Here is a 113,661-nt window from a genome sequence, read left to right as displayed (position 1 = left end):
GCGCCAATTTGCCGCTGGCGAAGGTTGGCAACAAGGTGGAGGTCGTGCGGCGGGCTATCGCCCTTAATCAGCCCGACCCGAAGGATGGCCTCGACGTGCTGAGCAAAGTCGGTGGATTTGATCTGCTGGGGATGACCGGCGTCATGCTGGGGGCGGCGTCCTGCGGGCTGCCGGTGGTGCTGGATGGCTTTCTCTCTTACGCGGCGGCGCTGGCGGCGTGCCGGATAGCGCCGGCGGTAAAACCGTATCTGATCCCGTCCCACTATTCGGCGGAGAAGGGGGCGCGTATCGCGCTGGCGCACCTCGGACTCGAACCGTATCTCAATATGGGTATGCGGCTGGGGGAAGGCAGCGGCGCGGCGCTGGCGATGCCGATCGTCGAGGCGGCCTGTGCGATGTACCATCGCATGGGCATGCTGGCGGCCAGCAATATTGTGTTACCTAAGGGGTAAGCAGGAGATGGGGGCGGCAATGGCCGTTCCCGTTTTCGGCAGAGGTTTTGCCGGCGGCAGAAACAAAAAAACACCCTTGAGGGTGTTTATGATGTTGGTTGCGGGGGCCGGATTTGAACCGACGACCTTCGGGTTATGAGCCCGACGAGCTACCAGGCTGCTCCACCCCGCGTCACCGTACTGCTTCACGTTGTCAAATTTGATTGGTTGCGGGGGCCGGATTTGAACCGACGACCTTCGGGTTATGAGCCCGACGAGCTACCAGGCTGCTCCACCCCGCGTCACCGTACTGCTTTACTTCATCAAATTTTAATTGGTTGCGGGGGCCGGATTTGAACCGACGACCTTCGGGTTATGAGCCCGACGAGCTACCAGGCTGCTCCACCCCGCGTCCGTGGAAGCGCACTATACTCCGCTAGCGAGATGATGCAACCTTTTTTCGACCAAATCGACATTTTTGTAAGAATTGGCTTATAAAACGCCACGTTGTGGTGTTTTTTTACACAAATCTGTGCCATCGATGAGATCGCGCATTTCAATAGCTCTGGCGCTTTGTTATCTTCAACACGCACTAAGGCTTCGCAGCAAAAGATGAGACACCATGAAAGGACGTTGGGCAAAATACGTAGCGACGGGGGCAATGCTGGCTATGCTCGCCGCCTGTTCCTCAAAACCGACCGACCGCGGTCAGCAATATAGCGATGGCAAGTTCACCCAGCCGTTTTCACTGGTAAACCAGCCGGATGCCGTCGGGGCGCCGATCAACGCCGGCGACTTCTCCGAGCAGGTTAATCAAATTCGTAACGCCTCTCCGCGCCTCTATAACAGCCAGAGCAACGTCTATAACGCGCTGCAGGAGTGGCTGCGCGCCGGCGGCGACACCCGCACGCTGCGCCAGTTTGGCATCGACGCCTGGCAGATGCAGGGCGTCGACAACTATGGCAACGTCCAGTTTACCGGCTACTACACGCCGGTGGTGCAGGCGCGCCACACCCGTCAGGGCGAATTCCAGTACCCCATTTATCGGATGCCGCCGAAGCGCGGCAAGCTGCCGTCCCGCGCCAGCATTTATGCCGGCGCGCTGAGCGACAACTATGTGCTGGCGTACAGCAATTCGCTGATGGATAACTTCATCATGGACGTGCAGGGCAGCGGCTATATCGATTTTGGCGACGGTTCGCCGCTCAACTTCTTTAGCTATGCCGGGAAAAACGGCTGGCCCTATCGCAGCATCGGCAAAGTGCTAATCGACCGCGGGGAAGTGAAGAAAGAAGATATGTCGATGCAGGCGATCCGCGAGTGGGGTGAAAAGCACAGCGAAGCGGAAGTGCGCGAGCTGCTGGAGCAGAACCCGTCGTTCGTGTTCTTTAAACCACAGTCTTTCGCGCCGGTGAAAGGCGCCAGCGCCGTGCCGCTGATCGGCCGCGCCTCGGTGGCCTCCGACCGGTCGATTATTCCGCCGGGAACCACCTTGCTGGCCGAGGTACCTCTGCTGGATAATAACGGCAAGTTTAACGGCCAGTACGAACTGCGTCTGATGGTCGCCCTCGACGTTGGCGGGGCCATCAAAGGCCAGCATTTCGACATCTATCAGGGCATTGGGCCTGACGCTGGCCACCGTGCCGGCTGGTATAACCACTACGGCCGCGTATGGGTGCTGAAAAACGCGCCAGGCGCGGGAAATGTTTTTAGCGGCTAACACCCCTGGCCGTGCCTGTTGACCAGGGCGCCCGGATGACGCCGTTTGCGGCGGCCTCCGGGCGCTGTCATTTTGTTCTGAGGTTCTATGTCTGTTGTAATCAGCGATGCCTGGCGCCAGCGTTTTGGCGGTACGGCACGTTTATATGGTGAAAAAGCGCTGCAATGTTTTGCCGACGCCCACGTCTGCGTGGTCGGGATCGGCGGGGTCGGCTCGTGGGCGGCGGAAGCGCTGGCGCGGACCGGCATCGGGGCGATCACCCTTATCGATATGGACGATGTCTGCGTTACCAATACCAACCGCCAGATCCACGCCCTCAGCGGCAACGTCGGGCTGGCGAAAGCGGAGGTGATGGCGGAACGTATTCGCCTGATCAACCCGGAGTGTCGGGTGACGGTGGTGGATGATTTCGTAACCCCGGAAAACGTGGCCGAATACCTTGGCGCCGGCTTCAGCTATGTCATTGACGCCATCGATAGCGTCCGGCCAAAAGCGGCGCTTATCGCCTGGTGCCGCCGCTACAAAGTGCCGCTGGTCACCACCGGCGGGGCGGGCGGCCAGATTGACCCAACGCAGATCCAGGTCGCTGACCTGGCGAAGACCATCCAGGATCCGCTGGCGGCTAAACTGCGCGAGCGTCTGAAAAGCCAGTTTGGGGTGGTGAAAAACAGTAAAGGCAAGCTCGGCGTGGACTGCGTATTCTCTACGGAAGCGCTGGTCTACCCGCAGGCGGACGGCAGTGTCTGCGCGATGAAGAGCACGGCGGAAGGACCGAAGCGGATGGACTGCGCATCCGGGTTTGGCGCCGCGACGATGGTGACCGCGACCTTCGGGTTTGTCGCGGTGTCGCATGCCCTGAAGAAGATGCTGGCGAAAGCGCAGCGCGACGCTGCGGCTTCCGGGAAGTAGTTCGGCGGGTAAGCGAAAGCTTGAGATTAGCGCTCGCGGGCGGCGGCGAGCACCGCCTCGCTCAGGGCGCTGAGGCCCTGGCTGCGCGAGGCGCTGAGCTGGCCGCGCAGCCCCAGCTCGTCAAACAGCGCCAGCGGATCCTGCGCCAGGATCCCGGCGCGGGTTTTGCCTTCCACGGCGGTTAAAAGTACCGCCAGCAGACCGCGCACAATCCTTCCTTCGCTGTCGCCAAAGAAGTGCAGCCTGCCCTCGGCGTCCTCCTCATAGCCCAGCCAGACGCGGTTCTCACACCCGGCAATCTCATGGGCCTGCGCTTTGTGCTCGTCGGTCAGCGTCGGCAGCTTTTTGCCCAATAAAATCAGCTGCCGATATTTATCCTCCCACTGGTTCAGCGGGGCGAAGGTCTGGCGCAGCGTGGCGTCGGTAATGGTCGTGCCGAAGGGGTGCAGGGTCGTCATTAATCCACCAAAATTTCCAGGGCGCGATCCACCGCGTGGACCAGCGCTGCAACATCGTCTTGGGTATTGTAGGGGGCGAAAGAGGCCCGCAGCGTGCCGCTGACTCCTAAAGCCGCCAGCAGCGGCTGGGCGCAGTGCTGCCCGGCGCGCAGGGCAATGCCGGACTCGGCCAGCAGCGTCACCAGATCGCTGTGATGAATACCGTCGAACTCAAAGGCGAGCAGGCTTGACTGCTGGCAGCGGAAAGAGCGGAAGCCCGGCCGTTTCGCCAGCGCCTCTTCCGCCAGGCTCGCCAGGCTGCGGCTCCAGTTTTCCGCCTGGCCGATATCGCTCTGCGCCAGCCACTCCAGCGCGGCGCTGAGGCCGATAACCCCGGCGACATTGGGCGTACCGGCCTCAAGGCCATAGGGCGCCGGCTGTGGCGTAAAGCCGTCAAAGCTGACCTCGACGATCATCTTCCCGCCGCCGAGCCAGGGCGACATCGCCGCCAGCAGTTCGCTTTTGCCGTACAGGGCGCCGATCCCGGTCGGGCCATACAGCTTATGGCCGGAAAAGGCGTAAAAATCGATATCCAGCGCCTGCACGTCCGCGGGGAAATGCACCGCCCCCTGCGCGCCGTCGACCATCACCACCATCCCGGCGGCGTGAGCAAGGCGGATGGCCTGAGCCAGGTCCGGGCAGCCGCCGGTGACGTTGGACATCTGGCCGATGGCCAGCACCCGGCTGCGCGGGGTAATGAGCGCGCTGAGGCTGGCGATATCCGGCAGGCGGTCGGCGCCGAGCGGCAGCTTGACCACTCTGGCGCCGGTTTGCCCGGCCACCATAAGCCAGGGCACGAGGTTGGCATGATGCTCGGCTTCGCTAACGAGAATTTCATCGCCAGGCTGCAGGCGCGGCCGGACGTAGCTCTGCGCCACCATATTGATGGCCTCGGTGGTCCCCCGCGTCCAGACGATATCTTTGCCGGAGGGGGCGTTCAGCCACGCCGCCACGCGCTCGCGGGCCGCCTCATAGCGCTCGGTCAGCCGCTGGGCGGCGGCGAATTGACTGCGGTGGACGTTGCCGGCGCTCAGGCGATAAAACTGGTCGCTGGCGTCGATCACCGCCTGCGGTTTGAGCGCCGTCGCCGCGCTGTCGAGATAGACGCCGGCATCGGCCAGAGCCGGAAACTGCGCGCGAAAGTGCGCAGGGTTGAATGCGTTCATGGAATTCCTCGTATCAATACCGCGATCGTCGCGCAATTTGTCGGGCGTGACAAGGCCTCTGCGCTCTGTGGAATTGTCCGAATGTGACTCCACGTGGGTCAAAGAGGGTTATGCTGAAAAGTGTTGGGTTTGTGTTTTAACCTATTACTTAACGAGTCACGAATAGTATAAATAGCCGTAAGGAGAGAAAAATGAAAATGACTAAGGCCGCTGCGATTATCTCTGCCTGTATGCTGACTTTAGGCCTGAGCGCCTGTTCCTCTAACTATGTGATGCATACCAATGATGGGCGGACCATCGTTACCGACGGGAAACCGCAAACCGATAATGATACTGGCATGATCTCGTATAAGGACGCGTGGGGCAACAAACAGCAGATCAATCGCTCTGACGTGAAACAGCTGGGTGAGCTGGACGAGTAAGGCAGTAAAAAGGCAAAAAAAAGCACCGCGCGTTGCGGTGCTACATTAAATCACTATGGACAGACAGGGTAAATGTACAGGAAGTGAAAAGGGGTAGCCTTGCTACCGGGGTCTGCAAAGACAGACCAATTGCAAACACAACAACACAACATCACAACCGTAAGCCAAAAGCTTGATGGAACACGCATTCCAAAAAAAGCTTCTCGTTCCGGCTCAGGAAGTGCCGCCACTATAGGTATTTGCTGGTAGAACCTCAACGGACAATTTATAATGGCTCAGATAAAAAAAACTAATAGGTTAACCATTGTTTCCTATTTGTTAAATTGAGTTAACATCTAAGCCAGAATAACCATGTCGAAGCGATTACCTCCTCTGAATGCATTACGTGTTTTTGATGCAGCCGCACGCCATCTCAGCTTCACTCGGGCAGCCGATGAGCTTTTTGTGACGCAGGCCGCAGTCAGCCACCAAATCAAGTCTCTCGAGGATTTTCTGGGCCTTAAGCTGTTCCGTCGGCGCAATCGTTCGCTGCTGTTAACGGAAGAAGGGCAGAGCTATTTTCAGGATATTAAAGAGATTTTTTCGCAACTGACGGAAGCGACGCGTAAACTGCAGGCGCGCAGCGCCAAAGGGGCATTAACGGTCAGTTTATTGCCAAGTTTCGCCATCCAGTGGCTGGTGCCGAGACTGACAAGCTTTAACTCAGCTTATCCGGGAATCGACGTCAGGATCCAGGCGGTGGACCGTCAGGAGGATAAGCTGGCGGACGATGTCGATGTGGCGATTTTTTACGGTCGCGGCAACTGGCCGGGCCTGCGTGTGGAAAAACTGTACGCCGAGTATCTGCTGCCGGTCTGTTCCCCGCTGCTGCTCACCGGCGATAAAGCATTGAAAACGCCTGCCGATCTGGCGCAACATACGCTGCTTCACGATGCGTCCCGCCGCGACTGGCAAACTTATACCCGCCAGCTTGGTCTAAGCCATATTAATGTGCAGCAGGGGCCGATTTTCAGCCACAGCGCGATGGTGCTGCAGGCGGCCATTCACGGGCAGGGCGTGGCGCTGGCCAACAATGTCATGGCGCAGTCCGAAATTGAAGCCGGTCGCCTGGTGTGTCCATTTAATGATGTTCTGGTCAGTAAGAATGCGTTTTACCTTGTTTGCCATGACAGTCAGGCAGAACTGGGTAAAATAGCCGCTTTCCGGCAGTGGATTCTGGCGAAAGCGGCAAGTGAACAAGAAAAATTCCGCTTTCGTTATGAACAATAATTACTTGTAGGGTAACAACATGACCAGCCGTTTTATGCTGATATTCGCCGCGATTAGCGGCTTTATCTTTGTGGCTCTGGGTGCCTTCGGCGCGCATGTCTTAAGTCAATCGCTCGGCGCGGCGGAGATGGCCTGGATCCATACCGGCCTGGACTATCAGGCCTTCCATACCCTGGCGATTTTTGGTCTGGCGGTGGCGATGCAGCGTCGGATCAGTATCTGGTTCTACTGGAGCAGCGTGTTTCTGGCGTTAGGGACCGTGCTGTTCAGCGGCAGCCTCTACTGCCTGGCGCTCTCTCATTTACGCCTGTGGGCGTTCGTGACCCCGGTGGGCGGCGTGAGCTTCCTCGCCGGCTGGGTGTTAATGTTAATTGGTGCAATTCGTCTGAAACGTAAGGGCGTTGTTCATGAATAAGGTTGTCCTCTATTGTCGCCCTGGGTTTGAGAAAGAGTGCGCAGCAGAAATTACCGATAAGGCAGCCCGCCTCGAGGTGTTTGGTTTCGCCCGGGTCAAAGAAGACTCTGGCTATGTGATTTTTGAAGGCTATCAGCAGGATGATGGCGAGAAGCTGGTGCGCGATCTGCCGTTCAGCTCGCTGATCTTCGCCCGCCAGATGTTTGTGGTGGGCGAACTGCTGCGCGACCTGCCGCCGGAGGATCGCATTACGCCGATCGTCGGCATGTTGCAGGGCGTGGTGGAGAAGGGCGGCGATCTGCGCGTCGAGGTGGCGGACACCAACGAAAGCAAAGAGCTGATGAAGTTCTGCCGCAAGTTTACCGTGCCGCTGCGCGCGGCGCTGCGCGAAGCGGGCGTCCTGACCAGCTATGAAACGCCGAAGCGTCCGGTGGTGCATGTGTTCTTTATCGCCCCGGGCTGCTGCTATACCGGCTACTCGTACAGTAACAATAACTCGCCGTTCTATATGGGCATTCCGCGGCTGAAGTTTCCGTCCGACGCGCCGAGCCGCTCCACCCTCAAGCTGGAAGAGGCGTTCCACGTTTTTATTCCGGCGGACGAGTGGGACGAGCGCCTGGCGAACGGCATGTATGCCGTCGACCTCGGCGCCTGCCCGGGCGGCTGGACCTATCAGCTGGTGAAACGCAACATGTGGGTCTCTTCGGTCGATAACGGCCCGATGGCCCAGAGCCTGATGGATACCGGCCAGGTGACCTGGCTGCGTGAAGACGGTTTCCGCTATCGTCCTAACCGCAACAACATCTCGTGGATGGTCTGCGATATGGTGGAAAAGCCAGCGAAAGTGGCGGCGCTGATGGCGCAGTGGCTGGTCAACGGCTGGTGCCGGGAGACCATCTTCAACCTCAAGCTGCCGATGAAAAAGCGCTATGAAGAGGTGTCGCAGAATCTGGCCTACATTCAGGCCCAACTGGACGAGCACGGCGTTAACGCCCAGATCCAGGCGCGTCAGCTGTATCACGATCGTGAAGAGGTGACCGTTCACGTGCGTCGCCTGTGGGCCGCCGTTGGCGGACGTCGCGACGAGCGTTAATCACTCACCCTGAGGCCAGAGACGCGCATGTCCTCTGGCCTTCGCCGCATGCTTAAGGCTGCGGCGCATCCGACACAATATGCGTCACCTCATCCAGATGACCAATCCTCGCTTCGCCGGAGCGGTTGAACTTGCTTTTGTCGATCAGCAGCAGCGACTGCGCCGCCCGCTTAAGCAGGATCGATTTGAAGTCGGCATTGAAGGCATTGGAGTCCCACAGCGCGCCCTGCGGGTCGATGCCTTCGCAGGAAAAAATAAACAGATCGATCTCCAGCGATTTCAGCTGGGAAATCAGCGCCGGGTTAACGTAGCAGCCATATTTCCGCTGCAGAGTACCGCCGGAGCAGGTGAGCATGATCTGGTCGCGTTTAGCCAGCTCCTGACAGATGGGCTGGCTGTTGGTAAAGACGTGCAGCGGGCGGTCCGGCAGCTGGCGGGCGAGATACCAGCAGGTGGAGCTGGCATCGAGGGCGATGACCATCCCTTCGTCAATCCAGGCCAGCGCTTCGCGGGCGATATCGGCTTTATGCGCGTAATGGCTTTTCAGCCGCATGTGAAAAGGGTCGCCGCTGTCCTGGCTGCGCTGGTGGATCACTTTAGCCCGGCCGTGGTTGCGCAGCACTTTGCCCTGCGCCTGCAGCTCGCTGAGATCGCGGCGAATGGTTTCCCTGCTGACGTTGAGCTGTTTTGACAACGTTTCGGTGGTCAGGCTGCTGTGGTTGATCAGGAGATCGACGATCGCCTGCTGGCGGGCCGCTTTCATTTATTCTCACCCCATCATTGATTGAGCGTCTGCATCAGGCAGACGCTCCGGCATGAGATTACGGCGTGACTCCTTTTTTTAAAAGGATATTTCCGTACTTAGCGCACTCTCCTGTGATAACGATCGCAAAGGCTTTTTGCGCCCGGTCGTAGAAGGCAAAGCGGTCAATCCGCACGATATCCGGGCAGGGGACCTGCGCCGAAAGCGCCTGCCGATAGCGCTGTTCCACCGTCGGGTCGAGCGCATCGCCTTCGACGGCGGCCATCATCACCAGCGGCGGCGCATAGCTGTCTAACTCGAACAACGGGATAATCGCCTGCAGCAGATCGCTGACCCGCAGGCCGTCGGCCCGAATCACCTGCGGACCCATGCTGTGCGCCGGGAAGTGGGCATCGGAAAAAATAATTTCATCCCCATGGCCCATTTCGGCCAGCACTTTCAGCAGTTCCGGCGATATCAACGGGGAAATGGTTTTGAGCATCTCAGGCTTCCTCTGTTAATTCAGGTTCAGTTTGCGGCCAAAAATAGCGGTAGCGGTACGCGACCTGCGCTCTGGCCTGTTCCGGGGAAGAGAACTCGCCCACGCCATACCAGCCAAACATCGCCGCGCCGGCCACCGTGGTTTCGGCATCGTCGAGAACTTTGATCGGTATTCCCAGCCGGTCAGCCTTGATCTGGTTCCACAGCGCGTTGCGGCTGCCGCCGCCCACCAGCAGCAGCTCTTGCGCCCGGAAGCGGCCGATGTTTTCCAGGGTTTGCAGATGCTTCGCCAGCTGGTCGCTTAACCCCTCCAGCGCGGCGCGGTAAAAATGGCCGCGGGTGGTGTTGAGCGTGACGCCCTGCCAGCCGGCGTGCTGGCTGGCGAGCAGGTCGCACTGCATTCTGACGCCCTGGGCGCCGGGCGGGATCGCCTGCGCTTCGTCAATCAGCGTTTGCCACGGCGTGTCAGTGTTCCACAGTAGCTTGCGCACCCACTCAAGCACGCCGGAGGCCAGCCACTGCATCCCCGGGTTATAGCGTCCCGGCTGGCTGTCCAGCTCGCAAGTGGAGCCGCTGTAGTCGCAGAGCAGCGAGGTGTCGACCTGCGCGCTGCGCACCATCAGGATCTCCCAGGTCCCTGAGGAGAGCACCGACTCATCCTGCCCGGCGCCGGCGCCAAACAGGGCGAACTGAGTGTCGTGCCCGGCCGAGATAACCGGGACCCCGACGGGAAGGCCCAGCAGCGCAGCGGCCTCCGGCAGCAGGGCGCCGATCGGCTGGCCTGCTTCAACCAGCTGCGGGAACAGGCGGCGCGGCAGGCCGGTCGCCTGCAGGATCGGCGCGCTGAAATCGCGCTGCCGGAGATCGAGCATCTGGCTGGTGCCCGCCATGGTGAGGTCGGTGGTGAACTCCCCGGTCAGCCGATGGTTGATCAGCGACGAAATAAACAGCCAGGCATGGGCCTGCGCCAGCAGCTGCGGGTGGTTCTCTTTCAGCCAGATCAGCTTATACAGGGTGTTGAATGCAAAGGCGCCGACGCCGGCGATTTGCTGCAGCTGGCGCGCGGACATATACCGGCTGATGGTGTCCATTACCGCCGCGGTGCGCGGGCATTTCCAGCTGATTATCGGATACAGCAGCGCACCCTGCTCATCCACCAGCGCGCCATCGACGCCAAAGGTCGTGACGGTGATGCCGCGCACCGTGCAGGAGGCCAGCTGTTCATGGATCTGCCGACAGCAGTCGGCAAAGCGCTGCATAATGGCCTCCAGCGACCACTGGTGCCAGTCGCTTTTTTCCGCCGCAATGTCGCTGGCGTTCGCCGTTGCGGCGCGGGCGATAATGTTCCCCTGTCGGTCAACGGCCATCGCCCGCACGTTCGTGGCGCCGCAGTCGAGGACCAGGATTACGTCTTGCTTCATAGTGACTCCCGAAACAACATTGCCGAATGGCGCGGCGCTTATCCGGCCTACAAACAGCGCGCGTCTGTAGGCCCGGTAAGCCTGCGCCTCCGGGCGAAACCAACCTGTTAACGCTTATACAGCGGCCCGTAGTTCTGGCAGGCGCGGTAGTCCTGGCCTTCGATGTCCATACCGTGCGCGGCCCAGGCGGAGGGGCGGTAGATTTTCGCCGCTTCCACGTTGTGCATGCAGACCGGAATACGCAGCATGGCGGCGAGGGTAATGAAATCCGCGCCGACATGGCCGATGGTCAGCACGCCGTGGTTGGCGCCCCAGTTAGCCATGACCGAGTACACATCGCTGAACGGGCCTTTGCCGGTCAGGCGCGGGGCAAACCAGGTGGTGGGCCAGGTGGAGTTGGTGCGGGCGTCGAGCTGGTCGTGCATCGCTTTGGGCAGCGCCACGCTCCAGCCTTCGGCGATTTGCAGTACCGGTCCCAGGCCTTTGATGATGTTCACCCGGGTCATGGTGAACGGCACGCCGCCTTCGGTCAGGAAGCGGGAAGAGAAGCCGCCGCCGCGGAAGTATTCATGGATCGCCGGGCACCATTCGGTGGCCGCGAGGCAGGCATCCGCCTCGTTCTGCTCAATCTCCCAGTGAGGTTTCATCGTTGGGTTGCCCTGCGCGTCGCGCTGCTGGCAGGAGCCGTCCAGCGCTGCGGAGCCGGAGTTAATCAGGTGAATGATGCCGTGCTCCGCCCGGCCGGTGAGCGGCTGCCCGGTGACGCGCTCTACGGCCTCCGGCGACCAGTAGGTGCGCACGTCGGCAAACACCTGGGCGGTGCCGGTGAGCTGGTGGCCCATCAGCATGGCCACGCCGTTGAGGCTGTCGTTTTCGGTGGCGACGACGAACGGCTCGCGCACGCCGTTCCAGTCAAAGGAGCTATTGAGCAGCGCTTCGGCGGTATCGCCATTGGGGTATTGATCGGTCCAGTGACGCTGGCCCTGGAAGCCGGCGGCGATGGCGTTGTAGCCCAGCGACTCCTCCACCAGCCCTTTTTCCGCCAGCTTCGCGTTGCCCTGCATCATGTCGCGGATGCACATCGCCATCAGCAGGCTCTCTTTCAGCACCGCGCGGCTCTGCGCCTCATTGCGCTTATACTGCTCGGCGTTCTGATCTTCGCCGTAGCGGAAATGTTTATCCGCCCACGCCAGCGCCATCTCCAGCTCGTTTTCATCATAGATTTTCTGATCGATTCGCCGGCGCAGCTCCGTCATGTCGACAGCCTGAACCTTCATCCCGAGCCAGGATTCAAAGAAGTTGTGGTCGACGATGGAGCCGGCGATGCCCATTGAGACGCCGCCCAGCGACAGATAACTTTTCCCTTTCATACTGGCGACCGCCAGGCCAGCGCGAGCGAAGCGCAACAATTTTTCTTCGACATCCGCCGGGATCGAGGTGTCATCGGCATCCTGCACATCATGCCCGTAGATGGAGAACGCCGGGATCCCTTTCTGGCTGTGGGCCGCCAGCGCCGCGGCCAGATAGACCGCTCCCGGACGCTCGGTGCCGTTGAAGCCCCAGATGGCCTTCGGGCGCAGCGGATCCATATCGATGGTTTCGCTGCCGTAGCACCAGCAGGGGGTGACGGTGATGGTGACGCCAACGTTCTGGCTGCTGAATTTCTCTTCACAGGCGGCCGACTCGGCCATGCCGGCGATGCAGGTATCGGCGATCACGCACTCCACCCGGGCGCCGCAGGCATGGCGCAGCTTCTCACTGATAAGCGCGGCGGTGGCTTTCGCCATGTTCATGGTTTGCGCTTCCAGCGATTCGCGAACCCCCATGCGACGACCATCGATTACCGGGCGGATACCGATCTTCGGTAAGCTGATTTTTTTCATTACAGATCCCTCAGGTTATGCGGATAACAGGTTTAGTTCGTCGCCGCTTGCGAGCGGAAACGGGCAAAAATAAAGATGATGGCGAAGCACAGCGCCGGAACCAGTTCGGCGGTCGGGATATTGCCGGCGGCGTCGCTGACAAAGCCCATTACCGGGGTGACGATCCCGCCGCCGATGATGGTCATGACGATAAATGACGAGCCATATTTGGTGTCCTGGCCCAGGTGCTTAATCCCCAACGAGAAGATGGTCGGGTACTGAATGGACATAAAGGCGCTGCACAGAGTCAGGGCCAGCAGACCGACGTGGCCGCCGCTGAAGGCGGAGAGCAGACAGAGCAGCATGGCGATAAGCGCATAGATAGCGAGCACGTTATGCGGCGCGAAGCGGCGGATCAGCCAGGTGCCGGTGAAACGGCCAATAAAGAAACAGACCATGGTGCCGGTCAGGTAGTTGGCGGCGAAACCGGCCGTCATGCCCGGGATCTCTTCGACAGCGTAGCGAATCAGATAGCTCCAGCAGGCGGTTTGCGCACCGACATAGCAGAACTGAGCCAGTACCGCCCAGCGCCAGTGGCGGATGCGCATCAGGCGCGACAGCGAGGCGAGAAACGTGCTCTGCGCGCTGTCGCTGTGGTCATCGCTTTGCAGCGACGGGAAACGGGTACAGACGATCAGCAGGGCGACCAGCAGCACGATGGCCACGATAATCATATAGGGGGTTTGTACCGACAGGACCAGGCTGTGCTTCCAGGCGCCGAGCTGCTCTGGCGTCATTTTATCCAGCACCTCCTGCGGCTGATGCGGGACGTTGGACAAAATAAGGCTCTGGCCAAATACCACGGCAATAATGGCGCCAAATGAGTTAAAGGTCTGGGCCAGATTCAGGCGGAAGTGACCGCCGCTTTCCGGACCGAGGACGGTGACAAATGGGTTGGCCGCGGTTTCCAGACAGCCAAGCCCGGCGGCGATAATAAATAACCCAATCAGGAATAAGGTGTAATTCATTACTTCGGCGGCAGGCCAGAACAGCGCGGCGCCGCAAGCATATAAAAACAGACCCGTAAGAATGCCGGCTTTATAGCTGAATTTTTTCATCAGCATCCCGGCGGGGATGGGAATAATAAAATAGCCAAAATAAAAAGCCGACTGGATTAATCCGGCCTGAAAATTAGTCAGGGTAAAGGCCTGTTGAAACTGCGGTAATAAAATATCATTGAGATTATTGGCCACGGCCCACAGAAAAAAGAGGGAGCACAGCAGAGCAAAAGGAATAATGTAGCTCTTACTTTGCCCGCTCTCCATGGCGCGGTAACTTTGCGTTGGTATCGTTGTGTTTCCCATAGCGTCCTCATCAGTTCAGAAGCATTTACAACAGCATTCAGGGCGCAGTCTGGTGCTGCAGCAGACCGCAAAATTAAGTGAGCTCAGGTGACGCGCCGGTGAGTGAAATGAAAGTCACGGCGGAACTCATGGCTTCATTTTCAAATAAAAACCGCCTGTTAATATGATGAGGGTCACACTTAACGCTCTGTGGACCATTTTATGTGATAATTGTCACTTTAATTTTTCAAAATGACTGACCGTTTGAGGAAATAAATTCACAAAACCACAACGCCAATGACCGATTGAATATATATCGTGGAAAACGGGCAAATGTTACAGAAAAATAAAATGCCCGCTTGAAGAAATATTTTTAAGAACGGGCATTTTCAACATCCGCTTAACCAGTCACATCCCTTTTTTTATGATGGAATAATTGACGTGGTTCACAAAATATGGCGATGGAAATTCCCCTGCGATTATTCAGGCTGAAGATGGAGAACATTATTCAACCTATCCCACGGTCGCCAACAATAATTACGTTGCCCTGCCGTTGACGGATGATGAGTCGCTAAAAGAGGAAAACAATGGAAAGAAACAGACTGGCCCGGCAGATTATCGATACCTGCCTGGAAATGACCCGCCTGGGGTTAAATCAGGGGACCGCCGGCAATGTCAGCGTGCGCTATCAGGGGGGGATGCTGATCACGCCCACCGGCATCCCCTATGAAAAACTGACGGAAGACAAGATCGTCTTTATTGATGCCGACGGCCAGCATGAGCAGGGAAAACTGCCCTCCAGCGAATGGCGTTTCCATCAGGCGGCCTACCAGACGCGGCCCGATGCCCAGGCGGTAGTTCACAATCACGCAGTCCATTGTACGGCGGTGTCGATCCTCAACCGACCCATTCCGGCCATCCACTATATGATCGCCGCCGCCGGCGGGAATTCGATCCCCTGCGCGCCCTATGCCACCTTCGGCACCCGCGAACTGTCTGAGCATGTCGCGGTGGCGCTGAAGCACCGCAAAGCCACGCTGCTGCAGCATCATGGCCTGATCGCCTGCGAGGCCAGCCTGGAGAAAGCGCTCTGGCTGGCGCATGAAGTGGAAGTCCTGGCCCAGCTCTATCTCAGCACCCTGGCGATTACCGACCCGGTCCCCGTGCTGGATGACGAGGCGATCGCCATCGTGCTGGAGAAGTTTAAAACCTACGGATTACGCATTGAAGAGTGATGCCGCAACCCTAACAGGAGAGACGCGATGGCAAACCGAATGATCCTCAACGAAACGGCGTGGTTTGGCCGGGGGGCGATAAACGCATTAACCGATGAAGTGATGCGGCGCGGTTATCGCAAGGCATTGATCGTGACCGACAGGACCCTCGCGCAGTGCGGCGTGGCGGCAAAAGTCACTGACAAACTGGACGCCGCCGGGCTGGCATGGGACATGTTCAGCGACGTGATCCCGAACCCCACCATCGCCGTGGTTCAGCAGGGGTTGCAGGCCTTTCAGCGCAGCGGGGCGGATTACCTGATCGCCATCGGCGGCGGTTCGCCGCAGGATACCTGTAAGGCGATCGGTATTATTCAGCGTAACCCGGCGTTCGCCGATGTCCGCAGCCTGGAGGGGCTGTCGCCCACCCGTCAGCCCAGCGTGCCGATCTTCGCGGTGCCGACCACCGCGGGGACCGCGGCGGAGGTGACGATTAACTATGTCATCACCGATGAAGAACAGCGGCGCAAATTCGTCTGCGTCGACCCGCACGATATTCCGCAGGTGGCCTTTATCGATGCCGATATGATGGACGCCATGCCGCCGGCGCTGAAGGCGGCCACCGGCGTGGACGCCCTGACGCACGCTATCGAAGGGTACCTCACTCGCGGCGCCTGGGCGTTGACCGATGCGCTGCACCTCAAGGCCATCGAGATCATCGCCGGCGCGCTACGCGGCTCGGTTGCCGGCGACGCCGGAGCGGGGGAAGCTATGGCGCTCGGCCAGTATGTGGCGGGAATGGGATTTTCCAACGTCGGGCTTGGCCTGGTGCACGGCATGGCGCATCCGCTCGGCGCTTTTTACAACACGCCGCACGGCGTGGCGAATGCCATCCTGCTGCCGCACGTGATGCGCTTTAATGCTGAGGCGACCGGGGAAAAATATCGCGATATCGCCAGGGCGATGGGCGTCAAAGGGGAAGCGTTAAGCCTGAGCGCCGCGCGTCTGGCGGCGGTGGAGGCGGTGTGCCAGCTAAACCGCGATGTCGGTATTCCCGGCCATCTGCGCGAGGTGGACGTCAGGAAAGAGGATATTCCGGCGCTGGCCCAGGCGGCGCTGGCGGATGTGTGTACCGGCGGCAACCCGCGCGAGGCGAGCCTGGCCGATATCGTCGAGTTATATCAGGCGGCCTGGTGAGGGGCCGGCCCGGGGGAAGCAGGCGGTGCCGCCGCGCCGGCACCACGCTCGGGTAGGGTCAGCGCGTCAGCCGCAGCTGCTGCAGATTGCCATCCAGCTGGAGGTCGGTCTGCAGGCGGGCCACTTCCCGGCAGGTGAAGGCCATCTCCTGATGCGCTGCCAGCTTTTTGCGCCACTTTTCCGGGACCTCTGCCAGGCGGGCATACAGCCCCTCCAGGTCCTGAAACTCGTTCAGCAGCTGGGCGGCGCTTTTCGGGCCAATGCCCGCCACGCCCGGCACCTTCGAGCTGCTGATCCCCGCCAGCCCCCAGTAATCCGCCAGCTGCTCCGGGGTGACGCCGAACTCACTGGCGATGAAGGGGGCGTCCAGCCAGCGCTTCTGAAAGTAGTCGCGGATGCGGATGGTGGGCGATAGCAGCTGGCAGTAGCCTTTGTCGGTGGAGACAATGGTGGCCTGATGGCCCGCCTGGGCCACCTTCACCGCCAGGGTGGCGGCGAGATCGTCCGCTTCGCTGCCCGGCGAGGCCCAGCAGCGGATCCCCCGCTGTTCGAAGGCGGCCCGCAGCGCCGGCATCTCGGCGACCAGCGTATCCGGCATCGGCGCGCGGCCGGCTTTGTACTCCGGCAGGCGCTGGTGGCGCCAGCCGTGGGCGCGATCCTCATCATCAAACACCGCCACCGCGTGGGTAGGCTGACTGTGGACAATCAGCTGCTCCAGCGCATGCAGGCAGGTATCGACGCAGGGCGAACCCTGCACCGCGTGGATGCGGCGGATCAGATTTAACGCGTCGACGATTAACAGATGAACAGCCACAGATACCCCCTTATTCTCAGCGTCTTTAGGGTAACATCGCCATCGGATCGAGGCTATCTGCGCCTGAACAATCAGGAAGATAACGCGCAATTTTCGCTAACCGACCGCCATCAGCGAGCTGGCGACGCCGGGCGCGGGCTCGCCGTACCACACCGCTTCCCGCACCGGGACCGGTTTGGTGATAAGCCCGAGGGCGTAAAAGCGATCGGCGATGGTCTGCTGGGCGCGGATCACCGACAGATCCATCGGCCTTGGGCGATGGCTACGGCGGGCGAGGGCGATGCGCAGCGACCGGGCGTCAATCCCCAGCTCTGCTGACAGTAAGCGGGCCGCTTCGCCACGATGCGAGTCGATAAACTGCCCGGTGTGGGTCAGCTCCGTCAGCAGGCGGCGCATGATATCGCCGTGCTGAGCGAGATAGTCCCGTCGCGAGAGATAAAACTGATGGTTGTTGACCCGTCCTTCGCCGCTGGCGACCACCCGCAGCTCGCCGGTGTGTTCGGCGTCGCTGAGCAGCGGATCCCACATCATCCAGGCGTCCACCGCCAGATAGTCGCTGGCGGTCAGCGGGTATTTCGGCGGGGTATAGACCACCCGCACGTCGTTCAGCCCCAGCCCGGCGTCCTCGAGGATCTGCAGCAGCAGCCAGTGGACATTCGACCCTTTATTGAGGGCGATGCGTTTTCCGCGCAGATCGCTGAGCTGGCGAATGTCGCTCTCCTGCGGGACGACCATCGCCACGCTGCGCGGCGCCGGCGGCTCCCACGCCACGTACATTAGTTCGCTGTTGCTGGCCTGGGCGAACACCGGCGGCGCTTCTCCGGTGGTGCCAAAGTCGATCTCGTTGCAGGCGAGGGCGTGAAGGAGCTGCGGTCCGGCGGGAAACTCGCTCCACAGCACGTTGACGCCGAGGCTGGCGAAGGCGGTCTCCAGACTCTGGCGGGCTTTCAGGATCCCGAGGCTGCCGAAGCGCTGGTAGCCAATGCGCAGCTCGCGATCGGCCCCGGTCGCGCTGGCGAATGCCCGCGGCGGCGCAGGCGGACGGCGGCGGCTTTTGATCAGCCCGAGGTTAGCGAGCTGGGTGCGTAAGGTATGCCGACTGATCCCTAACAGCGCGGCCGCCTGGCTCTGATTATCGTCGCAATGCGCCATGGCGTGGCGGATCAGCGCGCTGGTCACCCGCTGCCACAGCGGCTCGCCGGGAAGCGCCAGCTGGTGGCGAATAAAGTCGTCCAGTTCATGATCGCTCGCCGGCGACGGGGCGTCGTTGAGCGTCGCCAGGCGCAGCTGGGCGGGGCTAATCTCCTCTTCTTTACTGAGCAGCACCGCGTTGTGCAGGGTGTTTTCCAGCTCACGAATATTACCCGGCCACGCATAGTCCATCAGCCGGGCCAGCGACTCCGGCGCCAGACGCAGGGTTGGCCGGCCGAGGCGGCGGGCATAGAGCGATAAAAAGTGGTGAGCCAGCTGCGGGATATCCTGCCGACGCTGGCGCAGCGGCGGCAGCGGCACCACCGCGATATTCAGCCGATAGTAGAGATCTTCGCGAAAGCGGCGCTCGCGGATTGCCTGGGCCAGGTCGACGTGAGTGGCGGCAATCACCCGGACATTCACTTTAATCGCTTTGCGCGAGCCGACGCGGGTAATTTCGCGCTCCTGCAGCACCCGTAACAGCTTGACCTGCAGGGGCAGGCTTAATTCGCCGATCTCGTCCAGCAGCAGCGTCCCCCCTTCCGCGGCTTCAAACCAGCCGGGCTGTCCCTGCTGCGCGCCGGTGAAGGCGCCTTTCTCATGGCCGAACAGTTCGGCTTCGGCAAGGCTCTCGGTTAGCGCGCCGCAGTTAACGGCCAGAAACGGCTGCTGGCGGCGGGGACTGTGGTGATGGAGATAGCGCGCCACCACCTCCTTGCCGGTGCCGGTTTCGCCCACGATCAGCACGGTAGCCTCCGTCGGCGCGAGCTTGTCCAGCAGGCTCTGGAAAGCCTTCGATGCCGGGTCGATCAGCGCGGGCGCGGTGGAAGGGGATTCTGGGTTCAGCATAGCGGGCCTCCGGTCGTTGACCTCCTGAACTTATCCTGCGGCGGCGGCGGAAACCAGAGGGGGAAAGGCCGACGGCTGTTGCAAATGCGCCAGCGGATGCGCGGCGGCTGCGGGATTTGCAACAGCACGACGCGCGTGGGATGTTTTCAATCCCTTGATTTTAAAAATGTAATTTTTTATTCACCATTGGCATGATTATCGCTAACACTCATATAACCAAATTAAAACTTCTCTTCGATAAATATCGGATATGGTTATATAGGAAATAGATAATGACGCAGCAAGTTCCCGACAAGATCAATGTCTTCTGGTTCTTACCTACCCATGGCGATGGCCGCTATCTGGGCACCACCGAGGGTGGACGTCCGGTCGATTTACCTTATCTGCAGCAGGTGGCGCTGGCGGCCGACAGCCTGGGTTATTACGGCGTGCTGATCCCCACCGGTAAAAGCTGTGAAGATTCGTGGCTGGTGGCCTCGGCGCTGGCGCCGTTGACCCGCCGTCTGCGCTATCTGGTGGCGGTCAGACCGGGTCTGCAGCCGCCCACTCTGGCGGCGCGGATGGCGGCCACCCTCGACCGTTTATCGGAAGGACGGCTGCTGATCAATGTCGTCACCGGTGGCGACCCGGTGGAAAACAAAGGCGATGGCATCTTTCTCAGTCACAGCGAACGCTACCAGGTGACTCGCGAATTTCTCGACGTTTATTCCCGCCTGCTGCGCGGGGAGAAAGTGGACTATCACGGGGAGCATATTCATGTCGAGGGGGCGGAAGTGCTGTTTCCGCCGGTTCAGGAGAATGGCCCGCCGCTGTACTTCGGCGGCTCTTCTGAGGCGGCTATCGATGTGGCGGCCGAACAGATCGACAGTTATCTAACGTGGGGCGAACCGCCGGAACTGGTGGCGGAGAAGCTGGCGGTGGTGCGCGAGCGCGCCGCGGCCCGCGGACGCACCCTGCAATATGGCATCCGTCTGCACGTCATCGTGCGCGAAACGGAAGAGGAGGCGTGGGCCGCCGCCGACCGGCTGATCGCCCATCTTGACGACGACACCATCGCTCAGGCGCAAAAGATCTTCGCCCGTATGGACTCGGCTGGCCAGGCGCGGATGAGCGCCCTGCATCAGGGATCGCGCGACAATCTGCGTATTGCCCCTAATCTGTGGGCCGGCGTCGGGCTGGTGCGCGGCGGCGCGGGTACCGCGCTGGTGGGTAACCCTCAGCAGGTGGCGGAGCGCATCCGCGAATATCAGGCGCTCGGCATCAGCAATTTTATCTTTTCCGGCTACCCGCATCTGGAAGAGGCACACCGCTTCGCTGAGCTGGTGATGCCTCTGCTGCCGCTGGAAAACGCGGCCTCGTCGAAGGCGCGCAGCGTGAACACCGGTCCGTTTGGCGAAACCATCGGCGGCGATAAGCGCCCGGTGCGCCAGGCCAGCGCCAGCTGATGGCCAGGAGCGCGACTATGAGACAGCATACCGGAGGAGGGCGGCGATGAGTGCAGAACCGCATATCGTGATTATCGGCGGCGGCTTTAGCGGCGCGGCGGTGGCGATTGAGCTTCTGCGCCTGGCGCCGAACGGGGTGCGCGTGACGCTGCTGGAGCCGCGTCAGACTCCCGGCGCCGGGGTAGCCTACTCCACCGCGGAGCCGACGCACCGGATTAACGTCCCGGCCGCCCGTATGCAACTGACCGGTGATGAAGAGGGCGCCTTCGATCGCTGGTACCGCCGTCAGCCTGCCTTTGCCGCCGATGCGCAGGCGCTGCGCCCGGACGGTTCCGTCTACCCTCAGCGCGGCCAGTTTGGTTGCTATGTGGCACAGCGTTTTTCCGACGCCGCGGCCGCCAGCGGCGGACGGCTGCGCCACCTGCGCGATCGGGCGTTCGCTTTTGATCAGGGGACGGTTAGCACCGAGGGCGGACTGCAGCTTAAGGCCGACCTGCTGGTGCTGGCGATCAGCCATCCACCGCCTTCGCTGCCGGCGCAGGCCGAAGCCTGGCGTCACCATCCGGCGCTGATTGCCAACCCGTGGCAGCCTGGCGCGCTCGATGCCATCGCCCCGCACGCCCGGGTGGCGGTGATGGGCACCGGATTAACCATGGCCGATACGGTCGCGACGCTGGACCGGTTGGGCCACCGCGGCAGTATCATCGCCTTTTCGCGCCACGGCCTGCTGTCGCGCGGTAACCTCAGCGGCGCGGGGGCAGCATGGCCCGGCGACTATCAGCAGGGCAACTTGCGCCAGCGCCTGCGCCAGATCCGCCTCGATGTGGCGTATGCGGCGCAGCAGGGCCTGAGCTGGCAGGTGGTGCTGGATGCGGTCCGCCAGCAGGGGCAGCGGATCTGGCAGGCGCTCAGCGTCGCCGATCGCCAGCGTTTTCTGCGTCATCTGCGCCATTACTGGGATGTCCACCGCTACCGCGTGGCGCCGCAGGTCGCCGAGGTGCTGGAGGCGCGCCAGCGCACGGGCAGTCTACAGGTGCAGGCGGCCAGGCTACAGTCGATGAGCGCTGAAGGCGAGACGCTGCGTCTGACGCTGGCGCGGCGCGGCGGCGGCGTGCAAACCCTGAGCGTCGATCATCTGATCCTGACGACCGGACCCGCGCACCGTGCCCTAACCGACAGCCAGCCATTTTTACAGGACCTTGCCCGCCGCGGCCTGATTCGCGCCGATGCCTTCGGCATGGGCCTGGAGGTGGACAGCCGTTCCCGGGCAGTGGCTGATCCGCAGGTTGAGGCGCTGCCGGTGCTGGTGGCCGGTCCGGCCGCCCGCGGGCGTTTTGGCGAACTGATGGGCCTGCCGCAGGTAGCCGACCATGCCGCTGAGGTGGCGGCGCAAGCGTTACTCACGCTCGGGATCCCGCAGGACTCCCGATGTCCAGCGTACTGAATACCTCCCTTTACCTTCCCTGATTCATTTTGCCGCGTGCGCCCCGGCGACGGGCCGCGCTATGGAGATTGCTATGTCATCACAACGTGAAATTCGTCTTAACGCTTTCGATATGAACTGCGTCGGCCATCAGTCGCCGGGCCTGTGGGCGCATCCCCGGGATCGCTCCTGGCAGTATAAAGATCTGGAGTACTGGGTGGATCTGGCGCGACTGCTGGAGCGCGGCAAGTTCGACGGGCTGTTTATCGCCGACGTGCTTGGCGTCTACGACGTGCTGAACGGCAGCGGCGACGCGGCGATCCGCCAGGCGACGCAGGTGCCGGTCAACGATCCGCTGGCCCTGATCACTCCGATGGCGCTGGTGACGGAGCATCTGGGCTTCGGTCTGACCGCCTCGCTGTCGTTTGAGCATCCTTACCCCTTCGCCCGTCGTCTGTCGACGCTCGACCATCTGACCAAAGGGCGGGTGGGCTGGAACATCGTCACCTCCTATCTGGAGAGCGGGGCGCGCAATATCGGCCAGCAAACTCAGACCGACCACGACACCCGCTATGACTATGCCGATGAGTATTTGCAGGTGATCTACAAACTGCTGGAGGGAAGCTGGGAGGACGGGGCGGTGCTGCGCGACAGAGAGCGCAGGATCTTCAGCGATCCGCGGAAAATCCATCCCATTAACCATCAGGGACAGTTCTTTTCCGTGCCGGGGATCCACCTCTGCGAGCCATCCCCGCAGCGCACACCGGTACTGTATCAGGCGGGAGCGTCCAGCCGCGGCAAACAGTTCGCCGCCGGCCATGCCGAATGCGTCTTCGTCGCTGCGCCGTCGAAAGTGCTGCTGAAGAAGACGGTGGCGGATATTCGCCGCCGGGCGGCTGAGGCGGGGCGCGATCCGCACAGCATTCTGATCTTCAATCTGCAGACGGTAATTGTTGGCGACACCGACCGCGAGGCGCAGGCGAAATGGCAGGAATATAAGCAGTACGTCAGTTATGAAGGCGCGCTGGCGCTGCTCTCCGGCTGGACGGGGATTGATTTCGGCCAGTATCAGCCGGATCAGGTGCTGAAGTATCTGCACACCAACGCCATTCAGTCGGCGGTGGAGGCCTTCTCCACTGCGGACCCGAACCGGCAGTGGACGGTGCAGGCCCTGGCCGACTGGGCCGGTATCGGCGGCTTCGGCCCGCTGGTGGTCGGCAGCGCGCAAACCGTGGCGGACGAACTGCAGTCCTGGGTCGAAGAGACGGATGTCGATGGCTTTAACCTTGCCTATGCCGTCACCCACGAAACCTTCCGCGACGTCGTCGAGCTGCTGGTGCCAGAGCTGCAAAAGCGCGGCGTCTTTAAGCAAGAGTACCGTGAGGGGACCCTGCGCGAAAAACTGTTCGGCGCCGGTCCGCGTCTGGCCGCGCCTCACCCGGGCGCCAGCTACCGACGCGATGCGCGCACGGCGGCATCGGTAGAGGAGAAGGTGACATGATCGCTATCGATGATCTGCATAAAAGCTACCGCACGGCGGATGGCCGGCTCAGCGCGGTGCTGAAAGGGCTGTCGCTGCAGGTGCCTGAGCGCTCCATCACCGCGGTGGTGGGGCCGAGCGGCGCCGGTAAATCAACTCTCGCGCGCTGCATCAGCCTGCTGGAGCGCCCGGACAGCGGCAGCATTCGTATCAATGGCCTGGATCTGTCGGTGCTGTCCGGCGAGGCGCTGCGCCGGGAGAGGCGGGCGATTGGCACCGTTTTCCAGTCTTCGGCGCTGCTGAGCCGCAGGACCGCCTGGGAGAATGTCGCCCTGCCGCTGGCGTGGCTTGGCGTGGTGGAGCGCGATATCAAGGCGCGGGTCGGTGAGCTGCTGGAGAGCGTCGGCCTGAGCCACAAAGCGGATGCCTGGCCGGCCCAGCTCTCCGGCGGCCAGCGCCAGCGGATCGCCATTGCCCGCGCGCTGGCGCTGCGCCCGTCCGTTCTGCTGGCGGATGAAGCCACCTCCGGCCTCGATCCTCAGGCCACGGCCTCGGTGCTGACTCTGCTCAAGCGGCTGCGTGATGAGTACCAGTTGGCGATCGTCCTGATCACCCATGAAATGGACGCCGTGCGCTCGGCGGCGGATGCGGTGGCGGAGATCCGCGACGGGACGATCGTCCAGTACGGGCGGCTCGAAGATCTGCTGGCGCGTCCCGATTCCCTGCTCGGCCAGCAGCTGTTGCCGCTGACGCCGGCGGCAGCGGCCCACAGCGATTTGCTGCTGCGTCTGAGCTACCGCTGGGATGTGCCGGTGGCCACCGACTGGATCAGCCGCCTGAGCCAGCAGTGGGCGCTGCAGATCGATCTTCTTGGCGGCCACGTCGAGGTGATTAACGGTCGGCTGGCCGGTCGTCTGCAGATTGGAGTGCGCTTTCAGGGCGAACGCCTGTCGCCCGCGCGGCTGCAGGGCCTGCTGGCGCAGCTCGGCATGACGGCGGAGATCCTCGACAGCGCGCCGTTGCTCAGGGAGGCGGTATGAAACCGACAGTCATCAGCCAGGATACCCCCTGGAGCGAAATCCCTTCGCTGCTGCTTCCCGCCTATGGCGAAACCTGGCTAATGGTGGCCATTGTGATGCTGTTTGTCGTCACGCTGGGAGGGCTGGTGGGGGTGGTGCTATTTAACGCCTCGCCGCGGGGATTATTTCCGCACGCACTGCTGTACCGGCTGCTGAACTGGGTGGTCAACATGGGACGTTCGCTGCCGTTTCTGGTGCTGATGGCCGCTATTATCCCGTTCACTTACTGGCTGACCGGCACCACGATTGGCATCCCCGCCGCGGTGGTGCCCATGATCGCCGCCGGCGTCCCGTTCTTTGGCCGTCTGGTGGAGAACGCGCTGCGCGAGCTGCCGGCGGAGGTCACCGCGGTGGGCGTCGTCTGCGGCGGATCGCGCTGGCAAATCATTGCCAGCGCGCAGCTCAGTGAAGCATTGCCGGCGCTGGTGGCGGCGGTGACGCTAAACCTGGTCTCGATGATCGAGTATTCGGCTATCGCCGGGACCATCGGCGCCGGGGGCATCGGCTACCTGGCCGTGGTGTACGGCTATCAGCGCTTCGACAACCACATCATGATCGCGACGATCGTGGCCCTGATCGCCACGATCCAGGTGATTCAATTTTTGGGTGACCGCCTGGTCAACCGTTTACGCCACACGCAGGGGAACCTTGTATGACAACAGAGCAATTTGAGTTACGTAAAGCGCGGCGCTGGCCCTGGCTGGCGGCGCTGGCGGTGATTATCCTGCTCGCCAGCGCTTTCTGGTGGTGGCGGGGACATACCCAAAGCCAGCAGGTGGTCTTCGGCAGCACGTTAAAAATTCACTATGAGCCGGCGATGGCCGGCGAGCAGCGGATTATTGAATATATTAATCAGCATATTGCGCCCGATTACGGCCTGAAGCTGGAGGCGGTGGGGGTGCAGGATCCGGTTCAGGCTGACCGCGCGGTAGCGGAAGGACAGTATGCCGGGACGATCTATCAGCATCAGTGGTGGCTTAAACAGGTGGTGGACGCCAACGGCTTTGCGCTGTCGACTACGGTGCCGGTGTTCCAGTGGGCGTTCGGCATCTATTCCGACCGCTACTCGTCGGTACAGGCGTTGCCCAACGGCGCGACCATCGTGGTGCCTGACGACGGCGCCAATCAGGGACAGGCTCTGTGGCTGCTGCAGCGCATTGGTTTGATCTCGCTTGACCCGGCGGTAGAGCCGCGCACGGCGAAGCTGAAAAATATTGTCGACAACCCGCATCAGTTTGTCTTTAAAGAGCTGGATCTGCTGACTATGCCGCGGGCGTTAAATTCGGTGGATGCCGCCATCGGCTATGTCTCGCAATTTGACGCCGGGAAAGTGCCGCGTGAGAAAGGCATTTTATTCCCGCCGGCGCCGCGCACCTTTGCTTCGCAATTAGTGATTGGTACGCCGTATTTATCGCAGGAAAATATCGTCAAATTAAAACAGGCCTTTTCTGACCCACGGATCCAGACGTGGTTAAAAACCACCAACGATCCGCTGGTAAAAGACGTATTAGTTCCGGTATCGGCGGAATAAGCGTCCTGCACGACGTCTCTTTTCGTTGTTATTTACTTCCTTTTAGGATGCGCGAAAGCGCGTCCTTTTTGTGCTGGTGATTTTAATTAACTTATTGATTATATTGATTTTTATAGTATGAATTGTCGTTTTGATTCTCGCCGCGCGAGGTTTATAACCGCTGATGACCTGCACAAAATAATAAGGTGAAAAAATGAGTACATTACCAGTGGATAATCCCGGTATCGCTTCGGTACCGGTCAGTAGCGTCGGGGATGTGGCGCGGCTAATTAATTCCGGCAGGGAACAGGCGAAATATGCGCGGATGATTGTCTTCCTCGCGCTGGGCGGCGTTTTTCTCGACGCGTATGACTTAACCACGCTCTCTTACGGTATTGATGACGTCGTGCGTGAATTTCAGCTCTCGCCGCTGCTGACCGGCCTTGTGACCTCCTCCATTATGGTCGGGACCATTGTCGGCAATATTATTGGCGGCTGGCTGACCGATAAATATGGTCGCTATTCGGTGTTTATGGCCGATATGTTCTTTTTCGTTATTTCGGCTATCGCCGCCGGGCTGGCGCCAAACGTCTGGGTGTTGATTGGCGCTCGCTTCCTGATGGGCATCGGCGTCGGCATCGACCTGCCGGTGGCGATGTCCTATCTGGCCGAGTTTTCCCGCTTTGCCGGCAAAGGCAACAAAGCGGCTCGCCTCGCGGCGTGGTGCCCGATGTGGTACGCCGCCTCAACCGTCTGCTTTCTTATTATCCTCGGTCTCTATTTCCTGTTGCCGCAGGAGCATCTTGACTGGCTGTGGCGCGCCTCCCTGCTGTTCGGCGCCGTGCCGGCGCTGCTGATTATCGCCGTCCGCAGCCGGTTCATGAACGAATCCCCGCTGTGGGCGGCGAACCAGGGCGATCTGACCTCTGCGGTGCGCATCTTACGCGACTCCTGGGGGATCCATGCCCATGAGGTCCCGACGGCGAAGCCGGCGTCGGCGCCGAAAGTGAGCTTTCGCGTGCTGTTCGAAAAACCCTACCGTGAGCGGACTATCGTCGCCGGGGTGATGAATATCTGTATCTCCTTCGAGTACACGGCGATTGCCTTTTTCCTGCCGTCAATTCTTGCCCAGTTTCTCGGGGCTGGCGTCTTCGAAACTATTTCGGCATCACTGGGGCTGAACGCCCTGTTTGCCTTTACCGGCGGGCTGCTTGGTATGCATCTGGCGTGGAAATACCCTTCGCGTCATGTGGCGATAGCCGGCTTTGCCCTGCAGTTTGTGGCGCTGATTGTGCTGGCGCTGGTGGGGCAACCGCACGCGACGGCAGGCATCGTACTGGCCATCGCGATGCTGGGGCTGTGGCTGTTCGCCGAAGGATTTGGCCCGGGGGCGCAGCTGATGATCTACCCGGCGCTCTCCTATCCCACCGCCATTCGCGCCACCGGGGTCGGTTTCAGCCGGGCGCTCTCCGGGATCGGCAGCGCGCTGGCGCTGTTTATTCTGCCGCTGCTGCAGGCCTCGCTCGGCACGCAGATGTTCTGGGTGGTCTCGCTTGCCGCCATTATTCCCATTTTCTTCCTGCTGGCGGTCCGTCATGAACCGACACGAGATGATATTGACGCAATTCATGAATAAGGAACCGACTATGACCTTGCTCTCCACTGGCACCGATTATGACGCGCTGGCGGCCGCCTTCCGCCCGATATTCACCCGCATCGCCCAGGGCGCCGCGGAGCGCGAACAGCAGCGCGTTCTGCCCGAGGAGCCGATCCGCTGGCTGAAAGAAGCGGGCTTCGGCACGCTGCGTATCCCGCGCGAGAAGGGCGGCTGGGGCGCTTCGCTGCCGCAGCTCAGCGCGCTGCTGATTGAGCTGGCGCAAGCGGATTCTAACCTGCCGCAGGCCCTGCGCGCGCACTTTGCTTTTGTGGAAGATCAGCTGAATCAGCCGGATTCCGCCGGGCGCGACCGCTGGTTTCGTCGCTTCCTTGACGGCGAGCTGGTGGGCAGCGGCTGGACGGAGATCGGCGCGGTTAAGCTGGGGGACGTGAACACTCGGGTGACGCCGGCAGAGGGCGGCTGGCGACTCGACGGCGAGAAGTTCTACAGCACCGGCGCGCTGTACGCCGACTGGATCGATGTGTTTGCCCGGCGCAGCGATACCGGTGGCGATGTGATTGCCCTGGTCAGCACCCAACAGCCCGGCGTGGCGCGGGAAGATGACTGGGATGGCTTTGGCCAGCGGCTGACCGGCAGCGGGACCACCCGCTTCACCGACGCCCGGGTGGAAACCGACCACGTCTACGACTTTGCCCAGCGCTTTCGCTATCAGACCGCCTTCTATCAGCATGTGCTGCTGGCGACCCTCGCGGGCATCGGCCTGGCGGTTGAGCGGGATGCCGCGCAGGGCGTCAAACACCGGTCCCGGATGTACAGCCACGGCAACGCCGCCGTACCGCGCGATGATGCCCAGGTTCTGCAGGTCGTTGGGCAGATTAGCAGCTGGGCATGGGCGACCCGGGCCGCGGTCCTGCAGGCCGCAGAATCGCTGCAGCAGGCCTATGTGGCGCACGTCAGCGACGACGAAGCGCTGATCGCCCGGCGCAACCAGCTGGCGGAAGTGGAAGCGGCGCAGGCGCAGGTGATCGCCAGCGACTGGATCCCGCGGGCGGCGACGGAGCTGTTCAATGCCCTCGGGGCGTCGGATACGCGTACCCGTCTGGCGCTGGACCGTCACTGGCGCAATGCGCGGACGGTCGCCTCGCATAATCCGGTGATTTACAAGGCGCGCAATATCGGAAACTGGCTGGTGAACGGTGAGGCGCCGACCTTCATCTGGCAGATTGGCAATGGTGAGAAAACGGCGGGATAAGTCCGTCGGCGACGGGGGGCGCAATGCCTCCCGCCGCCGGGAAAACTAAGGTTTATCCAGCGACCAGGTGGCGCTGCGTACGTCGACTTTCACCGGCAGCAGGCCGATGCGCGTAAAGGTATCCGCCAGCGCCTGCTGTTCGTTATACACCGCCGGCGTCATGCGTTCAGCGCCGTAGGGCAGGCGGGCCAGGGTCTTCAGCCAGATGGCTTTATCCAGCCCGGTTGAGGTCGACAGAAGGCCGGCGGCCTCGTCCTGATGGCTGTTCGCCCACACACTGAGTTTACCCAGCTCATCCACCACCTGTTTTGCCGTCTCCGGGTAGGTATCCGCAAACTTACGGCTGGCGAGATAGAAGGTGTAGTGCGGCACCAGCCCCTCGGCGTTGCGTATTTGTCGGGCTTTCGCGTTGGTTTCCACTTCCGCGAGGAACGGATCCCAGATCACCCACGCATCAATCGCCCCGCGCTGGAAAGCGGCGCGGGCGTCCGCCGGCGGCAGATAGACCGGGGTGATGTCTTTATAGCTGAGGCCCGCTTTTTCCAGCGCGGCGACCAGCAGGTAGTTGACGTCAGACCCCTTGTTCAGCCCCACGCGCTTGCCCTTCAGATCGGCTACGCTGCGGATCGTCGACTGCTCCGGGACCACAATCGCTTCCGTTTTTGGGTTAGCGGGGGAGTGGGCAAGGTAGACCAGATCGGCTTGTGCCGCCTGGGCAAAGGCCGGCGGCGCATCGCCGGTGGCGGCCAGATCGATACTGCCGACGTTGAGCCCCTCCAGCATTTGCGGACCGGCGGGGAATTCGACCCAGCGGACGGCAATGCCCTGTTTTTTCAGGCTCTCATCCAGGGTGCCGCGATATTTCAGCAGCGCGAAGATGTTCGCCTTTTGATAGCCGATGTTGACGGTCTCCGGCGCTTTGGCCAGCGCGGAGGCGGAAAGGGCGGCGAGGACCAGCAGCCAGGCGGGGCGGAATCGGTTGGACATTGTCTGTTCTCCTTAGCGTTTTGCGTAAGGTAACAAACAGCGCTTATAACCATTAAATAACTAAATTTTAATTGATATAACAAAAGGTGGGTGAGAGGGCCCGCCGCGGCGACGCGTGGCGGGCCAGCAGGTTAATCGCAGGCGACAATCTTCATCGCCAGACCACCGCGGGAGGTTTCCCGGTACTTGGCGTTCATGTCTTTGCCGGTTTCGTACATGGTCTCAATGACTTTATCGAGGCAGACGCGCGGCTCGCTGGTCCGGCGCAGCGCCATTCGCGCGGCGTTGACCGCTTTCACGGCGGCGATAGCGTTGCGTTCGATGCAAGGCACCTGCACCTGGCCGGCGACCGGGTCGCAGGTCAGACCGAGGTTATGCTCCATAGCGATCTCTGCCGCGATGCACACCTGGCCCGGGCTACCGCCCAGCAGTTCCGCCAGACCGGCCGCCGCCATTGAGCAGGCGACGCCCACTTCACCCTGGCAACCCACTTCGGCGCCGGAGATCGAGGCGTTCATCTTATACAGCGAACCAATCGCGCTGGCCACCAGCATATAGCGGGCCAGGGAGTTGCTGTTCACCTTGCGGATAAACTTGTCGTAATAGGCCAGCACTGCCGGCACGATACCGCAGGCGCCGTTGGTCGGCGCGGTTACCACCCGGCCGCCGGCGGCGTTCTCTTCGTTCACCGCGAGGGCGAACATATTGATCCAGTCGACCACCGCCATCGGGTCGCTGTTGGTGGTGTCCTGGCTCACCAGCATGCGGCGCAGCGCGGCGGCCCGGCGCGGAACGCGCAGTTTGCCCGGCAGGACGCCTTCGGTGGTAATGCCGCGCTCAATCCCGGCGCTCATCACTTCCCACACCGCGGCGAAGTGTTGCTCCAGTGCCTCTTTACTGTGTAGCGCCAGTTCGTTCTGCATCATCAGGCCGGAGAGCGACAGCCCGGTTTCGCGGCAGTGACGCTGCAGGTCGGCGGCGTTTTTATAGGGGTAAGGGACGGCCACCGGCGCGTCAGTGGTCTGGCCGAAGTGCGCTTCATCGACGATAAAGCCGCCGCCGATGGAGTAGTACGTCTGGCTGTAGAGCACCTGGTCGCCGGCCAGGGCGGTGATGCGCATGCCGTTCTCATGCAGCGAAAGGTTGTCGGCATGGAAATTCATGCACTGATCGACCGGGAAGTCCACTTCGTGCTGGCCGTTGGCCAGCATCAGGCGACCATGGGTGTTAACGTCCTGAATAAATCCCGGAATGGCGTCAATGTCGACGGTGTCCGGCAGGTTGCCGGCGAGCCCCATGATAATCGCGATATCGGTATGGTGGCCTTTACCGGTCAGGGAGAGGGAGCCGTAGACGTCGACGACGACTTTGCTCACCTCGGCCAGCAGGCCGCGCGCGATCAGGTCGTCAGTAAATTGTTTGCCCGCTTTCATCGGTCCAACGGTATGGGAGCTGGAAGGGCCAATGCCAATTTTAAAGATATCGAATACGCTGATCATATGTATTCCCGTGCTGTCGGAAAGCGCGCCGCCGTTCAGCGGCGCGGGGGGAGGTGTTGACTGAATTAGCTGAACAGCGAGTAGAAGATCGCGGAGATGGCAATCAGACCCATAATCACCACGAAGACGTTGCTAACGTGGCCGCTGTATTTACGCATCGCCGGCACTTTCTGAATCGCGTACATCGGCATCAGGAACAGGATCATCGCGATAATCGGGCCGCCCAGGGTCTCGATCATGCCGAGGATGCTCGGGTTCAGCGTCGCTACAATCCAGGTAGTAACCAGCATGAACAGCGCGGTCAGCTTGTTCAGTTTGTTGATTTCGATCGATTTGCCTTTACCGCGCAGGGACTTAATCACCATGCCATTAAAGCCTTCGCGGGCGCCCAGGTAGTGGCCGAGGAAGGATTTGGTGATGGCGATCATCGCGATGATCGGCGCCATCCAGGCAATGATTGGCGCGTTAAAGTGGTTCGCCAGGTAAGACAGAATCGAGATGTTCTGCTCTTTCGCCGCTGCCAGGTCTGCCGGAGAGAGGCTCAGAACGCAGCTGAAGACGAAGAACATCACGGTCAGCACCATCATGATGTGGGCGCGAGCCAGGATGCTGGAGCATTTTTTCTCGGCGCCTTCGCCGTACTCTTCACGCTTGGCAACCGCGAAGGAGGAGATGATCGGCGAGTGGTTGAAAGAGAAGACCATTACCGGGATCGCCAGCCACAGGGTCATCAGCAGGCCGTTGCCGGTGACGGAGGCGCCGCTCAGGGAGAGGGTCTCCAGCGCCGCGCCGTTCCACTGCGGGATCAGGTACAGCGCCAACACCATCAGGGCGATAACGAACGGGAACACCAGCACGCTCATCGCTTTTACAATCATCTGCTCACCGAAACGCACGATAGTCATCATGCCGACGATCAGGATCAGCGACAGAATAGCGCGCGGCGGCGGCGTCATGTGCAGCTGGTGCGCCATGAAGCTTTCGACGGTATTGGTGATCGCCACGCTGTAGACCAACAGGATTGGATAGATAGCGAAGAAGTAGAGCAGGGTAATCAGCTTACCTGCGCCTACGCCGAAGTGTTCTTCAACCACTTCAGTAATGTCTTCGCCCGGGTTTTTGCCGGAGAGCACGAAGCGGGTCATACCGCGGTGGGCGAAGAAGGTCATCGGGAAGGCCAGAATCGCCATGATAATCAGGGGGATCATGCCGCCGACGCCGGCGTTGATCGGCAGGAACAAGACGCCCGCGCCGATCGCTGTACCGTACAGGCCCAGCATCCACATGGTGTCGGTTTTACGCCATCCGCTGCGGGTTTCGCCCGAAACGATGGTGCTGGTTTGAGTGGTTTCCATCTGTATCTCCTGGAGGAATCAACAAAATCTAATGAACAAATACAATTGCGTAACACGAAATTCGTTTAATTACGGTTTTTTTAGAAATTTTCTCCGTAATAATTGGGCCGGAAAGATACATTTATATGGTTTATGCATCAGTGATCGCGATCTCAAATGCAATAATCCACTTTCAATGTGCGTATTTTTAGTCCAACAGCCTGTTTCTGGTGATCAGCCAGCGATTTGTGGCGCGCAGGCTACCATTTGCAGCATATGAGATAAAAGCGGGGCGGCGTAATAACGAGGGATTTACTGTAAAAAAGAGAAGTGGTCGACGTTTTTGCGCTTAAAACCATTTTTTGCAGTGATAATTGTCGCAGTTTTTACCAACGCAAACGATTGGCTATGTAAAAACAATTCAGGTGTTTGATTAGTCACAGAAAGGTTTTTGGCGCGTTTTGGAAGTCAGAGAAAGCGTGCCCGCCGGGGCAACAGGCGCTGCCCCGGCGGGACGGAAATCAGGCGATGATTTCGTAGCAGGGAATATAGGCGGTACCGCCAGGAAGCTTCATGCGGTGCTGGGCGACGAAGCCCTGCAGCAGATCGTCCATGCGGCGCATCATCTCCGGGTCGCCGTGCAGCTTGTATGGACCGTACTGCTCGATGGCCTGGATGCCCACCTCTTTGACGTTACCTGCGACAATGCCGGAGAAGGCGCGGCGCAGGTCGGCGGCCAGCACTTCCACCGGCTGGTCCGGGGAGAGTTTGAGGTTGGCCATGTTTTCATGGGTCGGATCAAACGGCATCTGCAGGTCCGGCGAGATACGAATCGACCAGTTGAAGCTGTAGGCGTCGTCGGTCTCGCGACGGCTCTCTTTCACCAGCGGCATCGCTTTTTTCATCTGCCGCGCCACTTCCGCCGGGTCGTCGATGATGATCCGGTAGTGGCGACGGGCGGATTCGCCCAGGGTATGGGTGATAAATTCGTCCAGCACGCGGAAGTAGTCAGCGCTCTCTTTCGGTCCGGTGAGGATCAGCGGCAGCACCTGCGCTTTGTTATCCGGATGCATCAGAATACCCAGCAGGTAGAGCAGTTCTTCGGCGGTGCCGACGCCGCCCGGGAAGATGATGATCCCGTGGGCGATGCGCACGAAGGCCTCCAGACGCTTTTCGATGTCCGGCATGATGATCAGTTCATTGACCAGCGGGTTTGGCGGTTCTGCGGCGATAATGGACGGTTCGGTCATGCCGATAAAGCGGCTGTCTTTGTAGCGCTGCTGCGCGTGGCCGACGGCGGCGCCTTTCATCGGCGCTTCCATCGCGCCAGGCCCGCAGCCGGTGCAGATATTCAGTTCCCGCAGTCCCAGCTGCGTACCGACGCGGCGGGCGTAGAGATATTCGTTTTCGTTGATCGAGTGGCCGCCCCAGCAGACGATCATGTTCGGCGCTTCGCCGACGTGTAGCGCGCGGGCGTTGCGCAGGATCGAGAACACCAGGTTGGTGATATGGACCGAACTTTCGAGATCGAGGTTCGGGAAGCGAACGGTATTGTGGATCTGGCCGTACACGAAGAGGATGTCGCGCAGTACGGCGAACAGGTTGGCCTGCAGGGAACGAATAATGCGCCCGTCAACGAAGGCGTCTTCCGGCGGGTTGATCAGTTCCAGCTTCACGCCGCGTTCGCGACGTAGCACGTTAATATCGAAATTTTCAAAACGGGACAGGAGCTCCTTGCTGTTATCGGTCAGGCTCCCCGAGTTGAGCACAGCAAGCGAGCAGTTGCGAAACAGTTGATACAGGTCGCTGCTGGCGGTGCGCTTAAGCATATCCACTTCCAGCTGCGACAGCATATCCATTGAACCAAGCGGGCTAACATGTGTAATCAAGTGAACTCCTTACAGGACGCTTATGGTCTTCCTGTGATTACAATAGCCCTGCGAGCGGCGTTTTCACAACCTTGCGCGCGCCTAAACGCACGCAAATTGTGAAAATGTTTATTATTGTCGGGCGAGGCGGCCGGTGGCAGGGGAAAAGTCGCCGTTGCTGCGCCAGGGGTTGATATCCAGACCACCGCGTCGCGTATAGCGGGCGTAAACGGAAAGCGATTCCGGCTGGCAGAAACGGAGAATATCGTTAAAGATGCGCTCGACGCATTGCTCATGGAATTCGTTATGGTGGCGGAAAGAAACCAGATAGCGCAGGAGCTGCTCGCGGTTGATTTTCGCCCCACGATACTGGATCTGCACCGAGCCCCAGTCCGGCTGGTGGGTGATCAGGCAGTTGGACTTCAGCAGATGGCTGACCAGCGTCTCTTCCACGATTTTGCCGCTGGCGGCGCCCTGCAGGTAGTCGGCGCTGAACTGATAGTTATCGATCTCGATATCCTGATCGTCGATGCAGGCGCCGTGCAGGTGGGCAATCGGCTGGCCTTCCAGTTCATCCAGCCGATACAGCGACACCTTGACCTCGCCCTGCGCGCAGACGCTCAGATCGCGGGTTAGCGTCTCTTCAACCTCCTGCCAGCTGGCGAAACGCGTCTGGTTGAAGCTGTTGAGATAGAGCTTAAAGCTTTTTGATTCCACCAGATTGACGGTGGTGTCGGGCAGTTCGACGTGGCCGACGGCCACCTGCGGCAGGCCTTTGCCGTTCAGCCAGGAGAGTTCGTAGAGCGTCCAGATATCGGCGCCGTGAAACGGCAGGTTGTCGGCATGCAGGCCAAGCGGGTCGCGGTTAAGGCTGCGCGGAACGCCCTGCAGCAGCGAGGCGTCATAGGTATCGCGGTAATCGGTTGATTTACCGAGCGTCAGGCCGGCCAGCGCCTGATGATTATCGTAAGAAGACATGTTTCACCATAGTAAAGCGGGTACACTATTACCCCAGTGTATCCTGTCTAACGTGAAGAGAGAAACCGGTGGACCATCAGACCGCAGAAGCGCTGCATGCTTTTACCCAACGTTATTGCGCCGCCTGGCAGCAGCAGCGCCACAGCCTGCCGCGCAGTGAAGAGCTTTACGGCGTTCCGTCGCCTTGCGTCGTCGACATCCAGGACGAGGCCGTTTTCTGGCAGCCGCAGCCGTTTTCGCTGGCGCAAAATATCAGTGCGGTTGAACGCGCCCTGGATATTGTGGTACAACAGCCGCTTCATTCTTATTATACCACTCAGTTTGCCGGCGATATGACCGGCCGGTTCGCCGGCGAAACGCTCACGCTGCTGCAGACCTGGAGTGAAGAGGATTTCCAGCGGGTGCAGGAAAACCTCATCGGGCACCTGGTGGTGCAGAAGCGGCTGAAGCTGGCGCCGACGCTGTTCATCGCTACCCTCGAGAGTGAACTGGATGTCATTTCCGTCTGTAATCTCAGCGGTGAAGTCGTCAAAGAGACCCTCGGCACCGCCAAACGCCTCACCCTTTCCCCCTCGCTTGCGGGTTTCCTCAACCAGCTTGAGCCGGTGCTGTAATCCAGTCTGCCTGGTCATTTGTGAGAGATCTCTTACAAAACCTGTAAGAGATCATCATCATTTAAGGCAAATTTAATCCAATCTTTTTTTATTAAGTTATTGGTATTAAATTAGATCTTAATTTTTTCGTCCTTTTGAGTGGGGACTAATCTTAAGAGATTGTCTCAAGAAGGGTTGTAAGAAGAGGCAGAATCAGTGATCCTATGTCTGTCGACAGGAAGTCGCGAAATGAAGCGAACATCAGGATGATGGCGCTTCTGCAGGACCCGCCAGGATGGCGTTGCAAGGACAGGCTTCAGGATGAAGCAAGGATAACGCAGGATCGCGTAATGGACACCTCCAGGATGGAGAATGAGAGCCGCTCAGGATGAACGGTGGATCAGGAAGATCGGGACAAACTTAAGGATAAGTCATTTCACATCGGGGTGGTGTGAAAGCAGGATGCACGAGTTTATGGATGAACATGGTCAGGAGACCTCAGGAAAAGTTTTCAAGGACGAGCAGGGAGCACCAATGTAGCGGGAATGCTGCAAAACGAACCGGGAGCACTGTTTATACAGTGCTCCCTTTTTTTATTTCTCCTGCGGATTTGCTATCCTGCGCCCGGTTTTTAACTCATCGAGGTTTCCCCCATGACTCTTCACGATAGCGTGCGCGATCGCCTGCGCGCCATTGAAGCCCTGCTGCGCGAAACAGAGCACTGGCAGGAGACGGCGCCGGACAGCAGCGCCTTCGCCAGCGATAAGCCGTTTTGCCTGGATACCCTGGAGCCGCTGGAGTGGCTGCAGTGGGTCCTGATCCCGCGTATGCATCAGCTGCTGGAGAGCGGCCAGCCGCTGCCGCAAAATTTCGCCGTTGCGCCGTATTACGAAATGGCGCTGGATCAAGCCCACCCGGTTCGCCAATCCATGCTGGCGGAGCTGCTGCTGCTGGACGCGCTGTTTGCCGGTGAGCAGGCCTGATGCTGGAGATAATCTACCAGGACGACTGGCTGGTGGCGGTCAACAAACCGTCGGGCTGGCTGGTGCACCGCAGCTGGCTCGATCGCGATGAGAAAGTGGTGGTGATGCAGACCGTGCGCGACCAGATCGGTCAGCACGTTTTTACCGCCCATCGCCTCGATCGGCCCACCTCCGGCGTCCTGCTCATGGGACTGTCAAGCGAGGCGGGTCGGCTGCTGGCGCAGCAGTTCGAGCAGCATCAGATCCAGAAGCGCTACCATGCGATCGTCCGCGGCTGGCTGATGGAAGAGGCGCTGCTCGATTATCCGCTGGTGGAAGAGCTGGATAAAATCGCCGATAAGTTCGCCCGCGAAGATAAAGGCCCGCAGCCGGCGGTGACCCATTATCGTGGTCTGGCGACGGTAGAGATGCCGGTCGCTACCGGACGTTATCCCACCACGCGCTACGGGCTGGTGGAACTGGAGCCGAAAACCGGCCGCAAGCACCAGCTGCGCCGCCATCTGGCCCACCTGCGTCATCCGATCCTCGGCGACAGCAAGCACGGCGATCTGCGGCAAAACCGCAGCGCCGCGGAGCATTTCGGCTGCCACCGCCTGATGCTGCACGCCAGCGAACTGTCGTTAACTCATCCCTTTACCGGTGAGCCGCTGACCCTGCGTGCCGGTTTTGACGACGTCTGGATGCGTGCGCTGTCGCAGTTTGGCTGGCGCGGGCTTCTCCCGCTAAATGAAAGGGTTGAGTTTGCCGACGACTGCGGTCAGGATGAAGAGAATAAGGACAATCCTGGGAGATAATAGCATGGCGGAAGTCGGAATTTTTGTCGGCACCATGTACGGCAACTCGCTGCTGGTTGCGGAAGAAGCAGAAGCGATCCTCAGCGGACTGGGACACAAGGCTACCGTGTATGAGGATCCGCAGGTCAACGACTGGGAATCCTATACGGGGAAGTATGTGCTGGTGGTCACCTCCACCACCGGGCAGGGCGATCTGCCGGACAGCATCGTCCCGCTGTATGAGGGCATCAAAGATATGTATCAACCTCACCTGCGCTACGGCATTATCGCGCTGGGCGACAGCACCTACGCCAACTTTTGCGGCGGCGGCCTGAAGTTCGATCAGCTACTGCAGGAGCAGGGCGCGAAGCGCATCGGCGAGATGCTGAAGATTGACGCCAGCGAAGATCCGGAGCCGGAGAGCGTCTCTAATCCATGGGTTGAGCAGTGGGCTACCCTGCTAGAATAAAAGCGCTGCCCTCTCCCTACGCAGAGGGCGCCCTTTCAAGCTGTCGCGGCCAGATACGCGGACAGCAAAAGTGTAGCTCTTCCCGGGCCGCACGCCTTCAGGCAAATGCACAATATCCTTAGCAATATCATGGTTTAAGCTAGCCAGTTTCACCGCGTCAAGAGAGGTATTTCACACTCCGGCTCTTTTTGCTGCCCTTTTGACCACCCGCGGCGCTGGTTTTTCATTTCCGTGAACTTCCCCCCATTCTTTCAGGCATACGCCATAAACCACCTGCAATAGCGGCGTAAAAGCTGTGTAGATGCACGGTGAGCCGCGGTGTGCCTCTTCATATACTGCTCCAGCCAGTGACAAATGCAGTGCCAGATATAACGACAACTATCAAAACACGACCACGTCATTCTGATTACCCTACAGGTTGTGCTGTTCAGAATGAACGTAGCTAAACGCTATGATTCAGGAGTACAACAATGAGTTCATTAAGTCAGGCGGCGACGGCGGCTGAAAAGCGCACCAATGCCCGCTACTGGATAGTGGTGATGCTGTTTATCGTCACCTCTTTTAACTATGGCGACCGGGCGACGCTGTCGATCGCCGGTTCGGAAATGGCCAAAGATATCGGCCTGGATCCGGTGGGGATGGGGTATGTCTTCTCCGCGTTCTCATGGGCTTATGTCATCGGCCAGATCCCGGGCGGCTGGCTGCTCGACCGTTTCGGTTCGAAGCGCGTCTATTTCTGGTCGATCTTCATCTGGTCGATGTTTACCCTGCTGCAGGGCTTCGTCGGCATCTTCAGCGGCTTTGGCATTATTGTCGCGCTGTTTACCCTGCGTTTCCTCGTTGGCCTGGCCGAATCGCCGTCGTTCCCGGGTAACAGCCGTATCGTGGCCGCCTGGTTCCCGGCGCAGGAGCGCGGCACGGCGGTGGCGATCTTCAACTCCGCTCAGTACTTTGCCACCGTTATCTTCGCGCCGATCATGGGCTGGCTGACGCATGAGGTGGGTTGGTCGCACGTCTTCTTCTTTATGGGCGGCCTGGGGATTGTGATTAGCTTTGTCTGGCTGAAAGTGATCCACGATCCGAACAACCATCCGGGAGTAAACAAGAAGGAACTGGAATATATCGCCGAAGGCGGCGCCCTGATCAACATGGATCAAAAGAGCAGCGCGCAGAAGGTGCCGTTCAGCGTCAAAATGGGCCAAATCAAGCAGCTGATCGGATCGCGGATGATGATCGGCATCTATATCGGTCAGTACTGCATTAACGCCCTGACCTATTTCTTTATTACCTGGTTCCCGGTTTACCTGGTGCAGGCGCGCGGCATGTCGATCCTCAAAGCGGGGTTTGTCGCCTCCGTTCCGGCGGTGTGCGGGTTCGTCGGCGGGGTGCTGGGCGGGGTGATCTCTGACTGGTTAATGCGTCGCACCGGCTCGCTGAACATTGCCCGCAAAACGCCGATAGTACTGGGGATGCTGCTCTCCATGACCATGCTGATGTGTAACTATGTCAACGTGGAGTGGATGGTGATTGGCTTTATGGCGATGGCCTTCTTCGGCAAAGGGATCGGCGCGCTTGGCTGGGCGGTGATGGCGGATACCGCGCCGAAAGAGATTAGCGGTCTTTCCGGCGGCCTGTTCAACATGTTCGGCAATATCTCCGGTATCGTCACCCCGATCGCTATCGGCTATATCGTCGGCACCACCGGCTCGTTCAACGGGGCGCTGGTTTACGTCGGCATCCATGCCCTGGTGGCAGTGCTGAGCTACCTGGTGCTGGTGGGCGACATCAAACGTATTGAACTGAAACCTGTAGCGGGACGTTAATCATGACTACCCAATCCAGCCCGATTATCACAGAGATGAAGGTCATTCCGGTGGCCGGACACGACAGCATGCTGCTGAACATCGGTGGGGCGCATAACGCCTGGTTTACCCGCAATATCGTGGTGTTGACCGATAACGCCGGCAACACCGGCGTGGGCGAAGCCCCTGGCGGTGAGGTTATCTACCAGACGCTGCTGGCGGCGATCCCGCAGGTGGTAGGTCAGGAGGTCGCCAGGCTGAATCGCGTGGTGCAGCAGGTACACAAAGGCAATCAGGCGGCGGATTTCGACACCTTTGGCAAAGGGGCGTGGACCTTTGAACTGAAAGTCAACGCGGTAGCGGCGCTGGAGGCCGCGCTGCTCGATCTGCTCGGCAAGGTGCTCAATGTGCCGGTCTGCGAGCTGCTGGGGCCGGGCAAGCAGCGTGATGCCGTCACCGTGCTGGGCTACCTGTTCTATATCGGCGATCGGCAGAAAACCGACCTTGGTTATCTGGACCATACGCCGGGCGATCACGAATGGTATCGCCTGCGCCACCAGCAGGCGTTGAGCAGCGAAGCGGTGGTGCGCCTGGCGGAAGCCGCTCAGGATCGCTACGGTTTCAAAGATTTTAAGCTGAAGGGCGGCGTGCTGCCCGGCGAGCAGGAAATTGACACCGCCCGGGCGCTGAAAAAGCGCTTTCCGGACGCGCGCATCACCGTCGATCCTAACGGCGCCTGGCTGCTGGATGAGGCGATCGCCCTGTGCAAAGGGCTGCAGGATGTTCTGACCTACGCCGAAGATCCGTGCGGCGCCGAGCAGGGTTTTTCCGGCCGGGAGGTGATGGCCGAGTTCCGCCGCGCCACTGGGCTACCGGTCGCCACCAATATGATCGCCACTAACTGGCGCGAGATGGGTCATGCGGTGATGCTCAACGCCGTCGATATTCCGCTGGCGGACCCGCACTTCTGGACGCTCTCCGGCGCGGTACGAGTGGCGCAGCTGTGCGACGAATGGGGGCTGACCTGGGGCTGCCATTCCAACAACCATTTTGATATTTCCCTGGCGATGTTTACCCACGTCGGCGCCGCGGCGCCGGGTCAGCCCACCGCCATCGACACCCACTGGATCTGGCAGGAAGGCGAGGCGCGCCTGACCAAAAATCCCCTGCAGATTATTAACGGCAAGATTGCCGTGCCAGACGCGCCGGGACTCGGCGTGGAACTTGACTGGGAGCAGGTGCGCAAAGCCCATGAGGCCTATAAAGCGCTGCCGGGCGGCGCACGCAACGACGCGGGCCCGATGCAGTACCTGATCCCCGGCTGGACATTCGACCGCAAACGTCCCGTTTTCGGCCGCCACTAATTACAAAAGGATGATGCTATGACGACTTTCTCTTCCACGCCCGTTGTCACCACCATGCAGGTGATCCCGGTTGCCGGCCATGACAGTATGCTGATGAATCTGAGCGGGGCCCACGCTCCGTACTTCACCCGCAATATCGTGATTATCAAAGATAACGCCGGCCATACCGGCGTCGGTGAAATTCCGGGGGGCGAAAAAATTCGCCAGACTCTGGAGGATGCCATTCCGCTGGTGGTGGGCAAAACGCTGGGCGAGTATAAAAACGTGCTCGGTGCGGTGCGCAATCAGTTCGCCGACCGTGACGCCGGCGGCCGCGGCCTGCAGACCTTTGACCTGCGTACCACCATTCACGTGGTGACCGGAATCGAAGCGGCGCTGCTGGACCTGCTGGGCCAGCATCTTGGGGTCAACGTCGCCTCGCTGCTCGGCGATGGACAACAGCGCAGCGAAGTTGAAATGCTGGGCTACCTGTTCTTTATCGGTAACCGCCACGCCACGCCGCTGGCCTATCAGAGCCAGCCTGATGAACAATGCGAGTGGTATCGCCTGCGCCATGAAGAGGCGATGACGCCGGATGCGGTGGTCCGCCTCGCGGAAGCGGCGTATGAAAAATATGGCTTCAACGACTTTAAGCTGAAGGGCGGCGTGCTGGCCGGTTTTGAAGAAGCCGAAGCGATCGGCGCCCTGGCGAAGCGCTTCCCGAATGCCCGCGTGACCCTCGATCCGAACGGCGCCTGGCTGCTTGAAGAAGCCATTCAGATTGGCAAGCAGCTGAAGGGAGTGCTGGCCTATGCGGAGGATCCGTGCGGCGCTGAGCAGGGCTTCTCCGGCCGCGAAGTGATGGCGGAGTTCCGTCGCGCGACGGGCCTGCCGACCGCCACCAATATGATCGCCACCGACTGGCGGCAGATGGGCCATACGCTCTCCCTGCAGTCGGTGGATATCCCGCTGGCGGACCCGCACTTCTGGACCATGCAGGGATCGGTTCGCGTGGCGCAGATGTGCCATGAGTTTGGCCTGACATGGGGTTCGCACTCTAATAACCACTTCGACGTGTCGCTGGCGATGTTCACCCACGTTGCGGCTGCGGCGCCGGGCAAGATCACCGCTATCGATACCCACTGGATCTGGCAGGAGGGCAATCAGCGTCTGACCAAACAACCATTTGAAATTAAAGGCGGAATGGTGCAGGTGCCGAGCACGCCGGGTCTGGGGGTTGAGCTGGATATGGACCGCGTAATGCAGGCAAATGAGCTATATAAGAAACATGGCCTTGGCGCCCGCGACGATGCGATGGCGATGCAGTACCTGATCCCGGGCTGGACCTTTGACAACAAGCGTCCATGCATGGTGCGCTAAAAGGCCGCCGGCCTCTGCGGGGGCCGGCATTGCGCGATAGCCACAAGGGTTAGCTCAGAGTAAGGACTGCAGATGAAAATAGTGATCGCACCGGATTCCTGGAAGGAGAGCCTGAGCGCGCTGGAAGTAGCCAGTGCGATAGAGCAAGGCTTTCGCGAGATTTATCCTGACGCGGAATATGTCAGGCTGCCGGTTGCCGACGGCGGGGAAGGGACGGTGGAAGCCATGGTGGCGGCGACCGGCGGGCATCAGGTTCCGCTGACGGTGACCGGGCCGCTGGGGGAGCCGGTAGAGGCATTTTATGGGCTGTCCGGCGATCGCCAGTGCGCCTTTATCGAAATGGCGGCGGCCAGCGGGCTGGAAAGCGTTCCCCCGGCGCAGCGTAACCCGCTGCTGACCACCTCCTGGGGCACCGGGGAGCTCATCCGCCATGCGCTGGACGCTGGTGTGCGGCAGATCATTATTGGCATTGGCGGCAGCGCGACCAATGACGGCGGCGCCGGCATGGCGCAGGCGCTGGGGGCGAAACTGCTGACCGCCGACGGTCAGCAGATCGCGCCAGGGGGCGGTGCGCTGGAGACGCTGGCGCGCATCGATCTTAGCGAGCTGGATCCACGGCTGGCAGATTGTCGGATTGAAGTGGCCTGCGACGTTACCAACCCGTTGACCGGCCCGCAGGGCGCCAGCGCGGTATTCGGCCCGCAAAAAGGGGCGACGGCGCAAATGATTGACCGGCTTGACGGCGGCCTGCGGCACTATGCCCGGATCATCGCCCGTGATTTAGATTGCGACGTGCTGAGCCTGGAAGGCGGCGGCGCGGCGGGCGGGATGGGCGCGGCGCTGTATGCGTTTTGCGGCGCTCAGCTGCGCCCGGGCATTGAGATTGTCACCGATGCGCTGCAGCTGGCGGAGCGGGTGGCGGATGCTGATTTAGTGATCACCGGCGAAGGGCGTATCGACAGTCAGACTATCCACGGTAAGGTGCCGGTGGGGGTGGCCCGGGTGGCGAAGCGATTTAACGTACCGGTGATCGGGATTGCCGGCAGCCTGACCGCCGATGTCGGCGTCGTGCATCAGCACGGGCTGGATGCGGTATTCAGCGTGTTGTACACCATCTGCACTCTGGATGAAGCGCTGGCCAATGCCGCCGCCAATCTGCGGATGACGGCGCGAAACGTCGCCGCGGTTTTGCAGATGGGCGGTAAGCTGTAATTGAGGGATCCCGGCTGGCGCAGTGGTATTTGTAGCCCGGATAAGGTGCGTAGCACCGCGATCCGGGAACCATCCCCGGTGGCGCTTACGCTTACCGGGGCTACCAACCGAATACCGGACCGTAGGGCGTAGCCCGGATGAGGCGCATAGCGCCGCTATCCGGGGTTTACACTCCCATCCGGCACGCTTCGCGCGCCACATTGTCCATCTCATCTAACAGCTCAAGCAGCTCCGGCTCCAGATCCTCGGCGGCGGTGCCTGCGCGCAGCTGGCTCTCCAGGGTGTGGCACAGCTTTTTCAGCCGCGGCACGCCGCTGTAGCTGCAGCTGCCATGCAGTTTGTGGATCAGATCCACCAGCCCTTCCGGCTGCTCGCCAACCAGTTGCTCTTCCACTTTGTTACGTACCTCCGGCATAAAAGCGATCAGCATCTGCAGCATCTCCCTCGCCAGATCTGGCTTCATCGCCGCCTGGCGCAGCGCCAGCTGCCAGTCGAGCGTCTGGTTATGGTCGATGACCGGCTCTGTGGGCGGTATCGCCGCCGGGGCGATGCTGTGTACTCCGGGCTGATAGCGCAGCAGCAGGGCGTGCAGTTTCTCTTCTTCGATCGGCTTCGCCAGATAGTCGTTCATGCCGGCGCTCAGGAGCTTCTCACGCTGGCCCTCCAGGGCGTGTGCGGTGACGGCGATTACCGGCGTTAGCTGGTGATGCGGCAGATGATGGATAAGCTCACAAGCGCGGATGCCGTCCATATCCGGCATCTGAATATCCATCAGGATCAGATCCATCTGCAGTTGCTTGGCCTTGTCCACCGCCTGCTGGCCGCTGTCGCAGAGGATCACCTGCTGCACAAGGTCATCCAGCAGGGCGCCAATGAGCTTCAGGTTTGCCGGGTTGTCGTCGACGGCCATCACGGTCATCGGCAGCTTATGGCTGTCGGCCTGCGTCAACGGCGCGGAGGCTGTCGCATGATTGGTGGCCACCAGCGCTGGCAGTAAACGGGTAGTGGTGAGCGGTTTCAACAGGCAGGCGGCGACGCCATCGCGTTTCAGGGCTTCGGCGCTAACCTGGGCATGACACGGCAGAGCCAGCAGTACGTTGTCTGACATCGCGCAGGCTTTGGCTAATTTTTCCCGGTGCGGTGACAAATCGCGCATTGAGACCGGGATACCGACCAGCAGAATGTCGTACTGGGCTTCCGCCAGCGAGGAGAAGGTGGGGCTGTAGATCACCTCCAGCGGCGTGGCGGCCAGCATCTCCAGCGTGCACTGCGCCGCCGTCGCGTTGGCTTCCACATAGGCCAGACGCTTGCCCGCCAGCCCGTCGGTATTCAGCATATCCGGGATGGCGTTCGGGTTGAGATCGAGGTTGATATGGAACCAGAAGGTGGAGCCGCGGTTCGGCTGACTGTGAAACGAGATATCGCCGCCCATCTCCTTGACCAGACGCTGGGTGATCACCAGCCCGAGCCCGGTGCCGCCGTGGCGGCGTGAAATACTGGCATCGGCCTGACGGAAGGCCTGGAACAGCCGGGACTGATCGCGCTCGGGGATGCCGATGCCGGTATCGTGGATCTGAATTTCGATCTGCACCCGCGAATTACTGATGGCCCGCTGCTCCACCAGCACGTCGATATTACCGTGCTCGGTAAATTTGATGGCGTTGCCCACGAGGTTGGTCACAATCTGCTGCAGACGCAGCGGGTCGCCGATGACGTTATCCGGCACGTTGTTCTTAATGTTCAGCGTCAGCTCCAGCCCCTTATCATGCGCGGAATGCGCCAGCAGGGTGACCACCTCATCAAGCGAGGTGCGCAGCAGGAACGGAATGCTCTCCAGGATGAGTTTCCCCGCCTCCAGCTTGGAAAAGTCGAGCACGTCGTTGATGATCGCCAGCAGATTATTGGCCGAGCGTTCGATGGTGGTCAGGTGGTCGCGCTGCGTGGCGTTGAGATCGGTTTTCAGCGTCAGGCGGGTAAAGCCGATCACCCCATTGAGCGGGGTGCGCAGTTCGTGGGACATATTGGCCAGGAATTCAGACTTAATGCGCGCCGCCTCCTGGGCGCGCTTTTTCGCCAGGTCCAGTTCGACGTTCTGAATCTCCATCTGCTCAAGGGTTTCCCGCAGATCGGAGGTGGCCTGGTCGACGTTGTGCTGCATCTCCTCATGGTACGCCGCCAGCGACATGGCCATCGAGTTGATGCCGTTTTTCAGCATATCCAGCTCGCCGAGCATAAAGCCCTCGACCCGACTGTCCAGCTGCCCACGGCGGATGCGGTCGACGGTATTGACCATATTGCGGATAGGGCCGGTGACGTCGCGCATCAGGCGCCAGCCGAAGATCAGCGCAATGCCGATGCAGAACAGCATCATCACGCTGGAGATGAAAATCTCTTTGTACTGCTGCAGGCGGACCGATTTCAGATCCAGCTCCAGCGCGACGTAGCCCAGCATATTGCCCGGCATTTTGGCATCGGATTCGGGGGATTCATCCGGCGAATAACTTTCCGAGACGATCGGCGTGCGCAGGATCATCATGTCGCCGTCGCGGATGACGCTGAGACGACGGGGAAACGCCTCGCCTTTCGGGATCTGCAGGTCGCTGGGGTTGAGCTGGTAATTGGAGGTGACAAACAGGCGGTTATGCGAATCGTACACCGAGATGGCCCGCACGATCTCCGAGTGGCGACGATGCAGAACGCTGATCAACTGGCCGATGGATTCGCGGTTTTGCAGATTCATGCCATATTCGCTGGAGACTGCCAGCGGCTCAATAATGCTGGTGCCGGCGTCCTCCAGCTGACGTTGCAGGTCGTTATAACGGTGAGCGACAAAGAAAACACTGAGCAACAGCCCTATCAGGACGGTTGGCGCCAGAATCAGAATCATCATGCGAGCACGCAGGCTGTAGTTGGTCATGCGGTTCCATTATGGGAGAATATAGACATCATCGTTCGGTGCGCGTCGGTGCGCTTCGCGGCGCTGCCGCTCTGAACGAGCTCGTTTTATTTGATTGAGACAACTCTCTACGATGGCGCAATTCTACTCTGCAAAACGGCGTGTGACGACGCGCCAGATCATAACCGTTACAGTCAACGACCTCGATCCCTTTGGCCAGGGCGTGGCCCGCCACCAGGGGAAAGCGCTGTTCGTCGGCGGCGTGTTGCCGCAGGAGCAGGCTGAGGTGGTGCTGGTGGAAGACAAAAAGCAGTACGCCCGCGCCCAGGTAAAACGCCGTCTGACCGACAGCCCGCAGCGCCAGGCGCCTCGCTGCCCCCATTTTGGCGTTTGCGGCGGTTGCCAACAGCAGCATGCCAGCATCACGCTTCAGCAGCAAAGTAAACGCGCCGCGCTGGCGCGCCTGATGAAGCGCGAGGTGGATGAGATCATCGCCGGCGAGCCGTGGGGCTATCGCCGTCGCGCGCGCTTAAGCTTGAATTATCAGCCAAAGACCCAACAATTGCAGATGGGTTTTCGTCAGGCCAGCGACAAAGCGATCGTCGAGGTGGTGCAGTGCCCTGTTTTGGTGCCCCAACTTGAGGCGCTGCTGCCCGCCGTGCGCGAGTGCTTAAGCGCGCTGAGCGCATTACGCCACCTTGGCCACGTCGAGCTGGTGCTAGCGGACAACGGCCCACTAATGGTGCTGCGCCATACCGCTGCGCTGCCGGCCGCTGACAGGGAAAAACTGGAACGTTTTTCGCAAACTCACGGTCTTTCCCTGTACCTCGCGCCGCAAAGCGAGATACTGGAACATATTCACGGCGAAGCGCCATGGTATACCTCAGACGGACTACGCTTAGTGTTCAGTCCGCGGGATTTTATCCAGGTCAACGACGGCGTGAATCAGCAGATGGTGCGTACCGCGCTGGCGTGGCTGGATCTGCAGCCCGAAGACCGGGTGCTGGATCTGTTCTGCGGGATGGGCAATTTTACCCTGCCGCTGGCGACTCGCGCCGCCCACGTGGTCGGGGTGGAAGGGGTGCCGGCGCTGGTGGAGAAGGGGCGGGAAAATGCCGCCCTCAATGGTTTATCCAATGTCACCTTCTTCCATGAAAATCTGGAAGAGGATGTCACCCGCCAGGCCTGGGCGAAGCACGGCTTTGATAAAGTGCTGCTGGACCCGGCCCGCGCCGGCGCGCCGGGCGTGATGCCGCATATTATAAAACTGGCGCCGCGGCGGGTGGTGTATGTTTCCTGCAACCCGGCGACGCTGGCGCGAGACAGCGAAACCCTGTTGCAGGCTGGATATCAGATTCAACGCCTGGCGATGCTGGATATGTTCCCGCATACCGGTCATCTGGAATCAATGGTGTTGTTTGAGCGCAGGCTTACATAAGGTCATTCACAACGTCGCAGAAGAGCCGCCCCGGCCATCAATGCTGACGCGACCTGCAGGATGACATGTAGAAAGTTGAGGCTTGCCGACTTCGGCAGGCCGGTCCCTTAAGGAGAGGACAATGGTTGCGGTAAGAAGTGCACATCTTAATAAAGCTGGTGAATTTGACCCGAAGAAATGGATCGCGAGTCTGGGGATTTCCAGCCAGCAGTCGTGTGAGCGCTTAGCCGAAACCTGGGATTATTGTCGCGAAAAAACGCAAGGACACCCGCTGGCGGACCTGCTGCTGTGGCGGGGCGTCGAAATGGTGGAGATCCTCTCCACCCTAAGTATGGATATCGATACCCTGCGCGCGGCGCTGCTGTTCCCGCTGGCCGACAGCGAAGTCGTCAGCGAAGCGGTTATGCAGGAGAGCGTGGGTAAATCGGTCGTGACCCTGATTCACGGGGTACGGGACATGGCCGCCATCCGTCAGCTGAAAGCTACTCATACCGACTCAGTATCTTCCGAGCAGGTGGATAACATTCGCCGCATGCTGCTGGCGATGGTGGACGATTTCCGCTGCGTGGTTATCAAGCTTGCCGAACGTATCGCGCATCTGCGCGAGGTCAAGGACGCGCCGGAAGATGAGCGCGTGCTGGCGGCGAAAGAGTGCACCAATATCTATGCTCCCCTGGCGAACCGCTTAGGTATCGGCCAGCTGAAGTGGGAGCTGGAAGATTACTGCTTCCGCTACCTGCACCCGGCAGAGTACAAGCGTATTGCCAAACTGCTCCACGAACGCCGTATCGACCGCGAGCATTATATCGACGAGTTCGTCGGCCACCTGCGGGCAGAAATGAAAGCCGAAGGGGTCAAGGCCGAGGTCTATGGTCGGCCGAAGCATATCTACAGCATCTGGCGCAAAATGCAGAAAAAACACCTCGCCTTTGACGAGCTGTTTGACGTTCGCGCGGTGCGCATCGTGGCCGAGCGGTTGCAGGATTGTTATGCCGCGCTGGGGATCGTTCATACTCACTACCGTCATCTGCCGGATGAGTTCGATGATTACGTGGCCAACCCGAAACCCAACGGCTACCAGTCTATCCACACCGTGGTGCTGGGGCCGAGCGGCAAGACGGTGGAGATTCAAATCCGCACCCGGCAGATGCATGAAGACGCCGAGCTGGGCGTGGCCGCGCACTGGAAGTACAAAGAGGGCGCGGGAGCGGGTACCAGTGGCGGTCGCGGCTATGAGGACCGTATCGCCTGGCTGCGCAAGCTGATTGCCTGGCAGGAAGAGATGGCCGACTCCGGCGAAATGCTCGACGAAGTGCGCAGCCAGGTCTTTGATGACCGGGTGTATGTTTTTACGCCGAAAGGCGACGTGGTGGACCTGCCGGCGGGGTCGACGCCGCTCGATTTTGCCTACCATATCCACAGCGACGTCGGTCATCGCTGCATCGGCGCTAAAATCGGCGGCCGCATCGTGCCGTTTACCTATCAGCTGCAGATGGGCGATCAGATCGAAATTATTACCCAGAAGCAGCCGAACCCGAGCCGCGACTGGCTCAACCCTAACCTCGGCTACGTTACCACCAGCCGCGGACGCTCCAAAATTCACGCCTGGTTCCGTAAGCAGGATCGCGACAAAAACATTCTTGCCGGCCGGCAGATCCTTGACGATGAGCTGGAGCATCTGGGCATCAGCCTGAAGGATGCGGAAAAGCACCTGCTGCCGCGCTACAATTTCAACGAGCTCGATGAACTGCTGGCGGCCATCGGCGGCGGCGATATCCGTCTCAACCAGATGGTCAACTTCCTGCAGGCGCAGTTCAATAAACCGAGCGCCGCCGAGCAGGATGCGGCAGCGCTGAAGCAGCTGCAGCAGAAAACCTATGCTCCGCAGAACCGCACCAAGGATAATGGCCGGGTGGTGGTGGAAGGGGTTGGCAATCTGATGCACCATATTGCCCGCTGCTGCCAGCCGATCCCGGGCGATGAGATCGTCGGCTTTATCACTCAAGGGCGCGGGATTTCCGTGCATCGCGCCGACTGCGATCAGCTCGCTGAACTGCAGTCGCATGCCCCGGAGCGCATCGTCGATGCGGTATGGGGCGAAAGCTACTCGGCGGGATATTCGCTGGTGGTCAGGGTGGAGGCGAACGATCGCAGCGGGTTACTGCGAGATATCACCACCATCCTCGCCAATGAGAAGGTGAACGTGCTGGGCGTTGCCAGCCGCAGCGATACCCGTCAGCAGCTGGCCACCATCGATATGACCATCGAGATTTACAACCTGCAGGTGCTGGGCCGGGTGCTCGGTAAGCTGAACCAGGTGCCCGATGTGATCGACGCGCGTCGTCTGCACGGCGGTTAATTCGTCTCCAGGCCGGATAAGGCGAAGCCGCCATCCGGCAATTTCGCAACGTCGGATAAGGTCGAAACGCCTTATCCGGCCGACTTTTTTTGAATTTCCAGGATTGTCACATGACTCAAATTGACCGCTTGCTCGGCATCATGCGCCGCCTGCGCGACCCGGAAAACGGCTGCCCGTGGGATAAAGAGCAGACCTTTGCCACCATCGCCCCCTATACCCTCGAAGAAACCTATGAAGTGCTGGACGCTATTTCGCGAGAGGATTTTGACGACCTGCGCGGTGAGCTGGGCGATCTGCTGTTCCAGGTCGTGTTCTATGCGCAGATGGCGCAGGAAGAGGGACGTTTTAACTTTGACGATATCTGCGCCGCCATCAGCGACAAGCTGGAGCGCCGCCATCCCCATATTTTCGCTGATGCCACCGCGGGAAACAGCAGCGAAGTCCTGGCCCGCTGGGAGCAGATCAAAAGCGCGGAGCGGGCGGAAAAAGCCCAGCACTCGGCGCTGGACGACATTCCGCATAGCCTGCCGGCGCTGATGCGCGCGCATAAAATCCAGCGTCGCTGCTCGGCGGTCGGTTTTGACTGGACCTCGCTGGGCCCGGTGCTCGACAAAGTGCATGAAGAAATTGATGAAGTGATGCATGAAGCGCAGCAGGCGGTGGTGGATGAAGCGAAACTGGAAGAGGAAGTGGGCGATCTGCTGTTCGCCACGGTGAATTTATCCCGCCATTTAGGGGTCAAAGCCGAGGTGGCGCTGCAAAAAGCGAACCGCAAATTCGAGCGGCGCTTTCGCGAAGTCGAGCGCATTGTCGCCGCCCGCGGCCTGGAAATGACCGGCGTCGACCTCGATACCATGGAAGAAGTATGGCAACAGGTAAAACGCCAGGAAACTGATCTCTAACGAGTTTTCGTGTTCAAGCGCGATTTGTGTGATTTTATAAATAACAAGCGCTTGATTTACGTCAAAAACATTTCGCCAAAAGCGTCTATTTTCTCTTTCCGTTATGTCGTTGAAACACCATGTAGCCTGCCTCTTCGAGTTGTTCGGGTCGCAACACAGGTGCAACTTGAAGAACGAAGGGGAGGGGAAGAATGAAAGTTTGTGGCGTCACGCATGTTCGGGTATACTACTTTCCCGTCCTGGTTATTCCATCGTTTTACCCTAACTTCTCAGGTTCAGCATGACAACGAACTATATTTTTGTGACCGGCGGGGTCGTATCCTCTCTGGGTAAAGGCATTGCCGCAGCCTCCCTGGCAGCCATTCTTGAAGCCCGTGGTCTCAACGTGACCATCATGAAACTGGATCCGTATATCAACGTCGATCCGGGCACCATGAGCCCAATCCAGCATGGGGAAGTGTTCGTTACTGAAGACGGCGCAGAAACCGATCTGGACCTGGGCCACTACGAGCGTTTCATCCGCACCAAGATGACTCGTCGCAACAACTTCACCACCGGTCGAATCTACTCCGACGTGCTGCGTAAAGAGCGCCGTGGCGACTATCTGGGCGCAACCGTACAGGTTATTCCGCACATCACCAACGCCATTAAAGAGCGCGTACTGGCTGGCGGCGAAGGCCATGACGTGGTGCTGGTGGAAATCGGCGGTACCGTAGGCGATATCGAATCCCTGCCGTTCCTCGAAGCTATTCGTCAGATGGCGGTAGAGATCGGCCGCGAGCATACCCTGTTTATGCACCTGACTTTAGTGCCGTACATGGCCGCCGCCGGTGAAGTCAAAACCAAACCGACTCAGCACTCCGTGAAAGAGCTGCTCTCCATCGGTATTCAGCCTGACATCCTGATTTGCCGCTCCGATCGCGCGGTTCCGGCCAACGAACGGGCGAAAATTGCTTTGTTCTGTAACGTTCCGGAAAAGGCTGTTATTTCTCTGAAAGACGTCGATTCCATTTATAAAATTCCAGGCCTGTTGAAATCTCAGGGGCTGGACGATTATATTTGTAAACGATTCAGCTTAACTTGTCCGGAAGCAAACCTGGCCGAATGGGAACAGGTAATCTATGAAGAAGCCAATCCGGCAGGCGAAGTCACCATCGGCATGGTCGGTAAGTACATTGAACTGCCGGACGCCTACAAGTCGGTGATTGAAGCGCTGAAACACGGTGGTCTGAAAAACCGCGTTACCGTCAACATCAAGCTGATCGATTCGCAGGATGTGGAAACGCGCGGCGTCGAAATCCTCAAGGATTTAGATGCTATCCTTATCCCGGGCGGCTTCGGCTACCGCGGTGTGGAAGGTAAGATCGCCACCGCGCGCTATGCGCGTGAGAACAATATTCCTTATCTGGGCATTTGCCTGGGTATGCAGGTTGCGCTGATTGAATTCGCGCGCAATGTAGCGGGTATGGAAAACGCCAACTCGACGGAATTTGTGCCAGACTGTAAATACCCGGTTGTGGCCCTGATTACCGAATGGCGTGACGAAGATGGCAACGTTGAAGTCCGCTCCGAGAAGAGCGATCTGGGCGGCACCATGCGCCTGGGCGCGCAGCAGTGCCAGCTGGATGAGGATTCTCTGGTACGCCAGCTGTACGGCGAGCCGACCATCACCGAGCGCCATCGTCACCGCTACGAAGTCAACAACATGTTGTTGAAACCGATTGAAGCTGCCGGTCTGCGCGTTGCGGGCCGTTCCGGGGATGATCAGTTGGTCGAGATCATCGAAGTGCCGAACCATCCGTGGTTTGTGGCCTGCCAGTTCCACCCGGAGTTTACTTCGACGCCGCGTGATGGACACCCGCTGTTTGCCGGCTTTGTGAAAGCCGCCAGCGAGTACCAGAAACGCCAGGCGAAGTAAAAAGAGTTAGAACGGCAATGCACCCATCCGGGTGCATTGTTTGTCTGGAGTTTTAGTTTAACTTGTACTGAGGAAAACCTAATGTCCAAAATCGTTAAAGTCATCGGTCGTGAAATCATCGACTCCCGTGGTAACCCGACTGTTGAAGCCGAAGTACACCTGGAAGGTGGTTTCGTCGGTATGGCAGCTGCTCCGTCAGGTGCTTCTACTGGTTCCCGCGAAGCGCTGGAACTGCGCGATGGCGACAAATCCCGTTTCCTGGGTAAAGGCGTAACCAAAGCTGTTGCTGCGGTAAACGGCCCGATCGCTCAGGCAATCCTGGGCAAAGATGCCAAAGATCAGGCTGGCATCGACAAGATCATGATCGACCTGGACGGTACTGAAAACAAATCTAACTTCGGTGCGAACGCAATCCTGGCCGTTTCTCTGGCGAACGCCAAAGCAGCTGCTGCCTCCAAAGGCCTGCCGCTGTACGCGCACATCGCTGAACTGAACGGCACTCCGGGCAAATACTCCATGCCGGTTCCGATGATGAACATCATCAACGGCGGTGAGCACGCTGACAACAACGTCGACATCCAGGAATTCATGATTCAGCCGGTTGGCGCGCCGACCCTGAAAGAAGCAGTACGCATGGGTTCTGAAGTGTTCCATCACCTGGCGAAAGTGCTGAAGTCCAAAGGCATGAACACTGCCGTTGGTGACGAAGGCGGCTACGCGCCGAACCTGGGTTCCAACGCCGAAGCGCTGGCTGTTATCGCTGAAGCGGTTAAAGCAGCAGGCTACGAGCTGGGCAAAGACATCACCCTGGCGATGGACTGCGCAGCGTCTGAATTCTACAAAGACGGTAAATACGTTCTGGCCGGCGAAGGCAACAAAGCGTTCACCTCTGAAGAGTTCACTCACTTCCTGGAAGAGCTGACCAAACAGTACCCGATCGTCTCCATCGAAGATGGCCTGGATGAATCTGACTGGGAAGGTTTCGCTTACCAGACCAAAGTACTGGGCGACAAAATCCAGCTGGTTGGTGACGACCTGTTCGTAACCAACACCAAGATCCTGAAAGAAGGCATCGAAAAAGGCATCGCTAACTCCATCCTGATCAAATTCAACCAGATCGGTTCTCTGACCGAAACTCTGGCTGCTATCAAGATGGCGAAAGACGCTGGCTACACCGCTGTCATCTCTCACCGTTCTGGCGAAACTGAAGACGCGACCATCGCCGACCTGGCTGTGGGTACCGCTGCAGGCCAGATCAAAACCGGTTCTATGAGCCGTTCTGACCGCGTTGCTAAATACAACCAGCTGATTCGTATCGAAGAAGCGCTGGGTGAGCAAGCGCCGTTCAATGGTCGTAAAGAGATCAAAGGCCAGGCTTAATCCTGTCCTGATGAAATAACCATGCCAGCCTTCGGGCTGGCATTTTTTTATACCTGCGGCCATTATTTAAAGTCGACGGCCATTTGCTGAGGGATCGACAACCCGCGGGTGGTTTCCACGCAGCGGTCGATGTAATCGGTAAAGCGCGGCGGTTTTGGCATCCCCATGCTCAGCAGCTTGTCGTTGCTAAAGCGCACGTTCAGCGTGGCGAACGCGCCATATAAGCGCATCGCTTTCAGCATCAGTCGCTCATTGCACGGCCCAAAAATTCCTTTCAGTTCGCGACGCATTTTGACCAGCGTTTCATAACTCACCTGGGCGTACTTATCTCCCACCGGCGCCTGCTCCAGCGCCAGGGCCATCGCCCGGTCGATGTCGGCAAACTTCACGCTGTTCTCCTCACCGGCAGAGATATGCACTACCTCGCCGTGGGCCAGCGGCTGGTTAAGCAGCATCAGCAGGGCGTCGGCGCAGTAGTCCACCGGGATAACATCGATCCGGTCCTCCATCGCGCACATAAATTTCTGCAGCATCAGTCCCATGCTGAATACCCAGAAAATACTGCTGGAAGGCCGGCAGCCGTGATGAGTATGGCCCACCACAATAGAAGGGCGGGCAATGACCAGCGGTAGCGTAGGGCAGTGCTGCTGCATCAGTTGCTCGATGGCCGATTTCGAGTGGGTATATTCCACCAGATGCTCGGCGCGCTGCCGAAACTCCGCGCTCTCGGCGACCAGCGAATCCGGCTCCGGTGAGCAGGACATTGCGGTGCCGACGTGGAGAAAACGCTGCAGACCCGCCACCTGCGCCATCCGTTGCGCCAGACGCAGCGTACCCGTAACGTTAACCTTCCAGATGAGCGGGTTGCTGCCAAACGAGGCGACAGCGGCGCAGTTGAGAACATGGGTGACTTGCTCAAGCCGCGGATCGTTAAGAAAATGCTCCGGAGAGGCGAGATCGCCCAGCAGGATCTGCTGCGGTCGCAGCATCGCCAGTTTCTCCTCGGCGATGTTGAACTTACGCATGTTTTCCTTGACCCGTTCCAGGCCTGCTTCGGGGCTGTTGGCACGCACCAGTAGCAGCAGATCTAATTGGCTATCCTGATGGAGTATTTTCTCTAACGCCGCGCCGCCCAGAAAACCGGTGACGCCGGTAATGAATAATGTGGTCATAAACGCTATCTCATTATGGTTGGTCTGCGGGATTCTAGGAGGGCCAAAGTAAACGACGATTAAATAAAAAATGGCGGGCAGCAGGACTTTATTAAGAGGGGCTTAAGCTTATTTTCGGCGGCGGATTGGATTCGACTCTCAGACCAGGTAAATAATTCACTCTTTCATGTATCAATTTGTACATGCATGTATTTAAACATGTTTTTATTTTTCCGCTGACGTTTTTTATGTTCTGGTATATAACACGAAAAACATCTTCTGTTACATCTTTCTTCGCTGCAGTACGCTCCGCTGTTTATTTAAATCCTTACCACACTAATGAAATAAACGAAAACAGATGCATACTTTTAATTAACAATGAATAACGTCCGGGGTGAGAAAGCGACCCCGTGAGGGAAAAACGATCGCAGCGCAGGACAAGACCTGGACAGTGAAATCTGCGATAATAAGCGTTTATCACCCTAAACAGAGATGACTATGCAGTACCCGATTAACGAGATGTTCCAGACCCTGCAAGGCGAGGGTTACTTCACCGGCGTGCCTGCCATTTTTATTCGTCTGCAGGGATGCCCGGTAGGATGCGCGTGGTGTGACACCAAGCATACCTGGGACAAACTGGCCGATCGGGAAGTGTCGTTGTTCAGCATCCTGGCGAAAACCAAAGAGAGCGATAAGTGGGGGCCGGCAAGCAGTGAAGATCTGCTGGCGATTATCGGTCGTCAGGGGTGGACTGCCCGCCACGTGGTCATTACCGGCGGTGAGCCCTGCATTCACGACTTAACGCCGTTAACCTCGCTTCTGGAACAAAACGGCTTTAGCTGTCAGATTGAAACCAGCGGCACCCATGAAGTGCTTTGCAGCCACAACACCTGGGTGACGGTTTCCCCGAAGGTCAACATGCGCGGCGGGTATGACGTGCTGTCTCAGGCCTTGCAGCGGGCGGATGAGATCAAGCATCCGGTAGGGCGCGTCCGCGACATCGAAGCGCTGGACGAACTGCTGGAAACGCTGAGCGATGACAAACCGCGGATCATCGCCCTGCAGCCGATCAGTCAGAAAGAAGACGCGACGCGCCTGTGTATCGACACCTGCATCGCCCGCAACTGGCGCCTGTCCATGCAGACGCATAAATATCTGAATATCGCCTGATAAAAAAGCCCGGTAGCATACTGACCGGGCTTTTTTTCGCTTACTCGCCGCGATAGACGCAGCCGGCGGTGCAGGTCTCTTTCACCATCACCGCGCTCAGCAGCGGGACTCGCGGTTTCATCTCATCCCAGATCCATTTGGCCAGCACTTCGCTGGTAGGGTTTTCCAGACCGGGGATATCGTTCAGATAATAGTGGTCCAGGCGATCGTAGGTCGGCTTGAAGGCGGCCTTCAGCTCGGCGAAATCCATGATCCACCCGGTATGGGGATCGACTTCACCGGTTATCTCCAGACGCACCATAAAGGAGTGGCCATGCAGGCGACCGCATTTGTGTCCTTCCGGGACGTGCGGCAGGTGGTGGGCGGCTTCGAAGGTGAAATCTTTAAACAGCGTGGTGGACATCATTGACTCTCAACAGGACGAAAAAAACCGCCGTAGGGTACCGGAAAGTACATTTTTTCGCATTAACTAAAACGGCCCTGAACAGAAAATCGACACATTTATCTGGGTTAAGTCCATAAAGTTTCGATATTTCAGATGGTTATTTAATCGATTTTGTTGTTAATAACTACAACTAAAACCGGTTAGTCCATTTGGTTATTTATTATTTCCATCCCTTCTTTAATTGTTACTATGCCCGCCGTTAACCTTCTATTCTCTTCTGTTTTTGTCGCGCTGACAGGGTGCGAATAACAGCTTTGCTTACTGGAACAAACGACGCATGACGACACAGGCCCCACCTTCCAACTTGCTGCCGCTCAACCCGGAGCAACTGGCGCGCCTTCAGGCGGCCACCACTGACTTCACGCCCACTCAGCTCGCCTGGGTGTCTGGCTATTTCTGGGGCGTGCTGAATCAGCACTCTGGCGCAACGGCAGTCGCTCCCGCCCCGGCCGCCGAGGTCCCGACGATCACGCTGATTTCCGCCTCGCAAACCGGCAACGCTCGCCGCGTCGCCGAAGCGCTGCGTGACGATCTGCTGGCGGCGAAGCTGAACGTGAAGCTGGTGAATGCAGGTGATTATAAATTCAAACAAATTGCTGCTGAAAAACTGCTGGTGGTCGTGACCTCCACCCAGGGGGAAGGTGAGCCGCCGGAAGAAGCGGTCGCATTGCATAAGTTTCTGTTCTCTAAAAAAGCGCCGAAGCTGGACGGAACCGCATTCGCCGTCTTTGGCCTCGGCGATACCTCTTATGAATTCTTCTGCCAGTCCGGCAAAGATTTCGACAGCAAGCTGGCCGAACTTGGCGCGGAACGCCTGCTCGATCGCGTCGACGCCGACGTTGAATATCAGGCTGCGGCCGCTGAATGGCGCGCGCGCGTCGTTGAGGTGCTGAAGGCTCGTGCGCCGGTCGCCGCGCCCGCTCAGCTGGCCGCCAGCGGCGCAGTGAACGACATTCATACCAGCCCATACACCAAAGAGGCTCCGCTAACGGCGACCCTGTCGGTCAACCAGAAAATCACCGGCCGCGATTCAGAAAAAGATGTACGCCATATCGAAATTGACCTCGGTGATTCCGGTCTGCGCTATCAGCCGGGCGACGCGCTGGGCGTCTGGTATCAAAACGATCCTCAGCTGGTGAAAGAGCTGGTGGAGCTGCTATGGCTGAAAGGCGACGAGCCGGTAACCGTCGAGGGCAAAACCCTGCCGCTGGCGGAAGCCCTGCAGTGGCATTTTGAGCTGACGGTCAACACCGCCGCTATCGTTGAGAACTACGCCACCCTGACCCGCAGCGAATCGCTGCTGCCGCTGGTGGGCGATAAAGCTCAGCTGCAGCAGTATGCCGCCGCGACGCCGATCGTCGATATGGTCCGTTTCTCCCCGGCGCAGCTGGACGCCGAGGCGTTAATCGGTCTGCTGCGCCCGCTGACGCCGCGTCTGTACTCCATTGCCTCCTCGCAGGCGGAAGTGGAGAGCGAAGTGCATGTCACCGTGGGCGTGGTGCGCTATGACATTGAAGGCCGCGCCCGGGCTGGCGGCGCCTCCAGCTTCCTCGCCGACCGCGTGGAAGAGGATGGCGAAGTCCGCGTCTTCATCGAGCACAATGACAACTTCCGTCTGCCGGCTAACCCGGAGACGCCGGTGATCATGATTGGCCCGGGCACCGGTATTGCGCCGTTCCGCGCCTTCATGCAGCAGCGCGCAGCGGACGGGGCGCCAGGTAAGAACTGGCTGTTCTTCGGCAACCCGCACTTCACTGAAGATTTCCTCTATCAGGTGGAGTGGCAGAGCTATGTAAAAGAGGGGCTGCTGACCCGTATCGATCTGGCCTGGTCCCGCGATCAACAACAAAAAATCTATGTGCAGGACAAACTGCGTGAGCAGGGGGCCGAGCTGTGGCGCTGGATCAATGATGGCGCCCACATTTATGTCTGCGGCGACGCCAATCGTATGGCGAAAGACGTGGAACAGACTTTACTGGAAGTGATTGCCGAATACGGCGCGATGGACGCCGAAGCGGCGGACGAATTTTTAAGTGAGCTGCGCGTTGAGCGCCGTTATCAGCGAGATGTCTACTAATGAGCGAAAAACATCCGGGGCCTTTAGTGGTCGAAGGTAAACTGACCGATGCCGAGCGTATGAAGCTCGAGAGCAACTACCTGCGCGGCACCATTGCGGAAGATTTAAACGACGGTCTGACCGGCGGTTTTAAAGGCGATAACTTCCTGCTGATCCGTTTCCACGGTATGTACCAGCAGGACGATCGCGATATCCGCGCGGAACGCGCCGCTCAGAAGCTGGAGCCGCGCCATGCAATGCTCCTGCGCTGCCGTCTGCCGGGCGGGGTGATCACCACCACCCAGTGGAAGGCGATCGATAAGTTTGCCGCCGAGAACACCATTTACGGCAGTATTCGCCTGACCAACCGGCAGACTTTCCAGTTCCACGGCATTTTGAAAAAGAACGTCAAGCCGGTGCATCAGATGCTGCACTCGGTGGGGCTGGACGCGCTGGCCACCGCCAACGATATGAACCGTAACGTGCTGTGCACCTCCAACCCTTACGAGTCGCAGCTGCACGCCGAGGCCTACGAGTGGGCGAAAAAGATCTCCGAGCATCTGCTGCCGCGCACCCGCGCCTATGCCGAAATCTGGCTGGATCAGAAAAAGGTCGCCACCACTGACGAAGAACCGATCCTCGGTCAGACCTATCTGCCGCGTAAGTTTAAAACCACGGTGGTGATCCCGCCGCAGAACGATATCGATCTGCACGCCAACGACATGAACTTCGTAGCGATCGCCGAAAACGGCAAGCTGGTGGGCTTTAACCTGTTGGTGGGCGGCGGTCTGTCTATCGAACACGGTAACAAAAAAACCTACGCCCGCACGGCGAGCGAATTCGGTTATCTGCCGCTGGAGCATACTCTGGCGGTGGCGGAAGCGGTCGTGACCACCCAGCGCGACTGGGGTAACCGTACCGACCGTAAGAATGCGAAAACCAAGTACACCCTTGAGCGCGTTGGCGTCGAAACCTTCAAGGCGGAAGTGGAGCGCCGGGCAGGTATTAAGTTTGAGCCGATCCGCCCGTACGAATTCACCGGCCGCGGCGACCGCATCGGCTGGGTGAAGGGGATTGATGATAAATGGCACCTGACGCTGTTTATTGAAAACGGCCGCATTCTGGATTATCCGGGGCGCCCGCTGAAAACCGGTCTGCTGGAGATTGCTAAGATCCATCAAGGCGAATTCCGCATCACCGCCAATCAGAACCTGATCGTCGCCAGCGTACCGGAAGATCAGAAGGCGCGGATCGAGAAGCTGGCGCGGGATCATGGCCTGATGAATGCCGTCACCCCGCAGCGCGAAAACTCGATGGCCTGCGTCTCCTTCCCGACCTGCCCGCTGGCGATGGCGGAAGCCGAGCGTTTCCTGCCGTCGTTTATCGACAAGGTGGAAGGGGTGATGAGCAAGCACGGCGTGAGCGATGAGCATATCGTCACCCGCGTCACCGGCTGCCCGAACGGCTGCGGTCGCGCGATGCTCGCGGAAGTGGGGCTGGTGGGGAAAGCGCCAGGTCGCTATAACCTGCACATCGGCGGTAACCGCAGCGGCACCCGCATCCCGCGGATGTACCGGGAGAACATTACCGAGTCGGAAATTCTCGACTCGCTAGACCAACTGGTAGGGCGCTGGGCGAAAGAGCGCGAAGCGGGTGAAGGCTTCGGCGACTTTACGGTGCGTGCGGGCATCATTCGCCCGGTGCTCGATCCAGCCCGCGATTTCTGGGAGTAACATCCTGGTGCCCGGTGGCGCGTAGCGATCCGGGCCTGTAAAACCCGTAGGCCGGGCAAACGCAGTGCCGCCCGGCAAAACAGGCAAACGAGGTTCTTATGTCCGTACTCGATCTAAACGCGCTTAATGCATTGCCGAAAGTGGAACGCATTCTGGCACTCGCGGAAACCAACGCCCAGCTGGAAAAGCTCGACGCCGAAGGGCGTGTGGCCTGGGCGCTGGAAAACCTGCCGGGAGACTATGTGCTGTCGTCAAGCTTTGGCATTCAGGCGGCGGTGAGTTTGCACCTGGTGAACCAGATCCGCCCGGACATTCCGGTGATCCTTACCGATACCGGTTACCTGTTCCCGGAAACCTACCAGTTTATTGATGAGCTGACGGACAAACTCAAGCTGAACCTGAAGGTCTACCGCGCGGCTGAAAGCGCGGCCTGGCAGGAGGCGCGCTACGGCAAGCTGTGGGAGCAGGGCGTTGAGGGCATTGAGAAATACAATGAGATCAACAAGGTTGAACCGATGAACCGGGCGCTGAAAGAGCTCAACGCGCAGACGTGGTTTGCCGGTCTGCGCCGCGAGCAGTCGGGCAGCCGGGCTACGCTTCCGGTGCTGGCGGTCCAGCGCGGGGTGTTCAAGGTGTTGCCGATTATCGACTGGGATAACCGGACGGTGTATCAGTACCTGCAAAAGCACGGGCTGAAATACCATCCGCTGTGGGATCAGGGCTATCTGTCGGTAGGCGATACCCACACCACCCGCAAATGGGAGCCGGGCATGGCAGAAGAAGAGACCCGGTTCTTCGGGCTTAAACGCGAGTGCGGATTGCACGAGGGTTAATAGCGCCTCCTGAGGGAAAGGTGTGCAAGAGAACACGCGGGTGATGCCGCGTGTTCATTTGCAGCCGTCAGCTTTTCTTCTCCACCTTCGCCAGCTCTTTCACCAGCGGCAGCATCACTTTCACGACATCGCGCCCGCGATGCTCGATCCGTCCCGGCAGCGCGTGGTCGATATACTGCTGATTATCCAGCTGCACGTCATGCCAGCTGATGCCCTGTGGGAAGCTGCGCGATTTGCTCCGCTGCTGATAGCCATCTTTCTTGCCTAATGACCAGTTGGTCGCTTCCACCGACAGCACCGGGATCCCCGCGTTGTCGAAGACGCTGGCGTCATTACAGCAGCTGGTGCCTTTCGGGTAAGCCGGATTGAGTCCCGGATTGGTGTAGGCGGCAATGCCTTTGCTGCGGGCGATAGCCAACGCGCGATCGCGGGTCAGCTTGCGTACCGAGGCCGGCGTGCGGCGGCCGCTGTTGAAGTAAAGCTTATCGCCTCCCACCAGGTTATCGAGATTGATCACCAGCAGGGTATTTTTCTTTTCCGCCTCGCTCATCCGCTGCAGCAGGTTTTGCGCGCCGAGACGACCTTCCTCTTCGCCGCTGGTGGCGATAAAGCGAATGCCATAGCGGGTGGGGACGTTCTTTAAATGCTCCGCCAGCTCCAGCATCACCCCGAGCCCCATTGCGTTGTCGTCAATTCCCTGCAGCGTCAGGCCGCCGAGGTTGTTTTCGACGTCTTTATCGCTCTGCGGCGCGTAGGTATCAAGGTGGGCCATGATGATGATTTGCTGGCGAGACTGGCCTTCATGGGCGGCGATCACCGTACTGCCGGTGGCGTTATGCCAGTTTTTACGCTGGTTGCTGTCGGTATAGATGTAGCGGGTATTGAAGCTCCGCACGTCGCTCTGATAGCCCATCCGGGCGAACTGCTGGCGCAGATAGTCAGCTGAGAGCATTTCCGGGGGCGTTCCGGTCATACGTCCCGGGAAGACGGTGGCGATATGGCGAGCCTGACTACTGGCGGTGTCGCCCAGCGCACAGAAGGCGGGGGCGGCGGCGAAAACAAAACCGGTGCCGAGCGTCAGCGGAAGCAGACGGCGGCACAACGCGGAAAACATAAGGGGTCCTTACACGAACGAGACAATTTGACGCGTACAGTATGAAACTGTGACCGCGGTTAAACAATTTCAACTGCTCTTAAATAGCGGAAAAATAGCGTGTTAAGCACTTTTTGATATTTGGATTTCCATCGCGTTATTCCTTTGCGTCACAACTCATTCCATTTCGTAATTTCATTTGCTCTAAGGCGCACCCTATAGTCGCAGTATCGCTGATTGTAAGAGAGTTGTTACCCCGTGGATTACTTGCCCCTTTTTGCCGAACTGAAACAAAGGCCCGTACTGGTGATCGGCGGCGGTGAGATTGCCGAACGCAAGATCAAGTTCCTGCTGCGAGCCCAGGCGCAGGTGCAGGTGGTCGCCGGGACGTTGTCTCCGGCGCTGGCCGATCTGGCGGCGCGCCAGGCGCTTAGCTGGCGGGCGACGGAATTTAGCGACGCTCTGGTGGACGATGTCTTTCTGGTGATTGCCGCCACGGAGGACGAGGCGCTTAACCAGCGGGTGTTTGCGGCGGCTAACGCGCGCTACCGACTGGTCAACGTAGTGGATAACCAGGCGCTGTGCTCGTTTGTTTTCCCTTCTATCGTCGACCGTTCGCCGCTGCTGGTGGCGATCTCCTCCAGCGGGAAAGCGCCGGTGCTGTCGCGCATTCTGCGCGAAAAAATCGAAGCGCTACTGCCGACGAACCTCGGGCGTCTGGCGGAATCGGCGAGCTACTGGCGCAACCATCTGAAAACCCGTCTGACGACCACCGAAGCGCGTCGCCGCTTTTGGGAGCGGGTCTTTACCGGTCGCTTCGCCAGCCTGATGGTGGCGGGCAACGCTGCGGAGGCGGAAAAGGCGCTGCAGGATGAGCTGGATAAGCCCGAACGCGAAACGGGTGAAATTATTCTGGTAGGGGCTGGACCGGGCGATGCCGGGCTGCTGACCCTGCGTGGCTTGCAGGCGATCCAGCAGGCGGACGTGGTTTTCCACGATCATCTGGTGACCCAGCCGGTTCTCGAGCTGGTGCGCCGCGATGCCGAGCTGGTTTGCGTCGGCAAACGCGCCGGCGAGCACTCGGTGCCGCAGCATGAAACCAATCAGCTGCTGGTGGAGGCGGCGAAGGCGGGGAAAACCGTCGTGCGCCTGAAAGGCGGCGATCCGTTTATTTTTGGCCGCGGCGCTGAAGAGCTGCAGGCCGCCGCCGCTGCGGGCATCCCGTTCCAGGTGGTGCCAGGCGTCACTGCCGCCGCCGGCGCGACGGCCTACGCCGGTATTCCGCTGACCCATCGCGATTATGCGCAAAGCGCCGTCTTTGTCACCGGGCACTATAAGCCGGACAGCGCCCCCTTCGACTGGGCGCTGTTGGCGAAGAGCCAACAGACGCTGGCGATTTACATGGGCACCATGAAGGCGGTGGAAATCAGCGCCCAGCTGATTGCCCACGGTCGCGACAGCAATACGCCGGTAGCGGTGATATCCCGCGGTACCCGCGACGATCAGCAGACGATAACCGGCACATTGCAACAACTCGAACACCTGGCGAAAGACGCCCCGATGCCCGCCCTGCTGGTGGTCGGCGAAGTGGTGCAGCTGCATCAGCAGCTCGCCTGGTTTCAACATACATCATCCGCCGAGGGGTTTAACTCTTCGGTGGTCAATCTGGCTTAAGGAACGGTTATGGACCAAAAACGACTCACTCACCTGCGGCAACTGGAGGCGGAAAGCATCCATATTATTCGTGAGGTGGCCGCCGAATTTTCTAACCCGGTGATGATGTACTCCATCGGGAAAGATTCCAGCGTAATGCTGCATCTGGCGCGCAAAGCGTTTTATCCGGGAACCCTGCCGTTCCCGCTGCTGCACGTCGATACCGGCTGGAAATTCCGTGAGATGTATGAGTTCCGCGACCGTACCGCCAAAGCCTATGGCTGCGAGCTGCTGGTGCATAAAAACCCGGAAGGGGTGGCAATGGGCATTAACCCGTTCGTCCACGGCAGCGCCAAGCATACCGATATCATGAAAACCGAAGGGCTGAAGCAGGCGCTGAACAAATACGGCTTTGACGCCGCATTCGGCGGCGCGCGCCGTGATGAGGAGAAATCCCGCGCCAAAGAGCGCATCTACTCCTTCCGCGACCGCTTCCACCGCTGGGACCCGAAAAACCAGCGTCCGGAGCTGTGGCACAACTACAACGGCCAGATTAACAAAGGCGAAAGCATCCGCGTCTTCCCGCTCTCCAACTGGACCGAGCTGGATATCTGGCAGTACATCTATCTGGAAAACATCGAAATCGTGCCGCTGTATCTGGCCGCTGAGCGCCCGGTGCTGGAGCGCGACGGCATGCTGATGATGATCGATGACGACCGTATCGATCTGCAGCCGGGCGAAGTGATTGAAAAGCGGATGGTGCGTTTCCGTACCCTCGGCTGCTGGCCGCTGACCGGCGCAGTGGAGTCTGAAGCGCAAACGCTGCCGGAAATTATTGAAGAGATGCTGGTATCCACCACCAGCGAACGTCAGGGGCGCGTCATTGACCGCGACCAGGCCGGCTCGATGGAGCTGAAGAAACGTCAGGGGTATTTCTAAGGAGCCGCCATGAACACGACCATTGCCCAACAAATTGCTAATGAAGGCGGCGTAGAAGCTTATCTGCACGCGCAACAGCACAAGAGCCTGCTGCGTTTTCTGACCTGCGGCAGCGTCGATGACGGTAAAAGCACCCTGATTGGCCGTCTGCTGCACGATACCCGCCAGATCTATGAAGATCAGCTCTCTTCGCTGCACAACGACAGCAAGCGCCACGGCACCCAGGGCGAAAAACTGGACCTGGCGCTGCTGGTGGATGGCCTGCAGGCCGAGCGCGAGCAGGGCATCACCATCGACGTGGCCTATCGCTATTTCTCCACCGAGAAGCGCAAATTTATCATCGCTGACACCCCGGGGCACGAGCAGTACACCCGCAATATGGCCACCGGCGCGTCCACCTGCGATCTGGCGATCCTGCTGATCGACGCGCGCAAAGGCGTGCTGGATCAGACCCGCCGTCACAGCTTTATCTCCACCCTGCTGGGCATTAAACACCTGGTGGTGGCGGTCAACAAAATGGATCTCGTCGAGTTTAGCGAAGCGCGCTTCAACGAGATCCGTGAAGCTTACCTGACCTTTGCCGAGCAGCTGCCGGGCAACCTCGATATCCGCTTTGTACCGCTGTCGGCGCTGGAAGGCGATAACGTCGCCAGTCAGAGCGCGAACATGCCGTGGTACAGCGGCCCGACCCTGCTGGAAGTCCTCGAAACCGTGGAGATCCAACGGGTAGTAGAGAGCCAGCCGCTGCGCTTCCCGGTGCAGTATGTTAACCGTCCGAACCTCGATTTCCGCGGCTTCTCCGGTACGGTCGCCTCGGGCACCGTGCAGGTCGGCCAGCGCCTGAAGGTGCTGCCGTCGGGGGTCGAATCGAGCGTAGCGCGGATCGTCACCTTCGACGGCGATCTGCAGGAAGCCGCCGCCGGGGAAGCCATTACCATTGTGCTGAAAGATGAAATCGACATCAGCCGCGGCGACCTGCTGGTTGACGCGCAAGCCACGCTGCCGGCGGTGCAAACCGCCAGCATCGACGTAGTATGGATGGCCGAGCAGGCGTTGACCCCGGGGCAGAGCTACGACATCAAAATCGCCGGTAAAAAGACCCGCGCCCGCGTGGACGCTATCCGTTACCAGGTGGATATTAACAACCTGACCCAGCGTGAAGTCGAGTCTCTGCCGCTGAACGGCATCGGGCTGGTGGAGCTGACCTTTGACGAACCTTTAGTGCTGGATCCGTATCAGCAAAACCCGGTGACCGGCGGGCTTATCTTTATCGATCGTCTGACCAACGTCACCGTCGGCGCCGGGATGGTCAACGAGCCGCACCTGCAGGCGTCGACGTCGGCATCGCAGTACAGCGCTTTCGAGCTGGAACTGAACCAGCTGATCCGCAAACACTTCCCGCACTGGGACGCCCGCGACCTGCTGGGAGGCAAATAATGGCCCAGCATGACGAAAACGTCGTCTGGCATGCCCACCCTGTGACCCAGCAGCAGCGGGAACAGCATCACGGCCATCGCGGCGTGGTGCTGTGGTTTACCGGCCTTTCGGGGTCGGGTAAATCCACCGTCGCCGGGGCGCTGGAGGAAGCCTTGCATGAGCGCGGCGTCAGCACCTATCTGCTGGACGGCGATAACGTGCGTCATGGCCTGTGCAGCGACCTGGGATTCAGCGATGAGGATCGCAAAGAGAACATTCGCCGCGTCGGTGAAGTGGCCAGGCTGATGGTCGATGCCGGGCTGGTTGTATTGACGGCATTTATATCTCCGCACCGCGCGGAGCGACAGATGGTGCGCGAGCGCCTGGGGGAGGGACGCTTTATCGAAGTGTTCGTCGATACCCCGCTGGCCATTTGCGAGGCGCGGGATCCGAAAGGATTGTATAAGAAGGCGCGGGCAGGGGAATTACGCAATTTTACCGGCATAGACTCGGTCTATGAGGCACCGGAAAAGGCGGAAATTCATCTGGATGGTGAACAATTGGTAACAAATTTGGTGCACCAACTATTAGACCTGCTGCAACAGAGCGATATTATCAGATCCTGAAACGGCAGCGGCATCGAGGGGTGCCGGTTGCCCGGTCTACAGGATTCGATATGCGCAATACCCAGAACCTCAGTATTATTCGTTCAGAACCGCCTCCGGCGACCGGCGACGAGACCACCTGGTCTTTGTCGGGCGCTGCCGTGGGCTTTATTTCATGGCTGCTGGCGCTGGGTATTCCCTTCCTTCTCTATGGCAGTAATACACTTTTCTTCCTCCTCTACACCTGGCCATTCTTCCTTGCGTTGATGCCAGTGGCGGTGGTGGTCGGTATTGCGCTGCACTCTCTGCTCAATGGCAAACTGCTCTATAGCGCCAGCGCGACTATCCTGACCGTCGGGCTGATGTTTGCGCTACTCTTCCTCTGGCTGTTGGGATAACCCGTTTCTGGTATGAATCAAGCATGGGTATCAGCGGCAAAAATATGGTACAGTCCCCGCGTTACGCGGCATCGTCCGCGCGCCCCGGTAGCGTACCCGGGCGAGTTTTGGGATGATGATGCCGTTTTTCAGGGGGCAGGATGGGTAAACTAACGCTGCTATTATTAGCTTTGCTGGTCTGGCTACAGTATTCGCTGTGGTTCGGTAAAAACGGCCTGCATGACTACACGCGGGTTAACGACGACGTCACCGCCCAGCAGGCGACTAACGCCAAATTAAAAGCACGCAACGATCAGCTGTTTGCCGAAATTGACGACCTCAACGGCGGTCAGGAAGCGATCGAGGAGCGTGCGCGCAATGAACTCAGCATGACCCGCCCGGGCGAAACCTTCTATCGTCTGGTACCGGATGCGTCTAAACGCAACCAGGCATCGGGGCAACAGCAGAACAATCGATAACCAGGCCCAGGATTACGACATGGCAGCCACTTTTCCGGGCATTTGCGCCGTGGTGCCGGCAGCCGGTTTTGGCCGCCGCATGCAAACGGAATGCCCGAAACAATATCTCTCAATCGGTAACAAAACGATTCTCGAACACGCGGTCGCCGCGCTGCTGGCGGATCCGCGCGTCCAGCGCGTGGTGATTGCCGTCAGCCCCGGCGATCGGCGCTTCAGCCAGCTGCCGCTGGCCCAGCACCCGCAAATTACCGTCGTGGATGGCGGCGCCGAGCGCGCCGATTCGGTACTCGCCGGCCTGCAGGCGTTACCGGAAGCGCAGTGGGTGCTGGTGCATGACGCCGCGCGCCCCTGCCTGCATCAGGATGACCTCAGCCGCCTGCTGGCACTCTGTGAAACCAGCCGCGTCGGCGGGATCCTCGCGGCCCCGGTGCGCGACACCATGAAGCGCGCCGAGCCGGGCAAAACCGCCGTCGCCCATACCGTCGATCGTAATGACCTGTGGCACGCGCTCACCCCGCAATTTTTCCCTCGCGAGCTGCTGGTGGATTGCCTCACCCGGGCGCTGAACGAGGGGGCCACCATCACCGATGAAGCCTCGGCGCTGGAGTATTGCGGCTTCCATCCGCAGCTGGTCGCCGGACGCGCTGATAATATTAAAGTGACGCGCCCGGAAGATCTGGCGCTGGCGGAATTTTACCTCACCCGTTCCCGACACCAGGAGAAAGCTTAATGCGAATTGGACATGGTTTTGACGTACACGCTTTTGGCGGTGAAGGCCCAATCATCATTGGCGGGGTACGCATTCCTTTTGAAAAAGGGCTGCTGGCCCACTCCGACGGCGACGTCGCGCTGCATGCGCTGACCGACGCGCTGCTGGGCGCCGCGGCGCTCGGCGATATTGGCAAGCTGTTCCCGGATACCGATCCGGCGTTTAAAGGCGCCGACAGCCGCGAACTGCTGCGCGAAGCGTGGCGCCGCATTCAGGCCAAAGGCTATACGCTCGGCAACGTCGACGTCACCATTATCGCCCAGGCACCGAAAATGCTGCCGCATATCCCGCAAATGCGTGTCTTTATCGCTGAAGATCTCGGCTGCCATATGGACGACGTCAACGTGAAAGCGACCACCACCGAGAAGCTGGGCTTCACCGGCCGCGGGGAAGGGATCGCCTGCGAAGCGGTCGCGCTGCTGCGTAAGGCCGACAAATGATCGCCTTTGACCAACTGACCTGGCTGCACGGCAAGCCGCAGAGCAGCGGGCTGCTGAAAGCCAATCCGGAAGATTTTCTGGTAGTGGAAGACCTGGGCTTTGCCCCGGACGGCGAAGGCGAGCACGTGCTGGTGCGGATCCTTAAAAACGGCTGCAATACGCGCTTTGTCGCCGACGCGCTGGCGAAATTCCTCAAAATCCATGCCCGTGAAGTGAGCTTCGCCGGGCAAAAAGATAAGCACGCCGTCACCGAGCAGTGGCTGTGCGCTCGGGTGCCCGGCAAAGAGATGCCGGATCTGAGCAAATTTCAGCTTGAGGGCTGCCAGGTACTGGAATATGCCCGCCATAAGCGTAAGCTGCGATTAGGCGCGCTGAAGGGCAACCAGTTTACCCTGATCCTGCGCGAGATTAGCGATCGCCAGGAGGTGGAGACGCGTCTGCAGGCCATCGCTGAACGGGGCGTGCCAAACTATTTCGGCGCTCAGCGCTTCGGCATTGGCGGCAGTAACCTGCAGGGCGCGCTGCGCTGGGCGGAGAGCGGCGCGCCGGTGCGCGATCGCAATAAGCGCAGTTTTTGGTTGTCGGCGGCCCGCAGCGCGTTGTTTAATCAGCAAGTCAGTATTAGATTAAAAAAAACGGAATTTAATCAGGTTGTTGATGGCGATGCGCTACAATTAGCGGGGCGTGGGAGCTGGTTTGTCGTCACACCGGAAGAACTCGAGGTTTCGCAGGCGCGGGTGCACAACCGCGAACTGATGATCACGGCTGCGCTACCGGGCAGCGGTGACTGGGGAAGCCAGCGCGACGCCCTGGCCGCCGAGCAGGCCGCCATCGCCGAGGAAACCTCGCTGCAGACACTGTTGGTGCGGGAGAAAGTCGAGGCGGCGCGCCGGGCGATGCTCCTCTATCCGCAGCAGTTGAGCTGGAACTGGTGGGATGATGTAACCGTTGAACTGCGTTTCTGGCTGCCGGCGGGCAGCTTCGCCACCAGCGTGGTCAGGGAGCTTATCAATACAACGGGTGACTATGCGAATATTGCTGAGTAACGATGACGGGATCCATGCGCCGGGGATACAGACCCTGGCGAAGGCCTTAAGGGAGTTTGCCGAGGTCCAGGTGGTTGCACCCGATCGTAACCGCAGCGGGGCTTCGAATTCGCTGACGCTGGAATCGTCATTGCGCACCTTTACCTATGAAAATGGCGATATCGCCGTCCAGATGGGGACGCCGACGGACTGCGTCTACCTTGGCGTGAACGCGCTGATGCGCCCGCGCCCGGACATCGTCGTTTCCGGCATCAACGCCGGACCCAACCTGGGCGATGACGTCATTTACTCCGGCACCGTGGCGGCGGCGATGGAAGGCCGCCATCTGGGGTTCCCCGCGCTGGCCGTGTCGCTCAATGGCTATCAACACTACGACACCGCCGCGGCGGTAACCTGTACTCTCCTGCGCGGACTCAGCCGTGAACCGCTGCGCACCGGGCGGATCCTCAACGTCAATGTCCCGGACCTGCCCCTTGACCAGATCAAAGGCATCCGCGTGACCCGCTGCGGCAACCGCCATCCTGCCGATCAGGTGATCCCGCAAAAGGATCCGCGCGGCAATACCCTGTACTGGATAGGCCCGCCGGGCGATAAGCGCGACGCCGGGCCGGGCACCGATTTTGCGGCAGTGGATGAAGGCTATGTTTCCGTTACGCCATTGCACGTCGATTTAACCGCCCATCAGGCGCATGAGGTGGTCACCGATTGGCTGGAACGTGTCGGGGTTGACAGGCAATGGTAAGTAAACGTGTTGAAAGTTTGTTGAATCAACTGCGCACGCAGGGCATCGTCGATGAACGTGTCCTCGAGGCGATCGCGCGCGTCCCGCGCGAAAAGTTTGTTGATGAAGCCTTTGAACATAAAGCGTGGGAAAACACCGCGCTGCCGATTGGCCAGGGGCAAACCATCTCCCAGCCGTACATGGTGGCGCGGATGACCGAGCTGCTGACGTTGACGCCGGAGTCGCGGGTGCTGGAGATCGGCACCGGTTCCGGTTACCAGACGGCCATCCTGGCGCATCTGGTGCATCACGTTTGCTCGGTAGAGCGAATTAAGAGTTTACAGTGGCAGGCGCGTCGTCGCCTGAAACAACTTGATTTACATAATGTTTCAACCCGTCATGGCGATGGGTGGCAAGGTTGGCAGGCGCGGGCGCCGTTTGATGCCATTATTGTGACGGCGGCGCCGCCGGAAATACCGACCGCGCTGCTGGCGCAGCTGGATGACGACGGCGTGCTGGTACTGCCGGTTGGCGAGGAGCATCAGTTTCTCAAACGGATCCGTCGCCGGGGCAACGAATTTATCATTGATACCGTCGAGGCCGTTCGCTTTGTTCCCCTGGTGAAAGGGGAGCTGGCCTGAGACCCGGATTATTCCAGGTTTTTTTTGCCTGACTTTAGGCGTAGGGTGGACACATTTTTCAGTGTCCTGGCCGGGCGTCGCCCGGTAAGCAAGATATTGGCAGTTAACATATTCCTGGGGGATAAATGAGCGCGGGAAGCACCAAATTTACCGTCAGCCGTATTGCGGCTCTTTCACTGGTTTCACTCTGGCTGGCCGGATGTACCAACACCAATAATCCGCCTGCGCCGGTCAGCTCTGCCGGCGGTGCCGCCTCTTCCAGCACCAACTCCGGCATGTTGATTACGCCGCCATCCTCCGGCGTCAAGTCTGCTCCTCAGGCGCAGCCGATCCAGCCGGTACAGACCCAGACCATTCAGCCGCAGCCAATGGCGCAGGAGCCGGTGCAGACGGTGAATGGCAAGATCGTTTATAACCGCAAATATGGCGATATTCCGAAAGGTAGCTATACCGGCGGCAGTACCTATACGGTCAAACGCGGCGACACGCTGTTCTATATCGCCTGGGTCACCGGCAACGATTTCCGTGACCTGGCGCAACGCAACAATGTCCCGGCCCCGTACGCCCTGAACGTCGGCCAGGTGCTGCAGGTCGGCAACGCTTCAGGCCAGCCGATCACCGGTGAAAATGCCGTTTCTCAGGCCAGCGCAAGGGCGAGCGGCGGTGCGACGGCCACCACAACTTCTGCACAAAAATCGACCGCGGTGGTTGCTTCACAACCGACTATTACGTATTCTGAATCCTCAGGTGAACAAAGTGCTACCAAGATGTTGCCTAATAATAAACCAGCGACCACGACCTCGACGGTCGTCGCGCCGGTGACGGCACCAACAACGGTGAGCACAACCCAGCCGACTGCAAGCAGTACGTCAACCAGTTCGCCGATCTCATCATGGCGCTGGCCGACTGATGGCAAAGTTATCGAGAACTTTAGTGGCGCGGAAGGCGGCAATAAAGGTATCGACATTGCAGGCAGTAAGGGACAGGCTATTGTCGCGACCGCCGATGGGCGCGTCGTCTATGCCGGTAACGCACTGCGCGGCTACGGTAATCTTATTATCATCAAACACAACGATGATTACCTGAGTGCCTACGCTCATAACGATACCATGCTGGTTCGGGAGCAACAGGAAGTCAAAGCGGGGCAGAAAATCGCTACCATGGGTAGCACCGGAACCAGCTCAACAAGATTACATTTTGAAATTCGTTACAAGGGGAAATCCGTCAACCCGCTGCAGTACTTACCGCAGCGATAATTTGGCAAAGTACGGATAAGCGAAGCATTAGCTAACAGGCGCCAGGGCGGTGTCTATGCGCCTCTCGCAGAGAGGAGTAGGGGAAATCGTCCTGGCGTCTTTTGTTGATGCGCCGTGGAAGGTGCTTTGCTCAGGGATCACGGGTAGGAGCCACCTTTATGAGTCAGAATACGCTGAAAGTTCATGATTTAAATGAAGACGCGGAATTTGATGAGAACGGAATTGAGGTTTTCGACGAGAAGGCCTTAGTAGAAGAGGAACCCAGTGATAGCGATCTGGCTGAGGAAGAGCTGCTGTCGCAAGGCGCAACGCAACGCGTGCTTGACGCCACTCAGCTTTATCTTGGAGAGATTGGTTATTCCCCACTGCTGACCGCGGAAGAGGAAGTCTATTTCGCGCGTCGCGCACTGCGTGGTGATGTCGCTTCACGCCGTCGCATGATTGAAAGCAACCTGCGTCTGGTGGTGAAGATTGCCCGTCGTTACAGCAATCGTGGTCTGGCGCTGCTGGATCTGATTGAAGAAGGTAACCTCGGCCTGATCCGCGCCGTTGAGAAGTTTGACCCGGAACGTGGGTTCCGTTTTTCGACCTATGCGACCTGGTGGATCCGCCAGACCATTGAACGGGCGATCATGAACCAAACCCGTACGATCCGTTTGCCGATCCACATTGTCAAAGAGCTGAACGTCTATCTGCGTACCGCGCGCGAGTTGTCCCATAAGCTGGACCACGAGCCGAGTGCGGAAGAGATTGCCGAACAGCTGGACAAACCGGTCGATGACGTCAGCCGTATGCTGCGTCTGAACGAGCGCATCACCTCGGTGGATACCCCGCTGGGTGGCGATTCAGAAAAAGCGCTGCTGGATATTCTGGCCGATGAGAAAGAGAACGGCCCGGAAGACACCACGCAGGACGATGATATGAAACAAAGCATCGTTAAATGGCTGTTCGAACTGAACGCCAAGCAGCGTGAGGTTCTGGCGCGTCGTTTCGGTCTGCTGGGTTATGAAGCCGCCACCCTGGAAGATGTGGGCCGTGAAATTGGCCTCACCCGCGAGCGTGTGCGTCAGATCCAGGTGGAAGGTCTGCGTCGTCTGCGGGAAATTCTGCAGGGGCAAGGACTGAATATCGAAGCGCTCTTCCGCGAATAAGATCTTTTCTCTCAAAAAGGCCCCCTCGAAAGTCGGGGCCTTTTTCTTTGCGCTAGCCGCGGCGGGTTTCCTGCAGATGGCGCCAGACAATTTTCCCTTCCGCTTGCTGAAAAATCGCCGTCGACCAGCGTACGTTCTCACTGCCATCCGCCAGCGTTTGGCGTTCACGGTATAGCACGGCGGCGCCGTCGTGCCACTCGCTGATGATTTTCGTCTGATCCACCACGATGTGTAATCCCGGACGGCTTGCGCCCGCCTGGTGGAAAAAACGGCTCACCGTCGGGTGGTCCATCTTCTCGCCGCTCAGAGGGATCATAGTGAATTCGGCGGCAAAACGGCTCATCAGCGCCTCAGCGCTCCCTTCCCCCTGGCTTAACCAGCGTTCGATAAGGACATGGGCGTCGAGGACTTCCTGCAGATACGGGTTCATGACTTCTCCAGAGTGGTGTGCAGGCGATGGATAATCGCCCGATTATTCAGCCGCAGGCAACACAGCAGCGGCAACAGGGTTATGGCGGCGGCGCAGCTAAACGCGCCTTGCCATGCGTAGGCCGGCGGGAATATCCTCAGTAGCAGAGCGAGCAGCGCGCTGCCGGCAAAGAAGCTGAGCTGGCGGTTAAGGTTCCACAGCGCGCTGGCGTCAGGCATCTCTTCGCCAGGCGTATGCAGGAAAGCGCTGCTTTGCGCGGTGCTGCTGCATAAGCTGCCTCCGCCGCCCATCAGCGTAAAGGCCAGAATCAACAGCGCCAGCGAGCTGTGCGCATCGACCTGCAGCAGCAGCAGGATCCCTGCCGCCTGAAGCAGGCAGCCGACTATCACCAGAGGCCGCGGTCCGAAGCGGTTGAAATACCTGCCGGTAAAGGTGATGGCGACAAACGAGGCCAGCGACCAGGGCACCATCAGGGCGCCAATGGCCCCCGGCGCCATCCCGGTGACGCGTTGCAGGTAGAACATTCCCACGACGTTGACGCCAATAAACATTCCCGGTACGCAGAGATAAATAAGCATGGCGAAGCGCAGGAGAGGATCGGCCAGCAACGACAGCGGGAGCAAGCGGGCCGGCCGGACAGGGGCGGAGGTGTCGTTCAGCCATCGCGCCGCCAGCATAAAGGTAAGCAGGGCGACAGGCAGGCTGGCGAAAAAGACCCAGCGCCAGCTGAAGGCCTGGACTAGCAGACCGCCGATCGCCGGCGAGCAGGCGGGCGCCAGCAGGCCGACCAGCATCACCGCCGCCGATAGCTTCGCCCGCTCCTGCGGCTGAAACAGCGGCCAGGTCAGCGCCTGACCGAGGGGGATTAGCAGCCCGCCGCCCATCCCCTGCAACGTCCGCCAGAAAATCAGCGCACCCAGGCTGTGGGCCAGCCCTGATGCCAGCGCGCCGAGGCTGAACAGCCCCAGCGAGAGTAAAAACAGCCGTTTTGGTCCACAGCGCTGGCTGAGCCAGGCGCTGAACGGCACGACGACCGTCAGGCCAAGAATATAGGCATTGCTGACCCACGCCAGCTGCGAGACGGATACCGCCAGCGCGTGGCTGATAGCCGGGAAGGCGATGCTGGCGATAAACATATTGATTAAGTCGAGAAAAAAGCCGAACAGAAAAACGGTGGCAACGCGGTGGCGATAGGTCATGATTCACTCCCTCAGACAGGCGGCTACTGTAAACCCGGCGCCACGGGGGATAAACGGGGTGAATCGGGATATACTGTCTGAATATTTTTGACAATCATCCGGACGACGATGCTAAACCTTCAGCGCGTGACCATGTTTATCGCCGTGGTGGACGCCGGCAGCTTCACCCAGGCCGCCGCGGCGCTGGGGCAGACCAAAGCGGTGGTCAGCTTTAACGTAAGGCAACTGGAAAATGAGCTGGGGGTGACCCTGCTGCTGCGCTCGACGCGCCGTCTGCGGCTCACTGACGCCGGGGCGCTGTTCTATCAGCGTGGGGTGGAGCTGCTGAAAGCGGCGGAAAATCTGCAGGATGAGGTTCGGGCCAGCCATAGCGGTTTAAGCGGAGAGCTGCGGATCACCACCACGCCGGAGTATGGCGCACAGGTTATCATCCCGGCGCTGGCGGCGTTTTCCCGTCATCATCCGGCGTTACGGGTGCGGCACGTCTCGTCCTCCCATCATGCGGATCTTATCTCCGAACGATTTGACGTGGCGATACGCCTCGGCACGTTGGCCGATTCCCGCTACCGGGCGACGCGGATTGCCAGTTTTGCGATCCTGCCCGTCGCCTCACCGGCCTGGCTGGCGAGCCATCCGCTGCAGACGCTGTCCGATCTGGCGCAAGCTGACTGGATTATTCACGAGCGTCTGCCGGCGCCGCTGCGCTGGCAGCTGCGAACGGATGAACAGGCAGAGGTGGATTTTACGATAGTCAACGCGCCACGGTTTTCAGCCGACAGCGCCACGGCGCTGATGAGCTTTGCTCTGGCCGGATGCGGCGTCGCTTTGCTGCCTGCCTGGCTGGTGGCCGGGAAACTGGCGCAGCGGGAGCTGGTGGCTGTCCTGCCGGAATACCATTTCCCGCCGCAGGGCGTTTATGCCCTTTTTCCCGATGCGCAGCATATGCCGACCCGGGTGCGGGCGTTTATCGACTTTCTGCGTGAGCAGCTCGACTAGGCGCTTGCTCAGGGAACCATCATCTTACGCACCAGCCGGGAGAACTGCTCGCGTTCATCATCGCTCAGGCGGCCGAGAAACTCGTCATCGACCTCATTGCCTTGCGGAATGGAACGGTTAAGCAGCGCCTCGCCTTCGTCGGTCAGAAAGACAAAACGGCGGCGTTTATCGGCCGGATCGTGCTCCCGGCGCACCAGGCCGCGCGCTTCCATCCGGCTGAGCATCTCCGCCAGCGTGGCCTTAGTACTGACCGCCGCTTCAATCAGCACCACCTGTTCGATCCCCGGCTGCTCGGCAACCGAGCGCATCACCGCATACTGAGGCTTAGTCAGGTCCGGTAACGCCTGCTGCCAGCGGGCGGTATGTTGTTGAAAAAGCTGGCGCAGCAGGTGGAATGCTTCGTTTCGTAACTCCATGAATACTCCGTAACAAAACTGTCACCTCTATGATAGCTGTTCGTACGCCTTTTTATACCTTTTCCCTGTTTGATTAAAAATGCGCACGTATACGAACGATCTTGTTATTTGAATCAGGAAGGGGTAATTTAAACATAAAGTTCGTGTACGAACAAAGTGAATGAGGTGTGGAATGAAACTGATTATTGGGATGACGGGGGCCACCGGGGCTCCGCTTGGGGTGGCATTGCTGCAGGCGCTGCGCGATATGCCGGAGGTGGAAACCCATCTGGTGATGTCGAAATGGGCCAAAACCACCATCGAGCTGGAAACGCCGTGGACGGCACGGGAAGTGGCCGCGCTGGCGGACTTTTCCCACAGCCCGGCCGACCAGGCCGCCACCATCTCATCAGGTTCATTTCGCACCGACGGCATGATCGTTATTCCCTGCAGTATGAAGACGCTGGCGGGCATTCGCGCGGGCTATGCCGAAGGGCTGGTGGGCCGCGCGGCGGACGTGGTGCTTAAAGAGGGGCGCAAGCTGGTGCTGGTCCCGCGGGAAATGCCGCTCAGCACGATCCATCTGGAGAACATGCTGGCGCTGTCCTGGATGGGCGTGGCGATGGTGCCGCCGATGCCGGCTTACTACAACCACCCGGAAACGGTTGACGATATCACCAACCATATTGTGACCCGGGTGTTGGATCAGTTTGGCCTCGACTACCACAAGGCGCGCCGCTGGAACGGCTTGCGTACGGCAGAACAATTTGCACAGGAGATCGAATAATGGCTTTTGATGATTTGCGCAGCTTTTTGCAGGCACTGGATGACCAGGGACAACTGCTGAAAATCAGTGAAGAGGTGAACGCTGAGCCAGACCTGGCGGCGGCGGCCAATGCCACCGGACGCATCGGCGACGGCGCCCCGGCGCTGTGGTTCGATAATATTCGCGGCTTTACCGACGCCCGGGTGACGATGAACACCATCGGCTCGTGGCAGAACCATGCCATCTCGCTGGGCCTGCCGCCCAACACGCCGGTGAAAAAGCAGATTGATGAATTCATCCGCCGTTGGGATAACTTCCCGGTGACGCCAGAGCGCCGCGCCAACCCGGCATGGGCGGAAAACACCGTGGATGGCGACGATATCAACCTGTTCGATATTCTGCCGCTGTTCCGCCTCAACGATGGCGACGGTGGCTTCTACCTCGACAAAGCCTGTGTCGTTTCGCGCGATCCGCTTGACCCTGACAACTTCGGTAAGCAAAACGTCGGTATCTACCGTATGGAAGTGAAAGGCAAGCGCAAGCTCGGCCTGCAGCCGGTGCCGATGCACGATATCGCCCTGCATCTGCATAAGGCGGAAGAGCGCGGGGAAGACCTGCCGATCGCCATTACCCTCGGTAACGACCCGATTATCACCCTGATGGGCGCCACGCCGCTGAAATACGATCAGTCAGAATATGAAATGGCCGGCGCGCTGCGCGAGAGCCCGTATCCCATCGCCACCGCGCCGCTGACCGGCTTTGACGTGCCCTGGGGTTCGGAAGTGATCCTCGAAGGGGTGATTGAAGGCCGCAAGCGTGAGATAGAGGGGCCGTTCGGTGAGTTTACCGGCCACTACTCCGGCGGTCGTAACATGACGGTAGTGCGCATCGACAAAGTCTCGTATCGCAGCAAACCGATTTTTGAATCGCTCTATCTCGGTATGCCATGGACCGAAATCGACTATCTGATGGGCCCGGCCACCTGCGTGCCGCTGTATCAGCAGCTGAAGGCAGAGTTTCCGGAAGTGCAGGCGGTCAACGCCATGTACACCCACGGTCTGCTGGCGATCATCTCCACCAAAAAACGCTACGGCGGCTTTGCCCGCGCGGTGGGACTGCGGGCGATGACCACTCCCCACGGCCTCGGCTATGTGAAGATGGTGATTATGGTTGATGAAGACGTCGACCCGTTCAACCTGCCGCAGGTGATGTGGGCGCTCTCCTCTAAGGTTAACCCGGCGGGAGACCTGGTGCAGTTGCCGAACATGTCGGTCCTTGAACTTGATCCAGGCTCCAGCCCGGCGGGCATCACCGACAAACTCATTATCGACGCCACCACCCCGGTTGCGCCGGACCTGCGCGGCCACTACAGCCAGCCGGTGCAGGATCTGCCGGAAACCAAAGCCTGGGCTGAAAAACTGACCGCCATGCTGGCCAACCGTAAATAAGGAGAAGAAGATGATTTGTCCACGTTGCGCCGATGAAAAGATTGACGTCATGGCGAAATCGCCGGTGAAAGGAGTCTGGACGGTGTATCAGTGCCAGCACTGTCTGTATACCTGGCGGGATACCGAGCCGCTGCGCCGCACCAGCCGCGAGCACTATCCTGAAGCGTTCCGGATGACGCAGAAAGATATTGATGAGGCGCCGCAGGTACCGCACGTCCCGCCGCTATTGCCGGAAGATAAGCGTTAATGAAAAGAGCCTGCTAAGGGCTTATCCTGTTAAGGCTATTTTACCTGCCATTTTAAAACTGGGTCGTGCGCAAACTGCCTGCGACCATCATGCCTACTGGGATAATCTCTCCGTCGGCTTTTTTATATTTCGCAAAATGATAAAAGTTATTTACTCATTAAATCCAGAAATTATGTAAAGGGGTAATATAATGGGGCGCTTTTGCGAGCCTGCTTCCAGATTATTATAAAATCCGTCTGATTAATTCCTTGCAGATAAATTTCACGCCCTGACGAGTATAGAATAGCGGCGGGTGCTTGAGGCTGTCTGGCCTTGAGCATTACCAGGACCCCAGACAGACGAAAGCCCCAGGAGATATTTCTATCAACTGAGGCTAGCGAATGAACATCGACAATTCAGATGTTAGTCTCTTCTTTGCAGGGAGGCAAGATATGCTGACAAAATATGCCCTTGTGGCAATCATCGTACTCTGTATTACGGTACTGGGATTTACGCTGTTGGCGCACAGCTCACTATGCGAGCTGAGTATTAAAGAGCGTAATATTGAGTTTAAAGCTGTTCTCGCTTACGAATCGAAGAAGTAGCATCCGCGCGGGGGCAACCCCGCGTATCGGTTGTCAGGACGCATCCTCTTGCACCCATTTTTAGTTTGTTAAAACGGCAGCGCTGAACGGCGCTGCCGTTTTTCACCTTAATAGGGCGATTGGGGTGCTAGACCAGACTTTTCAGACGATAAATCCACTCCAGCGCCTGACGCGGGGTCAGGGAGTCCGGATCAAGATTCTCCAGCGCCTCAACTGCAGGCGAGGTCTCTTCCGGGGCGGCGAGCAGCGACATCTGCGTGCCGTCGACCTGGGTCGCCGCCGCGTTGGGCGAAATACTCTCCAGCTCGCGCAGTTTCTGCCGCGCGCGCTTGATCACTTCTTTCGGCACCCCGGCCAGCGCGGCGACCGCCAGGCCGTAGCTCTTGCTGGCCGCGCCATCCTGCACGCTGTGCATAAAGGCGATGGTGTCGCCATGCTCCAGCGCGTCGAGATGGACGTTGGCGACGCCTTCCATTTTCTCCGGCAGCTGAGTGAGCTCGAAGTAGTGGGTGGCGAACAGCGTCAGCGCCTTGATTTTGTTGGCGAGATTTTCCGCACAGGCCCATGCCAGCGACAGACCGTCGTAGGTGGACGTGCCGCGGCCAATCTCATCCATCAGCACCAGGCTGTGTTCGGTGGCGTTGTGCAGGATATTGGCGGTTTCAGTCATCTCCACCATAAAGGTCGAGCGGCCGCTGGCCAGGTCATCCGCCGCGCCGACGCGGGTAAAGATGCGATCGATGGGGCCTATCTCCACCTTCTGCGCCGGGACGTAGCTGCCGATATAGGCCAGCAGCGCAATTAGCGCGGTCTGGCGCATATAGGTACTTTTACCGCCCATGTTCGGCCCGGTGATGATCAGCATCCGCCGCTGCGGCGCCAGCTGCAGCGGGTTGGCGATAAACGGCTCTTTCAGCACCTGCTCGACCACCGGATGGCGGCCTTCGCTGATGCGAATGCCCGGCTTATCGCTAAAGGTCGGGCAGCAGTAGTTCAGGGTTTCCGCGCGTTCCGCCAGGTTGACCAGCACGTCCAGCTCGGACAGCGCGCTTGCGCTCGCCTGCAGGTCGGCAAGATGCGGCAGCAGCAGGTCGAACAGTTCGTCATAAAGCTGTTTTTCCAGCGCCAGCGCCTTGCCCTTGGAGGTCAGCACCTTATCTTCGTATTCCTTCAGCTCAGGAATAATGTAGCGTTCGGCGTTTTTCAGCGTCTGGCGACGCACGTAGTGGATCGGCGCCAGGTGGCTCTGGCCGCGGCTGATCTGGATATAGTAGCCGTGGACGGCGTTGTAGCCGACCTTCAGGGTATCGAGGCCCAGCCGCTCGCGCTCGCGGATCTCCAGCTTATCGAGATAATCAGTGGCGCCATCGGCCAGCGCCCGCCACTCGTCCAGCTCTTCGCTGTAGCCCGGGGCGATAACCCCGCCGTCGCGGACCAGCACCGGCGGCGCGTCGATCACCGCGCGCTCCAGCAGTTCGCGCAGTTCGCTAAACTCGCCCATTTTTTCGCGCAATTTTTGCACCGGCTGGCTGTCAACGTCGGCCAGCTGCTCGCGCAGCAGAGGCAACTGCTGCAGGGCATGACGCATGCGGGCTAAATCGCGTGGACGGGCGGTACGCAGCGCCAGACGCGCCAGAATACGTTCCAGATCGCCGACCTGGCGCAGCACCGGCTGCAGCTCGGTATAGCGCTCCTGCAGCGCGCCGATGGTCTGCTGGCGCTCCACCAGCACGGCGGTATCGCGGACCGGCATATGCAGCCAGCGCTTGAGCATCCGGCTGCCCATCGGCGTCACCGTACAGTCGAGTACCGAGGCCAGCGTGTTATCGGTGCCGCCGGCGAGATTCTGGGTGATCTCCAGATTACGGCGGGTGGCGGCATCCATAATGATGCTGTCCTGCTGGCGCTCCATGGTGATGGAGCGAATATGCGGCAGCGAGGTGCGCTGGGTGTCTTTGACATACTGCAGCAGGCAGCCGGCGGCGCACAGGCCGCGGGGGGCGTTTTCCACGCCGAAGCCGACCAGATCGCGGGTGCCGAACTGCAGGTTAAGCTGCTGGCGCGCGGTGTCGATTTCAAATTCCCACAGCGGGCGACGGCGCAGGCCGCGGCGGCCTTCGATCAGCGACGATTCGGCAAAATCTTCCGCGTACAGCAGCTCCGCCGGATTAGTACGCTGCAGCTCTGCCGCCATGGTTTCGCGGTCGGCCGGTTCGCTCAGGCGGAAGCGGCCGGAGCTGATGTCCAGCGTCGCGTAGCCAAAGCCTTTGCTGTCCTGCCAGATGGCGGCCAGCAGGTTGTCCTGACGCTCCTGCAGCAGCGCTTCATCGCTGATGGTGCCCGGCGTGACGATACGCACCACTTTACGCTCGACCGGCCCTTTGGTGGTGGCCGGGTCGCCTATCTGCTCGCAAATAGCTACCGACTCGCCCTGATTAACCAGTTTCGCAAGATAGTTTTCCACCGCGTGGTGGGGGATGCCGGCCATGGGAATGGGTTCGCCCGCGGAGGCGCCGCGTTTGGTCAGCGAGATATCGAGCAGCTGCGACGCGCGTTTCGCATCGTCATAAAACAGCTCGTAAAAATCCCCCATCCGGTAAAACAGCAGAATGTCAGGATGTTGCGCCTTCAGCTTGAGATACTGCTGCATCATCGGCGTGTGGGCGTCGAGATTGTCAATTGTGCTCATGGGGTGTTATCCAGATCCCTGATTTGAAATGGCGGCGATTTTGTTGTTTTCGTCGTTATCACATGGATGAGACATGATAACGGAGATGGGCAGGCGAGGGAAACTGACGAACGCGCGCGGCGCGATCCGGATTCCGGTTGCGCCGCGCGGGGGTTACGGCGCCAGATAGACCTGGGGGGCCGCGTTGTCCGGATGCTGGCCGAGGCGGACATCCGCCCCGTACCAGCGATGGATAACTGGCTGCTGGATCACCTCCTGCGGCGTGCCCTGGGCGACCAGATGGCCCTGGTGAAGCAGCAGGATGCGGTCGGCCCACAGGGCGGCGAGGTTAAGGTCATGCAGCACCACGCACACGTGCAGTTGCCCGCCGGCGGTGAGCCGTTTGAGCAAGCGCAGCAGATGCTGTTGATAGTAAAGGTCCAGCGCCGAGGTGGGTTCATCAAGAAACAGCCAGCCCTGCGGCGCGCCGTCGTGCCACAGCTGCGCCAGACAGCGGGCGAGCTGTACCCGCTGCTGCTCACCGCCGGAGAGGCCGGGATAGCGGCGGCCGGCAAGTTCATCGCAGCCGGTGACGGCCATTACCGCCGCCAGCACCGCCGGGTCCGCGGTCGGACCCCACGGCGAGCGCCCCATGGCGATGACCGTTTCCACCGTCCAGTCAGCCTGCAGGGCCGTGCGCTGCAGCATGACCGCCCGCCGGCGCGCCAGCGCCTCGGGTGACCATTCCTCCAGCGGCGTGCCCGCCAGATGGCGAGTGCCGCTATCCGGAGTCAGGTACCCGGTAAGCAGCCGCAGCAGCGTGGATTTGCCTGCGCCGTTCGGCCCGATAAGCGCCGTCATCTCGCCGCCGCGCAGCGCGACGGAGACGTTGTCGATAATCTGTCGTTTACCAAGGCGAAGTGACAGACCCTGGGCGCAGTATGCATTAGCCATGTCTGGAGTTCTCCCGACGAAAGACCAGCCACAGAAACCAGGGGGCGCCCAGCAGGCTGGTGAGCAGACCGACCGGCATCTCCGCCGGCGCCGCCATGGTGCGGGCCAGGGTGTCGGCCAGCAGAAGCAGGATCGCGCCGGCCAGCAGCGAGCCGGGGATCAGCCCGCGATGGTCCGGCCCCAGCCACAGGCGCATCAGGTGCGGCACCACCAGGCCAATAAAGCCGATGACGCCGCTGATGGCCACCGCCGCGGCCACCAGCACCGCGCTGCACAGCAGCAGCCAGCGCTGCAGCGCCCGCACGTTGACCCCGAGATAGTGCGCTTCTTCATCGCCGAGCTGCAGCAAATTCAGGCGGGAGGCCATCCACCACACCGCCAGCGCCGCCGGGATGATCAGGGTCGCAGCCACCAGCAGGGTCGGCCACTCGGCCTGGCCCAGGCTGCCCATGCCCCACAGCGACAGCTGGCGCAGCTGGGCGTCGTTGCTCAGCCAGGCCAGCACGCCGACCAGCGCCCCGCACAGCGCGTTGATGGCGATCCCTACCAGCAGCAGGCGCGACAGCGAACCCTCCTCCGCCCGGCTGAGGATAAAAATCACCACCATCACTGCCAGGCTACCAATAAACGCCGCCAGCATCGGCATATACAGGGCGATCAGCCCCGATGCGGAAAGCGGGAGCACCAGCCAGCAGGCCACCGCCAGCGCGGCGCCGCTGCTGATGCCCAGCAGGCCCGGGTCGGCTAGCGGGTTGCGAAACAGCCCCTGCATCACGCAGCCGGAGAGGGCCAGCGCCGCGCCTACCAGCAGGGCCAGCAGCACCCGCGGCAGACGGATGGTCAGCCAGATGTGGCGCAGCATCTCATCCCCGGCGGGCAGCAGGCTGGCCAGCGGCAAACGCATCGCGCCAAGGGTGGTGGCGAACAGCGTCAGCGAAACCAGCAGTAGCGTCATCATCAGCAAACGGCGGGCGAGGGCAGGGCGCATCAGGGCAGTTGCTCCGCTTTTTCACGCAGCGCGATAATTGCCTGCGGGGTGCGCGGCCCAAAGCCGAGCAGGGCCATGTCGTCGATCGTCAGCAGCTGTTTATGGCGACCCGCCGGGGTCTGCGCCAGGCCGGGCAGGCTCCACAGCCCGGCTTCGCCGCCCATCCCTTTGAGACCATCGGCGGAGATCACCACCAGATCCGCCTGGCTGGCGGCCACTCCCTCCTGCGACATCGCCCGATAGTGGTCGAAGCCCTGCATCGCGTTCTGCAGACCGGCGGCGCGAATGGCGCCATCGGCCGCGGTGTGTTGCCCGGCCACCAGGGTATTCATTCCGCCGTGGCTGAGAATAAACAGCACCCGCCTGGCAATCGGCTGCGTTGGAATGGCGGCGATCTGCTGCTGAAGCTGCTGGCGCAGCGCGTCGCCTGCCGGGGTTTTGCCTAATGCTTCGGCAATGACGGCCACTTTTTTATCGATCGCGGCCAGGTTTTCGCCGCCAGGCACGTTAACCACCTTCACGCCGCTCGCCTGCACCTTTTGTAAGACCAGCGAGGGCTGCGCCTGGGCGCTCGCTAACACCAGCTGCGGACGTAATGCGAGGATCCCCTCAGCGTTCAGCTGCCGCAGGTAGCCGACATCCGGCAGTTTTTGCGCCGCCGGGGGCCAGCTGCTGGTGCTGTCCCGGGCGACCAGGCTCTGTTGCGCGCCAAGGGCATAGACGATCTCAGTGACATCTCCGCCGAGGGTGACGAGCCGCTCCACAGCGGCGTGGCTCAGCAGCGGGAAGGCGATGAGAAGCAGTAACCAGCGCATCATGCGGGCAGTCCTTCGCGGGTCAGACGATCCACCTGCTGGCGCCATTGCGCCTGCTCGGGGTGGCCCTCGCTGCGCTGGCCATAGAGCTGGGCAATCTGGGTGCCGTCTTTGGCGAACAGCTCGATGCTGGTGACGTGTCCGTCTGAGGTCGGCTTACGGGTCACCCACACTTCATCGATGCTCTCTTCGCGCAGATGGAGGGTAAAGGTGGGATTGAAGATATTCAGCCAGCCGCGCATCGGCGCCAGCTTTTCCAGGGCGCCGGTGAAAATCTGCACGCAGCCGCGATTGCCGACGAAGATCATGATTTCATTGCCCTCCTGGCGCACCGTCTCCAGTAACGCTGGCAGCGCATGGCGATCAACGCGGCAGGCGAGGTCGTCGCTCACCAGACGGAAGGCCTGCTGGCGGGAAAGCTGATATTTACGCAGCAGACCGAAGAACTGGTGTACGTCGGTCATCTCGCGCCAGTCGTTCTCCAGCGCGGCTCCATCGGCGCTCTCGGCATATTTCACCGGCTCCAGCGGGCGCAGGGTCAGCGGTGCCGGGGCCGCCACCCGATACTCCGCGATCAGGGTGTCCCAGGCCGCCATGTCGGTCTGCGTGGTCGCATAGACTTTCAGCAGGGCGTCACCGTGGTGGTCGAAAAACTGAATGCTCTGGCGACCGTTATCGTTCAGATGGAAGGCGCTGGCCCACTGGCTGAGGAACAGACGCAGGTCGAGCGCGCGCGGGTTGAGCACCAGCCCGGCGTGGCCGCTGAGGTGCTGGTGCGTGAACTGGCCGACCTGCTCATGCACGGCATACTCGTTGCGGCAGATGCATTTGGTTTCACCGACGCGCTCCAGGCCGGCAATCAGCGCCCGGGCGTCATCGCTCAGGCGCACGGCATCATGGCCGAGGCGGGCGGCGGTCAGTTCGGCTTCGCTGATCCCCATTTCCGCGGCGATATCGCGGGCATATTTCGCGGTGCTGGCCGCTTTGGTGGCCTGGTAGCGCTGCCACAAATCGGGGTGGGCATTGGGCATAATTATATCCTTCTCGATGATCAATATCCCCGGCCGGTGGGCCGGGGCAGGTGAGTGGTTATTCGGACAATCAGAAGTCGACGTTGACTCCGAGCTGCCAGGTGCGGCCCGGCATCACCGACAGCGCTTTATCGTTGGCGTCCTGGTTGGTGCCGGTCTCGATATTGCGGCTGCTCAGGTAATCCCAGTATTTACGATCGGTGAGGTTGTAGACCCCGCCATTGAGGCGCACGTTTTTCGCTACCTGCCAGTACGCGGTCCAGTCCAGCATGCCGTAGCCCGGCACGCGCATATAGTCGCTGCTGGCATCGGTGATGGCGGATCCGCTGTTGCTGTAGCTTTCGCGATTGGTGGCGGTCGCCTGTTTCCCTTTGACGAAGGTCGCCGTCAGGGCGGTGCCGTAGCGTTTCGCCGGATCGTCCCACGCCACGCCGACGATGGCTTTCATCGGCGCTACGCTGTCGAGGTCGACGTATTTATCGCCGCTGTAGCTGGATTTCGATTTCCCTTCGCTATAGCCGAGGGCGAGGGTGGCGCTCAGGCCGTCCACCTGCTCATACCAGGTGCCAAAGTTAAATTTAGTGCTGATTTCACCGCCGTAGATATAGGCTTTATCGCGGTTTTCCGCCTGATAAATGGTGTAGATATTCGACGGCACGTTGGTGAACTGGCCCGGATTATTCGCCCGGGTATAGCGGGTATAGGCGATAAAGTTCTTATAGCTGTTGTAGAACAGCGCCGTGCGCAGAGTGATGCCTTCGGTAACTTCCCCCTTCAGTCCCCACTCAAGATTATCGCTGGTTTCCGTCTTCAGATCGGTATTGCCGATCAGGGCATACTGCTGGCTGCCGGCGTAGCTGGAGCCAAGGTTCCAGGAGCCATACAGCTGGCTGGCGTTGGGGAACTGCGCCCCGCGCTGGTACTGCAGGTAGGTCATCAGACGCGGGGTGAGGTCGTACTGGAAGGTCAACGACGGCAGAACCTGGGTATCGCTGTTTTTACCATACAGCCTGGCCACTGACGATTCGGTCAGCGCGCTGCTGTTGGCGGCGAGGTCGGACAGATTTTCCGGCTTCGTCGATTGATGTACCACACGCACGCCGGGAATAATGGCGAAATTGTGGCTATCGAGATCGAAGTTGATCTTATCCTGAACAAAACCGCCGAGGGTGTAGCTGCGGCTATCCGCCTCCGGCTGCATGATCTCGCTGTAAACGCTGGGGATTGGCGACTGGCTGAACGGCCGCTGGGTTTTGCTGGTGCTGGCGTTAAAGCCGGCGCTCAGATCGTGGCGGCCCAGGGTTTTCGCCAGTGCGGTCTGCAGGCCCCAGGTGTCGGTGTCGTAGTTGGAGTTCACCGTCTGCATTCTGCGGGTGACGCTGTCCGGCATATACGTCCAGTCATGGGCTTCGGTATGCTGGTAATAGATTTTACTGGAGACGCTGTCGAGGTAGTCATTCATCGGCGTCCAGTCATCCTTCAGGCTCAGACCCCAGCGCCGGGTCTGGCTGGTCTGGTTGGCGGTGCCGATGGTGCTGTTGCCGCTGGAGTCCCAGGTATCGTAGTGGGTGTGGTTGGTTTTATGGTAATAGTCGAAGGTGCTGGTTAGCTTGTGCTCGTCGTTGGGCTGCCAGATCCCGGAGGCCAGAAAGGCATCGGAGTGCCAGTTCGCCGGGTAGGCATCGACGGTGCCGCTGTTATTTTCGGTTTCCTGACCATCGCGGCGGCTGTAGACCAAAATGCCGCGCAGGAACTCATCGCCGCCGGCGACGGTCACCCCGTTGTGCCAGCTGCGATCCGCGGAGTCGTAGCCGCTGCGATAGCCGAAGGCGCTGGTTTTGCCCGGGCGCAGGTAATCATCCGCCGATTTCGGGCGGAAGGAGACATTCCCCCCGATGGCGCTGTTGGCCGTTTCCGTCGAGGTGGCGCCGGACTGGATATCCACGCTGCCGTACATATAGGGGTCGATATAATCGCGGCCGATGCCGAAGGTGTTGAGCCCGGCGCGACCGACGTAGCCACGGCCGGTGGCGTTGGGCTGGGCGATACCGTCCACGTCGATGCCGACGCGGTTGCTCTCCATACCGCGAATGTTGTAGCCGGTGTAGCCCCCGCGGTCGAAGCCGCTTTTGCCGTTGCCGGAGCCGCCGCTGGCCCCGGTGGCGCTGATGAGCGGCTCATAGCGCATGATCGAGCCGAAATCGTTAGCGCCTTTATCCTCCAGCTCCCGGGCGCTGATGCTGTGCTCGTTACCGGCTTTTTGCGCCGGCGCGGGAGCGGTGACGGTCATTTGTTCCGAGGTGTCATCCACCGCCTCGCCGCCGATGGCGGAAGTGCCTGCTGCGACGGCAGAAGTTTGATAAATTGCTGCAAGCAAAGAGGTCACCAGCAGGCGTTTTTTACACCCTGCTGCTGACGGAGTCGATTTGTACATAGTCGCCACGCCTTGATCGTTATTAGTATCGGCTCACGCGTTACTTCCAGAGTTGCAGGTTGCTCCGTCTTTTCCGTTGCGGATAGGGTCTAACTCCATTTGTTGATTGCGAATGGTAATGATAGGTATTATCGTTTGCAACAAAATATTGATGTATTCCTCATTTAAACTGCACTTTGTTTACACTGTGCCCTTTCAGCCTGAGCGAGATGACGATGAATTCAAAAGCGGCTATCACCATCACCTATTGTTCCCAGTGCAACTGGATGCTGCGCGCCAGCTGGATGGCGCAGGAGCTGTTACACACCTTCAGCACCGATATCGCCTCGGTGACGCTGGTGCCGGGCACCGGCGGGATCTTCACTATCGATATCGACGGCCAGCAGATCTGGGAGCGCAAGCAGGATGGCGGCTTTCCGGATGCGGCAGAGCTGAAACGCCGGGTGCGCGATGTCTGCTTCCCGGAAAAAGCATTGGGGCATGTTGATAAACCCGCTAACCCGACCTGATCGTTAGGAAAGCGGCTGCGTGGCCGGCTTAAAAGGTGTATTATTGATGCATCTTTTTGTGGGGAGGGAAATTGACGGTGGGCAAACGCATCGAACGTGAAAAGCAGACGATCGGTCGGATGATTGGGCTTTATCAGCGCCGCTGTCCGGAGGCCCGCGACGACGCCGAACACTATCAGGCGCTGAACGCCTACGCCGATAAGCGCCTTGATAAGTGCGTGTTTGGCGACAATAAACCGGCCTGCAAGCAGTGTCCGGTGCATTGCTACCAGCCGGCGAAGCGCGAAGAGATGAAGCAGATTATGCGCTGGGCCGGGCCGCGAATGCTCTGGCGTCACCCGATCCTGACCCTTCGCCATCTGCTGGATGACAGGCGGCCGGTGCCGCCGCTGCCGGAAAAATACCGACCGAAAAAATAGCGGCCTTCCCCGGCCTGCGCGGCGCGCAGCCGGCGGACAACTCGCGTTTTTTGTAGCCCCGGTAAGGCGTTAGCCGCCGCCGGAGATGGTTGCTGAAGTTTTCTGTTTCCGGCTATCCCGGATCGTGCTTGCCACAAAGGCGACCACAAACAGCGCGGTGAACAGCACCACGATAGTCGGCGCCGGCGCGCTATCGAGATAAAACGCCAGCCACACCCCTCCCGCCGAGCAGCAGACCGCCACTGCCACCGCCAGCAGCAGGGCGTGGATAAAGCGCCGTACCAGCAGGAGCGCGATCGCCCCGGGGGCAATCAGCAGCGAAATCGACAGAATAATCCCTACCGACTGCAGCGTCGCGACGATGGTCAGGGCGATCATGCACAGCAGGCCGTAGTGCAGCAGCCCCACGCGCAGGCCGCTGGCTTTGGCCTGCGTCGGATCGAAGGCGTGCAGCAAAAAATCCCGCCATTTCAGCCCGATAATCAGCGCAATCACCAGCGCGATAGCCGCCGTTTGTCCAATATCGCTGAGGGAGATCCCCAGCATATCGCCGAACAGAATATGGTCGAGATGGACGTCGGACTGGATCGCTACGTACAGCACCAGCCCGGCGCCAAACATGCCGGAGAAGACAATTCCCATAATGGTATCGCGTTTGAGGCGGCTGTTATCGTCAAGAAAACCGGTCGTTACGGCGCACAGCAGCCCGGCGATAAACGCGCCGATGGCGAAGGGGATGCCGATAATGTAGGCCAGCACCACGCCGGGAAAGACCGCGTGGCTCATGGCGTCGCCCATCAGCGCCCAGCCTTTAAGCACCAGAAAGACCGACAGCAGCGCGCAGGGCACGGCGACGACCATCGATACCGTTATCGCGTTGACCATAAATGGAAACTGAAACGGAGCCAGGAACAGATTCAGCATGCAGCCTCCCTGGCGCGGCGGCGGTTGGCCAGCAGGCCATGCTTCGGCGCAAAGATAAAGGTGATGAGGAACAGCAGCGTTTGCGCCACCACGATAATACCGCCGGTGGCGCCGTCGAGATAGTAGCTGAGCCAGGCGCCGAAGAAGCTGGTCAGGCTGCCGATGGCGACGGCGATGGCCAGCAGGCGCGGGAAGCGGTCGGTTAACAGCCAGGCGGTGGCCCCGGGAGTGACCACCAGGCAGATGACCAGAAAGGCGCCGACGGTCTGCAGCGCCGCTACGGTGCAGGCCGCCAGCAGGGTAAAGAACAGCAGCTTCAGGCCGCGGGTGTTCAGACCAATCGAGCGAGCGTGGTTTTCATCGAAGAAGGTCACCATCAGATCTTTCCACTTCAGCAGCAGGATCGCCATCGAGATAAAGCCGATCGCCGCCAGCTGGATAATATCCTCCGGGGCGATGGCCAGAATATTGCCGAGGATAATGGTCTGGATATTCACCGACGTCGGGTTCAGCGACACCATAAACAGTCCGATACCGAAGAAGGAGGAGAAGATCAGGCCGATAATCGCATCCTCTTTTAGCCGCGATCGCTGCTGCAAAAACAGCATACTGCCCGCCGCCAGGCCGCCCGAGAGAAACGCGCCGAGGGCAAACGGCAGGCCGAGCATATAGGCCCCGGCGACGCCGGGCACAATCGAGTGGGAAAGGGCGTCGCCAATCAGCGACCAGCCTTTGAGCATCAGGTAGCAGGAGAGAAAGGCGCAGACGCCGCCCACCAGCGCCGATACCCACATCGCATTGAGCATATAGTGATAGCCAAACGGCTCCAGCAGCCAGCTCATCGTGGTCCTCCCGCCGCGCGCCGGCTGATAAACGGCCGCTCGTCATCGGTGATAATCTGCGCTTCCGCGCCGGTGAGGGCGACGTGGCGCAGCACGCCGCTGAAAGCCCGCTCCAGATTCTCGGCGGTGAAGGTGGTTTCTGTCGGGCCGCTGGCCAGCACGGTGCCTTTTACCATCACCGTATAATCGCAAAACTCACTTACGGACCCGAGGTTATGGGTGGAGACCAGCATGGTGCAGCCCTCATCGCGTAGCTCGCGCAGCAGGCTGATGATCCGCGCTTCGGTCTGCACATCGACGCCGGTAAAAGGCTCATCCAGCAGGATCACCTGACCCTGCTGAGCGATGGCGCGGGCAAGGAAGACGCGCTTTTTCTGCCCACCGGAGAGCTCGCCAATTTGCCGATGGCGGTACTCGCTCATGCCCACGCGGGCCAGCGCGGCATCGACGATTTCGCGATCGCGCGGCTTTGCCCGCCGCAGCCAGCCCATATGGCCGTAGCGGCCCATCATCACCACATCCTCCACCAGCACCGGGAAGGACCAGTCCACCTCTTCCGACTGCGGGACATAGGCGACCAGATTCTGGCGCAGCGCGCGATTGACCGGCTGGCCGAGTATGGCGATTTCGCCGTGACCGATGCGCACAAAGCCCATCAGCGCTTTAAACAGCGTGGATTTACCCGAGCCGTTAACCCCCACCAGCGCGGCAATGGCGCCGCGTGGTACGCTGAACGAGGCGTCGCGCAGGGCGGTGTGGCCGTTGCGCCAGGTAACGGTGAGCTGGTCGACATACAGACCCGCTTGCGCTGTATTCATAGCTGTTTCCTCATCCCGTCCTGGATACCGTTGACGATGGTTTCGGTGGTGACGCGCAGCAGGTCGAGCCAGGTCGGCACCGGGCCGTCGGCGGCGCTCAGGGAATCGACATACAGCAAGCCGCCGTAGTGGGCGCCGGCTTCGCGCGCCACCTGACGCGCCGGTTTATCGGAGATGGTGCTTTCGCTGAAGATCGTCGGGATCTGTTCTCTCTTCATGGTGTCGATAACCTTGCGCACCTGTTGCGGGGTACCCTGCTGGTCGGCGTTAATCGGCCACAGATAGAGTTCGCGCAGGCCATAGTCGCGGGCCAGATAGGAGAAGGCTCCCTCGCTGGTGACCAGCCAGCGCTTATCCTCCGGCAGCTGCGCCAGTCTGGCCTGCAGCGGCGCCATCGTCTGGCGGATCTTCTCTTTGTAGGCCTCGGCGTTGCGGCGATAGGTGTCGGCGTGAGGCGGATCGTATTTCACCAGCGCGTCGCGAATATTATCGACATAGATCAGGGCGTTATCTGCCGACATCCAGGCATGGGGATTGGGCTTCCCGCTATAGGGACCCGCGCTGATGCCCATCGGCTGGATCCCCTCGCTGACCACCACCTCCGGGACGCCCTGCAAGTGTTGATAAAAGCGGGCAAACCACCGTTCGAGATTGAGACCATTGCTGAGGATCAGCTGCGCCCCCTGTGCGCGTTTGATATCGCTGGGGGTGGGCTGGTAGTCGTGGATCTCCGCGCCCGGTTTGGTGATGGAGCTGACGACGGCGGCATCGCCGGCCACGTTCTGCGCCATATCGGCGATAACCGTGAAGGTGGTGATAACCCTGAATTTCTCCTGCGCCGAGGCCGGCGCCGCGGCCAGCAGGGCCAGCGCGCTGGCCAGCAGCAATGATTTCAGCGGTGTCAGATGCAGCATAGGATCCCTCGCAATGGTGTGGTTAATTTCTCAGCGTTTATAGCAATTGCTATGTTATATAGCACAAGCTATTTATAAATGAAAATAATTCTTATTTGCGTGCGGGGATAATAATGAGCCGGGAAACGAAAGCGCGAGAAAGGGGGAGGCAAGGTTGGCCCGGCGCGAACCGGGCGGAGATCAAGAGATATCGGCGACCGACTGGCGCGGGATCAGGCGGCCGGCCAGCGAGCGGCCCTCGGCGGTGAACGTTGGCCGGTCGTCTATCAGGCTGCGAATACGCTGAATACAGTTATCCAGCAGCGCCTCCAGTGGCCATGAGATGCAGGTCAGCGGCGGATAGAGCAGCGAGGCGAGGGGGGAATCCTCAAGGCTCAGCAGGGAGACCTCCTGCGGGACGGCGATGGTGAATTCGCGCAGCAGGCGCATTGCTTCAGCCGCGTAGCGGTCGCGTTTAACGATAATGACTGAGTATTTACTGAAGCTGTTAATTAAGGTCAGCAGCGCCTGCTCGACATCATCGTTGGCCGTCAGCACCAGCTGGCGGTTAAAAGGAATGGAGTAGTTCTGCAGGACGTTGCGGTAGCCTTCCAGCATCTGGCGGCTGGCATCGTCGCTATCGCTGTCCACCAGCAGGGCGATGTTGCGGTGTCCCTTGCCAATCACATAGCGGCAGGCGCTTTCGGTGGCGAAGGCGAAGTCATAGCCCTGGCTGTTGCTTCCAGCGACGCCGAAGCGGTCAAAGGCGATAACGTTGCGCGGCGCGTCGGCGGCAACGGCGCCCAGCACCACCACCGCCACGCACTGGCGCTGCAGATCGTCGATCGCCGCCGCCTGCTCTACCGGGTCGCTGACGTACTGGACCAGCAGGCTTTTATTCAGCCCTTTCAGCGCCTGCGAGAGGAGCGGCAACAGACGCGCGCCGTGGCTCTCGTCCTGCGCGGAAATCACCAGGCCAACGTGGCTGGATGTCTGACTGGCGAGGTTTTGCGCGGCAAAGCTCGGGCGATAGTTGAGTTCTTCAACGGCCCGCAGCACAGCTTCCCGGCTCTCTTCGCGCACGCCCCGGGTGCCGGTCAGCACGCGGGAAACCGTCGCTCTTGAGACATTCGCTAATCTTGAAACATCATCAATCGTTGGCATGGCTTTTTCTGTCTGGACATTTTCGCCTAGCTTAACATACCTGCTGAAAAAAGTGTCTACCGAGGCCCGTCCGCGGCGCCGGGCAACCGGGGCAGCCAGGCCGCGCCGCGCACGCCGCTGGCGTCGCCGAAGCGGGCCGGTTTGATCTGCGTGCGGCAGCTGTCGGAGAAGATCCACGGCACGATGGCGGCAGGTAGATCGCGATAGATCTGGCTGACGTTGGACAAACCGCCGCCCAGCACAATCACCTGCGGGTCGAGAATGTTGATCACTGACGCCAGGCTGCGGGCAAAGGCGTCGATAAAATGACGCCAGTGGGCCAGCGCGCGCGGATCGCCGTTTTGCGCTGCGGCGACAATGGCTTCCGCACGCGCTTGTTCCCCGTAGCGGCGGGCGAAGCCGGTGCCGGAAACAAAGCTTTCGATGCAGTTCGTTTTGCCGCAGTAGCAGGGCTGCGGCGGGCCATCGCGCTCAGGAGTATAGCCCGGCAGCGGATTATGTCCCCACTCTCCGGCGATAGCGTTGGGGCCGCTGAGCAGCTGTTGATGAACGGCGATCCCGCCGCCGCAGCCGGTACCGATAATCACTCCGAAGACGGTGGTGGCGCCGGCGCCGGCGCCATCGACCGCCTCGGAAAGGGTGAAGCAGTCGGCATCGTTTGCCATCCACACCGGTTGGCCAAGCTGCTGCATGATATCCCGGCGCAGATCGTGGCCGTTGAGCACCAGGCAGTTGCAGTTTTTAATGCGTCCGCTTTGCGGATCGATAGCCCCGGGCAGGCCGATCCCCAGAGTGAACGGCTGCGGGCTGACCGCGCGCATATCGGCAATCAGGGTCAGCAGTTGACGCATAAAGGCGTCATAGCTCTCTTTGTGGGTTGGCCGACGCAGGCGCTGGACGCATTCGCCTGCGGGATCCAGCAGTACGGCCTCCATTTTGGTGCCGCCAATATCTATTCCAAGATGTAACATAGTGACCTCGGGGTATCAGACCCGGCCAGCACGTCTGGCCGGGCAAGGCGCTAGGCGTGAAGCGGTTGCGCGCGGTAAATCGCAATCAGTTCGGCAATCAGCTCTTTCGCCAGAATGGAGGTCATCAGGTGATCCTGAGCATGGACCATCACCAGCGTCATTTTGGTTTTTCCCTCGCCTTCGTCAGCTTCGATAAGCTGGGTCTGCACAAGGTGAGCTTCGCGGGAATAGTGCGTCGCTTCCTGCATTTTGGCGTCGGCGGTGGCGAAATCACCCGCTTTAGCGGCGTGCAGCGCTTCGTAGCACAGGCTACGGGACTGGCCGGCGTTGATGATGATCCCCATCACCTGTTCTTCTAATTCCATGATTATCCTCTGAATCGTTAGCGTTAAGCGGTTTGCGCCGCGTTTTCAGCCTGGTCGACGGCGTTTTCACGCTCCTGGGCCAGCAGCTGTTTTTCGTAAGCTTTGAGAAATGGCAGGTACATCACCATGGCGGTGGCCATACAAATAAGGCACAGGATCACCGGGCTAAAGCTCCAGTTCGCCGCCCACGAGGCGCCGATAGGGGCCGGCGTCGTCCACGGCGTCATCGACACTACGCGGCTGACCAGGTCCAGCTTCAGCGCAAAGTATGCCAGGGTCGCGTTGACCATCGGCACCAGCACGAACGGCAGGAAGAACAGCGGGTTCATGATGATCGGCGCGCCGAACAGAATCGGTTCGTTGATGTTAAATACGCCCGGCACCACGCCCATCCGGCCAATCGTCCGCAGATGCACGGCCTTGCTGCGCAGCAGCATCAGCGCCAGCGGCAGGGTTGAGCCGACGCCGCCGATCAGCAGATAGTGATCCCAGAAGCCCTGGACATAGATGTGCGGGATAGCGGTGCCAGCGGCCATCGCCGCCTGATTGACCGACAGGTTGGCCATCCAGAACGGGTTCATGATCCCGGTGACGATCAGCGCGCCGTGGATCCCGGCGAACCACAGTACCTGACAGACCAGCACTGACAGCAGGATCGCCGGCAGCGTATCGGAAGCTGCGACCAGCGGTTTCACCAGCGACATGATCGCTTCCGGAATGATCATCCCCAGCTGGGCCTCGATAAACAGGTTCAACGGATGTAGCGTCAGGATGATCGCCAGCACCGGGATCAGGATCTCGAACGAGCGCGCTACCCCGGCAGGCACTTCCGGCGGCAGGCGAATGGTGATGTTATGTCGCTTGAGGAAGGCGTACAGCTCGGTGGAATAGATAGCCACCAGAATGGCGGTAAAGATCCCCTGGCCGGAGAAGTAGGCAGTAGAGATCTGGCCATCTTTCAGCGGCGCGGCGACCAGCAGAAACGACATCAGCGACAGCATCCCGGCGGTCAATGAGTCCAGGTGATGGTGCTTGGCGAGGCTGGCGGCGATCCCGACGGCGATAAACAGGGTCATCACCCCCATGCTGAAGTTGAACGGCAGCATCAGCGCCTCGCGATGATCGAGCGAAAATTGCAGCCAGGCGCGGGCAAAGCCCCACGTCGTATCCGGAGAAAACGGCGGGAAGATAAACACCAGCAAAAACGAGCCGACGATCATAAAGGGCAGGGCGGTAATAAAACCGTCGCGGATGGAGGTAACGTATTTTTGCTGGCCGATCGCTCCCGCCATAGGCGTGATCTGCCGTTCGATCACATCGATCAATTTAGCGTACAGAGAGCTCATGATCTTTCCTTAGTTCTTGTTTTCGATGAGGGAAAGGGCGAAATCAAGGACTGCGGCGCCTTTTTGCATGCCGTAGTCCATCATATTGATGGGTTCGACGCGGATACCGTATTTATCCGCCTGCTTTTGCAAATCCTGCTGCATGTATTTCACCTGCGGCCCCAGCAGCACCACCTGATAATGGCCAACCTGTTCGGCGAACTCCGCTACGCCATAGGCGTTGATCTCTACCGGCAGGCCCCGCTGTTCGGCTTCCGCAATCATTTTTTTCATCAGCAGGCTGGTGGACATGCCTGCCGAACAACACAACATAATTTTTTTCATAAGTACCGCTCCTGATGAGGTTGGATGTGCGGACTATAGTCAAAATGGATGCATTACGGAAAGCGCTTTCCATTTATGGATTTATTTATTGTGACCATGATCACCTATGGCAGGCTTTCACTTTCCGGTGTTGTGGGCGATCATCCCGGCGAGACAATCATTCGCAAAGGTAGGAGTATGAACATTCAGTTAATGAATGTGGCCGTGGACATCATCGAGCAGCGGCTGGCGCCGTTGGCGAATGTTCTGACGCGCAACAACCACATTACGGCGATGCGCGATAGCTTTGCGCTGGCGATGCCATTTGTGATTGTTGGCAGCCTGTTGGTTCCCATTTTGTTTCCGCCCGTTTCCATCGACGGCGCCTCGCGTTTCGGCCAGGTCTATTTGCTGCTGCGGCCTATCCTGCTGCCGACCTTTCAGCTAACCATTGGCCTGGTGGCGCTGATTGTCGCTTTCGGCGCCAGCGCCAGTCTCGCCAAGCAGTACCGTCTGCCGGAACGGCTCTGTGGTTTAACCGGGTGTCTGGCTTTTCTGCTGTTTATTGGCTTTCGCGAGACTGCGGTGAGCAACGTTTATCTCGGCGGCATGGGGATATTTACCGCCCTGATATCCAGTACCTACTCCATTGAGATAATTCGTTTTTTCTACAAAAAAGGCTGGTGTATCCGCCTGCCTGATGAAGTGCCGCTGATGACTCGCAATGGCTTTCAACTGCTGATCCCGCTGCTGGTGGTGATGCTGTCGATAAGCGTGATGAATGCCATACTGCTGCAGACGACCGGGCGCATCGTACCGGAGCTAATCAGCGAAGCGGTGCGACCGCTGGTGCTGGCGTCCGACACGTTGATGGCGGTACTTATCTCTTTGTTAATCTGTAACTTACTCTGGTTTATCGGTATCCACGGCGCGCTGATTATCACCGGGATTATGAACCCCTTCTGGATGACCTATCTGTTTGAAAATCAGCAGGCTTTGGCGGCGGGTTCGCCAACGCTGCCGCATATTTATCTGCAGGGATTCTGGGATTTTTACCTGCTGATCGGCGGTATCGGCTCCACTCTGCCGCTGGTATTGATGGCGATGCGCAGCCGCTCACGGCAGCTGAAAAGCGTGGCCAAAATTGGCCTGCTGCCGTCGCTGTTTAATATCAACGAGCCGATACTGTTTGGTTTTCCGGTGATCATGAACCCGGTTTTTTTACTGCCGTTTCTCTTTGTTCCGCTGATAAATGCCTGTATTGCATGGTATTTGACTCAGCTGGGCATCCTCGATCGCGCGGTGGCGATGCTACCCTGGTCGATGCCTTCTCCGCTGGGGGCGGCATGGTCGGCGAACGGCAGCTGGAAAAATTTGTGCATGAGCCTGTTCGCGATGTTTAACGCCTGGATGCTTTATCGCCCCTTCTTCAAAGTTTACGAACGCCAGCTCGCGGAAACCGAGCGCTGATCCCCTCGCCGTCGGCGGCTTCTCCCCCGACGGCACCTGTTCACTTTCTCTTTCTTCCGCTCTGCTGCCGGCTTCCGGCGGTATTCTTGTTATTTTATGTGATCAGTCTCACGAATATATTCGTCGCAGAGCGAATTTTGTGAACCAGATAGGCAATTATGGAAAGCGCTTTCCATTAGTGGATGTACATTTCCATTTTTGATCCGTAAATTTCCCCTCCGTTATCGGTTCGTGTTAACAAACATAACGTGGGAAAAAAATAATGATAAAGCTGAAACACTCAATACCTCTGGCTCTCCTCTCGCTGGCCGGGACCAGCAGCCTGGCCTGCGCCGATCCGAAGTATGATTTTGCGCTGCATGGCTATATTCGCTCCGGGATCCTTGCCAATTCTGATGGCAACCGCGCGGACTCCGTCGGCTTGATGCCGGACGGCAAGTGGCGACTGGGCAACGAAGAAGACACCAAGATCGAACTGATCCCCACCGTGACGCTGACGGCGGACAGCGGCGTGGTGGCGAAAGTGCAGGCCAACCTTACTCACCAGTCGAAATGCACCTCCGACTGGAACTGTCAGGATGACGATGGCCATGATGTGCAGTTTCGTGAAGGGTTCGCCGAGCTGAGCAATCTGGATTTTGCGCCGGAGATGACCTTCTGGGCCGGTAAGCGCTACAGCAGCTCCAACACTTCCAGCCATCAGTTTGACTGGGAGTACATTCAATACAATGGCACCGGCGGCGGCTTCGATAACATGGATCTGGGCTTCGCCCGCTTCGACGCCGGGGTCTACGCCTTTTCGCCCACCGATGAAACCAAAGCCTACCCGGTGGATAAGGGAGATCAGGGCTACCCGGATGATTACTCCCTCAACCTGTGGCTGAAAAAGATCGCCGGGACAGGCTTCGATCTGGAGCTGATCGGCCACCACATGAACCGTAACGAAAAGCATCCGACTTCCGCCGAAAAGGGCTATGGCGTGACCGGTATTTATAACTTTGACGGTTTCTATGGCCTCACCGGGGGGTACTCCCGCCTCGCATTGCAGTACGGCAAAGGGCTGGCGGCGGGCGACTCGCTGGGTAAAAACGGCTGGGGCTGGGCCAATCTGGAAAACACCCAGTCCTGGCGGGTGGTGCTGGATAGCGTGGCCTCGATGGGCGATCTGGAAATCTCCACCTTTGCCTTCTGGCAGAAGGATAAAAACTACCGCTGGTGGACGGAAGATGACAATGGCTGGGGACGCTCGATGTGGGTCGCCGGTATCCGCCCCTATCATCAGATTACCCGCAACTTTGCCATGCAGTACGAGCTGGGCTACGAATACCTGGATGACAAAAACTACAAAGGGGTTAACGGAAAAGGCAAAGGCGGCCTGACCAAAGTCACCGTTGCGCCAACGCTGACCTTTGACTCCGGCTTCTGGGCGCGCCCGCAGCTGCGTTTCTTCGTCACCTACGCGAAGTGGGACAAAGGTGTCTCCGATGCGCTGGACGGCAACTACAACTGGGATACCAATACCATCACCGCCGGCGGTTATTCCCGCAGTGGCTCAACCGACACCGTTAACTTCGGCGTACAGGCCGAAGTCTGGTTCTAAGGAGAGACAGCGATGAAGCCGATGAAAAACCTGCTGCTAATGGGGCTGCTGTCCGCGCTGGGGGCCGGCGGGGCGCTGGCCGCCGAGCGCTCGCATTTTGAACACTTTATCACTCGCGACGGCGCCGCTCTCAAGGATGGCGATAAGGTGTTTCGCTTCGCCGGGATCCACGCGCCGGAGCTGCACCGCATTGAAGACGACGCCCGCGGCCCCTGCAGGGCAGACCCGCGCGGCTGGGGGCAATACTTTAAATGGCCGACGGCCCAGGAGCAGCAAAACTGGATCCAGGCGATGGTGCAAACCGGGGCGAAAGCCCAGCGCGTCTACGTGCTGTCGGTGCAGCAGGAGTTTGACAAGGCCTGCGGCCGCGAGACCCATATTCTCGCGCCGGAAACGGCGGACGGCATGCCGCGGCTGAATGAGAAAGCCATGCGGGTGTATGACAACATGATTGCCGAAGCGGATAAACAGGGATTGCGACTGATCCTGCCCTTTATCGACCACTGGTGGTGGTGGGGCGGGCGCGAGCAGCTGGCGGCGTTCTACCACGAAAAAGCGGAAGACTTTTATCGTACCGATAGCAAGACCTTCAAAGCCTATCTGGATGTGATCCGTCAGGTCATCACCCGGACAAATACCGTCACCGGCCGCGCCTATTTTGATGAGAAGGCGATCATGGCCTGGGAGACCGGTAACGAGCTGGAGGATACCAATGCCGATTTTCTGCAGCAGACCGCGGCGTGGATTAAAAAGTGGGCTCCCAACCAGCTGGTGATGGATGGCACCTATAAGAAAATCAATTCTTTTGCGTTGACTGACCCCAATGTGGATATCGTCAGCAATCACTATTACACCAACGCCGATAATAACCATCCCGGGCAGGTGACGCAGGATCTGCGCGCCGTCGGCGGGCAAAAAGTCTATCTCGTCGGCGAGTTTGGCTTGCTGCCGGCGGATCAGCTGAACGCCATTATGCAGTCGATTGTTCACAGCGAGGTCAACGGGGCGCAAGCCGCCGGGGGGCTTATCTGGGGCTTCCGCGGCCATCGTCACGACGGCGGCTTCTACTGGCATAAGGAGTCGACCGGACACTACAGCTACCACCTGCCGGGGTTTGCAAAAGAAGGCGAAGCGAACCAGGAGCAGGCGGTGGTCGATCTGGTGCGCACCGCCGCAGCGCAGATGGCCGGACAGCAGAGGATGGCGCCGCTGCCGAAGCCGGACGCGCCTCTGCTGCGCGAGACCACCTCGCCCTTCGCGATCAACTGGATGGGTGCCGCGGTAGGACGTAGCTACGATGTCGAACGCGCTGGCTCGCCGACCGGGCCGTGGACGGTGGTGGGCCGGGATATATCCGATGGCGTTAACGAATGGAACCCGGAAACCATGGTTCTGTTCCGCGACGATTATCGTCAGCTTCAGCTCGGGCGGACGTACTACTACCGGGTGAGGGCGAAAAACGAGAGCGGTCGTTCTGCCCCTTCCAATGTGATTAGCGTGAAGCATAGTGAGGTGAATCAGCCGCCGGCTATCACGCTGGAACCCGCCTTAACTACCACTCAGGACCAGGGCGTCGAGCTTACGGCCAACTGGCAGGACGATGGCCTGCCGTCGCGAGAGGTGAAAGTGGGCTGGCAGCACGCCGGCGACGGACAGGTACATTTCTGCCATGCCGATCGGCCGCAAACCCGGGCCTGGTTCACGGCGCCAGGCACCTATGCGCTGACGTTCACTGCCGACGATGGGCTGCTGAAAAGCAGCAAAACCGTGACCGTGACGGTGGGCGAGGCGACGGGGAAGGCGCCGGCGGATTTCTGTCGTTATCACGGCAAAGTCTATGGCGTGGCTGAGGGGCGCCTGACGGTAATGAAGAGTGATAAAGACGCGCTGGCAGTTGGCGAGGACGGTTTTCTCGGCCCATTTGCCAGCGAGGGGGATAAGATCAGTTGGCAGGTGCAGGCGCCGTGGAGCGGTCAGTTCCAGCTCAACGTAACCTTCAACGGCAAATGGGGCGGCAAGCAGAACTCCTTTGTCGTCAACGGGGGCGCTCCGCAGGCCGTGGCCTTCCCGCAGACGGATGAGCAGGGCCAGCAGCTGCGGATACCCGTAACGCTGAAAGCGGGGAGCAATCAGGTTGACTTCGGCCGCTTCGCCGGCGACTGGGGCTATATGTTTATTAAATCGATCGAAGTGGTCGCGGAGTAGTACGCTCAGGCTGCGCCAGACGGGCGCAGCCTTTTTTCGAAAGGAGAGGTTATGCAGCAGTATCAGTTTCCGCAAGGGTTTCTGTGGGGGGCGGCGGCGTCCGGCCCGCAAACGGAAGGGGTCACCAATAAACGCCATCGTTCCATCTGGGACAGCTGGTTTGCTGAACAGCCGGAGCGATTTTATCAACAGGTAGGGCCGCAAACCGTGTGTGATACTTATCATCAGTATCCGCAGGACGTGGCGCTGATGAAACAGACCGGCTTTAACTCGTTTCGAACCTCGATTCAGTGGTCACGACTGATCGCGGATTTTGAAACCGGCGCGCCGGACCCGGACGCGGTGCGTTTTTATCACGCCTATCTTGATGAGATGATCGCCAACGGCATTGAGCCGATGATCAATCTCTACCATTTTGATATGCCGGAGGTGCTGCAGAAACAGTACGGTGGCTTTGAATCGGCGCACGTAGCAGAGCTGTTTGCCCGCTTTGCCCGCACCGCCTTTAACCTGTTTGGCCATAAGGTTAAATACTGGATAACCTTCAACGAGCCGATTGTACCGGTTGAGGGAGGCTACCTGTACGACTTCCACTATCCGTGTAAGAAAGATGGCCGGCTGGCGGCGCAGGTGGCGTTTAACATTATGCTGGCGCATGCCAAAGCGGTAACGGCTTATCGTGAACTGGCGCTGGCGGGCGAGATCGGCGTGGTGCTCAACCTGACTCCGAGCTATACGCTCACCGACAGCGACGCGGATAAAAAGGCCGCCTGGTATGCCGACCTGTTTTTTAACCGCAGCTTCCTTGACCCGCTGGTAAAACATGAATTCCCTAAAGCGCTGTGCGAGATCCTCGCCGCCCACGACTGCCTGCCGACGACCAGCAAAGACGACGTGGCGTTGATCCTCAGCGCGGAGATCGATTTTCTTGGGGTGAACTATTACGTGCCGCGGCGGGTAAAAGCGCGTGAGAGCGAATATGACCTCGATTATTTCACCCCGGAATACTATTTCGAAAACGCGGTGAACCCGCAGGGCCGCTTTAACCCCTATCGTGATAACAACGAGATCCTGCCGCAGGCTATTTACGACATTGCCGCCAATATTCGTGAAAACTACGGCAATATTAAGTGGTATCTCGCGGAAATCGGTATCGCGATGGATCGACAATCAGAGGGAGAGCCCGCGGCGGACGGGGTCATAGACGATACTTTCCGCATTCAACTGATGGAAGAGCATCTGGTGCAGCTGCACCGCGCTATCGCCGACGGCGCGAACTGCTTTGGCGTGCATCAGTGGACGTTTATCGACAACTGGTCGTGGATCAATGCCTTCAAACGGCGCTACGGCTTCTGGCGACTGGATCTGGAGACTGGCGAGCGACAGATAAAACGCAATGCGCTGTGGTTTGCCGAACTGGCGACCAGCAACGGTTTTACCCGCGACAAATAGCGCGCTGCGCCAGCGCTCCCTCCTGCCGGCGCGCAAAGAGGGAGCGTGCGAGGCTACACCAGTTCGTCTTTATTAATGCCCAGCCGCTTCATGCGCGACAGGAGCGTGGTGCGCTTCAGCCCCAGCCGCTGGGCGGCGCCCTTCGGTCCGGCCACCACGCCGTTGCTCTCCTTCAGCACCCGGACGATCAGTTGATATTCATCTTCGCCTTCCTCAGGCAGGACCTCTGGTGACCGCGGAGGCTCGACGATATCCCGCTCCGGCAGGGAGAGCTGCAGCACGTTGCCGCGGGTCAGCAGGACCGCCCGTTCGATGACGTTTTCCAGTTCGCGCACGTTGCCCGGCCACTCCATGCGCGTCAGGGTGCGCAGGGTTTCCGCCGGGATGCTGTCGATATTGCGTCCCATGCGGCGGGCGATTTTGAAGGTAAACGCCTTCACCAGCAGCGGGATGTCGTCGGGACGCTCGCGCAGCGGCGGCAGGTGGATCGGGAACACGTTGAGCCGGTAGTAGAGATCGCTGCGGAATTCCCTATCGATAACCATTTGCTTGAGATCGCGGTTGGTGGCGGCGATCAGTCGGACGTCGGTCTGGATCAGCTTGTTGCTCCCCAGGCGTTCGAACTCCTGCTCCTGGAGGACGCGCAGCAGCTTGGGCTGCAGCTCCAGCGGCATATCGCCCACTTCATCAAGGAACAGGGAGCTTTTGTCCGCCAGTTCGAAGCGGCCGATACGCTGGGCGCTGGCCCCGGTAAACGCGCCGCGTTCGTGGCCGAACAGATCGCTCTCCAGCAACCCGGCGGGCATCGCGGCGCAGTTCATCTTCACCATCCGCCGACTGTTTCGTCCGCTGAGGTTATGAATGGCGCGGGCGATAAGCTCTTTACCGGTGCCGGTTTCGCCGAGGATCAGCACGGTGCTGTCGCTGTGAGCCACCATCTCGACCTGCTTGAGCACATTGTTCATCGCCTCGCTGCGGCCGATGATCTCCCCGAATTCGCTCTCGACATTGTTGAGCTGCTCGGTGAGGGCGAGGTTCTCATCCACCAGTCGCTCTTTCAGGCGCTGAATTTCGCGGTAGGCGAGGGCGTTATCGATAGCAATCGACACCCGCTCGGCGATCTGCCGCAGCAGCTTGAGATTGGTGGTGGTAAACACCTGTTCGTCGCACTGCGCCAGCTTCAGCACGCCGAGCAGAGTGTTGCCGGACATCAGCGGCAGCAGGCACAGGGTCTGGATCTTGTTGCCCCACATCTCGAAGAGCATTTTCTCGTACGGCGCGAGAGTGTCATGCTCGTGCAGGTTAAGCAGCAGCATCTCTTTGCTTTTGAACACCCGCTCGGTGAGGGTGCCGGCTTCATCCACCTCGCTCTGGTCGTGAACCGGATGGCTGGCGTCAAGATAGTGGGTGGAATAGATGTTGAGCTTCCCTTTGCGGTTGCTGCGCAGCACTACGCTGATGGCATCGATCCGGAAGTAGCGATGGATCTCTTTCGCCACCTCGCTAACCAGCTCGTCGATATCCAGACGCGAGAGGACCGCGTTGGTGATCGCCACCAGGATGCGAAAGTTGTCGCGCTCGTGGCACAGCAGATCGTAATCGACGTTGTTGCTGACCCGGTTCTGAATCTGCTCGGTGACGACGGCGACGATCTGCGCGAAGGTATGCAGCCGCTGGAACTCTTTCTCGCTCCATGGCCGGTTGTCACGACGCAGAAATTCGCAACCGCCGAAGATCCGCCCGTCGGCCGCCAGCGGCAGCAGCGAGTAGTACCCGAACGGACGATACAGTCCGCTGCGGATAAGCTGCGGCCAGGTGTCGGCAAAGGTTTCATGATCGCAATGCAGGGCATCCGGCCGGGAGAGTAAGCGACGCACCGGACCGTGGGCTAGCACGGTTTCATCTTCGTAGCTCACCGGCTGGCCTGCCTCATCGCAGGCGTATCTGGCCGCGCGGTGGTTGCCTGCGTTCCACAGGATAATGGCCGCTTCGTCGGCCAGCGCGGACTGTTGCACCAGACGGGTCAGGGTTTCGCTTAGCGCGGCCAGGTCGGGCTGCTGTAATAAAAGCCGGGTGATATCGAACAGCCCCTGCTGGCCGAGATCGCTCATCGGTGTATACGACATTGCTTACGTCCAAAACGCGCCGACAACGCGGCGCATAAGAAAATGATGGTACAAATAATAGTATGTTAATAAAGCGGTTGTGACCGCCGTTAACCCATCCATGGGCGCCCGCTGGTTTGGGCAAAATAATTACGCTGGCTTTCTCCCGGCTCGCGCTGCGCTTAGCCGGGCTACATATGCGCGCAGTTTTGTAGCCCGGATAAGGCGCCAGCCGCTATCCGGGACCCGACGCCGTCGTTAACAAATTCTCGGCAGCGGCTCGGCGTGGGGAAGATCGAGCGTCCGCTTCACGCCGTACAGCCCGACAGAACGCACCCCCGGGCGGGCGACCACCTCGCCGATTATCGCCGCCTCGCATCCCAGGGCGTGAGACCGTAGATGCGTCAGCACGTTTTCCGCTTCTTCGCGGGCGACGGCGATCACCAGCTTGCCTTCATTGGCGAAGTTCAGGGCGTCCAGTCCGAGCAGCTCGCAGACCCCGCGCACAGTGTCGTTGACCGGCAGCTTTGCCTCGTGCAGTTCAATGCCGCAGCCGCTGGCGACGGCGAACTCATGGGCGACGGCGTTGACGCCGCCGCGGGTGGCGTCGCGCAGGGCTTTTACGCCGCGCAGCGGCCGCAGGGTTTGGATCAGCGGCGTCAGCACCGCGCAGTCGCTGGACAGCGCGCCGTCGAGCCCCATCTGCTCACGCAGATTAAGGATGGTGGCGCCATGATCCCCCAGCGTGCCGCTGACCAGCAGCACATCGCCGGCGCTGATCTGCTGCGTCCCCCAGCGAACGTCCGCCGGGATGGCGCCGATGCCGGCGGTGTTGATAAACAGCTTATCCGCCGCGCCGCGCGGCACCACTTTGGTATCGCCGGTGACGATGGCGATCCCTGCCGCCCGAGCGGTATCGGCCATGCTGGCGACCACCGCTTCCAGGGTAGTGATCTCCAGCCCCTCTTCGAGAATAAACCCGCAGGAGAGATAGCGCGGGATGGCGCCGCTGACCGCCACGTCGTTGGCGGTACCGCAGACGGCCAGCTTGCCGATATTGCCGCCGGGAAAGAACAGCGGGTCAATCACATAGCTGTCGGTGGAGAAGGCGAGGCGATCCCCCTGAGCGGCAAGCGCCGCCAGATCGAGGCGCGCCTGATCCTCCTGCTCCGCCAGCCAGGGGTTGGCGAAAGCCTGCATAAACAGGTCGCCGATCAGCTGCTGCATTGCCTGACCGCCGCTACCGTGGGCTAACTGGACGCTTTTCATGCTTCATATTCCTGACTGCGATATTGATACCAGGCGGCGCAGGCCCCTTCCGAGGAGACCATCAGCGCGCCAAAGGCGCTTTGCGGATTGCAGGTGCTGGCGAAGAGCGGGCACTGGTGCGGTTTACAGCGACCGGTCAACACCTCGCCGCAGCGGGCGCGCGGGTCGTCGCACACGCGCTGCGGCGCCGGGCGGAAATGGGCCTCGGCATCGAAGCGCTGATAGGCCGGCGTGAGGTGCACGCCGGAGTCGCTGATGACCCCCAGACCGCGCCATTCGCTGTCGCCATCAAGGCAGAACACGTCGGCCATCGCCGCCTGCGCCAGCGGGTTGCCGGCATCCGGCACCACGCGACGGTACTGATTTTCCACTTCGCTACGCTGCGCTATTGTCTGCTCAACCAGCATCACCGCGCCTTGCAGTAGATCAAGCGGTTCGAAACCGGCGACCACTAACGGGCGATGATAGTTGCTGGCGATAAAGCCGTAGGCTTCGGTGCCGATCACCATACTGACGTGGCCGGGGGCGAGAAAGGCGTCGATACCGTTGTCCGGCTGATCCAGCAGGCTGCGCAGGGTCGGCAGCAGGGTGATGTGCTGACAGAAAAAGAAGAAGTTTTCGACGTTGCGCTCCCGCGCCTGACGCAGGGTGAGGGCGGTGGCGGGCATGGTGGTTTCGAAACCGAGACCGAAAAAGACCACCTCACGCTGCGGGTTTTGCTGCGCCAGCCGCAGGGCGTCCATCGGCGAGTAAACGATGCGAACATCGGCGCCGCTGGCTTTCGCCTGCAGCAGTGAGCCGTTTTTGCCCGGCACGCGCATGGCGTCGCCGAAGGTACAGAAGATCACCCCCGGGCGGCTGGCAATCTCAATGCAGGCGTCGATGCGCCCCATCGGCAGGACGCACACTGGGCAGCCGGGCCCATGAATAAATTCGATATTCTCCGGCAACAGCTGGTCGAGCCCGAATTTAAAAATGGCATGAGTATGGCCGCCGCAGACCTCCATAATGCGCAGCGGACGCTGCGCGGTGTGCGGCAGCAGATGGGCACGCTGCTGAAGATGGGCCACCAGCTGCATGACCTGCTCGGGGGCGCGGTATTCGTCAACGTAACGCATTATCGCTCCTCGCCGTACAGCAGGGCGCCGACGTCCGGCTCCACGTCAAACATATTTTGCAGCGCCTCGAGCGTATCGCGCGCTTCGGCTTCATTGATCACGCTCATGGCGAACCCGACGTGCACCAGCACCCACTGGCCGAGACGCGGCTGACCCTGGTCGTCAACGGCGCCCACCAGCGTCAGGTCAACGTCGCGCTGAATGCCACAGACTTCCACCTTCGCCAGCACGCCGTCGATGGCGCAAATTTGTCCCGGAATGCCTATGCACATCGTTGCGTCTCCAGCCAGGTGAGCCACTGGTCCATGCCTTCGCCGCTGGTGGCGGAGAGGAGGATAATTTCAATATGCGGATTGACCTCGCGGGCGCAGGCCAGGCATTTACCGACGTCGAAATTGAGATACGGCAGGAGGTCGACTTTGTTGAGCAGCATCAGGCTGGCGGCGGCGAACATATGCGGATACTTCAGCGGCTTGTCTTCGCCTTCGGTGACCGACAGCACCGCCACCTTATGGCGTTCGCCGAGGTCGAAGCTCGCCGGGCAGACCAGGTTGCCGACGTTTTCAATAAACAGAATGCCGTGGTCAGCCAGCGGCAGGCGCGGGGCGGCGTCGGCGATCATCTGGGCGTCGAGGTGGCAGCCTTTCCCGGTGTTGACCTGGATCGCCGGAGTGCCGGTGGCGCGAATGCGGGCGGCGTCATTGACCGTTTGCTGGTCGCCTTCGATCACCGCGCAGTCGGCACGCCCTTTCAGCCGGGTGAGGGTTTCGGTGAGCAGGGTGGTTTTGCCGGAGCCGGGGCTGGAAACCAGATTCAGCACCAGCTGCTGCTTTGCCGCAAAGCGCGCGCGGTTGCGCGCCGCCAGGCGGTTGTTTTTATCCAGCACGTCGATTTCCACTTCCAGCATCCGCCGCTGGCTCTGGCCCGGGGCGTGAGTCCCCGCTTCGCCATGGCCGTAATGCAGATCGCCCTCTGTCGTGCGGGTGGGGGCGAAGTGGTCAGTTTTGACGCCGGTGATGGTCATCGTCTGGCGTGGGGCGGGCGCGAAGGGGGCGCTGCGGAACGCGGAATGCGGGTTTCGTTCGTCTCCTTCAATATAGAGGTTGCCTTCGCCACAGCCGCATGTCGTACACATAATTTACTCCAATTCTAAACGCTGAATCTGTAAGCCGTCATCCGCCACGATCTGTAGCTGGTCGTTATTGCAGTGCGGGCAGCGGCGGACGTGCTGCGAGACAAGATGGACGTACTGCTGACAGCGTTCGCACCAGCATTCAGCCTGTTGTTCGGCGATATGCAGTTCACACCCCTCCGCCAGCGTGCCGCGGCAGACCAGCTCAAAGCAGAAGGTCAGGGCGCTGGCTTCGACGCAGGAAAATGCCCCGACCTTAAGCCACACGCCGGTCACCCGTCGCGCGCCGGCCTGCTGCGCCTGTTGTTCAATAATTTCCAGCGCCCGCTGGCTGAGGGTGATTTCGTGCATAGTCGCCTCCGTATCGCGATGCGCCTTTTATGCAATAACGATGCCAGAACAGACTCATGGCGGTGGGAAATGTCGATGACGACGCGCCGGGGCTGTCATCGACATGTCGCGTCGGCAGGAGATAAATATAAAAACATAATTAAATCAAATAAATAAAATGTGGCACGGAAAATGCTTAAACGGTGCATCTCATGCTACGGAGAAACCGATATGACTATTTGGGAAATAAGTGAAAAGGCGGATTACATCGCCGACCGTCACCGGCAGCAGCAGGAGCAGTGGCATATCTACTGTAACTCGCTGGTTCAGGGGATCACCCTGTCGAAAGCCCGCCTGCATCACGCGATGAGCTGCGCGCCGGACAAAGAGCTGTGCTTCGTGCTGTTCGGCCATTTTCAGGTGTTCGTCGCCCTGGCGGAAGGCTTCAACAGCCACACCATCGAATACTACGTCGAAAACAAAGGCGGCGGTGATAAGTATCTGATTGCTCAGGCCACGCTCGCCGCGGATGGCACGGTGGACGGGCGGATCAGCAACCGCTCCCGCGACCAGGTGCTGGAGCACTATCTGGCGATTATCGCCACCGTCTATGACCGTCTGTACGACGCCATGGAGCAAGACCAACCGGTGGACTTAAGCCATCTGGCTCTGACCCACTGATCGCAAGGTGTCGACATGTGTCGAAAATGACACCTGCGCAACCTGATTTCGTCAAAAGTGACTTTCACCCGAGGATGACCCGGTGAACCGTTTTGTAATTGCTGACTCCACTGTCTGTATCGGCTGCCGCACCTGCGAAGCCGCCTGCTCTGAGACGCATCGCCAACATGGCCTGCAGGCGATGCCGCGGCTGCAGGTGATGCGTAATGAAAAAGAATCGGCACCGCAGATGTGCCACCACTGCGAAGACGCCCCCTGCGCCGCTGTCTGTCCGGTTAACGCCATCCAGCGCGTCGATGGCGCTGTCCAGCTCAACGAGAGCCTGTGCGTAAGCTGCAAACTGTGCGGCATCGCCTGCCCGTTTGGCGCGATCGAATTTTCCGGCAGCCGTCCGCTGGATATTCCGGCCAATGCCAATACCCGACTGGCGCCCCCCGCGCCGCCGGCGCCGGCCCGCGTCAGCTCGCTGCTCGACTGGGTGCCTGGGGTGCGCGCCATTGCCGTGAAATGCGACCTCTGCCACTTCGATGACCAGGGTCCGGCCTGCGTGCGGACCTGTCCGACCAAAGCGCTGATGCTGGTGGATAGCCGTGATATCGCCCTGGCCAGCAAGCGTAAACGCCAGCTGACCTTTAATACCGACCTTGGCGACTTGTCGCTGTTCCAGGCGCAACAGGGGGAGAGGGAATGAGTGTAATTGGATTAGTCAATCAGGCGGTGACATGGTACGCCGCCAGCGCCGTGCTGGCCTTTGTGTTTGCCATGCGTAAACCGCTCAGCGGCGCCATTGCCGGGATCGGCGGCGCGGTGGCCAGCGCCATGCTGGTGGTTGCCGGCGGGGCCGCGCTGTTGATGCCGGATCGGATCCACGGCGGCATGCTGCAGTTTCTCCATCTGACGATGCGGGTGGGCGGCGTGAACGCCCTGTGGCTGCTGGCCATTGGCCTGTCGGCGCTGCCGGTGTCGCTGTTTAACATTAGCTGGCATCGCCACCCGCAGGTGAAGGCCAACGGCCTGCTGGTCAACCTGCTGCTGGCCGCCGCCACCTGTGCGGTGGTGGTGACCAATATCGGCTCGCTGGTGGTGATGGCGGAGATCATGGCGCTCTGCGCGGCGTTTCTCACGGGCTGCGCCGCCTCCGGCAAGCTGTGGTTTGCCCTGGGTCGTCTCGGCACGTTGCTGATGGCCTGGACCTGCTGGCTGGTGTGGTCGACCTACGGCACCCTCGAGCTGGCGCAGATCAATCTTCAGGCGGTGGATATGATGCAGAGTCCGCTGCTGTGGCTGCCGGGGCTGGCGGGGTTCGCCCTGCTGGCGGGGGCTATCCCGCTGCACGGCTGGGCGCCGCAGGCGCACGCCGGGGCCAGCGCGCCGGCCGCCGCGCTGTTTTCCACTGTGGTCATGAAGGTCGGTCTGTACGGCATGTTAACCGTTTCGCTGGCCGGCGGCGTGCCGCCGCTGTGGTGGGGCGTGATGCTGCTGGTGCTGGGGATGATCACCGCCTTTATCGGCGGGCTGTATGCGTTGATGGAACATAACATTCAGCGCCTGCTGGCCTATCACACCCTGGAGAACATCGGCATTATCCTGCTGGGGCTGGGCGCCTTCGTCACCGGCGTGGCCACCCGCAACAGCACGCTGATGGTGCTGGGTTTCATCGGTGGCATGTATCACCTGATTAACCACAGCCTGTTCAAAACTACGCTGTTCCTCGGCGCCGGGGCGGTGTGGTTCCGCACCGGCCATCGCGATATCGAGAAGCTGGGCGGCATCGGTAAAAAAATGCCGCTGATCTCCCTCGCCATGCTGGTGGGGCTGATGGCGATGGCGGCCCTGCCA

103 protein-coding genes and 3 tRNA genes (2 of these 106 running past the window's edge) are annotated in these 113,661 nt (G+C 59.8%); 61 read left to right on the top strand and 45 right to left on the bottom strand.

All coding sequences use genetic code 11. The annotated features are described in order from the left end of the window. Nucleotides 1–452: the 3' portion of a nicotinate-nucleotide--dimethylbenzimidazole phosphoribosyltransferase gene (cobT, locus tag ACQUTI_RS14800; RefSeq protein WP_023319039.1), read on the top strand. Its footprint begins 604 nt before the window's first position; only the last 452 of its 1,056 coding nucleotides appear in the window; its start codon lies off the left edge, out of view; the stop codon is at nt 450–452. Nucleotides 453–547: 95 nt separating this feature from the next. Here cobT and ACQUTI_RS14795 read toward each other — a convergent pair. The 3 genes from ACQUTI_RS14795 to ACQUTI_RS14785 all read right to left on the bottom strand — a co-directional run bounded on the left by ACQUTI_RS14795 (nt 548) and on the right by ACQUTI_RS14785 (nt 843). Beyond that, nucleotides 548–624, bottom strand: a tRNA-Met gene (locus ACQUTI_RS14795). Nucleotides 625–656: 32 nt separating this feature from the next. Next, nucleotides 657–733: transfer RNA gene (locus tag ACQUTI_RS14790), tRNA-Met, on the bottom strand. A gap of 33 nt (nt 734–766) precedes the next feature. Then, a tRNA-Met gene (locus ACQUTI_RS14785) sits at nt 767–843 on the bottom strand. Between the two features lie 210 nt (nt 844–1,053). Between ACQUTI_RS14785 and mltA the strand changes: the two genes are divergently transcribed. After that, nucleotides 1,054–2,151: a murein transglycosylase A gene (gene mltA / locus ACQUTI_RS14780; RefSeq protein ID WP_002915579.1), complete on the top strand. Its 1,098-nt coding sequence runs from the start codon at nt 1,054–1,056 to the stop codon at nt 2,149–2,151. An 87-nt stretch (nt 2,152–2,238) separates the two neighbouring features. Then, a complete protein-coding gene (gene tcdA / locus ACQUTI_RS14775; RefSeq protein WP_043520792.1) occupies nt 2,239–3,060 on the top strand; it encodes a tRNA cyclic N6-threonylcarbamoyladenosine(37) synthase TcdA in 822 nt (273 codons plus the stop codon). A gap of 26 nt (nt 3,061–3,086) precedes the next feature. Here tcdA and csdE read toward each other — a convergent pair whose 3' ends face one another. Both csdE and csdA read right to left on the bottom strand, forming a co-directional pair. Then, complete coding sequence (csdE, locus tag ACQUTI_RS14770) at nt 3,087–3,518, bottom strand: cysteine desulfurase sulfur acceptor subunit CsdE (RefSeq protein WP_004205515.1); 432 nt, start codon at nt 3,516–3,518, stop codon at nt 3,087–3,089. After that, a complete protein-coding gene (gene csdA / locus ACQUTI_RS14765; RefSeq protein WP_114505750.1) occupies nt 3,518–4,723 on the bottom strand; it encodes a cysteine desulfurase CsdA in 1,206 nt (401 codons plus the stop codon). The genes csdE and csdA overlap by 1 nt, the downstream gene beginning before the upstream one ends. A gap of 197 nt (nt 4,724–4,920) precedes the next feature. Between csdA and ACQUTI_RS14760 the strand changes: the two genes are divergently transcribed. The 4 genes from ACQUTI_RS14760 (at nt 4,921) to rlmM (ending at nt 7,922) form a co-directional block, all read left to right on the top strand. Next, a complete protein-coding gene (locus ACQUTI_RS14760; protein WP_002915549.1) occupies nt 4,921–5,145 on the top strand; it encodes a YgdI/YgdR family lipoprotein in 225 nt (74 codons plus the stop codon). Nucleotides 5,146–5,496: 351 nt separating this feature from the next. Next, nucleotides 5,497–6,414, top strand: a complete 918-nt coding sequence (gene gcvA / locus ACQUTI_RS14755) for a glycine cleavage system transcriptional regulator GcvA (protein ID WP_002915545.1) — start codon at nt 5,497–5,499, stop codon at nt 6,412–6,414. Between the two features lie 19 nt (nt 6,415–6,433). After that, on the top strand, nt 6,434–6,829 hold the full coding sequence (locus tag ACQUTI_RS14750) for a DUF423 domain-containing protein (RefSeq protein ID WP_117130350.1): 396 nt from the start codon (nt 6,434–6,436) through the stop codon (nt 6,827–6,829). Further along, on the top strand, nt 6,822–7,922 hold the full coding sequence (rlmM, locus tag ACQUTI_RS14745; protein WP_004205518.1) for a 23S rRNA (cytidine(2498)-2'-O)-methyltransferase RlmM: 1,101 nt from the start codon (nt 6,822–6,824) through the stop codon (nt 7,920–7,922). Before ACQUTI_RS14750 ends, rlmM begins: the two co-directional genes overlap by 8 nt. Before the next feature lie 52 nt (nt 7,923–7,974). Here the strand turns inward: rlmM and fucR are convergent, their stop codons facing one another. The 5 genes from fucR to fucP form a co-directional block, all read right to left on the bottom strand. Continuing rightward, the gene (gene fucR, locus ACQUTI_RS14740; protein ID WP_004205519.1) at nt 7,975–8,685 is read right to left on the bottom strand and encodes an L-fucose operon activator; all 711 of its coding nucleotides are present in this window, start codon (nt 8,683–8,685) and stop codon (nt 7,975–7,977) included. A gap of 58 nt (nt 8,686–8,743) precedes the next feature. Beyond that, entirely contained in the window at nt 8,744–9,166 is a 423-nt protein-coding gene (gene fucU / locus ACQUTI_RS14735; protein WP_004205520.1) for an L-fucose mutarotase, read from the bottom strand. Nucleotide 9,167: 1 nt separating this feature from the next. Beyond that, nucleotides 9,168–10,586 carry an L-fuculokinase gene (fucK, locus tag ACQUTI_RS14730; protein ID WP_428923303.1) on the bottom strand — a complete coding sequence of 473 codons (1,419 nt, stop codon included), beginning with the start codon at nt 10,584–10,586 and terminating at the stop codon, nt 9,168–9,170. Nucleotides 10,587–10,693: 107 nt separating this feature from the next. Next, entirely contained in the window at nt 10,694–12,469 is a 1,776-nt protein-coding gene (gene fucI, locus ACQUTI_RS14725; RefSeq protein WP_043520786.1) for an L-fucose isomerase, read from the bottom strand. A gap of 32 nt (nt 12,470–12,501) precedes the next feature. Continuing rightward, a complete protein-coding gene (gene fucP / locus ACQUTI_RS14720) occupies nt 12,502–13,812 on the bottom strand; it encodes an L-fucose:H+ symporter permease (protein ID WP_048295492.1) in 1,311 nt (436 codons plus the stop codon). A 566-nt stretch (nt 13,813–14,378) separates the two neighbouring features. Between fucP and fucA the strand changes: the two genes are divergently transcribed. Then, nucleotides 14,379–15,026 carry an L-fuculose-phosphate aldolase gene (gene fucA, locus ACQUTI_RS14715; protein WP_002915470.1) on the top strand — a complete coding sequence of 216 codons (648 nt, stop codon included), beginning with the start codon at nt 14,379–14,381 and terminating at the stop codon, nt 15,024–15,026. 27 nt (nt 15,027–15,053) lie between these two features. Next, nucleotides 15,054–16,202 carry a lactaldehyde reductase gene (gene fucO, locus ACQUTI_RS14710; RefSeq protein ID WP_049116052.1) on the top strand — a complete coding sequence of 383 codons (1,149 nt, stop codon included), beginning with the start codon at nt 15,054–15,056 and terminating at the stop codon, nt 16,200–16,202. 58 nt (nt 16,203–16,260) lie between these two features. Here fucO and xni read toward each other — a convergent pair whose 3' ends face one another. Further along, entirely contained in the window at nt 16,261–17,016 is a 756-nt protein-coding gene (xni, locus tag ACQUTI_RS14705; RefSeq protein WP_023319031.1) for a flap endonuclease Xni, read from the bottom strand. 96 nt (nt 17,017–17,112) lie between these two features. Then, nucleotides 17,113–19,056 (bottom strand): sigma-54-dependent Fis family transcriptional regulator, encoded by a 1,944-nt coding sequence (locus tag ACQUTI_RS14700; RefSeq protein WP_004205531.1) that lies wholly within the window; start codon nt 19,054–19,056, stop codon nt 17,113–17,115. Nucleotides 19,057–19,328: 272 nt separating this feature from the next. Here ACQUTI_RS14700 and ssuD point away from each other — a divergent pair, with 272 nt between their 5' ends. The 8 genes from ssuD (at nt 19,329) to ACQUTI_RS14660 (ending at nt 28,863) form a co-directional block, all read left to right on the top strand. Next, the gene (ssuD, locus tag ACQUTI_RS14695; protein ID WP_004205532.1) at nt 19,329–20,501 is read left to right on the top strand and encodes an FMNH2-dependent alkanesulfonate monooxygenase; all 1,173 of its coding nucleotides are present in this window, start codon (nt 19,329–19,331) and stop codon (nt 20,499–20,501) included. 46 nt (nt 20,502–20,547) lie between these two features. After that, nucleotides 20,548–21,945, top strand: a complete 1,398-nt coding sequence (locus tag ACQUTI_RS14690; RefSeq protein WP_043520775.1) for an FAD/NAD(P)-binding protein — start codon at nt 20,548–20,550, stop codon at nt 21,943–21,945. 73 nt (nt 21,946–22,018) lie between these two features. Beyond that, on the top strand, nt 22,019–23,425 hold the full coding sequence (locus ACQUTI_RS14685) for an LLM class flavin-dependent oxidoreductase (protein ID WP_043520773.1): 1,407 nt from the start codon (nt 22,019–22,021) through the stop codon (nt 23,423–23,425). Beyond that, nucleotides 23,422–24,444 carry a methionine ABC transporter ATP-binding protein gene (locus tag ACQUTI_RS14680; RefSeq protein WP_043520771.1) on the top strand — a complete coding sequence of 341 codons (1,023 nt, stop codon included), beginning with the start codon at nt 23,422–23,424 and terminating at the stop codon, nt 24,442–24,444. The genes ACQUTI_RS14685 and ACQUTI_RS14680 overlap by 4 nt, the downstream gene beginning before the upstream one ends. Then, complete coding sequence (locus tag ACQUTI_RS14675; protein ID WP_017899192.1) at nt 24,441–25,139, top strand: methionine ABC transporter permease; 699 nt, start codon at nt 24,441–24,443, stop codon at nt 25,137–25,139. Before ACQUTI_RS14680 ends, ACQUTI_RS14675 begins: the two co-directional genes overlap by 4 nt. Then, nucleotides 25,136–26,014: a MetQ/NlpA family ABC transporter substrate-binding protein gene (locus tag ACQUTI_RS14670; RefSeq protein ID WP_428923302.1), complete on the top strand. Its 879-nt coding sequence runs from the start codon at nt 25,136–25,138 to the stop codon at nt 26,012–26,014. Before ACQUTI_RS14675 ends, ACQUTI_RS14670 begins: the two co-directional genes overlap by 4 nt. A gap of 193 nt (nt 26,015–26,207) precedes the next feature. Beyond that, nucleotides 26,208–27,629, top strand: a complete 1,422-nt coding sequence (locus ACQUTI_RS14665) for an MFS transporter (RefSeq protein WP_428923301.1) — start codon at nt 26,208–26,210, stop codon at nt 27,627–27,629. A 10-nt stretch (nt 27,630–27,639) separates the two neighbouring features. Continuing rightward, nucleotides 27,640–28,863, top strand: a complete 1,224-nt coding sequence (locus tag ACQUTI_RS14660) for an acyl-CoA dehydrogenase family protein (protein WP_004205543.1) — start codon at nt 27,640–27,642, stop codon at nt 28,861–28,863. Nucleotides 28,864–28,908: 45 nt separating this feature from the next. On the opposite strand, the gene ACQUTI_RS14655 is transcribed toward ACQUTI_RS14660, so the two are convergent. The 5 genes from ACQUTI_RS14655 to queF all read right to left on the bottom strand — a co-directional run bounded on the left by ACQUTI_RS14655 (nt 28,909) and on the right by queF (nt 35,529). After that, a complete protein-coding gene (locus ACQUTI_RS14655; protein ID WP_032456530.1) occupies nt 28,909–29,850 on the bottom strand; it encodes a sulfonate ABC transporter substrate-binding protein in 942 nt (313 codons plus the stop codon). A gap of 131 nt (nt 29,851–29,981) precedes the next feature. Beyond that, nucleotides 29,982–31,349, bottom strand: a complete 1,368-nt coding sequence (locus tag ACQUTI_RS14650) for an L-serine ammonia-lyase (RefSeq protein WP_017899189.1) — start codon at nt 31,347–31,349, stop codon at nt 29,982–29,984. A 65-nt stretch (nt 31,350–31,414) separates the two neighbouring features. After that, a complete protein-coding gene (locus ACQUTI_RS14645) occupies nt 31,415–32,704 on the bottom strand; it encodes an HAAAP family serine/threonine permease (protein WP_004205549.1) in 1,290 nt (429 codons plus the stop codon). Between the two features lie 500 nt (nt 32,705–33,204). Next, on the bottom strand, nt 33,205–34,572 hold the full coding sequence (gene ppnN, locus ACQUTI_RS14640; protein ID WP_004205551.1) for a nucleotide 5'-monophosphate nucleosidase PpnN: 1,368 nt from the start codon (nt 34,570–34,572) through the stop codon (nt 33,205–33,207). A 111-nt stretch (nt 34,573–34,683) separates the two neighbouring features. Then, nucleotides 34,684–35,529 carry an NADPH-dependent 7-cyano-7-deazaguanine reductase QueF gene (gene queF / locus ACQUTI_RS14635; protein ID WP_017899188.1) on the bottom strand — a complete coding sequence of 282 codons (846 nt, stop codon included), beginning with the start codon at nt 35,527–35,529 and terminating at the stop codon, nt 34,684–34,686. Nucleotides 35,530–35,597: 68 nt separating this feature from the next. Here queF and syd point away from each other — a divergent pair, with 68 nt between their 5' ends. From syd to ACQUTI_RS14595, 8 genes are all read left to right on the top strand, one after another. Further along, nucleotides 35,598–36,143, top strand: coding sequence for a SecY-interacting protein (gene syd / locus ACQUTI_RS14630; RefSeq protein WP_428923300.1), 546 nt, complete (start codon nt 35,598–35,600; stop codon nt 36,141–36,143). Between the two features lie 632 nt (nt 36,144–36,775). After that, entirely contained in the window at nt 36,776–37,105 is a 330-nt protein-coding gene (locus ACQUTI_RS14625) for a YqcC family protein (protein WP_428923299.1), read from the top strand. Next, nucleotides 37,105–37,899 (top strand): tRNA pseudouridine(65) synthase TruC, encoded by a 795-nt coding sequence (gene truC, locus ACQUTI_RS14620; RefSeq protein WP_004205557.1) that lies wholly within the window; start codon nt 37,105–37,107, stop codon nt 37,897–37,899. The genes ACQUTI_RS14625 and truC overlap by 1 nt, the downstream gene beginning before the upstream one ends. Before the next feature lie 4 nt (nt 37,900–37,903). Continuing rightward, entirely contained in the window at nt 37,904–38,347 is a 444-nt protein-coding gene (locus ACQUTI_RS14615; protein ID WP_004205560.1) for a flavodoxin, read from the top strand. A gap of 470 nt (nt 38,348–38,817) precedes the next feature. After that, nucleotides 38,818–40,170 (top strand): MFS transporter, encoded by a 1,353-nt coding sequence (locus ACQUTI_RS14610; RefSeq protein ID WP_428923298.1) that lies wholly within the window; start codon nt 38,818–38,820, stop codon nt 40,168–40,170. Nucleotides 40,171–40,172: 2 nt separating this feature from the next. Further along, nucleotides 40,173–41,513, top strand: coding sequence for an enolase C-terminal domain-like protein (locus ACQUTI_RS14605; RefSeq protein ID WP_023319020.1), 1,341 nt, complete (start codon nt 40,173–40,175; stop codon nt 41,511–41,513). 18 nt (nt 41,514–41,531) lie between these two features. Next, nucleotides 41,532–42,872, top strand: coding sequence for a glucarate dehydratase (gene gudD / locus ACQUTI_RS14600; protein ID WP_032456528.1), 1,341 nt, complete (start codon nt 41,532–41,534; stop codon nt 42,870–42,872). Between the two features lie 72 nt (nt 42,873–42,944). Continuing rightward, nucleotides 42,945–44,084: a glycerate kinase gene (locus ACQUTI_RS14595; protein WP_004205570.1), complete on the top strand. Its 1,140-nt coding sequence runs from the start codon at nt 42,945–42,947 to the stop codon at nt 44,082–44,084. 166 nt (nt 44,085–44,250) lie between these two features. On the opposite strand, the gene barA is transcribed toward ACQUTI_RS14595, so the two are convergent. Beyond that, nucleotides 44,251–47,001, bottom strand: coding sequence for a two-component sensor histidine kinase BarA (gene barA, locus ACQUTI_RS14590; RefSeq protein ID WP_023319018.1), 2,751 nt, complete (start codon nt 46,999–47,001; stop codon nt 44,251–44,253). Nucleotides 47,002–47,113: 112 nt separating this feature from the next. Between barA and rlmD the strand changes: the two genes are divergently transcribed. From rlmD to eno, 5 genes are all read left to right on the top strand, one after another. Then, entirely contained in the window at nt 47,114–48,418 is a 1,305-nt protein-coding gene (gene rlmD, locus ACQUTI_RS14585; RefSeq protein ID WP_060656697.1) for a 23S rRNA (uracil(1939)-C(5))-methyltransferase RlmD, read from the top strand. A gap of 121 nt (nt 48,419–48,539) precedes the next feature. Beyond that, on the top strand, nt 48,540–50,777 hold the full coding sequence (gene relA, locus ACQUTI_RS14580) for a GTP diphosphokinase (RefSeq protein WP_004205575.1): 2,238 nt from the start codon (nt 48,540–48,542) through the stop codon (nt 50,775–50,777). Between the two features lie 110 nt (nt 50,778–50,887). Beyond that, nucleotides 50,888–51,679, top strand: a complete 792-nt coding sequence (gene mazG / locus ACQUTI_RS14575) for a nucleoside triphosphate pyrophosphohydrolase (RefSeq protein WP_004205577.1) — start codon at nt 50,888–50,890, stop codon at nt 51,677–51,679. A gap of 280 nt (nt 51,680–51,959) precedes the next feature. Beyond that, the gene (pyrG, locus tag ACQUTI_RS14570; protein WP_004205579.1) at nt 51,960–53,597 is read left to right on the top strand and encodes a glutamine hydrolyzing CTP synthase; all 1,638 of its coding nucleotides are present in this window, start codon (nt 51,960–51,962) and stop codon (nt 53,595–53,597) included. An 81-nt stretch (nt 53,598–53,678) separates the two neighbouring features. After that, a complete protein-coding gene (gene eno / locus ACQUTI_RS14565) occupies nt 53,679–54,977 on the top strand; it encodes a phosphopyruvate hydratase (RefSeq protein WP_002915213.1) in 1,299 nt (432 codons plus the stop codon). 62 nt (nt 54,978–55,039) lie between these two features. On the opposite strand, the gene ACQUTI_RS14560 is transcribed toward eno, so the two are convergent. Next, entirely contained in the window at nt 55,040–56,149 is a 1,110-nt protein-coding gene (locus tag ACQUTI_RS14560; protein WP_004205581.1) for an SDR family oxidoreductase, read from the bottom strand. Between the two features lie 477 nt (nt 56,150–56,626). Here ACQUTI_RS14560 and queE point away from each other — a divergent pair, with 477 nt between their 5' ends. Next, entirely contained in the window at nt 56,627–57,298 is a 672-nt protein-coding gene (queE, locus tag ACQUTI_RS14555) for a 7-carboxy-7-deazaguanine synthase QueE (protein ID WP_004205582.1), read from the top strand. A gap of 40 nt (nt 57,299–57,338) precedes the next feature. Here the strand turns inward: queE and queD are convergent, their stop codons facing one another. Continuing rightward, a complete protein-coding gene (queD, locus tag ACQUTI_RS14550; protein WP_004174641.1) occupies nt 57,339–57,704 on the bottom strand; it encodes a 6-carboxytetrahydropterin synthase QueD in 366 nt (121 codons plus the stop codon). 316 nt (nt 57,705–58,020) lie between these two features. On the opposite strand from queD, the gene cysJ reads away from it, so the two are divergent. The 3 genes from cysJ to cysH all read left to right on the top strand — a co-directional run bounded on the left by cysJ (nt 58,021) and on the right by cysH (nt 62,365). Next, nucleotides 58,021–59,820, top strand: coding sequence for an NADPH-dependent assimilatory sulfite reductase flavoprotein subunit (gene cysJ, locus ACQUTI_RS14545; protein ID WP_043520757.1), 1,800 nt, complete (start codon nt 58,021–58,023; stop codon nt 59,818–59,820). Next, nucleotides 59,820–61,532, top strand: a complete 1,713-nt coding sequence (cysI, locus tag ACQUTI_RS14540) for an assimilatory sulfite reductase (NADPH) hemoprotein subunit (protein WP_004205585.1) — start codon at nt 59,820–59,822, stop codon at nt 61,530–61,532. Before cysJ ends, cysI begins: the two co-directional genes overlap by 1 nt. Nucleotides 61,533–61,630: 98 nt before the next feature. Then, entirely contained in the window at nt 61,631–62,365 is a 735-nt protein-coding gene (cysH, locus tag ACQUTI_RS14535) for a phosphoadenosine phosphosulfate reductase (RefSeq protein WP_004205586.1), read from the top strand. Nucleotides 62,366–62,432: 67 nt separating this feature from the next. On the opposite strand, the gene ACQUTI_RS14530 is transcribed toward cysH, so the two are convergent. Then, complete coding sequence (locus ACQUTI_RS14530; protein ID WP_428923297.1) at nt 62,433–63,479, bottom strand: aminopeptidase; 1,047 nt, start codon at nt 63,477–63,479, stop codon at nt 62,433–62,435. Nucleotides 63,480–63,725: 246 nt separating this feature from the next. On the opposite strand from ACQUTI_RS14530, the gene cysG reads away from it, so the two are divergent. The 13 genes from cysG to rpoS all read left to right on the top strand — a co-directional run bounded on the left by cysG (nt 63,726) and on the right by rpoS (nt 74,951). Next, entirely contained in the window at nt 63,726–65,132 is a 1,407-nt protein-coding gene (cysG, locus tag ACQUTI_RS14525; protein WP_254465514.1) for a siroheme synthase CysG, read from the top strand. A 9-nt stretch (nt 65,133–65,141) separates the two neighbouring features. Next, on the top strand, nt 65,142–66,050 hold the full coding sequence (cysD, locus tag ACQUTI_RS14520) for a sulfate adenylyltransferase subunit CysD (protein WP_002915160.1): 909 nt from the start codon (nt 65,142–65,144) through the stop codon (nt 66,048–66,050). Nucleotides 66,051–66,059: 9 nt separating this feature from the next. Then, the gene (gene cysN, locus ACQUTI_RS14515; protein ID WP_254465501.1) at nt 66,060–67,487 is read left to right on the top strand and encodes a sulfate adenylyltransferase subunit CysN; all 1,428 of its coding nucleotides are present in this window, start codon (nt 66,060–66,062) and stop codon (nt 67,485–67,487) included. After that, nucleotides 67,487–68,092, top strand: coding sequence for an adenylyl-sulfate kinase (cysC, locus tag ACQUTI_RS14510; protein ID WP_002915158.1), 606 nt, complete (start codon nt 67,487–67,489; stop codon nt 68,090–68,092). Before cysN ends, cysC begins: the two co-directional genes overlap by 1 nt. A gap of 50 nt (nt 68,093–68,142) precedes the next feature. Further along, nucleotides 68,143–68,469: a DUF3561 family protein gene (locus tag ACQUTI_RS14505; protein ID WP_004205590.1), complete on the top strand. Its 327-nt coding sequence runs from the start codon at nt 68,143–68,145 to the stop codon at nt 68,467–68,469. Nucleotides 68,470–68,609: 140 nt separating this feature from the next. Beyond that, complete coding sequence (gene ftsB / locus ACQUTI_RS14500; RefSeq protein ID WP_002915156.1) at nt 68,610–68,927, top strand: cell division protein FtsB; 318 nt, start codon at nt 68,610–68,612, stop codon at nt 68,925–68,927. Nucleotides 68,928–68,946: 19 nt separating this feature from the next. Then, entirely contained in the window at nt 68,947–69,657 is a 711-nt protein-coding gene (ispD, locus tag ACQUTI_RS14495) for a 2-C-methyl-D-erythritol 4-phosphate cytidylyltransferase (RefSeq protein ID WP_017899180.1), read from the top strand. Next, nucleotides 69,657–70,136: a 2-C-methyl-D-erythritol 2,4-cyclodiphosphate synthase gene (gene ispF / locus ACQUTI_RS14490; RefSeq protein WP_004205597.1), complete on the top strand. Its 480-nt coding sequence runs from the start codon at nt 69,657–69,659 to the stop codon at nt 70,134–70,136. Before ispD ends, ispF begins: the two co-directional genes overlap by 1 nt. Beyond that, a complete protein-coding gene (gene truD / locus ACQUTI_RS14485) occupies nt 70,133–71,182 on the top strand; it encodes a tRNA pseudouridine(13) synthase TruD (protein ID WP_004205599.1) in 1,050 nt (349 codons plus the stop codon). The genes ispF and truD overlap by 4 nt, the downstream gene beginning before the upstream one ends. Then, nucleotides 71,163–71,924, top strand: coding sequence for a 5'/3'-nucleotidase SurE (surE, locus tag ACQUTI_RS14480; RefSeq protein ID WP_004205600.1), 762 nt, complete (start codon nt 71,163–71,165; stop codon nt 71,922–71,924). Before truD ends, surE begins: the two co-directional genes overlap by 20 nt. Next, the gene (locus tag ACQUTI_RS14475) at nt 71,918–72,544 is read left to right on the top strand and encodes a protein-L-isoaspartate(D-aspartate) O-methyltransferase (RefSeq protein ID WP_004205602.1); all 627 of its coding nucleotides are present in this window, start codon (nt 71,918–71,920) and stop codon (nt 72,542–72,544) included. The genes surE and ACQUTI_RS14475 overlap by 7 nt, the downstream gene beginning before the upstream one ends. 125 nt (nt 72,545–72,669) lie before the next feature. Next, nucleotides 72,670–73,800 carry a murein hydrolase activator NlpD gene (gene nlpD / locus ACQUTI_RS14470; RefSeq protein ID WP_004205605.1) on the top strand — a complete coding sequence of 377 codons (1,131 nt, stop codon included), beginning with the start codon at nt 72,670–72,672 and terminating at the stop codon, nt 73,798–73,800. A gap of 158 nt (nt 73,801–73,958) precedes the next feature. Beyond that, nucleotides 73,959–74,951 (top strand): RNA polymerase sigma factor RpoS, encoded by a 993-nt coding sequence (gene rpoS, locus ACQUTI_RS14465; RefSeq protein WP_002915106.1) that lies wholly within the window; start codon nt 73,959–73,961, stop codon nt 74,949–74,951. 52 nt (nt 74,952–75,003) lie between these two features. Here the strand turns inward: rpoS and ACQUTI_RS14460 are convergent, their stop codons facing one another. After that, nucleotides 75,004–75,381, bottom strand: coding sequence for a DUF4440 domain-containing protein (locus tag ACQUTI_RS14460; RefSeq protein WP_428923296.1), 378 nt, complete (start codon nt 75,379–75,381; stop codon nt 75,004–75,006). Beyond that, nucleotides 75,378–76,580, bottom strand: coding sequence for an MFS transporter (locus tag ACQUTI_RS14455; protein WP_114508407.1), 1,203 nt, complete (start codon nt 76,578–76,580; stop codon nt 75,378–75,380). Before ACQUTI_RS14455 ends, ACQUTI_RS14460 begins: the two co-directional genes overlap by 4 nt. 108 nt (nt 76,581–76,688) lie before the next feature. On the opposite strand from ACQUTI_RS14455, the gene ACQUTI_RS14450 reads away from it, so the two are divergent. Further along, entirely contained in the window at nt 76,689–77,576 is an 888-nt protein-coding gene (locus tag ACQUTI_RS14450; RefSeq protein ID WP_065802667.1) for a LysR family transcriptional regulator, read from the top strand. Nucleotides 77,577–77,584: 8 nt separating this feature from the next. Here the strand turns inward: ACQUTI_RS14450 and ACQUTI_RS14445 are convergent, their stop codons facing one another. Next, entirely contained in the window at nt 77,585–77,992 is a 408-nt protein-coding gene (locus ACQUTI_RS14445; RefSeq protein WP_004205611.1) for a MarR family winged helix-turn-helix transcriptional regulator, read from the bottom strand. 172 nt (nt 77,993–78,164) lie between these two features. Here ACQUTI_RS14445 and ACQUTI_RS14440 point away from each other — a divergent pair, with 172 nt between their 5' ends. The 4 genes from ACQUTI_RS14440 (at nt 78,165) to ACQUTI_RS14425 (ending at nt 81,016) form a co-directional block, all read left to right on the top strand. Beyond that, the gene (locus ACQUTI_RS14440) at nt 78,165–78,758 is read left to right on the top strand and encodes a non-oxidative hydroxyarylic acid decarboxylases subunit B (RefSeq protein WP_428923295.1); all 594 of its coding nucleotides are present in this window, start codon (nt 78,165–78,167) and stop codon (nt 78,756–78,758) included. After that, nucleotides 78,758–80,185 (top strand): non-oxidative hydroxyarylic acid decarboxylases subunit C, encoded by a 1,428-nt coding sequence (locus ACQUTI_RS14435; RefSeq protein WP_004205612.1) that lies wholly within the window; start codon nt 78,758–78,760, stop codon nt 80,183–80,185. Before ACQUTI_RS14440 ends, ACQUTI_RS14435 begins: the two co-directional genes overlap by 1 nt. A 10-nt stretch (nt 80,186–80,195) precedes the next feature. Further along, nucleotides 80,196–80,432, top strand: coding sequence for a non-oxidative hydroxyarylic acid decarboxylases subunit D (locus ACQUTI_RS14430; RefSeq protein WP_017899174.1), 237 nt, complete (start codon nt 80,196–80,198; stop codon nt 80,430–80,432). Between the two features lie 431 nt (nt 80,433–80,863). Next, complete coding sequence (locus tag ACQUTI_RS14425) at nt 80,864–81,016, top strand: Hok/Gef family protein (RefSeq protein WP_032417706.1); 153 nt, start codon at nt 80,864–80,866, stop codon at nt 81,014–81,016. 127 nt (nt 81,017–81,143) lie between these two features. On the opposite strand, the gene mutS is transcribed toward ACQUTI_RS14425, so the two are convergent. From mutS to ACQUTI_RS14395, 6 genes are all read right to left on the bottom strand, one after another. Beyond that, nucleotides 81,144–83,705 carry a DNA mismatch repair protein MutS gene (mutS, locus tag ACQUTI_RS14420; RefSeq protein WP_114508406.1) on the bottom strand — a complete coding sequence of 854 codons (2,562 nt, stop codon included), beginning with the start codon at nt 83,703–83,705 and terminating at the stop codon, nt 81,144–81,146. 153 nt (nt 83,706–83,858) lie between these two features. Further along, entirely contained in the window at nt 83,859–84,638 is a 780-nt protein-coding gene (locus ACQUTI_RS14415) for a heme ABC transporter ATP-binding protein (RefSeq protein ID WP_114508405.1), read from the bottom strand. After that, nucleotides 84,631–85,626, bottom strand: a complete 996-nt coding sequence (locus ACQUTI_RS14410) for a FecCD family ABC transporter permease (RefSeq protein WP_017899167.1) — start codon at nt 85,624–85,626, stop codon at nt 84,631–84,633. Before ACQUTI_RS14410 ends, ACQUTI_RS14415 begins: the two co-directional genes overlap by 8 nt. After that, the gene (locus ACQUTI_RS14405) at nt 85,626–86,444 is read right to left on the bottom strand and encodes a heme/hemin ABC transporter substrate-binding protein (protein WP_023319005.1); all 819 of its coding nucleotides are present in this window, start codon (nt 86,442–86,444) and stop codon (nt 85,626–85,628) included. The genes ACQUTI_RS14410 and ACQUTI_RS14405 overlap by 1 nt, the downstream gene beginning before the upstream one ends. Further along, nucleotides 86,441–87,472, bottom strand: coding sequence for a hemin-degrading factor (locus ACQUTI_RS14400; RefSeq protein WP_254465500.1), 1,032 nt, complete (start codon nt 87,470–87,472; stop codon nt 86,441–86,443). The genes ACQUTI_RS14405 and ACQUTI_RS14400 overlap by 4 nt, the downstream gene beginning before the upstream one ends. A gap of 70 nt (nt 87,473–87,542) precedes the next feature. Continuing rightward, the gene (locus ACQUTI_RS14395) at nt 87,543–89,906 is read right to left on the bottom strand and encodes a TonB-dependent receptor domain-containing protein (protein WP_428923294.1); all 2,364 of its coding nucleotides are present in this window, start codon (nt 89,904–89,906) and stop codon (nt 87,543–87,545) included. Nucleotides 89,907–90,121: 215 nt separating this feature from the next. Here ACQUTI_RS14395 and ACQUTI_RS14390 point away from each other — a divergent pair, with 215 nt between their 5' ends. Together ACQUTI_RS14390 and ACQUTI_RS14385 are read left to right on the top strand one after the other, a co-directional pair. Next, nucleotides 90,122–90,415 (top strand): SelT/SelW/SelH family protein, encoded by a 294-nt coding sequence (locus ACQUTI_RS14390; protein WP_004205627.1) that lies wholly within the window; start codon nt 90,122–90,124, stop codon nt 90,413–90,415. A gap of 77 nt (nt 90,416–90,492) precedes the next feature. Then, entirely contained in the window at nt 90,493–90,834 is a 342-nt protein-coding gene (locus ACQUTI_RS14385) for a nitrous oxide-stimulated promoter family protein (protein ID WP_017899162.1), read from the top strand. A 69-nt stretch (nt 90,835–90,903) separates the two neighbouring features. Here the strand turns inward: ACQUTI_RS14385 and ACQUTI_RS14380 are convergent, their stop codons facing one another. From ACQUTI_RS14380 to ACQUTI_RS14340, 9 genes are all read right to left on the bottom strand, one after another. Next, complete coding sequence (locus ACQUTI_RS14380; protein WP_032456516.1) at nt 90,904–91,758, bottom strand: metal ABC transporter permease; 855 nt, start codon at nt 91,756–91,758, stop codon at nt 90,904–90,906. Beyond that, on the bottom strand, nt 91,752–92,600 hold the full coding sequence (gene sitC, locus ACQUTI_RS14375; protein ID WP_023319000.1) for an iron/manganese ABC transporter permease subunit SitC: 849 nt from the start codon (nt 92,598–92,600) through the stop codon (nt 91,752–91,754). Before sitC ends, ACQUTI_RS14380 begins: the two co-directional genes overlap by 7 nt. Further along, nucleotides 92,597–93,418 carry a manganese/iron ABC transporter ATP-binding protein gene (locus ACQUTI_RS14370; protein ID WP_023318999.1) on the bottom strand — a complete coding sequence of 274 codons (822 nt, stop codon included), beginning with the start codon at nt 93,416–93,418 and terminating at the stop codon, nt 92,597–92,599. The genes sitC and ACQUTI_RS14370 overlap by 4 nt, the downstream gene beginning before the upstream one ends. Continuing rightward, the gene (locus tag ACQUTI_RS14365) at nt 93,415–94,332 is read right to left on the bottom strand and encodes a metal ABC transporter substrate-binding protein (protein ID WP_428923293.1); all 918 of its coding nucleotides are present in this window, start codon (nt 94,330–94,332) and stop codon (nt 93,415–93,417) included. Before ACQUTI_RS14365 ends, ACQUTI_RS14370 begins: the two co-directional genes overlap by 4 nt. Before the next feature lie 180 nt (nt 94,333–94,512). Further along, a complete protein-coding gene (locus ACQUTI_RS14360; RefSeq protein ID WP_004205633.1) occupies nt 94,513–95,475 on the bottom strand; it encodes a LacI family DNA-binding transcriptional regulator in 963 nt (320 codons plus the stop codon). Nucleotides 95,476–95,531: 56 nt separating this feature from the next. Then, nucleotides 95,532–96,446 (bottom strand): ROK family protein, encoded by a 915-nt coding sequence (locus tag ACQUTI_RS14355; protein ID WP_023318996.1) that lies wholly within the window; start codon nt 96,444–96,446, stop codon nt 95,532–95,534. 50 nt (nt 96,447–96,496) lie between these two features. Continuing rightward, complete coding sequence (locus ACQUTI_RS14350) at nt 96,497–96,811, bottom strand: PTS lactose/cellobiose transporter subunit IIA (RefSeq protein WP_048325500.1); 315 nt, start codon at nt 96,809–96,811, stop codon at nt 96,497–96,499. A 23-nt stretch (nt 96,812–96,834) separates the two neighbouring features. Then, entirely contained in the window at nt 96,835–98,157 is a 1,323-nt protein-coding gene (locus ACQUTI_RS14345) for a PTS sugar transporter subunit IIC (RefSeq protein ID WP_053810021.1), read from the bottom strand. Between the two features lie 9 nt (nt 98,158–98,166). Continuing rightward, nucleotides 98,167–98,481 carry a PTS sugar transporter subunit IIB gene (locus tag ACQUTI_RS14340; protein ID WP_002914979.1) on the bottom strand — a complete coding sequence of 105 codons (315 nt, stop codon included), beginning with the start codon at nt 98,479–98,481 and terminating at the stop codon, nt 98,167–98,169. 177 nt (nt 98,482–98,658) lie between these two features. Between ACQUTI_RS14340 and ACQUTI_RS14335 the strand changes: the two genes are divergently transcribed. The 4 genes from ACQUTI_RS14335 to ACQUTI_RS14320 all read left to right on the top strand — a co-directional run bounded on the left by ACQUTI_RS14335 (nt 98,659) and on the right by ACQUTI_RS14320 (nt 105,187). Continuing rightward, on the top strand, nt 98,659–99,930 hold the full coding sequence (locus tag ACQUTI_RS14335) for a PTS sugar transporter subunit IIC (RefSeq protein ID WP_004205636.1): 1,272 nt from the start codon (nt 98,659–98,661) through the stop codon (nt 99,928–99,930). A gap of 262 nt (nt 99,931–100,192) precedes the next feature. Further along, nucleotides 100,193–101,530, top strand: coding sequence for a maltoporin (locus ACQUTI_RS14330; RefSeq protein WP_004205637.1), 1,338 nt, complete (start codon nt 100,193–100,195; stop codon nt 101,528–101,530). A 12-nt stretch (nt 101,531–101,542) separates the two neighbouring features. Next, complete coding sequence (locus ACQUTI_RS14325; protein WP_017899630.1) at nt 101,543–103,735, top strand: CBM35 domain-containing protein; 2,193 nt, start codon at nt 101,543–101,545, stop codon at nt 103,733–103,735. Nucleotides 103,736–103,786: 51 nt separating this feature from the next. Beyond that, nucleotides 103,787–105,187: a glycoside hydrolase family 1 protein gene (locus tag ACQUTI_RS14320; RefSeq protein WP_023318993.1), complete on the top strand. Its 1,401-nt coding sequence runs from the start codon at nt 103,787–103,789 to the stop codon at nt 105,185–105,187. A gap of 53 nt (nt 105,188–105,240) precedes the next feature. Here ACQUTI_RS14320 and flhA read toward each other — a convergent pair whose 3' ends face one another. The 6 genes from flhA to hypA form a co-directional block, all read right to left on the bottom strand. Further along, complete coding sequence (flhA, locus tag ACQUTI_RS14315) at nt 105,241–107,313, bottom strand: formate hydrogenlyase transcriptional activator FlhA (RefSeq protein ID WP_428923292.1); 2,073 nt, start codon at nt 107,311–107,313, stop codon at nt 105,241–105,243. 237 nt (nt 107,314–107,550) lie between these two features. Further along, a complete protein-coding gene (gene hypE, locus ACQUTI_RS14310; protein WP_004205640.1) occupies nt 107,551–108,561 on the bottom strand; it encodes a hydrogenase expression/formation protein HypE in 1,011 nt (336 codons plus the stop codon). Next, a complete protein-coding gene (gene hypD, locus ACQUTI_RS14305; RefSeq protein WP_108433592.1) occupies nt 108,558–109,679 on the bottom strand; it encodes a hydrogenase formation protein HypD in 1,122 nt (373 codons plus the stop codon). Before hypD ends, hypE begins: the two co-directional genes overlap by 4 nt. Further along, nucleotides 109,679–109,951: a HypC/HybG/HupF family hydrogenase formation chaperone gene (locus ACQUTI_RS14300; RefSeq protein WP_065802676.1), complete on the bottom strand. Its 273-nt coding sequence runs from the start codon at nt 109,949–109,951 to the stop codon at nt 109,679–109,681. Before ACQUTI_RS14300 ends, hypD begins: the two co-directional genes overlap by 1 nt. Next, nucleotides 109,942–110,814: a hydrogenase nickel incorporation protein HypB gene (hypB, locus tag ACQUTI_RS14295; RefSeq protein WP_017899634.1), complete on the bottom strand. Its 873-nt coding sequence runs from the start codon at nt 110,812–110,814 to the stop codon at nt 109,942–109,944. The genes ACQUTI_RS14300 and hypB overlap by 10 nt, the downstream gene beginning before the upstream one ends. Before the next feature lie 3 nt (nt 110,815–110,817). Then, nucleotides 110,818–111,162: a hydrogenase maturation nickel metallochaperone HypA gene (gene hypA, locus ACQUTI_RS14290; protein WP_004205644.1), complete on the bottom strand. Its 345-nt coding sequence runs from the start codon at nt 111,160–111,162 to the stop codon at nt 110,818–110,820. A 210-nt stretch (nt 111,163–111,372) separates the two neighbouring features. Here hypA and hycA point away from each other — a divergent pair, with 210 nt between their 5' ends. The 3 genes from hycA to hycC form a co-directional block, all read left to right on the top strand. Next, nucleotides 111,373–111,822 (top strand): formate hydrogenlyase regulator HycA, encoded by a 450-nt coding sequence (gene hycA / locus ACQUTI_RS14285; RefSeq protein WP_004205645.1) that lies wholly within the window; start codon nt 111,373–111,375, stop codon nt 111,820–111,822. An 82-nt stretch (nt 111,823–111,904) separates the two neighbouring features. Beyond that, entirely contained in the window at nt 111,905–112,513 is a 609-nt protein-coding gene (locus ACQUTI_RS14280; RefSeq protein WP_004205646.1) for a 4Fe-4S dicluster domain-containing protein, read from the top strand. Further along, on the top strand, nt 112,510–113,661 hold the 5' portion of the coding sequence (gene hycC / locus ACQUTI_RS14275; RefSeq protein WP_004205647.1) for a formate hydrogenlyase subunit 3. The gene runs 675 nt beyond the window's last position; the window shows 1,152 of its 1,827 coding nt (coding positions 1–1,152); it begins with the start codon at nt 112,510–112,512; the stop codon falls past the right edge of the window. Before ACQUTI_RS14280 ends, hycC begins: the two co-directional genes overlap by 4 nt.

Source organism: Klebsiella sp. 7-CIP_Kleb., from assembly GCF_050378655.1.
GTDB lineage: Bacteria > Pseudomonadota > Gammaproteobacteria > Enterobacterales > Enterobacteriaceae > Klebsiella > Klebsiella quasipneumoniae.
Note: the sequence above shows the minus strand (reverse complement) of the source record. Positions and strands in the feature narration are given on the sequence as shown.

What these genes read in the sequence shown, in the direction of transcription:
- mltA (WP_002915579.1), top strand. Translation starts at nt 1,054, where the DNA reads ATGAAAGGACGTTGGGCAAAATACGTAGCGACGGGGGCAATGCTGGCT.
- tcdA (WP_043520792.1), top strand. Translation starts at nt 2,239, where the DNA reads ATGTCTGTTGTAATCAGCGATGCCTGGCGCCAGCGTTTTGGCGGTACG.
- csdE (WP_004205515.1), bottom strand. Translation starts at nt 3,518, where the DNA reads ATGACGACCCTGCACCCCTTCGGCACGACCATTACCGACGCCACGCTG.
- csdA (WP_114505750.1), bottom strand. Translation starts at nt 4,723, where the DNA reads ATGAACGCATTCAACCCTGCGCACTTTCGCGCGCAGTTTCCGGCTCTG.
- ACQUTI_RS14760 (WP_002915549.1), top strand. Translation starts at nt 4,921, where the DNA reads ATGACTAAGGCCGCTGCGATTATCTCTGCCTGTATGCTGACTTTAGGC.
- gcvA (WP_002915545.1), top strand. Translation starts at nt 5,497, where the DNA reads ATGTCGAAGCGATTACCTCCTCTGAATGCATTACGTGTTTTTGATGCA.
- ACQUTI_RS14750 (WP_117130350.1), top strand. Translation starts at nt 6,434, where the DNA reads ATGACCAGCCGTTTTATGCTGATATTCGCCGCGATTAGCGGCTTTATC.
- rlmM (WP_004205518.1), top strand. Translation starts at nt 6,822, where the DNA reads ATGAATAAGGTTGTCCTCTATTGTCGCCCTGGGTTTGAGAAAGAGTGC.
- fucR (WP_004205519.1), bottom strand. Translation starts at nt 8,685, where the DNA reads ATGAAAGCGGCCCGCCAGCAGGCGATCGTCGATCTCCTGATCAACCAC.
- fucU (WP_004205520.1), bottom strand. Translation starts at nt 9,166, where the DNA reads ATGCTCAAAACCATTTCCCCGTTGATATCGCCGGAACTGCTGAAAGTG.
- fucK (WP_428923303.1), bottom strand. Translation starts at nt 10,586, where the DNA reads ATGAAGCAAGACGTAATCCTGGTCCTCGACTGCGGCGCCACGAACGTG.
- fucI (WP_043520786.1), bottom strand. Translation starts at nt 12,469, where the DNA reads ATGAAAAAAATCAGCTTACCGAAGATCGGTATCCGCCCGGTAATCGAT.
- fucP (WP_048295492.1), bottom strand. Translation starts at nt 13,812, where the DNA reads ATGGGAAACACAACGATACCAACGCAAAGTTACCGCGCCATGGAGAGC.
- fucA (WP_002915470.1), top strand. Translation starts at nt 14,379, where the DNA reads ATGGAAAGAAACAGACTGGCCCGGCAGATTATCGATACCTGCCTGGAA.
- fucO (WP_049116052.1), top strand. Translation starts at nt 15,054, where the DNA reads ATGGCAAACCGAATGATCCTCAACGAAACGGCGTGGTTTGGCCGGGGG.
- ACQUTI_RS14700 (WP_004205531.1), bottom strand. Translation starts at nt 19,056, where the DNA reads ATGCTGAACCCAGAATCCCCTTCCACCGCGCCCGCGCTGATCGACCCG.
- ssuD (WP_004205532.1), top strand. Translation starts at nt 19,329, where the DNA reads ATGACGCAGCAAGTTCCCGACAAGATCAATGTCTTCTGGTTCTTACCT.
- ACQUTI_RS14690 (WP_043520775.1), top strand. Translation starts at nt 20,548, where the DNA reads ATGAGTGCAGAACCGCATATCGTGATTATCGGCGGCGGCTTTAGCGGC.
- ACQUTI_RS14685 (WP_043520773.1), top strand. Translation starts at nt 22,019, where the DNA reads ATGTCATCACAACGTGAAATTCGTCTTAACGCTTTCGATATGAACTGC.
- ACQUTI_RS14680 (WP_043520771.1), top strand. Translation starts at nt 23,422, where the DNA reads ATGATCGCTATCGATGATCTGCATAAAAGCTACCGCACGGCGGATGGC.
- ACQUTI_RS14675 (WP_017899192.1), top strand. Translation starts at nt 24,441, where the DNA reads ATGAAACCGACAGTCATCAGCCAGGATACCCCCTGGAGCGAAATCCCT.
- ACQUTI_RS14670 (WP_428923302.1), top strand. Translation starts at nt 25,136, where the DNA reads ATGACAACAGAGCAATTTGAGTTACGTAAAGCGCGGCGCTGGCCCTGG.
- ACQUTI_RS14665 (WP_428923301.1), top strand. Translation starts at nt 26,208, where the DNA reads ATGAGTACATTACCAGTGGATAATCCCGGTATCGCTTCGGTACCGGTC.
- ACQUTI_RS14660 (WP_004205543.1), top strand. Translation starts at nt 27,640, where the DNA reads ATGACCTTGCTCTCCACTGGCACCGATTATGACGCGCTGGCGGCCGCC.
- ACQUTI_RS14655 (WP_032456530.1), bottom strand. Translation starts at nt 29,850, where the DNA reads ATGTCCAACCGATTCCGCCCCGCCTGGCTGCTGGTCCTCGCCGCCCTT.
- ACQUTI_RS14650 (WP_017899189.1), bottom strand. Translation starts at nt 31,349, where the DNA reads ATGATCAGCGTATTCGATATCTTTAAAATTGGCATTGGCCCTTCCAGC.
- ACQUTI_RS14645 (WP_004205549.1), bottom strand. Translation starts at nt 32,704, where the DNA reads ATGGAAACCACTCAAACCAGCACCATCGTTTCGGGCGAAACCCGCAGC.
- queF (WP_017899188.1), bottom strand. Translation starts at nt 35,529, where the DNA reads ATGTCTTCTTACGATAATCATCAGGCGCTGGCCGGCCTGACGCTCGGT.
- ACQUTI_RS14625 (WP_428923299.1), top strand. Translation starts at nt 36,776, where the DNA reads ATGACTCTTCACGATAGCGTGCGCGATCGCCTGCGCGCCATTGAAGCC.
- truC (WP_004205557.1), top strand. Translation starts at nt 37,105, where the DNA reads ATGCTGGAGATAATCTACCAGGACGACTGGCTGGTGGCGGTCAACAAA.
- ACQUTI_RS14615 (WP_004205560.1), top strand. Translation starts at nt 37,904, where the DNA reads ATGGCGGAAGTCGGAATTTTTGTCGGCACCATGTACGGCAACTCGCTG.
- ACQUTI_RS14610 (WP_428923298.1), top strand. Translation starts at nt 38,818, where the DNA reads ATGAGTTCATTAAGTCAGGCGGCGACGGCGGCTGAAAAGCGCACCAAT.
- ACQUTI_RS14605 (WP_023319020.1), top strand. Translation starts at nt 40,173, where the DNA reads ATGACTACCCAATCCAGCCCGATTATCACAGAGATGAAGGTCATTCCG.
- gudD (WP_032456528.1), top strand. Translation starts at nt 41,532, where the DNA reads ATGACGACTTTCTCTTCCACGCCCGTTGTCACCACCATGCAGGTGATC.
- ACQUTI_RS14595 (WP_004205570.1), top strand. Translation starts at nt 42,945, where the DNA reads ATGAAAATAGTGATCGCACCGGATTCCTGGAAGGAGAGCCTGAGCGCG.
- barA (WP_023319018.1), bottom strand. Translation starts at nt 47,001, where the DNA reads ATGACCAACTACAGCCTGCGTGCTCGCATGATGATTCTGATTCTGGCG.
- rlmD (WP_060656697.1), top strand. Translation starts at nt 47,114, where the DNA reads ATGGCGCAATTCTACTCTGCAAAACGGCGTGTGACGACGCGCCAGATC.
- relA (WP_004205575.1), top strand. Translation starts at nt 48,540, where the DNA reads ATGGTTGCGGTAAGAAGTGCACATCTTAATAAAGCTGGTGAATTTGAC.
- mazG (WP_004205577.1), top strand. Translation starts at nt 50,888, where the DNA reads ATGACTCAAATTGACCGCTTGCTCGGCATCATGCGCCGCCTGCGCGAC.
- pyrG (WP_004205579.1), top strand. Translation starts at nt 51,960, where the DNA reads ATGACAACGAACTATATTTTTGTGACCGGCGGGGTCGTATCCTCTCTG.
- eno (WP_002915213.1), top strand. Translation starts at nt 53,679, where the DNA reads ATGTCCAAAATCGTTAAAGTCATCGGTCGTGAAATCATCGACTCCCGT.
- ACQUTI_RS14560 (WP_004205581.1), bottom strand. Translation starts at nt 56,149, where the DNA reads ATGACCACATTATTCATTACCGGCGTCACCGGTTTTCTGGGCGGCGCG.
- queE (WP_004205582.1), top strand. Translation starts at nt 56,627, where the DNA reads ATGCAGTACCCGATTAACGAGATGTTCCAGACCCTGCAAGGCGAGGGT.
- queD (WP_004174641.1), bottom strand. Translation starts at nt 57,704, where the DNA reads ATGATGTCCACCACGCTGTTTAAAGATTTCACCTTCGAAGCCGCCCAC.
- cysJ (WP_043520757.1), top strand. Translation starts at nt 58,021, where the DNA reads ATGACGACACAGGCCCCACCTTCCAACTTGCTGCCGCTCAACCCGGAG.
- cysI (WP_004205585.1), top strand. Translation starts at nt 59,820, where the DNA reads ATGAGCGAAAAACATCCGGGGCCTTTAGTGGTCGAAGGTAAACTGACC.
- cysH (WP_004205586.1), top strand. Translation starts at nt 61,631, where the DNA reads ATGTCCGTACTCGATCTAAACGCGCTTAATGCATTGCCGAAAGTGGAA.
- ACQUTI_RS14530 (WP_428923297.1), bottom strand. Translation starts at nt 63,479, where the DNA reads ATGTTTTCCGCGTTGTGCCGCCGTCTGCTTCCGCTGACGCTCGGCACC.
- cysD (WP_002915160.1), top strand. Translation starts at nt 65,142, where the DNA reads ATGGACCAAAAACGACTCACTCACCTGCGGCAACTGGAGGCGGAAAGC.
- cysN (WP_254465501.1), top strand. Translation starts at nt 66,060, where the DNA reads ATGAACACGACCATTGCCCAACAAATTGCTAATGAAGGCGGCGTAGAA.
- cysC (WP_002915158.1), top strand. Translation starts at nt 67,487, where the DNA reads ATGGCCCAGCATGACGAAAACGTCGTCTGGCATGCCCACCCTGTGACC.
- ACQUTI_RS14505 (WP_004205590.1), top strand. Translation starts at nt 68,143, where the DNA reads ATGCGCAATACCCAGAACCTCAGTATTATTCGTTCAGAACCGCCTCCG.
- ftsB (WP_002915156.1), top strand. Translation starts at nt 68,610, where the DNA reads ATGGGTAAACTAACGCTGCTATTATTAGCTTTGCTGGTCTGGCTACAG.
- ispD (WP_017899180.1), top strand. Translation starts at nt 68,947, where the DNA reads ATGGCAGCCACTTTTCCGGGCATTTGCGCCGTGGTGCCGGCAGCCGGT.
- ispF (WP_004205597.1), top strand. Translation starts at nt 69,657, where the DNA reads ATGCGAATTGGACATGGTTTTGACGTACACGCTTTTGGCGGTGAAGGC.
- truD (WP_004205599.1), top strand. Translation starts at nt 70,133, where the DNA reads ATGATCGCCTTTGACCAACTGACCTGGCTGCACGGCAAGCCGCAGAGC.
- surE (WP_004205600.1), top strand. Translation starts at nt 71,163, where the DNA reads ATGCGAATATTGCTGAGTAACGATGACGGGATCCATGCGCCGGGGATA.
- ACQUTI_RS14475 (WP_004205602.1), top strand. Translation starts at nt 71,918, where the DNA reads ATGGTAAGTAAACGTGTTGAAAGTTTGTTGAATCAACTGCGCACGCAG.
- nlpD (WP_004205605.1), top strand. Translation starts at nt 72,670, where the DNA reads ATGAGCGCGGGAAGCACCAAATTTACCGTCAGCCGTATTGCGGCTCTT.
- rpoS (WP_002915106.1), top strand. Translation starts at nt 73,959, where the DNA reads ATGAGTCAGAATACGCTGAAAGTTCATGATTTAAATGAAGACGCGGAA.
- ACQUTI_RS14460 (WP_428923296.1), bottom strand. Translation starts at nt 75,381, where the DNA reads ATGAACCCGTATCTGCAGGAAGTCCTCGACGCCCATGTCCTTATCGAA.
- ACQUTI_RS14455 (WP_114508407.1), bottom strand. Translation starts at nt 76,580, where the DNA reads ATGACCTATCGCCACCGCGTTGCCACCGTTTTTCTGTTCGGCTTTTTT.
- ACQUTI_RS14450 (WP_065802667.1), top strand. Translation starts at nt 76,689, where the DNA reads ATGCTAAACCTTCAGCGCGTGACCATGTTTATCGCCGTGGTGGACGCC.
- ACQUTI_RS14445 (WP_004205611.1), bottom strand. Translation starts at nt 77,992, where the DNA reads ATGGAGTTACGAAACGAAGCATTCCACCTGCTGCGCCAGCTTTTTCAA.
- ACQUTI_RS14440 (WP_428923295.1), top strand. Translation starts at nt 78,165, where the DNA reads ATGAAACTGATTATTGGGATGACGGGGGCCACCGGGGCTCCGCTTGGG.
- ACQUTI_RS14435 (WP_004205612.1), top strand. Translation starts at nt 78,758, where the DNA reads ATGGCTTTTGATGATTTGCGCAGCTTTTTGCAGGCACTGGATGACCAG.
- ACQUTI_RS14430 (WP_017899174.1), top strand. Translation starts at nt 80,196, where the DNA reads ATGATTTGTCCACGTTGCGCCGATGAAAAGATTGACGTCATGGCGAAA.
- ACQUTI_RS14425 (WP_032417706.1), top strand. Translation starts at nt 80,864, where the DNA reads ATGCTGACAAAATATGCCCTTGTGGCAATCATCGTACTCTGTATTACG.
- mutS (WP_114508406.1), bottom strand. Translation starts at nt 83,705, where the DNA reads ATGAGCACAATTGACAATCTCGACGCCCACACGCCGATGATGCAGCAG.
- ACQUTI_RS14415 (WP_114508405.1), bottom strand. Translation starts at nt 84,638, where the DNA reads ATGGCTAATGCATACTGCGCCCAGGGTCTGTCACTTCGCCTTGGTAAA.
- ACQUTI_RS14410 (WP_017899167.1), bottom strand. Translation starts at nt 85,626, where the DNA reads ATGCGCCCTGCCCTCGCCCGCCGTTTGCTGATGATGACGCTACTGCTG.
- ACQUTI_RS14405 (WP_023319005.1), bottom strand. Translation starts at nt 86,444, where the DNA reads ATGATGCGCTGGTTACTGCTTCTCATCGCCTTCCCGCTGCTGAGCCAC.
- ACQUTI_RS14400 (WP_254465500.1), bottom strand. Translation starts at nt 87,472, where the DNA reads ATGCCCAATGCCCACCCCGATTTGTGGCAGCGCTACCAGGCCACCAAA.
- ACQUTI_RS14395 (WP_428923294.1), bottom strand. Translation starts at nt 89,906, where the DNA reads ATGTACAAATCGACTCCGTCAGCAGCAGGGTGTAAAAAACGCCTGCTG.
- ACQUTI_RS14390 (WP_004205627.1), top strand. Translation starts at nt 90,122, where the DNA reads ATGAATTCAAAAGCGGCTATCACCATCACCTATTGTTCCCAGTGCAAC.
- ACQUTI_RS14380 (WP_032456516.1), bottom strand. Translation starts at nt 91,758, where the DNA reads ATGCTGAATCTGTTCCTGGCTCCGTTTCAGTTTCCATTTATGGTCAAC.
- sitC (WP_023319000.1), bottom strand. Translation starts at nt 92,600, where the DNA reads ATGAGCTGGCTGCTGGAGCCGTTTGGCTATCACTATATGCTCAATGCG.
- ACQUTI_RS14370 (WP_023318999.1), bottom strand. Translation starts at nt 93,418, where the DNA reads ATGAATACAGCGCAAGCGGGTCTGTATGTCGACCAGCTCACCGTTACC.
- ACQUTI_RS14365 (WP_428923293.1), bottom strand. Translation starts at nt 94,332, where the DNA reads ATGCTGCATCTGACACCGCTGAAATCATTGCTGCTGGCCAGCGCGCTG.
- ACQUTI_RS14360 (WP_004205633.1), bottom strand. Translation starts at nt 95,475, where the DNA reads ATGCCAACGATTGATGATGTTTCAAGATTAGCGAATGTCTCAAGAGCG.
- ACQUTI_RS14355 (WP_023318996.1), bottom strand. Translation starts at nt 96,446, where the DNA reads ATGTTACATCTTGGAATAGATATTGGCGGCACCAAAATGGAGGCCGTA.
- ACQUTI_RS14350 (WP_048325500.1), bottom strand. Translation starts at nt 96,811, where the DNA reads ATGGAATTAGAAGAACAGGTGATGGGGATCATCATCAACGCCGGCCAG.
- ACQUTI_RS14345 (WP_053810021.1), bottom strand. Translation starts at nt 98,157, where the DNA reads ATGAGCTCTCTGTACGCTAAATTGATCGATGTGATCGAACGGCAGATC.
- ACQUTI_RS14340 (WP_002914979.1), bottom strand. Translation starts at nt 98,481, where the DNA reads ATGAAAAAAATTATGTTGTGTTGTTCGGCAGGCATGTCCACCAGCCTG.
- ACQUTI_RS14335 (WP_004205636.1), top strand. Translation starts at nt 98,659, where the DNA reads ATGAACATTCAGTTAATGAATGTGGCCGTGGACATCATCGAGCAGCGG.
- ACQUTI_RS14330 (WP_004205637.1), top strand. Translation starts at nt 100,193, where the DNA reads ATGATAAAGCTGAAACACTCAATACCTCTGGCTCTCCTCTCGCTGGCC.
- ACQUTI_RS14325 (WP_017899630.1), top strand. Translation starts at nt 101,543, where the DNA reads ATGAAGCCGATGAAAAACCTGCTGCTAATGGGGCTGCTGTCCGCGCTG.
- ACQUTI_RS14320 (WP_023318993.1), top strand. Translation starts at nt 103,787, where the DNA reads ATGCAGCAGTATCAGTTTCCGCAAGGGTTTCTGTGGGGGGCGGCGGCG.
- flhA (WP_428923292.1), bottom strand. Translation starts at nt 107,313, where the DNA reads ATGTCGTATACACCGATGAGCGATCTCGGCCAGCAGGGGCTGTTCGAT.
- hypE (WP_004205640.1), bottom strand. Translation starts at nt 108,561, where the DNA reads ATGAAAAGCGTCCAGTTAGCCCACGGTAGCGGCGGTCAGGCAATGCAG.
- hypD (WP_108433592.1), bottom strand. Translation starts at nt 109,679, where the DNA reads ATGCGTTACGTTGACGAATACCGCGCCCCCGAGCAGGTCATGCAGCTG.
- ACQUTI_RS14300 (WP_065802676.1), bottom strand. Translation starts at nt 109,951, where the DNA reads ATGTGCATAGGCATTCCGGGACAAATTTGCGCCATCGACGGCGTGCTG.
- hypB (WP_017899634.1), bottom strand. Translation starts at nt 110,814, where the DNA reads ATGTGTACGACATGCGGCTGTGGCGAAGGCAACCTCTATATTGAAGGA.
- hypA (WP_004205644.1), bottom strand. Translation starts at nt 111,162, where the DNA reads ATGCACGAAATCACCCTCAGCCAGCGGGCGCTGGAAATTATTGAACAA.
- hycA (WP_004205645.1), top strand. Translation starts at nt 111,373, where the DNA reads ATGACTATTTGGGAAATAAGTGAAAAGGCGGATTACATCGCCGACCGT.